This window comes from Sedimentibacter hydroxybenzoicus DSM 7310, from assembly GCF_013403245.1.
In the GTDB taxonomy this organism is placed as follows: Bacteria; Bacillota; Clostridia; order Tissierellales; family Sedimentibacteraceae; genus Sedimentibacter; species Sedimentibacter hydroxybenzoicus.
In genome coordinates this window covers 1-108,199 of sequence record NZ_JACBNQ010000011.1, presented here as the reverse complement: position 1 = coordinate 108,199, position 108,199 = coordinate 1, and the positions used below count along the sequence as shown (strand labels likewise).

Here is a 108,199-nt window from a genome sequence, read left to right as displayed (position 1 = left end):
ATAAAGCATTTAAGAGAGTTAAAGCAAACAAAGGTGCCGGAGGCATTGATGGGATGAGTGTTGATGAACTTCAAACGAATAAGGACACGGGTAAGGACACGGGGACGTAAGGACACGGGGACGTTTCATTTGTCTTTTTTGGAAATTAAGCGATTATTGACCTTTATTTAGTAATATGATATGCTACAATTACAAGCAAATTAATATAAATTATACTCTAGGTTATAATTTATATAGCTATAAAAAAATGAGAAGGTATTATAAATGAACAGTAAGATACAATATTGGATGGATTTAGCTGAATATGATATTGAAACGGCAAAAGCAATGCTGCAAACAAGCCGATATCTTTACGTTGGCTTTATGTGTCACCAAACCATAGAAAAAGCACTAAAAGCCGTAATTTCTAAAAATGATGTTTTACCCCCCAAAACACATGGACTAATGAAATTAGCACAGCTTGCAGATATTTACGAACTTATGAATGAAAGTCAAAAGGATTTATTAGATACTCTTGATCCTTTGAATGTTGCAGCTCGATACCCGGAGCAAAAAGATAAATTGGCAGCAACGTTAACACAGGACAGATGTAAAGCTATTTTAGAAGAAACGGAGGACTTACTATGTTGGATAAAGAAACAGTTGTAAAGCTGGCAGAGCGATATGCTTTGGAAGTTGTAAAGATGTTAAATCCTCAGGCAGTTGTTCTTTTTGGTTCTTATGCGAAAGGCACTGCAAAGGTTGATAGTGATATTGATATTGCAGTGATATTAAATGACTTTACAGGTGACTATCTTGAAATATATAAGCAGCTATATCGTCTTCGTCGAAATATAAGTGCAGATATAGAGCCGGTTCTTTTGGATTCATCACGAGATGATAGCGGATTTGTCGCAGAGGTTTTAAAAACAGGGCAAATTTTGGGAACACATTCCAATTAGTTTGCAGAAGGACACAGGGACGTTTCATTGTCGAAGGACACAGGGACGTTTCATTTGTCCATTTTGATGACGTTATCAACAACAGTTTTGCTTATGCCGAAAATTCTTGCTAATTGTCGGATACTTGTATTTTCTTTTTTATAAACCTCTTGGATAATTTGTCTTTTTTTATCCATACTCAAGATCGGTAAATTTGATATTTTATAAAGATTTATTATCATATCAGTCATTTTTTTATCACTGTATTTTGCATTTTTTATATCGAGGCATTTATCATCATTAGATTCATTTGTATAAGCATTGAATTCGTCAAATGTTTTAAAATAGCTTTGAATTAAATCTCCGTCTATAAGGGTTTTTTGTTCATTATAAAATAAATAGTATTCTCCGAAACTGCTCCATTTATATTCTCTTGCATTGACAACAATATTTGCTTTTACAGGGTTTTGATGAATATATCTTAAAACAGTAAGCAAATATTGTTCTGAATTTACGGGTTCACTTAAATATCTGTTTTGTAGCAGGTGACCAATCCTGTCATATTTTTTATTATGCCATCCGGCATAAGCAACGGTTATGCGCTTAATACTCGTTCCAATTTCTTCGCTTTCTTGTAACAACAGGTGTACGTGATTATCCATCAAGCAATATCCAAAGACATTAAAGTTGCCTTTTTCTTTTGCTTTTTTGATATCATTAATAAATTTTAATTTATCCTCATTTTCTAAAAAAATATTTCTTTTGTCTATTCCTCTCAGCATAATATGATATATTCCGGTATTACTTTTTATTCTTGCTTTTCTGGGCATATGACACCTCACCGACATTTTATTATGCCAAATTTTACAAGTTTCGTTGTTTTATTATATCATTTATTACAATATAAGCAACTTGTTAATAACAAAAATTTATTTTTGTAATGGAATTTATAATTGGTAGTAATAAAAATTAAACACTTGAAAATTTATATTTATTGTTATATTATTATGTCATAAATACAAAGCGGGGAGCAATGGTGTGAAAATACAAAATCCACATGATAAATTTTTTAAAGAGACCTTTGGTAAAACAGTTGTTGCAAAAGACTTTATAAATAATTATCTGCCGCAAGAAATAAGGGATGTAATGAATGTTGATACCTTGGAGCTTCAAAAGGACAGCTTTGTAAATGCAGAATTAGAAGAAGGTTTTTCGGATATTTTATTTAAATCGGAGATAAACTCCGAAGAAGGATATATTTACTTCTTATTTGAGCATAAAAGTTATCCGAGCAAGGATGCGGTTTTTCAATTGCTTAAATACATGATAAAAATTTGGGAAGCAAAAATAAAAAAGGAAGAGAAAGATGAACTTCCTGTTATTATACCCATATTAATATATCATGGAAAAGAAAAATGGAGCTCAAAGCTCAGACTTGGAGAAATGATAACAGGGTATGATTTGTTATCGGAGGATATAAAAAAATATATTCCGGATTATGAATATTTGCTGTACAATATATCAAAATATTCAGATGAGGAAATAAAGGGAGAAGCACAGCTCAGGATAATATTGACCATATTTAGAGATATCTTTACAAAGGATATTGAAGAATTTTATAGGACTATTGTGAGATCGGCGGAATATTTAGCTGAATTAGATGACAAGCAGACAGGGATAGAATATTTTGAAACGATGATGAGATATATATTTAGCACGAGGATTGATATGACGGAGAGAGATATTGACAGGTTAATTAATAAAATTGGAGATAATTATCCGGAAGGGAGTGAAGTAGTGATGACATTAGCAGAAAGATTTGAAGAAAAAGGAATAGAAAAAGGCATTAAAAAGGGCATGGAAAAAGGCATGGAAAAAGGCATGGAAAAAGGCATGGAAAAAGGCATGGAAAAAGGCACATCAAATGCTCTTGTAAAAACTGCGATAAAATTACTTACTAAAAAATTTGGTATTTTGCCCAAAGAGGTTACATCAAAAATATCTGAATTGGATAATTCAATTTTAGAGTTGATAATTGAGGGAATTTTTGAATATAAAAGCATAGATGATATAAAAAAGTATATTGGATAAAAGTTTTTGGGCAATTGGGCAAATAATAAACTCAATTGTCCTTTTTTATTATAAATAAAAATGGTAGCATTGTGGGGACGGACCTTAAAATGGACTATAAAACCATGCGCATAAAAACGACCATGATCCTATGTAAATCGGTAAAAGACTTTATCAATATTTATTCAATAAAGTTTTTGCATTAGCCAATATCATTATTTCACTTGAAAAAGGTGATATATAGTGATATAATAGTGAAAATATGAAATGAAGGTGAAATAATGCATGAAAATAATAATATCGAATATAAACGAGAATACACATCTGATATTAAAAAAGAGGTGATGGCTTTTGCAAATTCAGATGGGGGTGTGATATATGTAGGATGGGATGATGATGGGAATCCTTATCCTTTGACTGATATAGACAGGACTCTGACACAAATTACAAACAGCATACGCGACAGTATTTTGCCGGATGTAACTATGTTTGTGGGATATGAGGTAAATGCGAATGGCATTGTCATTACGGTACAGGAAGGAACACATAAACCTTACTTCTTGCCGGAAAAAGGATTAAAACCCTCCGGGGTTTATGTGAGGCAGGGTGCGTCTAGTGTACCTGCAAGCTTTGATCAAATCCGCGAAATGATTAAATTGACCGATGGTGACAAGTTTGAAGCCGCCCGTTCCTTGTCGCAGGAGCTTACATTTAGTGCAGCAGCAGAAGAATTTTCTCGGTGTGGTGTAGAGTTTGGTGAGAACCAAATGCGTACGCTCGGAATTATCGGTACGGATGAATTATACACAAATTTGGGGCTGTTGTTATCTGACCAATGTGCTCATACTGTTAAGTTTGCAATATTTAATGGCACAAAAAAGGGAGAGTTTAAGACACGCAAAGAGATAGACGGTTCTGTTCTGCGACAAATGCGTTATGCGTTTGATTTTCTAAGCCTGTCTAACAATCTTGCTGCTACCTTTTCAGGGCTTGACCGCATTGAGCAGTATGATTATCCTGAAGAAGTTGTTCGTGAAGCCATGCTCAATTCGATTATCCATCGGGACTATGCCTTTTCCGGTAGTATCATTGTTAATCTGTACGATGACCGTATGGAGTTTGTTTCTCTCGGAGGCTTAATGCCCGGGTTAAGGGCAGAGGATCTGTTTTTAGGTATTTCACAGCCTCGTAATGAAAAATTGGCCAATGTATTTTATCGATTGAAGCATATTGAGTCATACGGGACAGGACTGAGACGAATTATGCAGTATTATGAGAATTTTGATATAAAGCCGGAAATTGAAACGACACATGGTGCTTTCATGTTGACTTTGCCAAATATGAACTATGTACGTCCACTTACATCCAAACGTCGGCAGAAAGCACAGCATAAGATTATAGTGGAATATCTCCGGCACCATCCATTTATCACAAACGAAATTGTACAAGAACTTTTGTCCGTCAAGCAGACAAGGGCATATACAATTATCCGGGAAATGATAAATGAGGGTATAATCATCAAGAACGGTTCAGGTAAAGAAAATAACGAATATGTTTTAACTGAATAATTTCATTGAAGTATTACTTTATTCTACTTATGAGTTTGCAACTCATAAGTAGAATAATATGAAAATACAAAACCCTCATGATAAATTTTTTAAAGAGACCTTTGGTAAAACAGTTGTTGCAAAAGATTTTATAAATAACTATCTTCCGCAGGAAATAAGGGATGTAATGAATGTTGATACCTTGGAGCTTCAAAAGGACAGCTTTGTAAATGCAGAATTAGAAGAAGGTTTTTCGGATATCTTATTTAAATCGGAGATAAACTCCGAAGAAGGATATATTTACTTTTTATTTGAGCATAAAAGTTATCCGAGCAAGGATGCGGTTTTTCAATTGCTTAAATACATGATAAAAATTTGGGAAGAAAAAATAAAAAAGGAAGAGAGAAATGAACTTCCTGTTATTATACCCATATTAATATATCATGGAAAAGAAAAATGGAGCTCAAAGCTCAGACTTGGAGAAATGATAACAGGGTATGATTTGTTATCGGAGGATATAAAAAAATATATTCCGGATTATGAATATTTGCTGTACAATATATCAAAATATTCAGATGAGGAAATAAAGGGAGAAGCACAGCTCAGGATAATATTGACCATATTTAGAGATATCTTTACAAAGGATATTGAAGAATTTTATAGGACTATTGTGAGATCGGCGGAATATTTAGCTGAATTAGATGACAAGCAGACAGGGATAGAATATTTTGAAACGATGATGAGATATATATTTAGCACGAGGATTGATATGACGGAGAGAGATATTGACAGGTTAATTAATAAAATTGGGGATAGCTATGAAAATATGCGTTCAATTAATCAAGATTTAACTTTTGAAACGGCAAGTATAGAATTTAATATTAGAAAGGTTCCTTTTGGTATCTGGCAATATAGGACTCTAAAATTAATAAATGAGGATGGTATTTATACTAATCTTGCTCATATTCTTTCTGATCAATGTGTGCATACTATTAAAGCTGCAGTTTTTGAAGGGACGGATAAAGCTGTATTTAAAGACAGACAGGAATTTAGCGGTTCACTCTTATTACAGCTTAAGGAGGCTTATGATTATATCAGCAGGTACAATCGTACACGTTCGGAGTTTTCAGGTCTTCACCGTATAGACAAGAAGGATTATCCTGAAGATGCTTTGAGAGAATCTTTACTGAATTCGCTTGTACACAGAGATTATTCTTATAGTGCAAGTACCTTGATAAGTATCTTTGATGATCGTATTGAGCTTTTATCTGTCGGTGGATTGGCAAAAGGAATTTCGCTCAATGACATTATGCTTGGTGTTTCTGTTTCACGCAATGAAAATTTAGCCAATATTTTTTATAGATTAACTTTAATTGAAGCATATGGTACAGGAATTCCTAAAATATTTAGAAGCTATAAGGATTTTCCAATTCAACCTAAAATTGAAGTATCGGACAATGCTTTTAAAATTACACTACCTAATAAAAATGAAACTGACGAAAAGATTTTTTTATCAAAAAATGAAAAGGTTGTAATGGAACTATTAAATGAAAAATATGAGATTACAAGAAAAGATGTTCAAGAAACATTGAATTCCTCTCAGACTATGGCTGGACGAGTTGTCAAAAAACTTACAGACCGAGGATTGATTAAACAAATCGGTAAAGGTAAGAATACAAGATATTTAAGATGAGCTGAAAGAATTGAGAAGTCTACGGACGACGGTCACGGGGACAAACGTTATAATGAGATATGATGCGGCTTGTGATTTTTAATGTCACTCGTTAATAAAATAACTATACTTCCTTTTTTGAGAAATTGTGGTATAATTTTATGGTACAAGTATGTATAAGGAGGTAGAAATGAAAAAATTATCTTTATTATTAGTTTTAGTGTTGGTGTTATTCAGCTTTGCGGCATGCTCTAAGGGTGAACCGGCTGCAGGCGGAGAAGCTAAAACATTGACTGGTACTGCTGAAGGATTTGGCGGAGAAGTTAAAGTTACTGTGACTGTTAACGGTGACGATATAACAGCTGTTGAAGCGGTAGGCGAAGGCGAAACTCCGGGTATCGGTTCTGAAGCAATCGATAAATTACCTGGTCTGATAGTTGAAGCTGATTCAACAAAGGTTGATGTAGTAGCAGGAGCTACTGTTACAAGCAACGCTATAATAGAAGCAGTTAATAATGCTTTAGCGGGAAAATAATCTACATAAAATGAATTCCGAGGATTAAATTATCCTCGGAATTTTATATAATTCTAAATTCTTCATCGCTTATAACTTCTATATTATTTAATCGCAACAATCTTGTAGTTATGCCTTCGCCGGGGATGAGCTTCTTGGTGAATGAACCGTCGTAAATGCAGCTGCTTCCGCAGGAAGGGCTTTTTTCTTTTAATATGGCTTTTTTTATGCCGTATTTGTTGGCTATTTTTAGTGTTTCTATTGCTCCGTCAACAAAATAATTGGTTTTGTTATCTGAAGCAATATTGATAACTTTACCGTTTTGTATTTCGCATGGAAGTCGTGGTATCGACATGCCTCCCATAATCTCAGGGCAGACCATGATTGCCTTGTTATCGTCAACTAATTTTTTTATTTTTTCATCGATAAATACTTTGCCGTCATATCTTGTTTTTTCGCCGCAAAGGCAGGAGCTTACGATATATTCGTGTGTATGCCCCGTATCTATAATTTCAATATCTTTGTTATCTTCGTATATTAAATTTATTTCATCGCTTAATGTTCCATCTGTATTAATTATTTTGACTATAGGTCGGAGCGGAATTCCCGCATTGTTTTCGCATACTATGGCTGTTTTATTGATGTTTAGCTTTACGTATCCGCTGACAGGATATATTATAATGTTTTGTAAAAATACTTCTGCTATTTCAGAGTCAAATTTTGTGTCAATATTATCTGCTATATATTTATATGCCTGTGCCTTACTTTTTGCCTTTCTGTAATGAAAATCAGTGGTTAATGCCTGATAAGAGTCACAAACCGCAATGATTTTTCCGAATAAATGTATTTTGCTTCCCGTTAACCCATAAGGATATCCTGTGCCGTCAACATGCTCATGATGGTTTAATATTCCTCTTAAAATATCATTTGAAACGAATGATTTAAATTCTTTTACAGCCTTGACGGGGTGATGATTTATGACTTGAATTTCTTTTTTGCTTAGCTTATCTTTTTTACAAATAATTTCTTCCGGGAAAGTTAGCATGGCAATATCATGCAGCAAGGCTGCAATGGCCAGTTCCTGCAGCGCACGACCTTTTATGCCCAAGGAATCTCCCAATGAGATACTTAAAATGCATGTGTTCAGACAATGCTGGAAATAATAGTCGTCGTAGCTGTTAAAATTAAGAGTGTTGTAATACAACGTCTTGTTAACTATGGATTCTTTAATCAGGTTATCTGCTAAATCTTCTATATCCCAGATTAATTTTTTATCTATAATATTATTCAGCTTATACTTATAAAATATATCTTTTATTCTTGTTAAAAGCTCCCCTTCTAATTCATCATCAATTTTATTATATAAATTATTGTTCAGTTCTTCATTTTTAATATATACACCCGAAATATTATTAGACCTGATTTTATTTATTATTGAAATACTAAGGGGTTGACCTCCCTTTAAAAGGAGTGTCTTAAAATTATATTTATTATATAAGGTTAAATCCATAGCTAATACCATGTTGGACTTTAGATTTTTTGATGTTATAAATAACATAGTCGACTCCTAATAAGGTTTATTAATAATTTTAGCATAAATAAGAATGTTTTGCCATATATTGTTTAAAAAATTAGAGTGGGATTTCTCGATGGCACCCGGAATGACACAAGGTACGATACATGGAAATTTTCACCCGGGATGACAAAGGATGCTAAAAATTTTCGACAAGAAATCGTATTTATTGACTTTTTCGTAATAAGATGGTATCATAAATTGATATAATGTAATTTTTATTAAACAGGGGAGTGGCTGCTGTAATGGAGAGAAAAAATATACTAGAAAAGTTAGGACTTATTGAAAAAGTCGAAAATGAGAGTCAAGTAAACAATTCGAATGAAGACATAGCAGAAGAACAAATTGCCAAGACAGAAATTGAAAAACCACAATTTACAGAAGTAATAAAGAATAAAATACAAGATGATGTTAAAAAGGCTGAAACAGAAGCTGAAACGATTGTTATCGGCGGTGACGACAGTGATCCGATATCCGTTGTTAAGAGAAAGAAGCTGCTTAAAATTGATGAAATTTACAGGAATTTTGATATTTTAACAGAAGGAATAAATTCCTTAGCAATAGTTGAAAGCTTCCAAAAGGCACTGCCTGATTATTTGCCGACGGACGTGAAAAGACAATCGATATTAAATATCATTGCTTCATCCAATGTGAAGGTCGAGAGTTTACTGAGGGATGGAAACGATAAATTAAGATGCCTTAACGATTTTTCGGAGGCATTTACTAAAGAGTCAAATGAAGTTGTTTCTGATTTTGAAAAGGAAATAAAAAGGCTTAACGAAAAAATTAATAATTATAAAACTGCTATAGATAACATGAAGAAATTACATACCGAGCAGGATTTCACCGTTAAATATGAGATAGAAAAGATAAATAATATATTACAGTTTATTGAACCTGAAAAATAATATTGTGAAGGTGGTACAGTGCATAGTTATAAGCTTACGAGACGCGGAAAAACTGTTTTAACTATGTTTGTTATGATGTTATCTTTAGTTATTGGCTCATTATTTATCAAAGATATTGCCATAGCAAGCGACGGTTCTGAAATTATACTTCAAAAACCTGTTTATTTAAGCAATACAAATAGTAATAACCAATCAATTTCTTTTAGCAATGAATTAAAAAGGCTAAGGGATAATGGTGCTGCGAATGAAATCTTGATAGCTGATGATTTAAAAGTTGAAGATATAGACGAAAAAGAAATATTAAGTATTAATGTTGAAGATATCAGTTCCCTTGAAGGAAAGATAGCATTTCTGACCTTCGATGACGGTCCCTCTCATAATGTAACTCCACTCGTCTTAGAAACTTTGAAAAGATACAATATTTATGCAACCTTCTTTGTTTTAGGCAATATGTGTGAAAAGAACGGATATATGTTAAAGGAAGTAAGAGACAGAGGACATTCTATTGGTGTGCATTCATACACCCATGAATTAAATACATTGCTTAAAAGCAGAGATAGTTTTATTAATGAAATAAAAATGACTGAAGATGCCATAAAAAAGAATCTTGGAGAGGATTTCTCCACAAGGTTATTCAGATTTCCGGGTGGATCGTTTGAGCCTTATAAGAGACAGTATATGGATGATTTGCAGGACTTAGGATATGTGAGCGTGGATTGGAATGCACTTACAGGAGATTCGGAATATGTTAATCCGAAAGCCGAAATACTTATGGAGAGATTAAAGTCCACTATAATAAATAAGGACAGGATAATAGTTCTGATGCACGATTCTGACACCAAACAGGTTTCAGCGGAAATTCTACCTGATATTATAGAGCATTTAAAAACAGAAGGGTATGAGTTTGCGGTTTTAAAATAGAGATTCTCCACTGCGTTCAGAATGATGATATAAAAATAACAGACGGTATACCGCCTGTTTTGTTTTTTCGCTTGTATCAAAGATTTTTAATTGCCTACGCTTACCTCATATATCGATTTTAACACTCCCGATAAGCCGCAATTTTCATAATCATAACCCATATCTGTTATGGTTATGTTCATATAATCATTGTCGAAAAGGAGATCAATGTCATCACCGACAGTGCCATCCGGATTAATGATTCTGATAATCGGTCTCATTATATTTTCTGTATAATTCTTAACAACGACAGCCAACCTATCATTACTTAATTTAACGAATGTTCCCACAGGATAAGCTACAATAATTTTAATAAAATGTGATAATATTTCATGGTCAAAGTGAGTATCTCCACAACCCATTATATACTCGATGACTTCGCTGGGAAAAGCTGCTGTTCTGTATGATCTGTCAGAGGTCAAAGCGTCATATACATCGCATATGGCCAATATTTTGCTGTAGTAATGTATATTATCAGCTTTTCTTCCATATGGATATCCGGTACCGTCTAATTTCTCGTGATGGCCTTCTATCGCCCTTATAATATCGTTAGAGACATAGTTTTTTAACAATTCGGCAGCACTTATCGGATGAGTTTTCATTATTTCATATTCTTCATCTGTAAGCTTTCCGGGTTTATTTAATATTTCAACAGGAATAGTCATTTTACCTATATCGTGTAATAAACCTGCCATACCTAAATCGTGAAGCTGCCTTTCTGACAACTTAAGTGAAATGCCTGTTGATATACTTAATATGGCCACATTCAAACAGTGTTGAAATGTATACGTGTCGTAGTTTTTAAAATCCACAACATTGTACGACAAATCATCTTTGTCAAGCAATTCGGTTATTAAGCCATCAACAATAGATGAAAGCTTCTTTATGTTATTTGTGGTTATTTTACCTGAACTCATTCTGAATTCAAAATAAATATCATTTATTTGTGATAATGAATCTGAAGTTAGCTTATCGTCTATATATGGTTCTACGTCTATATCCGCAAAAGCTTCACTTTCTACGTATGCACCTTCAATGTTGTGATATGCAATTCTTTTTATATATGTATTATTAAGAATTTGACCTTTAGTCAGGAGCAAGGTATTAAAATTACTTAAGTTATATAATGTAATATCCCTTGCTAATATCATGCCAGGTCTAAGATGTTTTCTCGTTATATATAACATGCTGTACTCCGTTGATTATTTTTATGTATAGAAAGAGTATAGCATAAGCAATTACATATTTCTACATTTTTTTTACTTTAACATAATTATGCAGCCATGATTAAATATATATTTTTGATTTTCCCATACTTTGATAGAAAATGTTCAACTATTTAAATTAAAATAAAAGATTTTTAAATTTATTTAATAAAACTTAAAAAACAGAATCTTTGTTCATAACTTATGCAAGTTATCCACATCTGTGGATAGAATTGTTAACAACTTTATAATTTGATGATTTTAATAACCTTTTATGTCAAGTGTTTTTTTAATAAAATAGAAAAAAATTTGCAGTTGAAATTTCAATGTAAAATCTAAGTAACAACTTAACAGCTTATCCACCATTGTGGACAACACCGGATTTATAACATGCAGTATAAATATTAATAAAAATTTAATAAAAACTACATGTTTCGACAAATATGCTTCAATAGGTAGTATATAATATAAGCATTCCGGAAATTCATTTGCTGCAAATGAAAAAATAATAAGTGCATGAGTGAACGACAAACTAATGATGCATGCACGCTTAGGTATGGGAATATTCGGGGGAATATGAACGTAAAATTACTTAAAGTAAAAATGCGCAATTTATAATTGCGCATTTTTGCCGATTTTCACTTACAGTATAAGTGACTGACACCAAATCAGAGATTTGGGTCATCTGCTTAATTAAGAGGAAAAATTATATGTTCAATAAGAGATTCTTCAGTCATTATAATTCCGGCTCTATCAAACCGTAATTACCATCTTTTCTTTTATAAACAACATTTACTTCTTCTGAATCGCCGTTTAAGAATACAAAGAAATTATGTTTTAAAAGATCCATTTGCAATATTGCTTCTTCAATACCCATTGGTTTTATTGCAAATCTTTTTGTTTTTACTACCTTGAACTCCTGGTCATCTTCTATATCAAGCGGTTCTATATTTTCAAATTTTATTGATTCGTTGGAATGCTTCTTATTTTGCAGCTTAGTCTTATGTTTTCTTATTTGTCTTTCTAATGATTCCACTGCTTCGTCTACGGCATTGTACATGTCATCGGAGGATTCCTCCACACGTACTATTCTGCCATTGAAAGGAATAGTTACCTCAACTTTGTGTAGTTTCTTTTCGATGCTTAATACTATTTTAGCTTCAATATCTTGCTGGAAGAATTTATCCAACCTCTTGATTTTTTTAATTGCAGCCTCCTTTAACGCATCTGTAAGTTGCATGTTCTTCGCATAGATTGATAGTTTCATGCAGTCAGCTCCTTTCAAGTTATTTATTATTAATATACTTAAATGTTACCCAAATATGAAGCAAATAAACAGTTAAAAAAAATATTTTCGCTTGTACATTACAAAGTATAATAAAAAAAGATGTTTTTCACATCTTTAGTCTACATTGTAGTTATATGCTGCTTGTTTTCTTCTCTGAGTCATTTTTTTAAAGTTTGAAGCGTATTCAAATACTGCAATATACTTGTCTACAAAGCTTACAATCCATGCTTCCTTTGATTTTGGGACGCCAAAAGGAAACATGTGACCTTTTATAATATTTTCTTCTTTATCGTTCAAATCAAAATATTTGATTGCATTATCAAAAGCAATAATCGGATGGGATATTGCATGCTTTATAGAATCCGTTATTAACCTCGGACTTAAGCATTTTTTAAATTTATATAGAAAGAAGTCATGAAGCAAAGCCCCTCTGATTGTTGATTCCCAGTCTAAATTTCGTTTATAAGCCATTTGGTATGCCTGAAATGCTACTTTTACAGAGTGATCAAAAACACTTTCATCATGATGTTTGATGTATTTCATCTGTTGATATTGTTCATGTTCTATGATTGGTCTTGCAACTTCCATAAATCTGTAATCAAAATATATCATCGTACCATCCTATGATTTTGGATTTGTATTAAAGCTTTTGAAAAAACCATAATACTTTTCTATAATATAATTAATCAACAAAAAAAGCAAGAGTAAATTTATATAAGTATTTGTAAATTTTTGATGATTATTCCGCTCTGTCATTGTTATGAATAAACATAAATTGTCCGATGCTGTCATTCCGAACGTTAGTGAGGAATCTCAGTATTTAAATGATGAGATGCTTCGCTTACGCTCAGGATGAAATAAAAAGCCGCTTATGCAAGCGGCGATTTGACAATGTTAAATTTATCTGTATTGAATACCTATATATGCTGCAGGGTTTACTACCGACCCGTATTTTCTTACTTCAAAATGTAAATGAGGTCCTGACGAAACTCCTGTGGAGCCAACAGCTGCTATTACTTTGCCTTGATATACTTTTTCACCCACTGATACGTAAATTTCGCTACAGTGTGCATATCTTGTCGTAAAGCCGCCACCGTGGTCTATATCTACCATATAACCATAGCTTCCGCTCCAACCGGAATACGTTACGGTACCGCCATCAGCTGCTTTTATAGAAGAGCCTGATGCTTTTGCCATGTCCTGACCTAAATGGAAACCACCTGATCTTGAACCGAACCTTGATGATATAACTGAGCCCGGAAGAGGATTAATAAAATAACCTGTTCCTTTTTTCGGTGGTGGATCCTGAGTACCTGTAGTGACAACTTCTGTTGTAGGTAATTCTATAACTTCTTCGGATAATATTTCTTTTGCTATTTGAATACCGTTTTGTTCTGTAACGATTGATTCTATTTTTGACAGTCCATACTTACCTTTTGTTTCAATAATTTCTTCGTCACTGAACATATATGATACTTTATTGTATTTGGTATCGTATGGAGTGCTTTCTTCCTGTGCAATATGTCTCTTAACCTGTACGTTGATGAATGGTTTAGGTACTACTAAATTCAACTCATCTCCGATTTGAATTCTTTCAGGGTCTGAAGTAGGGTTTGCCTGTATCAAATCATCTAGTGACATATTGAAATATTCTGCGATATTCCAGTAGTTGTCACCTTTTTCTACTATGTATTTTTTCTCTTCTTCTGTTCCTTTAATTATGTAGTTGACTAAGTCTTCTTTATCTTTAATTTCATTGTTTGATGCTTTTATTTGTTTTATTTCTATATTTTCAACAGTGTTTACTTCAATTATTGTTTCTTTGTCGTAATATTGTGAAAAATAATTCTTTACTTCTTCTATTATGCTGATTGCATCATATTCTGAATTAACTACACCGATTTGTTGACTGTCAACATTTATTGAATATGCTAATATTGAATAGCTTATATTATCTTTTAAAATATTGTAAAGGCCGTCCTGTGTAATTATTTCTTTATCCTTGGCCGTTGATTCCACTATTTCAAATTTGCTTTCTATCGCTAATTCATGATTATGAATTTTTTCTAAATCCTTTTCTAATTTTGCAAGGGTTATATCTAATAATTCTTTATCTCTTACCTTACAAAGCTCTTTGTCATTTTTTAAGATAGTAAAGCTATCTGTTGAAAATACATTATTTTCGTGGGTGTTAAGATAATTCATGGTATACGTACCACTTAGAATCAATGTTGTTGCGGTTAAGAGACAAACAGCGCCTTTTAATTGCTTTGAAAGAGGCTTTGAAAATTGAACTTTTTTAAAAATTTGTTCAATTTTAGAGTTTCTTATAAAATTAAATTTTGGAAATTGGATTTTTTTTACCTTCCTGAAAACTTGCTCTGTCTTTGCTTGATCTATATGAACAAATTTTGGAAGTTGAATTTTTTTAACTTTATCAAAGAATTGACCAATTTTTGTTTGGAACATAAGGTCAAATTTCGAAAATGGAATTTTCTTAATTTTACCAAAAAATTGCCCGATTTTCGTTTTAATTATAAGCTTGTATTCCGAAAAGGGGATCTTTTTTATTTTGTCAAAGACTTGTCTATATTTTTTTTCAGGGAGTTGTTTAAAGATTTCAATGTTTTCTTTTTTTATAATGGGTTTCTTTTTAGGTGGTAACTTTCTTTTTTTCATAGTTTACTTCCTGTTTATTTATCGTTGTAATTATATCACTATAAAAAGTTGTTTTGCTTTTAAACAAAAAATGATATAATTAAATAGTTATTACTGTTCTTTTAATTAAATCATCTGACAACATTATAATATTAAATATGATATGTTGTCAATTGTTTAAATAGAAAAATGTTTTCACAAATTCATAACAATATTGTTACAATTATATTACAATTTCCTGTAAAATATTGTTACCAAAAAGGAGTTTTTTATGTACTTTATTCTTCAGGAGATGCAGATAGATTTGGGTGATACCCCTATAGAGAATATATTTATTAACGATTATATGCCTGTAGCTGATGGGACATACGTAAAGGTGTACATCATGGGATACAAATATGCCAAGGACAAGCAATATAATTTTAACAATGAAACAATTTCCAAGAATTTAAAACTTCCGCTGTCTGATGTATTGAGAGCATGGGATTATTGGGAAGAAGAAGGAATTATCATAAAGCATCAAACGGATGATGAATATAATTATTGTATTGAGTTTATCAACCTTAAGCAGCTTTACATCGACAAAGTATATAAATTTATAAAAGACATGGATAATGGTAAGGGAAATATGAATGATGATCTTATTTCTACAGCCAAAGGTTCCGAAAATAAAAAGATGATGGAAGAAATAGAGGATATGTTTGGCAGACCGTTAAAGATTCCAGAAAAACAAAAAATCGTAAAGTGGCTTAACGACTATAAGATGAAACCTGAAATAATGGCTCAGGCCTTCAGCTATTCAATAAATAACAAGAAGGTAAAAAGGTTCAGCTATATTGAATCAATAGTATCTGCCTGGCATGACGAAGGAGTCAATGACATTGATACAATGGTTGAATATCTTGAAAAGAGAAATGACAGGTTCTCAATTTATTCTCGTATAAGCAGAGCTTTGGGATTTAACAGAACACTGACTGAAGCCGAAATGAAATTAATTGACAGATGGGTTGATGAATGGTCATTTTCAATGGAAATGATTTTAAAATGTCTGGATAATTCAACTAAAATTAATAATCCGAATTTAAATTATTTTGATAAAATATTGAGTGAATGGTATAAAAACGGCTTTAAGACCATAGAGGATTTAAAAAATGACAAAAAACCCGAACCCAAGATAAAGACATCGATAAAAGAAACAGCTAAAACAAAAAATAAATTTCATAATTTTATTCAAAGTGATGACTATACCGGTGACGATCTGGAGAAGATTGCGAGAAAAAGATTTGAAAAGAAGCTGAGTAAGTTAGGATTAAACATGCCTGAGGAGGGAGATGAAGGTAATGAATAAACAAATCCTTGAAAACATAATGACCGAGTACAATAAAAAACGTCTTAGAGCCGCCCGTAATGCAGATATTAAAAAAGAAAAGCTTTATGAAAGTATACCGGAGCTGAAAGATGCAGATGATGCAATTAAGCTTTTAAGTATAAGATTGTCTAAATTATTTTTATCCAGGCCGGACAATTTAAATGAAGAAGTATTAAAATTAAAAGAAGAAATAGACGGATTAAAAAAATATAAAGCTGATATTTACACAAAGTATAACTTACATGAAGATTATTTAGATATTGAATATGAATGTAAAAAATGCAATGATACAGGTTATTATGATGACGGTAAAAAATGCAGCTGTTTAAACAAACAGATTATAAACAGCCTATATTCTATGTCTAACATGGAGTGTATGCTTGGCAAGGAAAATTTTGATGCCTTTGATATTAATGTTTTCAGTAACGAGACATATAAAAATGAAAAGCTTACTCCGAGACAAAATATGTATTATATATTGGAGATAAGCGAAGATTTTTGTTCTAACTTCTATGATTCAAATATGAATCTTTTGCTGTACGGCAGCACCGGTTTAGGAAAAACATTTATGTGCAACTGTATAGCCAAGGCGCTTATAAACCGTGAAATTTCTGTTCTTTATCAAACATCTTTCTCTTTGTTTGAAATAGTGGAGAATCATAAGTTTAACAAGCAAAATGAGAGCGAAGAAAATTTAATTAATTACAATATGATTTTTGAATGCGAGCTGCTTATAATTGATGACCTTGGTACCGAAGTGAGCAATTCATTTACAAACGCGGAGCTGTTTAACATAATTAACGAAAGGTTGATTAATAACAAAAGAATTATTATTTCAACAAATTTGTCTTTAGAGCAGTTAAGAGATACTTATTCGGACAGAATTACATCAAGGATTTTTAATAATTTTGTACCGCTTAAATTTTATGGCGATGATTTACGATACAAAAATTAAATGTGAGGAATTATATGAAGCATAATTTAATATTCGGCCACAAAACCCCCGATACAGACAGTGTCTGCTCGGCAATTGTATTGTCATGGCTGAAAAATCAACTTGATGAACCGTCAGTGCCGTATATACTTGGCAATATAAATAAAGAAACTGAGTTTGTGCTTAACTATTTTAACGTAGCTACCCCACAAATATTAGATAATGTAAAAATACAACTTAAGGATTTGGATTATGATAGAGTAAAGCCCTTTAGTAAGGACAGCTCCGTTCATTTTGCATACTTTCATATGAATGAAAACAAGCTGAGAACTCTTCCCATAGTAAATGATGACGGGGTACTTTCAGGAATCATAACAATGAAGGATATTGCAATGAGTTTAATTAATACAGATCAGCAGCATATATGCACTTCCTATGACAATATCATAGAAACACTATTGGGAAAAAGCTTGTTGAGGTTTAATGACATTATTGACGGAGAAATAATCGTTGCTTCATTTGAGGAAAAGACCTTAAGGAAAACGTCCTTTATCAACAAAAATTCAATAGTAATCGTAGGTGACCGATACGATATTATTAAGTATGCAATTGAAATGGGAGTTAAGCTGATTATCGTAACGGGAGATATGGAGGTTCCGGAAGAGCTTTTAAGCTCAGCAGTTGAAAATAAAGTAAATATTATCGGAACATCATATCAGACTTACTATACCGCAAAAAATATTTCCTTGTCTAAATATGTTAAGGACATCATGAAGGATAAGGATATTATAATGTTTGTTGAGGATGATTACTTGAATGATTGCAAAGAGGATATCGAGCAATCAAAGCATTCCAAGTTTCCGATTATATCAAAGGATAATAGGTATCTGGGAATGCTCAGCAGAAATCATTTAATTAATCCTCAGAGAAAAAAGGTCATACTGGTTGACCACAATGAAATGAATCAAAGTGCGGAGGGTTTAGAAGAAGCTGAAATACTTGAAGTGATAGATCATCATAAAATCGGCGATATAAGAACGTCTATTCCTATTATTTTCAGGAATATGCCGGTAGGAAGTTCTAATACAATAATTTACTATATGTACAAGGAGCATAATATCGAAATTTCTAAAGAAGCTGCAGGGCTTATGCTGTCAGGAATTATTTCAGATACATTGCTGTTTAAGTCTCCGACAACAACTGAAAGGGATAGGTCAGCAGTTGAAGAGCTGTCAAAAATAGTTGATTTGGATTTATATAAGTATGCAATGGAAATGTTCAAGGCAGGAACCTCTCTTGAAGGAAAAACAATGGAGGAAATTTTGCTCCAGGATTTCAAGAAGTTTAATCTGATTTATAAAAATGTAGGAATATCTCAGGTTTTTACGCTGGATATCAATCAAATAATGAACAGCAAGGACGATTATATAAGATTGATAGACAATATAACGTATGATAAGGATTATTTCCTTATTATTATGGCAGTTACGGATATTGTAAATGAAGGCTCCTATATTTTTTATACCTCTAACAGGGATAGATTAGTCAAAGGAATATTTGAAGAAGAAAATGTATTTCAAGGAATGTATGTGGATAAATGCGTTTCAAGGAAAAAACAAATAGTTCCGGCGATAATAAGTGCATTAAGATTGATAAGATAAGCAGTCGCTTATGCTGGAAGTGAAAGTAAAAACAGGTTGCTGAAAAAGAACAAGCTTTTTCAGCAACCTTTATTTGTTATACCCGGGACGACAAATGATACATTCTTCTCATATTATATGATGCATTAACAAACAATACAGAAAAGATTAAATATGAAAAAATTAGTTTTGTCACATCAGGTATTGCGTACACTACTATTTCAATCAGAGGATGTATTACGTTGGCAAGAATTAATGCCACTATCCCCCAGCCGAGTGAAAAATCCAAGCATATATAAGAATGAAGATTATAGGGTAAATCGCTGTAATCCCATAATTTGCAATGAAAAATCTGATCTAAAATCCTGCCTGTGGCATATTCCAAAAATGTTACGGAGAATATGCTTGCAATGGTTGCAAATATTAAACCCGGAAGACGATCCATGGTGATTTCACTCAGTGTAAAAATAATAATTATAATTACTCCGCATAATCCATACAGCGGCAAGAAATAATTTGTCAGGAAGCCCCTGCTTATATACAAACTTTTATTAATTATGCTTCTAAAGACGGTTTCCAACAAAAATCCTAAAAAACCATATATAAAAAAGAATACTGTCACATTAATTAAGTCATATTGCATATTATCTCTCCTAAATTTTCTATCTGGGTTATACAAAGTATTTTTTGAAATTATAGGAGAAATATCCTAAGGATATTGTGCCAATTTGTTGTAATACATCCAATAATATAGTATATTTTGCTTCTGCTCAGGATAAGCGACCGACATCAAATTAAAATTTGAGTCGTCTGCTTAGTTCATTAATTGAGGATAAATGAATACTTTTAGTATAAATTAAGCCCATCAAATACAAAAGACACAATATTATTATGGAAGAAATCAATGAGATTATGTTGTTTGAAGAATTTAACATAAACATGTTATATATTGCTTTAGATAAAAATCCTGCGGCTGCGGCTGAGATAATCGGTTTAAATATCCAATTGCCAACTTCAAAAACGATGCATGATACTTGAAGCAATCTTGTTAAGTATAAAATTGTATTGAGTATGGTGGTTAAAAACAATGCAAACAAATATGCATTAAATCCATAAATAGGAACGAAAAAATAAATTATTGAAATTTTTAGTATTGACTCAATAATATTAACCTTAAAAGAACTCATTTGTTCTCCTAAAGCATGCAGCATAGAGGAAATAACCATGTTTAAATACATAAAGGGGCAGACGTAGGATATTATTTTAATCATTAATCCGACTTGTGAATCGTTGTATACGGCAATGGCAACTTCATTTGGAAATGCAACGAACACAGCAACAACTAAAATTCCTGAAATAGATGTAAAATGCAAGACCTTTGATAAGGTATTTGATACCTTTTTTTCATTGGATAAAGCATTGTCTCCTGCTACGGAAGGTATGAGTATGGAAGAAAGTGAAGTAAGAAACGATGATGGAAAAAACAATATGGGCAAGACCATTCCTTTAATCATACCATACAAGCTCATGGCTGCTTCAGCCGAAAGACCGTATATCAATAAACGAGCAGGAATCATTGCATTTTCAACAGTTCTAAGAATTGCATTCAGGTATGATGTTGCTGACAGAGGCAATGCAATACCAAGGATTTTAAATATCATAATATCAGATTTTTGATTTGTTTTAATTGAAAACGGCTTTTTTTCAAATATGTAAAAGATCCATGTCAAAAATAATGAAAACAACTCTTCTGCGGTCATACCTATGGCAATTGCAATACAACCATATTCGATACCCTTTGGAAGGTAGGCATTCATAATTGAAAAAATAACAAAAATCCGTACCAATTGCTCTGTTACCTGCACTATGGCCGGCTTGGTTATTTTCCCAACGGCATAGAAATATCCCTTATAACAGTTTGAAACTGCTATTAAAGGCAGGCTCGGAACCAAGTAAAGCATAGGCATAACCGTCCTGCTGTCTTTCAATATATTGACAGATATATAATCGGCAAAATAATAAAGTAAAAATGCAGACAAAAGTCCTGTAAACAAGGAAAGGCCTATTGACTGTCTAAGAACTTTCTTTGCATTGGCGTAATGCTTCAAAGTAAGCTCTTCCGATACTAATCTTGAAACAGCTACTCTTATACCAGATGTTGCTAAGGTAACCATCAGCATATATATGGTAAGTATCAGCTGGTACAAACCAATTCCTTCAGCACCAAGTATATTTGCAAGATAGATGCGAAAACCCATTCCTACTATTCTTACAATGGTTGTAGCAACAGTCAATATTAATGTACCAATAATTATACTGTCTCTTTTCATGCTTCACCTCGAAAAATCTATTCACATATAAATAATATGCTGTGGAATGCATTCTATGTCGATTAAGAGGAAAGAGGACACACCTTTAGTAAAAGACAATCTTTGCAGGTAAAAGGAATGGTCTCAAATTTATTAAGGGTACAAAAACACTATAACGTACATTTCTAGCGATTTGTATAATTTATCAGATTTGTTGTTGCGGAAAAATAAAATATAGGCTATAATAATGTAAAGAAATTCATCACGAAAAGATTTTATTGTAGTAAATATTAAGCATACAGAGGCTGCTATGGATAACTTATTAATAAATATAGGAAGTACTTTAAAGAAAACAAGGACTGAAAAGGGCTTGACGTTAGAGGCGGCTTCTAATTTGACCGGTGTGAGCAAGGCAATGCTCGGGCAGATTGAAAGAACCGAATCAACCCCTACGGTTTCAACTCTCTGGAAAATAGCAACAGGTCTTAAAATTCCATTTTCAGAATTATTAGATGATAAATCCGATGAAGACAGTGCTTTGTTTATTGATAATGTTGACCCTGTTTATGAATCGGAAGGAAAAATGATATTGTACAATGTATTTCCTTTCAACCCTTTAGCCGGCTTTGAATATTTTTATATAAAAATGCTGCCGGGAGCAAACCATACATCATCTCCTCATAAAGCTTCAACCGAGGAATATGTTGTAGTAACCAAAGGGACTCTTGAGATGATAATTAAGAAAAAAAAATATGTATTAAAGGCACCTTCGGCAATATTTTTCAAAGCGGATGAAATTCATTCCTATAGCAATCCTTATGATGAGGAGGCTATATTTCAAAACGTAGTAAGATATTAGATATAGGTTGCAGGACAAACATTTTAAGCAACCTAAGAAAGATAAATTTAGTATATTTTTTTAGAATTTTAGTGCGTTATAACGCACACATACAATTTATAACATACAGGAGGCAATTATGGTAACTGATAGAATCGAAAAAATAAGACAGAATTATATTAATTCAAAACCTGCTATTTCATATGAAAGAGCAAGAATCTGGACTGAGTCACACAAAAAAACCGAAGGAGAAGCCATTCCTATCCGAAGAGCAAAGGCATTTAAGGATACCTGTGAGCAGTTGAAGGTTCAAATATTTGATGGAGAATTAATCGTCGGAGCAACAGGCGAGTTTAGAAAGTGCGGTATTTTAACGCCTGAATTTTCGTGGACCTGGGTTGACAGAGAAATGGATAACTTTGATAAAAGAGTACAGGACCCCTATATAATGACTGATGAACAGAGAAAATTTGTCAGAGAAAATATATTCCCTTATTGGAAGGGCAAGTCATTGGAGGAAATGTTTTTGGCACAGCTTCCCGAAGAGACCGCCAGGGTTGCCGTTGATACAGGGATAGTGGATAATGATTCTAAGTGGAGACAGGCAGTTGGGGAAATAACACCTGATTATCAGGACGTGTTATTCAAGAAAGGCTTCGGGGGAATTATAAGGGAAGCACAGGAGCATATGCGAAATCTAAATGATATAACGGCGGAAAATATCAAGAAAAAAGAATTTTACGAGTCGGTTATATTGACATCAGAGGGAATTATAATACTGGCTCACAGATATTCGGAAAAAGCCAGGGAAATGGCTCAGAATGAGCAGGATGAAATAAGAAAAAATGAATTGTTGAAAATAGCTGAAATTTGCAGCAGGATTCCTGAAAATCCGCCGGTGACCTTTTATGAAGCAATGCAATTAGTATGGTTTACTCAGGTGGGAGGTATTTTGTCAGAAAATCCTCTGGCACTAAACGTAGGAAGATTCGATCAGTTCATGTATCCTTATTATAAAAATGATATTGAAAAGGGAATTATGACAAAGGATGAGGCGCAAGAATTGATAGAAGCACTTTGGCTCAAGCTTTCTGAATGGGTTTGGACTATATCGGCCAATACGGCTGAATTTTTTGCGGGCTATAACCAATTCCAGAACCTTACGGTGGGAGGCAAGACGAGAGACGGCAAGGATGCAACCAATGAATTATCCTACATGGCATTAAAAGCAACTGAAAAGGTTAAAACACATCAACCGGGATTAAGCGTAAGGATTCATCAGGATTGTCCGGGTGATTTTTTGGATGCAGTTACTAATTTAGTAAGTAAAGGAACAGGATTCCCGGCAATCCACAGCGATCAGGCAGGTTATCAGATGCTGATAAATGCCGGATATAAGCCGGAGGATGCAAGGGATTGGAATAATTGCGGCTGTGTTGTACCTCATTTCAGGAAGACAGGCGAATGGACCTCGGCAGTTAACATTAATTTTACTGCTGCATTGGAATATGCTCTGAATCGGGGTTATTCAAGAATTACTAAGGGAAAAATAGGACTTGACGAAAAAGACCCGAAATCTTTTGAAAGCTATGAAGAAGTAGAAGAAGCTTTTTACAAACAATTTGATAATTTAATCAGACATTCTGTTATATCGACCTTGCATGCACAAAGATTGCACAAGGAATTGGTGCCGAGACCGTTTTTGTCTTCATGCATAGAAAACTGTCTGAGTGAAGGCGTGGATTTGGTTGATGCCGGAGCTAAATACAATTTGGGGCCAGTGTTAACGGGGATTGGTCTGGCTGTAACTTCAAATTCGTTGGCAGTAATTAAAAAATTAATATTTGAAGAAAAAGCCGTATCAATAGAAACATTGATAGAAGCAATGGATGCAAATTGGGAAGGCTATGAGGGGCTCAGACAAATTGCACTAAAGGTGCCTAAGTATGGAAATGATGATGACTATGTTGACGATATTGCAATTAAAATGGCTAATTATTATTACAATGAGGGTCATAAATATAAGGATATAAACGGAAACAATTTCAACACCGCTTTCATGGGAATATCAAACTACCTTCCAACAGGTAAGGTTGTCGGAGCAACACCGTGCGGCAGGAGGGCAGGAGAGCCCTTATCAGAAGGCGTATCACCATTTGCCGGATCTGATACATCAACTCCGTTGGCTGCCTTGCGTTCGGCAGCAAAATTAAATCAGGATGTTCATTCCGGAGGAACATTATTAAACCTGAGATTAAACGAGGAATTAGTTAAGACAAAGAGAGGTCAACGAAATCTTGGAAACATAATTCAAGCGTTTTTCAGCTTGGGAGCATTTCACGTACAGTTTAATACCATATCAACCGAAACATTGAGAAAGGCACAGGAAAATCCTGAAAACTACAAGGATTTGTTGGTGAGAGTTGCAGGATACAGCACTCAATTTGTTAATCTGTCAAGAAGTATGCAGGATGCTATCATAGCAAGGACAGCACATGAAAGCATGTAATACCGGCTTTTTTATGTCACCTCAGAATTTTTCGGTTAATGATGGTGATGGTATCAGAACTATAATATTTTTTGCGGGATGTCCGTTGAAATGCAAATGGTGTGCTAATCCTGAAAGCCAAAGCTATAATAATTGTTTGGTAAAAGAGTATTCGGTTGAACAGATTTTAAAAATAATAGAACGGCAGGAGATATTTTACAGGAGTTCGGGAGGAGGCGTTACCTTTTCAGGCGGAGAGGCAACGCTTAATCCGGATATTTTAAGAGAATTGACAAATATTCTTTACGACAGAGCAATTAACTTAGCCATAGAAACTTCCGGATATTTTAACTTTGAAGAAATTAAGGACATTTTAGAAAAAATGGATTTAATTTTTGTTGATATTAAACACATGGATGAAAATAAGCACATTTTTTTCACAGGAAAAAGCAATAGAATTATATTAAGCAATATAAAAAAAATGAAGGGCTTAAATATTCCTATAGTTGTCAGAATACCTGTCATAGAAGGAGCAAATGTAGATGATCATAATATGGCTGAAACGGCTGAATTTGTAAAGGAAAATATCGACAATCCCAAAATTGAGCTTCTACCCTACCACAGCTTCGGAGATGAAAAATACGAAGCTTTAGGGATTGAAAAGCCTTCAAGGAATTTTAAAGCACCTTCTGTCGATAGACTGAAGGAGTTAAAAAAATTAATTGAGAAACATGGTGTAGAAATAGTCAGCTACAACTAAAAGGTAGGCTGCTGAATGAACTTTTTCAGCAGCCTGCATATTTATGAAAAAATAATTTAAAAAATAATTTAAAAAAGGTGTTGACAAGGTTGTTGGTGTGTGCTTATAATGTTATTTAAATATAAAAGCTTTGACGGAGACAAAAATATCCGAAAATAACAAAGAGAGCCGGTGGTTGGTGCGAACCGGTGTTATGGGATATAATGATCACTCCTGAGCTTCCAAGCCGAATTTCAGTAGGTAAGGACGTGTTTCTGCGTTATAAGAATAGAGTTCAAAAAACAAATAGTTTTTTCGACTTGAAAGAGGCGATATTTTTTTATCGTAAAATAGGGTGGTACCACGAAAGACCTTTCGTCCCTATATACATATATCTGTATGTATATAGAGATGAGAGGTTTTTTTATTTTCACTGTGATACTCCAACCTTATTCTATACTCTCAAGTTGAAACAAATTAAAATCAGGAGGTATTATGAACAGAACAATAAGCTTTAAAATGAACAAAGGAATTGATTCAGCATTGAGAGTATTGACAACCTTAAGGAGAAAACAGTTTGATGTGCAAGGCTTCAGCATGATCCGAACAGAAGGAAAGGATTCTGAATTTAAAATTACCTTAGTGGATAAAAAGCAGGAAAGCTTTGAAAGAGCAATGCTGCAAATGCGTAAGCTCGTAGATGTTTATGATGTATCAGAAGCGGCAGAGTAACAAAATTTATCAAAAGCAACAAAAATAAAAATAAATTTATTTGGAGGAAAATAAAATGGGGAAAATGTACTATGACAATGATGCAGATTTAAAATACTTAGAAGGGAAAACTGTTGCGGTAATAGGCTATGGCAGTCAGGGACACGCACATTCATTAAATCTTAAGGAAAGCGGAGTTAATGTTGTAGTTGGATTGCATGAAGGAAGCAAATCAAGACAGAAAGCACAGTCGCACGGCTTGGCAGTAGATACGGTTGCAGGTGCGGTAAAAAAAGCGGATGTAGTAATGATGCTTACACCTGATACAGTTCAGAAGAAAATCTACGATGAAGATGTAGCTCCGAACCTGGAAGAAGGAAATGCACTTGCGTTTGCGCACGGATTTAACATCCACTATCATCAGATAGTACCGCCTAAAAATATAGATGTATTCATGGTAGCTCCAAAGGGACCGGGTCACCTGGTTAGAAGACAGTACGTTGAAGGTAAGGGAGTACCTGATGTATTTGCAGTTCATCAGGACTATACAGGAAAGTGCAAGGAGCTTACTTTAGCTTATGCAAAGGCATTGGGAGGCACAAGAGCCGGTGTTATCGAAACAACCTTCAAGGAAGAAACAGAAACAGATTTATTTGGTGAACAGGCAGTGCTTTGCGGCGGTATCACAGAATTGATAAAGGCGGGCTTCGATACATTGACCGAAGCCGGATATCAGCCGGAAATAGCATATTTCGAATGCTTACATGAAATGAAGCTCATTGTTGATTTAATCTATGAGGGTGGATTCGAAAATATGAGATATTCGATAAGTGAAACTGCAGAATACGGTGATTATATAACTGGAACAAAAATCATTACTAAAGAAACAAGAAATACCATGAAAGAGATTTTATCTGACATACAGGACGGAACATTTGCTTATGACTGGATTTCAGAAAATAAAGCAGGAACACCGAGATTCCTTGCTATGAAAAACATGGCTCTTGATCATCCGATAATAGAAACAGGCAAGAAACTGAGATCGATGATGCCATGGGTAGGCAAGGCCGCTCAAGGGCAGGAATAGGAGGAAGTATGAAATTAACAGGCTCACAAATAATACTTAGAGTTCTTAGAGAAAAAGGAATTGATACTTTGTTTGGATATCCAGGAGGAGCCGTTATACCATTCTTTGATGCTCTACATGATGAGCTTGATTATTTTAAGGTATACAGACCGGCGCATGAACAAAATGGTGTTCATGCTGCCGATGGATATGCAAGGAGTACAGGGAAATTAGGGGTGTTCGTAGCAACCTCGGGTCCCGGTGCTACAAATACTATAACGGGCATTGCAAATGCTTATATGGATTCGGTGCCGCTACTGGTTATAACAGGTCAGGTTGCAAATGTTCTGATTGGGAAGGACTCATTTCAAGAGGTGGATATAACAGGCATGACACTGTCTGTTACGAAGCACAGCTACATGGTGAGAAAAATTGAAGATTTAGAAAATGCTATGAGGGAGGCAATTGAGGTTTCTCTTGAAGGAAGACCGGGTCCTGTTGTTGTTGATGTGCCGAAGGATGTATTTTTGGATACATGGGAATATGAGGGGGATTTAGAAAATACGCATACTGAAAATAAATTGCCCGAAAAGGATGATTTGGATCTTGCAGTAAAGCTGATTAATGAAGCAAAAAGGCCGGTTATCTATGCCGGTGGCGGGGTAAGAATTTCTGAGAATGATGATGTACTTCTGCAATTTGCCGAAAAAACTCAAATTCCCGTTTGTAACAGCTTCATGGGACTCGGAACTATACCGAGAAGCAATAAATTATCCCTCGGGTTCGTAGGAATGCATGGATTTGTGGAAACAAACATGGCTGTCACAAATTGTGATTTGCTTATAGCTATAGGTGCCCGGTTCAGTGACAGGGTAATAGGAAGACCAGACAGATTTGCCCCCAGGGCAAAAATAATTCACATAGATGTGGACAGTACAGAGGTCAATAAAAATACGTATGAATGCCTTCCACTAATCGGAGATATGGAAACTATATTGAATACATTGCTAAAGGATTCAGAGCCCAAGGACAGGAAAAATTGGCTTGATGAAATTCATTCAAAAAGAAATACGGACAATATTGAGGGTGAATTTGTACCCGAAAATATTCTGAAAGAAGTTAACAAATATTTTAATGACGATACTGTGGTTGCCACAGATGTGGGTCAGCATCAGATGTGGACGGGACAGTTTTGGAATTTTAATAAATCAAATGAATTTATAACTTCCGGAGGTCTCGGTACAATGGGCTTCGGCATGGGGGCTGCTATAGGCGCTCAGGTTGGAAATCCAAACAAAAAAGTAATTTTGGTAACGGGAGACGGAAGCTTCAGAATGAACAATCAGGAATTAGTCACCATATCAAGATACAAGCTTCCTGTTAAAATTTTAATGCTTAATAACAATTCCTTGGGAATGGTAAGGCAGTGGCAGAGGATGTTCAGTAATGCAAGGTATTCCGAAACAGACAATTATGAAGATGTGGATTATTTAATGCTGACAAGAGCGTATGGTATAATATCATACAAGGCTGAATCGATGGATGAGTTGACAGAAATACTGAATGAAGTAAGTAATGTAAATGAACCAGTGTTCATTGAATGTAAAATAGATTCCAACTGCAGTGTCTATCCCATTGTTCCGCCGGGCAGACCTATAGACGAGTTGTTATTGAACGGATAAAGCCTAGGCATTTTGGGGACGGACCTTTTCGTGGCCGCCAGCGGCCACGAAAAGGTCCGTCCCCAAAATGCTGTTCCATTACTCTGCCTTAATTTCAGTCATTTCCTTGTGTATAACTTTCAACTCTTCAGGTATGTTTATTTGCTGCGGGCATTTAGTTACACACTCACCGCACTCCTGACATTTATCCGCTCTTTTCTCATCACTTGTAAAAACAAAATAGCTTCTGGTTGCTATTTGCTTGTTTTCTGATTTTTTATAATCGTTATAAATATCAAATATACCGGGTATATCAACACCGTATGGGCATTCCATACAGTAGCGGCAGCCGGTGCATGGAACCGGTTTGATTTTCCTTAAATCATCTACGACTTTATCTATTACCTTTTGTTCATCATCTTCAATCGGCTTCAGATTGGTGAATGTTTTTATGTTATCATTTAATTGCTCCATGTTTGACATTCCGCTTAAAATAAGCGCTACATTCGGCAATGAAGCAACCCATCTCAGCGCCCAGGATGCAATGCTTGCATCAGGATTATAATTCTTAAGATGCTCCATGACATGAGGAGCGAAGGATGCTAAGAAACCGCCTCTTACAGGTTCCATAACGAAGCAGGGGATATTTAATTTTTCCAGTGTTTCATATTGAGATTTAGCTTCATCTTCTTCCCAATCCCAATAATTTATTTGAAGCTGAACAAAATCCCACTTGTAAGCAGCTGCAAATTCCTTTAAAACTTCATTGCTGTCATGGAATGAAAAGCCGATATGCTTTATTTTTCCTTCAGCTTTTTTCTTTGCAATAAAATCGTACAAATTAAATTTCTTTACTGTTTCAATTGTCTTCTTGTTCAATGAATGAAGCAAATAAAAATCAAAATATTCTGTATTGCATTTCTGCAACTGCTCGTTAAACAGCTTTTCCGCATCTTCCTCACTTTCTACTTTCCATACGGGAAGCTTGCTTGTGAGGTAATAGCTATCTCTTTTGAATTCAGGAAGCACCTTGCCCAAAAATCTTTCCGATTCACCGCCATGGTAATTGTAAGCCGTATCAAAATAATTGATACCTGAATTATAGGCGTGATGTATTAATTCTTTTGCTTTCTCAAAATCGATTTTATCATCCTTTACAGGAAAGCGCATACAGCCGTAACCCAAAAGGGGCATAACCTTTCCTAATTGTTCCACATGTTTTTTATCCATTAAACTCCCACCTTTATTATAATTTTTACATTAATTAATAATACTAATTATAGCATTTATAGAAAAACATGCAACCGGTAGGGTCAATAGAAAAATATTTATTAAAGATATTGACAATATTATAAATGTAGTATAACATGTAAATATACCCCCACCCCGGGGGTGGGAATGGAGGATTATATGAAGGCTGATAAAGATCAAATAAACAGATTATTAAAGACAGCATCCGGTCAAATTGAAGGAATTTCAAAAATGGTTGAAGAAAACAGATATTGTATGGATATTTCCAATCAAATATTGGCGGTACAATCAATTTTAAAAAAAGCTAACAATGAAATACTCAAGGCTCATATGCATATGTGTGTTAAACAAGCATTCAGAGAAGGTAATGAGGAAGAAAAAATAGATGAAATTATTTCATTAGTCAATAAATTAAATAAGGAGTGATAACTTGAAGACCAAAAAGTTTAATATTACAGGCATGACGTGTTCCGCGTGCTCTGCAAGGATAGAGAAAAACATAAATAAAACTGAAGGTGTCATTGAGGCAAATGTAAATTTGCTGAGCAACAGTATGACGGTTAAATACGATGAAACTGTTTTAAGTGAGAGCGATATTGTTAAGGTAGTATTAAATACAGGATATGGCGCTTCATCAGCTGAAAAGAAAAAAGATGCACCTGATAAAAATGATAAAACTGATGCAGAAAAAGAATTTACGGAAATGAAAAAAAGGTTAATTATTTCCTTTATATTTGCGGTGCCTCTCTTTTATATTTCAATGGGACATATGCTGAAGTGGCCGTTGCCGGATATTTTTCACGGGATGGAAAATTCTATTACTTTTGCATTTACACAACTATTACTTGCCTTGCCGGTTATGATAATCAATAAAAAATATTATACGGTTGGATTCAAGACATTGTTTAAGGGTTCTCCAAACATGGATTCGCTAATTGCAATAGGTACGACTGCAGCAGTTGCATACGGAGTATTTGCAATTTATAAAATTGGTTATGGTCTGGGACATATGGATATGGACATGGTAATGCAATATTCCATGGACTTGTACTTTGAATCGGCAGCTGTGATACTTGCATTAATAACCTTAGGTAAATTTTTAGAAGCAAGAGCTAAGGGAAGGACATCTGATGCAATTAAAAAATTAATGGATTTATCTCCTAAGACGGCACTTGTGGAAAGAAACGGACAGGAAATTGAACTTCCGGTGGAAGAGGTTGAAAAGGGAGATATCATAATAGTTAAGCCTGGTCAGTCGGTACCTGTTGACGGAACAATAATATTTGGTAATTCATCCATAGATGAGTCTATGCTCACAGGTGAGAGTATCCCGGTAGAAAAGAAAATTGGTGACAAGGTAATAGGCGCAAGCATAAATAAATCAGGTTATTTTAAATTTGAGGCACAAAATGTCGGTGACGATACAACATTATCTCAAATAATAAAATTGGTTGAGGAAGCGAGCTCATCAAAAGCTCCCATATCAAAATTAGCCGATAAAATAAGCAGTGTATTCGTTCCGGTGGTTATTGCCATAGCGGTCATTTCAACCATAGTATGGCTTATAGCGGGAGCGACCTTTGAATTTGCACTTTCAATAGGAATTGCGGTATTGGTAATTTCCTGCCCGTGTGCATTGGGTCTTGCAACACCGACGGCCATAATGGTAGGTACGGGAAAGGGTGCTGAAAACGGAATATTGATTAAATCTGCTGAGGCCCTTGAAATAGCTCACCAAATAAAGACTGTAGTAATGGATAAAACAGGAACAATTACCGAGGGAAAACCGAGAGTTACCGATATAATAGTCAACGGTATAGATGAAACGGAAATGCTTAAAATTGCAGCATCGGCAGAAAAAGGTTCCGAGCATCCTCTGGCAGACGCGGTGGTTGAAGAAGCTGATAAAAGAAATTTAGATTTATACAATGTTGCAAATTTTGAAGCAATACCGGGCCAGGGTCTTGAAGCAACAGTTAATGATAAAAAATACTATATAGGCAACTTAAGATTAATAGAAAACAAAAACATCAATATAAATAATTTTGGAGAAAAAAGCTCAATATTAGCTGAAGAAGGAAAAACACCTTTATACTTTGCAGATGAAAAAAATGTATTGGGGATTATAGCTGTAGCTGATGTTGTAAAGCCGACCAGTCAAAAAGCAATTCAAGAGTTTGAATCAATGGGAATTGAGGTTGTAATGCTTACGGGTGATAATAAGAAGACAGCCGAAGCTATAAGAAAGCAACTGGGAATTACCAGAGCGATAGCTGAAGTTCTGCCTCAGGATAAGGAAAGAGAAATCAGAAATATCCAGGAGCAAGGCAGAAAGGTTGCGATGATCGGTGACGGTATAAACGATGCTCCTGCACTGGCAAGAGCAGACGTTGGTATAGCCATAGGAGCAGGTACGGATGTAGCCATTGAATCGGCAGATATAGTTTTAATAAGAAGTGACCTGCTGGATGCGGTTACAGCGGTTCAATTGAGTCATGCAACTATCAGAAATATTAAACAGAATTTATTCTGGGCATTTATTTACAACACAGTCGGTATACCTTTGGCTGCAGGAGTATTCTATGGATTGCTTCAATGGAAGCTGAATCCTATGTTCGCAGCGGCAGCAATGAGCTTAAGCTCTGTATCCGTGGTATCCAATGCATTAAGGTTGAAATTCTTTAAGCCTGTAAGAATAAATAATGATGATACAAGTATTAATAAAGAATCAAGTATTAATAAGGATTCAAATAGTGATGAAATAAAAGTCAATGTTGAATCTTTATCAGATAAATCAAATAATAATGGAGGAAATAATATGAAAAAGACATTTATAGTTGAAGGAATGAGCTGCGGACATTGTAAAGCAGCTGTTGAAAAAGCATTAAAAGCAGTTGACGGAGTTGAAAATGCAGTAGTTGATTTAGAAAGCAAGACAGCTGAAGTAACATTATCGAATGAAGTGAATGATGATGTTTTGAAAAAGGCTATAACAGACGCAGGATACGAAGTAGTTTAGTAAAACGATAGAAAGTAATAATGGCGATTCTTATGTTTGATTTAATCAACAGAATCGCCATTATTTTAATTCGTTTTCTACTGAATCAGCAGATATCCAGCCATTTTCCCTTGTAGAAGCTTCTCCCTTTTCTAATTCAGAAAATAAATTCTTAATTGCATGAAGTTCATCCAATTCCTGCATGCAAAGTACCTCCTATATAAAAATCATATGGAACAGTAAAAATAAGGTCATATCCCCAGCTGTTTTTTTAACTCTTCATGGGTGACATAAGAATTATCCATTAAAGCTTCTTCTAATGATTCTAACTCGGATTTTGTTAGTTTTGTATAATCAGGATCCCAAGCAAGAACAAGCCTTTTAATAAATTCGAATGCAAATTGTTGTTCATTTTCAGGCAGCATTTCCAATAATTCAATTACTTTTGTGGATATTTCACTCATTATGATTCCTCCTTATTTATAAATATCTCCGCGTGAATCAACGTCTATTATTTCTAAGGTATTTTTATCATACTTATATATTATACGATATTTTCCTATACGCAATCTTAATTCATCTTTCCTACCTTGCATTGGCTTTATATCTCCCTCTGGAGGTTCTTTTGTTAACCCTGAAATTCCGTCTATAATTCTGTGAGCTAATTTTCTATCAGCATTTTTAAGAAATTTTATTGCGGATTTTTTGTATATAATATTCATTTTTCCCCCAAAGTTAACTTTCTACTATATATATTATATCTATTAATAACAAAATAATCAATAAGCATTACCATGAAAATGATATTAACAAAACATTGGGACGGTTCTTTTTGTTTCAAATGATACAAAAAGAACCGTTCTTATTTTATTCAAAGATGTAATTTATCTTTGCCGCCCTTGTACATGCTTTAATATCCTTTTCTGTGAGAATAAACCATTCTTCAAAACATCTATCTGTATGAATGTTAAGAAAGTCCATTTCCGTACGCATGGAAAGATTGCGTTCGGACTTATATTTTCGCATTTCAAATATAATATTCTTCAGATTTTCACCAAATAAAATAATTTCATTGTCTATTTGAGAGGGCTTCACCCAGTGTGTTAAGTGGATAGAAACTTTCTTTTCATACTGCAGGAAATACTCCTGATAAATATATTCGGTAATATGCGGTACGTAGATGGCATACAGCTTCATAATGTTCAACAGAGCATAGTATAATGCATATTGTCCGCTTTTTCGTTCCTCGGCACCGTGAATATCCGGCTTATAAAGCCGCTCTTTTACAATTTCAATATAATTATCGCAGAAATCTTTCCAAAACAGATTGTCAATTTCATGTTTTGCAGAGCCAATTTCATATTCGTATAGCAGCCTTGCGGCATTTGCGGCGGTTTCATTTACCCTCTCTATGATCCACCTGTCAACAGGCAGAAGATCCGGGGTTTGCTCAGTGTCAATATCTTGCAGGTGTGATATAGCAAATTTAGAGGCGTTCCATAATTTTGTAATAAACCGTTTGGAAACTTCCAGTTCATCAGGAGAAAAAAATGTGTCTGTCCCAAGCCGTGCACCTGCCGTCCAATATCTCAGGACATCAGCAGAATGAGCAGAAATTAAATATTTTGGATCAAGCTCATTGTTGCTTTTTGATTTGCTGATCTTTTCTCCTTTTCTGGCAAGGATGAATCCGCATATCATTAGGTCGTTCCACGGTATTTCTCCCGTATGATAAAGACTCCGTACTATTGTATAAAAAGTCCATGTTCGTATGATTTCATGGGCATGAGTACGCATACTCATGGGTGTTAGCTTTAAACCAAGTCTCTCATTTATTTGAGGAGTAATGCTTGATGTTGCCCATGTATCGAAAACCGCACTTTCCGGTATAAACTCCGGGCATCCGCACCTACAAATACCCTTATACTCTGTTTCAAGCGGATTGACCGGCAGTTGATCCTTTTCGGCAAAGACAGGTTCGCCGCAATTTTTGCAATACCACACCGGGAAGGGAACACCGAAATATCGTTGACGTGAAATGCACCAGTCCCATTTCAGGTTTTCAACCCATGCAATATAACGGCTTTTCATATTTGAGGGATACCAGTTTATTTCATCGGCCGCTTTCAAAAACCGCTCCCGCTCACTTAAGATGTCAATATACCATTGACGTGAGGGTATAATTTCAACTGGCTTACCGCAGCGTTCGTGTGTACCGACAGCATGTGTTATAGTCTCGCTTTTAAACAATAATCTATGTTCATCAAGTAAACGTATAATTGTTTTACGTGCATCTGAAATACTTAAGCCTCCGATATGAGGAACATCATTATCAATACTTCCATCCGGAAGAATAACCTTACGATATGGAAGGCTGTGTTCATCATACCATTCGGCATCAGTGCTGTCTCCGAAGGTTGCACACATAACCACGCCCGTGCCTTTATCAATGCATACTTTTTCGTCGGTATAAATTGGGATTTCATAATCATAAAGCGGAACTACAGCCGACTTCCCGATATATTGTTGATATCTTTCATCACTGGGGTTTACAAACAGGCATACACAGCCGTAAAGTAATTCGGGGCGGGTGGTGGCAACCTCAAGGGGATATCCATCAACATAAAACGGAACATAGTTAAATGTGCTTTCAATATCTGTCGTATCAAGCTCTGCCTGTGCTATTGAGGTCCTGCATTCGGTACACCATAAAACAGGAGATTCTTTTGTATATGCCTTCCCCATCTTAACAAGCTCCAAAAACAATTCCTGCGAGATCTTTTGTACTTCCGGGCTTATGGTTTGATATTCTGATGCCCAATCTACAGAGAAGCCGAGGGAATTCCAAAATGTCTTAAACTCATTTTCATATTTTTCTGTTGTGCGACGGCACTTTTCAATAAACTCGCTGCGAGGCAAAGCATTAGCGCGTATACCTTCCTCACGCTCAACAAGCCGTTCGGTAGGCAAACCGTTGTCATCAAAACCGAAGGGATAAAAAACATTTTGCCCCTGCATGCGCCGGAAACGGGCAGCCATCTCAGCCTGCGTGTATGAAAAAAGATGACCTATGTGTAAGCTGCCGCTTACTGTAGGTGGTGGAGTGTCAATAGAATACACCTGTCCTTTTGCGTCGGGATTGAACTTGTAGATTTGTTTTTGTTCCCAGAATTCCTGCATTTGCTTTTCAATTTGCGTAAAATTATAACGCTTTTCCATAGAGAATCCTCCGAATTATAGATTAACTAAATACAATAAAAAAGTCCCAAGCAGTAAACTGCCTGGGACGAACATTTATTGTCCGTGGTACCACCCAAATTCAGAGAATAATTCTCTGCGCTCTGACGGTGCGGGATAGTTGTTTTACCATCCGATACCGCTTTCCTTATGACGGTGGAAACTCCGTTGAAGCCTACTTGAAATTTATTCGTTCGGTTCACAGCTCAGAGGCTACCTTCCATACTTTCTTCATGAGAGCTTACACCGGCCGCTCTCTCTCTTCAGATCAGAAAGAATGTACTCCTCCTCGTCAATGCCTTTATTGTATTTAATTTTAAATATGATAACATATCACACCGATATGTGCAAGATGCAATTTTAATTCTAAGCAATCCTCTTTAGATTCCGGAGAATAGATTATTTATATATCTTTTTATTATGTAGCTTCTTACGTTTTAATATAGTTCCCGATATATCTTGTAGATTCGGTTTTTATCAAACTCCACAAAATTATTGGCTAACAGACGTCCCTGGTTTGTAAGTACCGACTCTGTGAATTCCATAATTTGTGTTTCTGTCATACCATATTCGCGGAGCTTTTTTTTAGGTATAACGTAATTAAGTAATTGCTCCAATGCCTCATACACATTATTAATATTGCAACCTAATATATCTGAAATAAATTGATTTAGGACAGCAATTTCTCCGTCTGATCGTATTTCTATGTAATTTTTCATAACCCCGGTAAACATAGCATAGTTGGATTCACCGTGCGGCACATGATAGGTAGCTCCTAATGGGTAGCTCAAAGCATGTACAGCAGCACATCCGGCATTTCCAAAAGCAATTCCAGCATAAGTACTTGCTATCAGAAAATCTTCTAGTAGAGTATCTTTAGCTGCTTGTCCTTCGGCAGCTATTGTTTTGTAACCTTTTAGAATAATTTCAATAGCTTTATAGCCAAACAATTTAGTCATGGTTGATGCTTTAGGTGACAGACTGGATTCGATAGCATGAATAAGCGCATCAATTGAGCTGGTCGTAAATACCTTAAAAGGGAGGTTGTTTAAAAGTTCAGGAATCAATACAGCACTATCAGCATACATTTCATCAGAAGCCAGTCCCTTTTTGGTGCCGTAGCTATTTAACGCCAAAATGGAAATATTAGTAACTTCACTACCTGTACCACAGGTTGTGGGTACCAAAATCAGTTCTTTGTCTTTTTTTATCTTTAAGTTTCCGTTAAACAAATCGGCAATAGAAGAAATATCTTTTAAAGCTAATATTTTTGCTATATCAAGTACACCGCCGCCACCAATAGCAACAACCCGCTTAAAATCTGTTTTAATGTCTTTGATAATTGCTTCAACCATTTCATCTGATGGTTCTCCGGTACCGTATCGTCTTTTGAATATAACATTGCAATCCAAGTTCAAAGGTTCAAAAAAAATCTTGTATGTTTCTTCACTGGTAATTACTAAATCACCCTTACCAAGATTAAAATCTTTGGCAAAGTCCTTCGCACATTTATATTTATAAATAGTTGGCCTTAGAGCTAATTCTTTCATTTGTTCCTCCATAAGTACAATTATATTTTTGCATAAGAATTATAGATGTAGATGCAATCTTTATGCCAATAGAAAAAATCTAATACAATAATAAGATAACAGGTACAAGAAAGCAAGTAATTTGATTAAATTTTTGCAAATACTCCATAAATCTAACAGTTGGGCAAAGGTGCATATATCTAAAATTCCTATTTTATGATATAATACATATATCATACCATCGCCTTGACAATGCAAGCGAGCTTGCGCTGCACTCGGCTCAGGTATGATATAATAAATACAATTAAGAATTTTAAAATTAATTCAGGTGATTATTATGAGGAAAAAACTTTTAATTTTGCTGCCTGCTTCATTGGCTATGACATTATTTGCGAAATATGTCCCGGGATTTGCGGAATTTTACGCTTTGAAAATATATCCTGTATTTGCAGGTGCAATATCTTTTTTTACATCCAAAGTCAAATTTTCATTGACGGAATTTATTATATTGGTCTCAATTGCAGGATTAACCGTATATTTTTTCTTTGCTGCTATAAAGTCAATATTGGAAAAGGATATGAATTATATTAGAAGCTTTACTTTGAATATATTAGCTGTGATAAGTGTAATTTACTTTTTATTTGTATTATTCTGCGGAATAAATTATCACAGAAATGAGTTTACATATTACAGCACATTAGAAATTAAAGAATCCTCCACAAATGAATTAATAAATTTGTGTGAAATACTAATATCCGATGCAAATGAAATGAGAGCCAATTTAAGTACAGGAAGCGAAGGAGTGTCAGAGCTTTTTGATGAGGATTATTATGAAATTGCTGTAAAAGCTAAGAACTCTTTTGCCGAGATAGCAGAAAAATACAGTGTTTTGAAGGGAAGATACCCTGCTCCCAAGCCGGTGTTATTTTCCGACATCATGTCACACATGGGGATAACCGGCATGTTTTTCCCATATACGTTTGAAGCAAATGTCAATGTAAGTATACCGTCGTACCAGCTGCCAGCTGTAATGCTGCATGAATTAGTGCACCTCAGAGGGTTTATGCGTGAGGATGAGGCAAATTTCATATCATATCTTGCATGCATTAATTCAGGTTTCGATGATTTTTATTATAGTGGTACAATGCTTGCTTTATCTTACAGCATGAACGCACTTTACAGAGAAGATTATGGAGAATTTGCAAGATTGTATGCCATGTATTCCGAGGATGTGAAAAATGATCTTAAATATTCATCAGATTACTGGAAAAGGTTTGAAGGCAAGGCAGCGGAAATATCCAATAAAGTAAATGACACATATTTAAAAGCAAACAATCAGCAAGACGGAGTTAAAAGCTATGGAAGAATGGTAGACTTATTGATAGCATACTATAATTGAGAATAAGACACGTGTAAATTAAAAGTATATACTAATTTGCTTCAAGGGAATTGATTAATTAGTATTATAAAAATTTGTTAACTGGATAAACTAATGAAAAATAACATAAAAAGGAGAATACAATGGCACATATAGTTTGTACAGTATCAAATTGCTACTTTAATAAAAGAGAAGGGTGTACGGCACCGGAATTAGATGTTGACGGTGAACATGCAGACGAAAGCCGTTTTACATGCTGTGACACATTTATAGAGCAAAAACCAGGTGTAAGAAGCTCGTTAAGCGAGCCGAAAAGCAATACGTCAATAAGCTGCAGGGCCACTCATTGCGTATATAATGAAGATGAAATGTGTGAAGCGGACAGAATAGTAGTAAACGGTAAGAATGCAGGTAATCCCGAGGAAACTTGCTGCAGCACTTTTATGCCGCCTGAGTTTAAATAAGAAATTTGAGGGTATTAAAGAATTATCTTTAGTACCTTTTTTTTAACTTACAGTATAAGCAACTGACACCAAGACAGAGATTTGGGTCATATGCTTATGTATCTTAAATTATTAAGGAACAAAATAATATAAACAAACGTCTAAATATTAATTAAATATATAATTTAAGGAAGGAGAAAAGCATGAAAACAAAAGGTTGTTTGAAAATATTTTTAATTTTGATGATACTGATATTTACATTTAATTTTAATGTTTTTGCAGATACGAATATTTCAGTATATGTAGATAATGAAAAAATTGATTTTGATGTTAATCCTATAATTGAAGACGGGAGAACATTAATACCTCTAAGAGGAGTTTTTGAAAAGCTTGGCGCTAGGGTTGACTGGAATAAAAACATTTCAGAGGTAGTAATAAAGGATAAAAGCAATGAAATACAAATGCTTTTAGGTAAAAACAAGGTTATGGTTAACGGAGAAATAAAGGACATAGACGTACCTACGAAAATGATTAATTCAAGAACTTTTGCTCCGTTAAGGTTTATAACAGAAAATTTAGGACATACAATAAAGTGGGATGACAGTACAAACTCGATTTACATTGCTAAAAACAACAACAATGTACCGATTTCTCAAAATAGAATATTAACAGTAGGTTCAAAAGAAAACTTAATAGCTTTGTTGGAATATAATTCTAAGCTTTACAATTATATATGGCGTGAAGGCAGAGCTGTATCAGACAATGGTGTTTCAATGGATAAGAGTGAAGCCGAAACACCTGCAACTTCACCGGGCTATGAAAGTGACAACTCAGATACAAACAATCAGGTTGAAGGAGTTCAGGAAGGAGATATTATAAAAAATGACGGAAAGTATATTTATGTAAATACTTTTTCGGGTCTTAAAATAATTGATTCAAATCCCGCAAATCCTCAAATTGTTTCAACAGTTGCTGTACCTGAAAATACAAGTATAAGTGAGATGTTTATATCAGATAAAAAACTCATAATCATAGGACAAAACAATATGTTCCATATTATGAACGATACAATGGATTCGAAAATCATGATTTGGCCTCCAAGGCAGTATGATGACAGAACAAATGTCTTGATTTATGATATTGAAAATATAGAAAAACCAAAATTAGAAAAAGAATACTTGTTTGAAGGCAATTATTTGTCGGGAAGAACTATAGAAGATAAACTGTATTTAGTAAGTACAAAGCATATAAATTATTACAATTATGACATTTACAGCAAAGACGCAGATATACCGACAGCTTACTATACAGATGTATTAACAAATACAAAGTACGAATTTACATATGATGAAATCAAATATTTCCCCAATTATATAGACAGTAGGTACATGTATACTATCGGAATTGATTTATCAGCTGATACACAGCCTGATGTAGATGTATATTTAGGTGGTTCTGATACAATTTATGTTTCAAAGGACAGCATGTATGCGGCGATAGCCGATTATTCTTACGATTATACAGCAAAGCAGACAGAAGCTTTCAATCCCGTGTACACATCCAGCACGGTGGTATACAAATTTAACTTGTATAACGGTAATATAGATGTTGAAGCACAAGGCAGGGTACCGGGAAATATTATTAATCAGTTTTCCATGGATGAATACGAAGGATATTTCAGAATTGCAACGACTACGGGAGAAATGTGGCAGAATACATCTGAAAATAATGTATATGTATTAAATTTTCATATGCAAATTGCAGGCAGACTTGAGGGCTTGGCGCAGGGAGAAAGAATTTACAGCACAAGATTTGCCGGGGACAGAATTTATATGGTAACATTCAGGCAGGTAGATCCGCTGTATGTAATTGATACATCTGATCCTGTAAAACCGGCTGTTGTGGGAGAACTTAAAATACCGGGATACAGCACCTATCTGCACATGGTTGACGAAAATCATATACTTGGTTTCGGTTATGATACCGAGGTGAATCAATGGGGAGGTATGGTAAACGGCGGATTAAAATTGACCTTATTTGATGTAACAAAACCAAATTCACCCAAGGAAGTTTATACGGATGTTATCGGTAGTACAGGAACATATTCAGAGTTATTATATAACCATAAAGCGCTTATGTTTTCATTACAAAAGGGATTGATGGCATTTCCCGTAAATGTCATGGGAGACAATTACAAAACCGAATTTAGCGGTGCATATTTGTACAATGTAAAAAATGACGGACTGAGTTTTAACAATAAAATCAGTCACATGGGTGAAGACTATTCTTATGGAGATGAGATTAAAAGAATAATTTACATTAATGATTATCTATATACTTTTTCTGACAATAATATACAGGTTCACAGTATAAAAGACAATAAGAAGGTCAGTGAGTTAAGTATTAGACAATGATTACCCTACGATTATTACTAATATTACTAGAAATTAACAGCTGTGGATATAATTCCTACAGCTGTTTTTTTATAAGATGATGAAATAGGTTTGCTTGAAATATTAATACTTTAAGTGATGTTATTTAATAAACAATCGCTTAATTATATACAACATATGTCGAAAACTTAAAAAGTTTTAGCAAAATTTAAGAAACATATTGTCAAAGAAAAAACGATATGATATAATCAGCTATGTTTCAATACAATATAAACATAATTTTGGAGGATATCATGAAAAAAGCATTATCATTAATATTAGTTGTACTAATGGTAACAGCATTATTTGGATGTGCACAAACAACAACTACACCTGGGGGAGAGACTGTAACTTTGACAGGAACAGGTGAAGGATTTGGAGGAGAAGTAACTGTAACAGTTACAAAAGAGGGAGACAAGATTATTGAAGTTGTACCAGTTGGTGCTAATGAGACACCGGGAATCGGAGACAAAGCTATCAATGAACTTCCCGCTAAAATAGTAGAAGCAAATTCACCGGACGTTGATGTTATCGCAGGAGCTACTATCACAAGTAAAGCTATAATCTATGCAGTTAAAAACGCATTAGATCCTGCAGCTAACCCTTGGCCGATACCTAAAGAAGAAGTTCCTGTAGTTGAAGTTCCAAAAGGAGAAGCCGGTTCAATCGTTAAAGTGGGCTTAGGACAAAACATATCAATAGGTAAATCAAAGAGCGCTACAGCAGATGCTACAGCAGTTGCTCAGGCAGATGTAACTATTGCGGCAGTTGGATTTGATGCTGACGGTAAGGTAGCAAGCGTAACAGTTGACGTTGCTCAAAATAAGGTTGCTTTTGATAAAGATTTAAAGGTAACTACAGACAGAGAAGCAGAAGTTAAATCTAAAAAGGATTTAGGTCCTGACTATGGTATGGTAGGTGCATCATCCATAGGAAAAGAATGGTTTGAACAAATGGCAGCATTCGAAAACTGGATGATTGGTAAGACAGCTGATGAAATAGCAGGCTTAAAGGTAAAAGAAAGAGACGAATCTCATAAGAATGTACCTGATGTACCTGAGTTGACATCATCTGTAACTATAACAGTGGAAAGCTATATAGCGGCTGTTAAAGAAGCTTGGGAAAATGCAGAAGATGCAAACGGAGCAGTAGCAGTTGGTTTAGGAGTTGAAACTCATATAGGAAGCTCAAAAGATAAAACGGCTGACGTAAAACCAATGGCTCAGATGGATACTTACATGACTGCAGTTGCAGTAGATGCAGACGGCAAAGTAGTTAAATCAATAGTTGACGTTGCTCAGGTTAAAGTTAACTATGATGAAAACGGAACACTTACTACTGATTTAGCAGTTGAACCTCAAACTAAGAAAGAGCTTAAAGAAGGCTACGGAATGGTAGGCGCATCATCAATAGGAAAAGAATGGTTTGAACAAATGTATGCATTTGAAGACTGGATGGTTGGTAAGACAGTTGAAGAAATAACAGGATTAAAGGTTAAAGAAAGAGACGCTAATCATAAATCAGTTCCTGATGTACCTGAATTAACATCAACAGTAACAATAACTGTAGAAGGATATCAGGCAGTAGTTGAAGAAGCAATGGCTAACGCAATAAAAGCCGGTCCAATCGTTAAGGTGGGCTTAGGACAAAACATATCAATAGGTAAATCAAAGAGCGCTACAGCAGATGCTACAGCAGTTGCTCAGGCAGATGTAACTATTGCGGCAGTTGGATTTGATGCTAACGGTAAGGTAGCGAGCGTAACAATAGACGTAGCTCAAAATAAGGTTGCTTTTGATAAAGATTTAAAGGTAACTACAGACAGAGAAGCAGAAGTTAAATCTAAAAAGGATTTAGGTCCTGACTATGGTATGGTAGGTGCATCATCCATAGGAAAAGAATGGTTTGAACAAATGGCAGCATTCGAAAGCTGGATGATTGGTAAGACAGCTGATGAAATAGCAGGCTTAAAGGTAAAAGAAAGAGACGAATCTCATAAGAATGTACCTGATGTACCTGAGTTGACATCATCTGTAACTATAACAGTGGAAAGCTATATAGCGGCTGTTAAAGAAGCTTGGGAAAATGCAGAAGATGCTGTAGGAGCTGCAAAGGTTGGTTTAGGAGTTGAAACTCATATAGGAAGCTCAAAAGATAAAACAGCTGACGTAAAACCAATGGCTCAGATGGATACTTACATGACTGCAGTTGCAGTAGATAAAGACGGTAAAGTAGTTAAATCAATAGTTGACGTTGCTCAGGTTAAAGTTAACTATGATGAAAACGGAACACTTACTACTGATTTAGCAGTTGAGCCTCAAACTAAGAAAGAGCTTAAAGAAGGCTACGGAATGGTAGGCGCATCATCAATAGGAAAAGAATGGTTTGAACAAATGTATGCATTTGAAGACTGGATGGTTGGTAAGACTGCTGATGAAATAACAGGATTAAAGGTTAAAGAAAGAGACGCTAATCATAAATCAGTTCCAGATGTACCTGAATTAACATCAACAGTAACAATAACTGTAGAAGGATATCAGGCAGTAATAAAAGAAGCAATAGCTAACGTAAGATAGTTAGATGATATTTAACTCCCTCAGAATTTGGGGGAGTTAAATTTTTGCACTTTGGGTCATCTGCCTATTGATATAATTAAGTTTTTTAGTTATAATATTTTAGGGTGATAAATATGAAAAAAATAATTCCTTTATTTTTAACAGGAATTTTAATTTTTGCTTTTTTAGCAGGATGTGAAAAACAAAAACCAAATATAGAACCGGAGTATGAAAAATACAGTTATTCTTTTTTAAATGCTTTTGATACTTTAACTCAAATTGTGGGATATACAAAATCTGAAGAAGAGTTTAATAACTATGTGAAGAAAATAGAAAACAGATTCTATGAGCTTCATAAGCTTTATGATAAGTATAATGATTATGAAGGTATCAATAATATCAAGACAATAAATGATAATGCAGGCGTGAAGCCGGTTGAAGTTGATGATGAGATTATTGATTTAATACTATTTTCTAAAAAGATGTATGAGGAAGTAAATCATAAAACGGATATTGCTATGGGCTCAGTTCTTAAAATCTGGCATAATTATAGGGAAGAAGGAGAATCAGACCCTGCAAATGCCAAAATACCTCCCATGGAAGAGTTAATCAAGGCAAGTGAGCATATGGACTTAGACAATGTAATTGTGGATATTGAAAACCGTACGGTTTATTTAAATGACCCTTTAATGAGTCTGGATGTCGGTTCGGTGGCTAAAGGCTATGCTACAGAGCTTGCAATTGACGAGGCTGTAAAGGATGGATTCACATCAGGTATAATCAGTGCGGGAGGTAACGTTAAAACCTTCGGTAAGCCAATGGATGGTATCAGAGAAAGATGGGGCGTTGGCATCCAGGATCCTGATAAATTCAGATTTTCTGATAATAGCCTTTTAGATACCATTTATATAAACGATGCTTCTGTAGTAGCAAGCGGTGATTATGAAAGATTTTACATTGTCGGAGACAGGGTATTGCATCATTTAATCGATCCTGACACATTAATGCCCGGCGATTACTTCAGGGCTGTTACTTTAGTTACCGAAGATTCGGGGGAAGCGGACTTTTTATCTACAACAGTATTTTTAATGCCATATGAGGAAGGAAGAGAATTAGTAGAGTCCATGGATGGTGTTGAAGCTTTATGGATTTTTAAGGACGGTACAGTAGAGGCAACTGATGGGATGAAGCAAATAATGAAAAGTCAGGGTGCAACAGGTGCCACAGCTCAATGAAGATGAATGAATTTAATTACATGACTTTTAAATCAGTTTCTTATGCAATGAAGGTAGAAACTGCATTAAAAAAATATGATTTCAGGTATAAAATAATTCCTGTACCAAGGAGCATAAGTTCGAGCTGCGGATTGTGTATCAGATTTTATAAAGAGGATATGGAAAAATTAATTACTATCATAAATAATAATAATCTTCAATATGAAAATATTTACACTGATTGCTGATTACATTGCAAATGACAGGTAGCAGCCACAAATAAAACCTATTAAAATAAAAACGGCGTTACTTTTTCCCCTGTGCAACAAATTTGCCTCCGGTATAAGCTCATTCGATGTAACATAGAGCATACTGCTTGCTGCTGCAGAAAGACAAAAGCCTATGAAATACTTCGATATGTTTCCGAGCAGCGCTCCAAATACTGCTCCAAAGGCAGTCGGCATACCGGTCATCAATGTTATAAGCAGGACTGAAAGAGGCGAAGCGCCGGCCATAATTAACGGAATACCCACGCTCATGCCTTCGGGAATATCATGAGCAGCAATGAGTATTCCTATTTTTATGCCTAAATTTTCGGAATAAACCGCACTTGAACCAACTGCAATACCTTCAGGGAAATTATGCAAGCTCATGCTTATTATTATAATTAAGCTCATTTTTATATAGTTTGATTTTTTGCCCTTGTATTTATCAAATTTATTCATAGGTATTAATTTTTCAGCAAAAAATACTATAAATAAACCGAATACAAGACCTAATGTAACTATAAAGAATCCGCCTATTTCGTATGCCTGGGGCATGAGGTCAAAGGAAATAACAGAAAGCATTATGCCCGCCGCAAGCATAAGCATTGAAGCCGTAGTTTTGTCAGTAGGCTTCGGAATCATAACAGATAACAAACCTCCTATAAATGTTCCGGTACCACCAACAATAAACCCGATTATAAAATAATATAGTATATCCACCATTATCCTCCTCAATTGTCATTTATTAATATATATGTACATGTTGTTCTTTTAAGTAATAAAACTTAGTAAAATTATTGAATAGAGGTCAAAGCCTTTGTTGAAAATATTAAGAAGTAAATTCTTGTTTATGGAGATAATGTAGTATATAATATCAGTAGACCGGCAGTGGATAAACTATAGATTTGCAATGAGCAGGCAATAAGAGAGAATAGCATGAGACTATAGGGAAACTATGGAGAACAATTATAAATGAACAAAAATAAAGAAAATGAAACAATTAATACAAATATTGTCAAGATGGATCCTGACAATATTGATTATAATATAATAAAAGAAGCTTCTGAAATTATAAATAAGGGTGGAGTTGTTGTTTTTCCTACTGAAACTGTTTACGGTATCGGTGCAGATGCATTAAACGATGAAGCGGTGGAGAAAATTTTCAAGTCAAAGGGAAGACCCCAGGACAATCCTTTAATTGTACATATAGCTGATTACAGTGAGCTATATAATTTAGTTTCTGATATTCCGGAAAATGCAAAGCTTTTGGCCGATGAATTCTGGCCTGGACCGTTAACCATGATATTGAATAAAAAAGATATTTTATCTGATAAGATAACAGCAGGTCTTCAAACGGCAGCAATTCGTCTTCCAATAAATAAAATTGCACGGGCACTTATAAGAGAAAGTAAGAAGCCCATAGCAGCGCCAAGTGCAAATATATCAGGAAAACCAAGCCCGACTGAAGCAAGACACGTAATAGATGATTTGATGGGAAAGGTTGACATGATAATTGACGGCGGAAGCACCGATATAGGGCTTGAATCTACAGTTGTTGATATGACAAGTGAAGTTCCCATGATTTTAAGGCCCGGCAAGGTTACAAAAGAGGATATAATAAACGTACTTGGTAAATGTGATTATGATCCTTCAATAATAAAAAATGATGACAAATTAATTCCTAAATCTCCGGGTCAAAAATACAGACACTATTCACCTAAAGCGAGAGTGATTTTATATAAGGGCCCAATCGAAAAAATTATTGAAAAGATAAACAATGATTATGAAAAATTCAGTTCCGAAGGATATAAAGCGGGAATAATGTCCACTGTCCAAACGGATGCATATTATATAGGAAAAACAAAAATAATGGTTGGGGACAGAACAAAACCCCTTACAATTTCGTCTAACTTATTTAAGGTATTAAGAGATTTTGACCATATGGGGATTGACTTAATACTTGCTGAACAAGTTGATGACAGTGGTTTGGGGAAAGCTATAATGAACAGATTAAGCAAGGCATCAAGCCAAACTATTATTTTAAGGAAGAGTGACACACCTCTCACACAGGGTGAGTCTCTGTGGGATAGGAGGAATGTCCCCGTCAGAAGGTGGAATATGAATATTTTATTTGTTTGTACCGGTAATACATGCCGCAGCAGCATGGCAGAGGGAATATTGAAATTTCTCTTAAAAGAAAATAATATTGAAAATATAAATGTTTCCTCGGCGGGAATAAGTGCTTTTGAGGGACAACAAGCAAATGAAAATGCAATTAAAGTATTGATTAATAAAGGTATAGATATAAAAAATCATAAGGCAAGACAGTTAACTGAAGAAATCATTAAGGATACTGATTTAATATTAACTATGACGGACGGTCACAAAAAAATTATAACAAGCGCGTTGCCCGAATATTCAGATAAGGTATATACTTTAAAGGAATACGCTCTTATAGTAAACAATGAAAGAACGGAGAACATAAGCTTAGATATCGAAGATCCATATGGCATGAATATAAAAACATATGAAGAAACAGAAAATATGATAGAAGAACAATTATCTAAAATAATTAAGGCTTTAGATAAGCAATAGGTCAGAAATTTCAATTGATTATCCATTGCAAATCAATTCTGACCAATCGTTATGAGGAGGATTAAATGAAAATAGTACTGGGCTGTGACCACGGAGGATTTGAGTTAAAGGAAGCAATAAAAAAGCATCTGATAAATTGCGGGTATGATATAACGGATATAGGAGCTTACAATACAGATTCTGTTGATTATCCTGATTTTGGAGAAAGAGCAGCAAGGATGGTAGCGGATAACGAGGCTGACAGAGGCATTATAATTTGTGGAACAGGTATAGGTATATCCATAGCTGCAAACAAAGTAAAAGGAATAAGATGTGCTCTTTGCACCAATGAATATATGGCCAAAATGTCAAGGATGCATAATAATGCCAACATGCTGGCATTGGGAGCAAGAGTTTTAGGCAATGGGTTATCAGTAGATATAGTCGATGTATGGCTTTCAACCGAGTTTGAAGGTGGAAGACATGAGAATAGAGTAAATAAAATAACGGATATAGAAAAACTTAGAGTAGAGGAATAGTATGGCTAATTATTTTGTAGCTTTTATTTCAGCTGTAATAATATCATTTATTATGACTCCGCCTGCAAGACGACTTGCTATTAAGGTCGGGGCATTGGACGTACCAAAGGATTCAAGAAAAATACATAGTAAGCCGATGCCTTATTTTGGCGGCTTGGCAATTTATATTGCAATTATGGCATGCATGTTTGTATACATGCCTCATACAAGGACGAACATATCAATTATGGCTGGCGCTACAATTGTTGTATTGGCAGGGATAGTGGATGATATGTACGATATGCCTGCTAAAGTTAAGCTTTTATTACAAATCGTTGCGGCGATTATTGCCATACAGGGAGGAGTAAGGATTCATTTCATTACGAATCCTCTTTCTGATACTGGTATGAGTTATTTATTGGGTTGGTTATCGTATCCCATAACATTGTTTTGGCTGGTTGGAATAACAAATACAATAAATTTAATTGACGGTTTGGATGGTCTTGCTTCAGGAGTTGCAAGCATTGCAGCCACAACACTTTTATTTACCGCAGCAAATTTGGGACATGATTTCATTGTAATGCAATGCGCAATTATTGCAGGTGCATCCTTGGGGTTTTTGCCCTTTAACTTTAATCCTGCAAAAATATTTATGGGAGATACAGGAGCCTTATTGTTAGGATATATGCTTGCGGTCACATCTGTTCTTGGTATGGTAAAAAGCGTTGCAGCTGTTGCATTGGCAGTTCCTATATTCGCTCTGGGATTACCAATATTTGATACGGCATTTGCAATTATCAGAAGATATGTAAACAAAAAACCAATAATGCAAGCAGACAAAGAGCATCTTCATCATAAGCTGATGAAATTCGGACTTAATCAAAGACAGACAGTCCTGACAATGTACTTTATCAGTATGATGCTCGGAATTGTTGCAGTTATAATAGCTGATGCCGATCCTTTCAGAGGAATCATGCTTGCAACAATTTCTGTATTAGTCGTATTTTATTTTGCTAAAAAAGCAGGATTATTCAGAAAGAAAGAACAATAAAGACAATAGATTTGCAATAGGCTTGCAGTAGATCAAGGAGGGTTTATGAATAAAATTAAGGTGCTTGTTATTTTTGGTACACGCCCTGAAGCTGTTAAAATGGCGCCCATAATAAAAAGCTTAAAAAACGAAGAATGTTTTGATACTAAAATTTGTGTAACTGCTCAACATAGAGAAATGCTCGATCAGGTATTAAGAATATTTGAAATCAGACCGGATTATGATTTGAACATTTTTAAAAACGGCCAGACATTGACTGAAATAACATGCAGAGCACTTATGGGTTTGGAGGGAGTTATAGAAGATTTTAAACCTGATATAGTTCTTGTACAAGGCGATACAAGCACAGTTTTCTCAGGAGCTCTTGCTGCCTTTTACCATCAGGTTAAAATCGGACATGTTGAAGCGGGCCTAAGAAGCGGCAATTTATATTCTCCTTATCCTGAAGAAGCAAACAGAAAGCTGACGGGAGTAATAACCGATTTTCATTTTGCTCCAACCGTAACTTCAAAAGAAAATCTTTTGAAGGAAGGATATGATGAAGAAAAAATTTATATAACAGGCAATACCTCCATAGATGCTCTAAAATGGGTTATAGACAGCAATTATAAGTTTGAAGACGAAATACTCAACGACATAGATTTTGAAAACAAAAAAGTAATTTTATTAACTTCACACAGAAGAGAAAATATAGGCGAGCCAATGGAAAATATTTTTTCCGCTATAAGAGATGTGCTGCAAAAAAATCCTGATGCGGAAGTAATTTACCCAATGCATTTGAATCCGAAGGTAAGAGAAATAGCAAGAGATGTTTTTAAACATACAAACGGGGTTTATTTAATTGAGCCTTTGGATTACTTACCCTTTACAAATTTAATGTCAAAATGTTACTTGGTTGTTACAGATTCCGGAGGAGTGCAGGAGGAAGCCCCTTCATTAGGAAAGCCCGTCCTTGTGGTGAGAAGAGAGACTGAGCGTCCTGAGGGGATAGAAGCAGGAACCGCAAAGCTTGTGGGGACTGAAAAGGATGCTGTATTCAATGAAATAGATATTCTCCTTAATGATGATTTGGAGTATAAAAAGATGGCAAATGCGGTAAATCCGTACGGAGACGGAAAAGCGGCAGAGTACATTGTAAAAATAATAAAGGATAATGTGAGGCTGAAAGAAAACTAAAAGTTTTTAAATTTACTATTGACAAAAGTATTTTGAGATGTTATCATCGTAAAAATTAGTTAAAGCTGTGAAGGAGAAAAAACTTTTCAGTATGACACGTTACAGAGAGTCGGCATTAGCTGCGAGCCGATACTGTCATGAAAACACACTCGCTCCTGAGCTGACTTTCTGAATTAAGTAGGAAGGTACGTATGTCGCGTTATAGGCTAAGATTTGTTAGAATCTGAACTGAGATGGTTTTTTTATATATTCATATATAAAAAAGCAATATGGGTGGTACCGCGGATATATCCGTCCCTGAAGCTATGCTTCATGGACGTTTTTTTTTACCCAAAACTCTGTGATGGATTCGAAATTATAGAAGAGGAGAATACTATTATGGAAAAGATTATCAAGATTTTTGACACAACATTAAGAGACGGAGAACAATCGCCGGGATGCAGTATGAACTTAAAAGAAAAAATTGAAATGGCTCAGCAACTGGAAAGAATGAATGTAGATATTATAGAAGCAGGCTTTGCGGCAGCTTCACCAGGAGACCTGCATTCAATACAGGAGGTTTCTAAAAGTGTAAGAAGCTGTACAGTTGCAAGCTTAGCCAGAGCACACAGAGGAGATATAGACAAGGCTTGGGAAAGCCTGAAATACGCCGTACATCCGAGGATTCATGTTTTTATTGCTACCTCACCTCTTCACATGGAATACAAGCTGAAGATGACAGAGGAGGAAGTAGTTAAGGCAACCGGAGAAATGGTTGCATATGCTAAATCAAAGTGTGAAGACATAGAATTTTCTGCAGAGGACGCCACAAGAAGCAATATTGATTTTATTGTACGAGTCTTCGACACTGCAATCAAGGCAGGGGCTACAACTATCAATATACCCGATACAGTAGGATATACGACTCCGGATGAGTACTACAGCTTTATAACAGCAATCATTGAAAAATGCCCCGCATTAAAAACAGTTGACATATCGGTACACTGTCACAATGATCTTGGACTTGGAGTTGCCAACTCAATTGCGGCGATTAAGGCCGGTGCATCACAAATTGAATGTACGGTAAACGGTATAGGTGAAAGAGCCGGAAATGCCGCATTGGAAGAAATCGTAATGGCATTGAAGGTCAGAAAAGATATTCTTAATGCCGATACCAAAATAGATACTAAACAGATATTCAGAACAAGCAGACTATTAAGCCGAATTACGGGAATTAAGGTTCAGCCTAATAAGGCAGTTGTAGGAGATAATGCGTTTTCTCATGAATCGGGAATTCACCAGCACGGGGTATTAAACAACAGAGAAACATATGAAATTATGACTCCCGAATCAATAGGTCTTGACACAAACAAGTTAGTTTTAGGCAAGCATTCAGGACGTCACGCCTTTAATGAGAAGTTAATCCATTTGGGATATGATGATTTGAGTCAGGAAGAACTGGATGAAGTATTTAAAAAGTTCAAGGAATTGGCAGATAAGAAAAAGGATGTATACGACAAGGATATAGATGCATTGGTACTGAAACAAAAAATGGATGTTCCCCAGATATACGAGCTTGAAAAGTATGTAACAAACAGCGGAAATATAATTACTTCAACAACTACAGTTGCTATAAGAAAGGATAATGAAGTTTTTGAAGAGGTGGCAACAGGAGAAGGTCCTATATATGCATCGTTTAAAGCGATTGAGAAAGTATTGGGAAGAGAAATGGAATTGGAGGACTTCTCTTTAAGCTCGGTAACTGAAGGTGAAGATGCACTCGGAGACGCAGTCGTTAAATTAAGGGAAGACGGACGTGTTTATACAGGCAGAGGATTAAGCACAGATATAATTGAATCAAGTATAATTGCATATATAAATGCAGTAAATAAAATGCTTTACTCAAAAATCAGCAGAGGAGAAAATTAAAATGGGAATGACAATGACACAGAAAATCCTTGCGGCACATGCGGGATTAAAGGAAGTTAAAGCCGGACAGTTTATAGAAATAAGCCTGGATATGGTATTAGGCAATGATATTACAACACCGGTGGCAATCAAGGAATTTAAAAAAATGGGAGCTGTAAAGGTTTATGATGAGAAAAAAATTGCAATAGTGTTAGACCACTTTGTTCCCAACAAGGATATAAAATCAGCGGAGCAATGCAAGATATCAAGAAATTTCTCCAAGGAACAAAATATTATTAATTTCTTTGATGTAGGTCAAATGGGTATCGAGCATGTACTCTTACCTGAAAAAGGATTGGTGGTTGCGGGAGATACCGTAATCGGAGCAGATTCTCATACATGCACCTACGGTGCCTTGGGAGCATTTTCCACAGGTATAGGCAGTACGGATATGGCTGCAGGAATGGCAACAGGTCAAATGTGGCTTAAGGTTCCGCCCGCAATAAAGTTTAATCTGAAGGGAAAATTAAACAAATGGGTCAGCGGCAAGGATATTATTCTTTATATAATAGGTAAAATAGGCGTTGACGGAGCTCTTTACAAATCCATGGAATTCACCGGTGAAGGTGTGAAGGAACTGTCCATGGATGACAGATTTACAATTGCAAACATGGCAGTTGAAGCAGGCGGGAAAAACGGTATTTTCCCTGTAGATGAAAAAACAATTGAATACATGAGAGAGCACTCCAACAAAAAATATGCAGCTTATGAAGCTGATGAGGACGCAGCTTACGATGAAGTAATAGACATAAATTTAAGTGAGTTAAGACCTACCGTATCATTTCCTCATTTACCTGAAAATACAAGGTCTATTGACAAGGTTGGGAATGTAAAAATCGACCAGGTTGTGATCGGCTCCTGTACAAACGGGAGGATTGAAGATATGAGAATTGCTGCCTCAATATTAAAAGGCAAAAAGGTTCACCCTGATGTTCGTACAATCATTATTCCTGCAACACAAAAAGTATACAAGCAGTGCATAAGTGAAGGATTGGCGGAAATATTCATAGACGCAGGTGCCATTATAAGCACTCCTACATGCGGTCCGTGCTTAGGAGGCTATATGGGAATACTTGCAGACGGTGAAAGGGCAGTGACAACAACAAACAGAAATTTTGTAGGTCGTATGGGACACCCGGGATCGGAAGTTTATCTTGCAAGTCCTGCAGTTGCTGCGGCATCTGCAATCAGAGGAAAAATATCAAATCCCGATAAAATAGAAGAGGAGGCATAAAATGAAGGCAGAAGGAAAAGTATTTAAATACGGAAATGATATAGACACGGATGTAATAATTCCGGCACGTTATTTAAACACAACTGAACCGAACGAATTGGCAAAGCATTGCATGGAGGATATCGACGAAAGCTTTATAGCTCAGGTAAAGGAAGGGGATATAATTGTTGCCATGAAAAATTTCGGATGCGGTTCTTCCAGGGAACATGCTCCGATAGCAATAAAGGCTGCCGGAATATCATGTGTCATAGCAAAAAGCTACGCGCGTATATTCTACAGGAATTCCTTCAATATAGGTCTTCCGATTCTTGAGTGTGAAGAAGCTGCCGATAAGATTACGGCAGGAGATGAAATCTCGGTAGATTTTGAAACAGGATTAATTATTAATAAAACAAAAAATGAAAGCTATCAAGCTGAGCCCTTCCCTGAATTTATCCGGCAAATAATAAAAAATGACGGTCTCGTAGGATATGTAAGAAATAAGCTGAAGGTCAATAATTAATTCTTAGGAGGTAATGATGGATTTTAAAATAGCAGTAATAAAGGGTGACGGTATAGGTCATGAAATAATTGATGAAACCATAAAAATTTTAAATAAAATAGGAAAAAAATACGGTCATAATTTTAAATATACAGAAGCGTTGGCAGGAGGGGCGGCAATAGATAAAACAGGTACTGCACTTCCGGAAGAGACATTAAATATATGCAGAGGTACGGATGCATTGCTGTTCGGTGCTGTGGGAGGTCCAAAATGGGATAATCTGCCCGGCAGGGACAGACCGGAGCAGGGGCTTCTTAAGCTCCGCAAGGAATTGGGTCTCTACGCTAATCTCCGCCCTGCCGTAATGTTTGATGAATTAAGAAGGTCGTGTCCCTTAAGAGGGGATATAGTTGAAGGCGGACTTGATATCTTAATTATAAGAGAGCTTACAGGCGGCATATATTTCGGTAAAAAATATACTGAGAGTGACAAGGCTGAAGATACCATGGAATACAGCAGACACGAAATAGAAAGAATCGCCCATATAGGATTTCAGACAGCACAAAAAAGAAAGGGAATCCTTACAAGCGTAGACAAAGCCAATGTATTGGAAACATCCAGATTATGGCGAAAAACCTTTGAAGAAATTTCTCCAGGTTATCCAGATGTCACATTAAATCATATGTATGTGGACAATGCGGCAATGCAGCTTGTTTATAATCCAAAGCAATTTGATGTAATAGCAACTGAAAACATGTTTGGTGATATCCTTTCAGATGAGGCGGCAATGATAACAGGCTCCATCGGCTTACTGCCATCAGCAGCCTTGGGAAATAATTACGGGATGTATGAACCAATTCACGGCTCTGCTCCCGACATAGCTGGACAAGGCAAGGCAAACCCGATTGCTGCTATACTTTCTTCAGCAATGATGTTAAAATATTCATTTAACCTTCCGGAGGAAGCAGAAAATATAGAAAATGCCGTTAAAAAAGCTCTTGCAAAGGGCTGTAGGACATCCGATATAGCGATGAAAAACGAAAAGGTATCTACAACTGAAGAGATGGGAGACATCATCGCATTGTCTCTATGAGTTAATCAGACCCCTCATATTTTGCATGTAAGACTGCAAACGAAAAAGGGGCTGATTTTTTTATAACAAATTATTGCTTCTATATAATTGTATTGAGAGCGAAGTTCGAAGGATGGCTATGTTTTATTATTATAAATTTCATATATCGACAAATCAAGAAGATAAGTTAATTTTATAACAATTTTTCGTTAAAAATATATTGACAAACTTATTTTTTTATTATATACTTCGATTATCAAAATATTAGATATCAAACAAATATCAATATCAAAATATTTGGAATATCAAAATCGAAATTACAGACATTAAAACATATTTTTGGAGGATATAATGATTTTAGAAAAAGTTAAAGAAATATTGATTGAAGAGTTAGATGTTGAGGAAGATAAAATTACTCTCGAAAGCAAAATAAAAGATGATCTTGGAGCAGACTCCCTGGACTTATTCGAATTAATAAGCAAAATTGAAGATGAATTAAATGTAACAATTGAAGAAGATGATTATGGCAAGCTTGTTACAGTAAAGGATATCGTGGACTACATTACAGAAAAACAAAAATAATTGCAGATGAACTTTTTTAATAACTTATAATCTTAAGAAAACGCCGTACGGCGTTTTCTTTAAAGATAAATCAAAAAAGATACATAAAGGAGCTTATATGATGATTAATTCAAATATATGCAGCTTGTTAAATATAAGGTATCCGATTTTTCAAGGCGGAATGGCTCAAATATCAGACGCAGGATTAGCTGCGGCAGTTTCAGAAGCAGGAGGTCTCGGCGTTGTGGCTGCAGGCAACAATACTGCCGAAGCATTGAAAGTGCAAATTGATAAGGTAAAGCAACTGACCGATAAACCATTTGGTGTAAATGTAATGCTTTTAAGTCCGTATGCGGAGGAAGTAGCGAGGCTGCTTGTTGATGAAAAAATACCTGTAATAATAACAGGAGCAGGAAATCCGGGCAAGTATATAAAAATGTGGAAAGAAGCAGGAACAAAGGTTATACCTGTTGTTCCGTCAGTTACATTTGCTAAACGTTTGGAAAAAATCGGGTGCGATGCTTTGATCTGTGAAGGTACTGAAGCCGGAGGACACGTTGGTGAAATAACAACTCTATGTTTAACACCTCAGGTTGTTGATGCGGTTAACATTCCGGTTATAGCGGCAGGAGGCATAGGAGACGGAAGAGGTATAGCTGCTGTTATGTGCCTGGGAGCACAGGGAGTACAGGTGGGAACAAGATTTTTGTTAGCAAATGAATGCAGTGTACATCAAAATTATAAAAATAAAGTTAAAAAGGCAAATGATACAGATACAATAGTTACAGGAAGAAAAACAGGTCATCCTGTAAGAATTTTAAAAAACAAGCTTTCAACACAATTTAAAGAATTAGAAAAAAACAATGCAACTGTTGAAGAGATGGAACAGCTTGGCAGAGGCAGGTTGTATAAAGCTGCTATTCAGGGAGACGTAGATTACGGTTCTGTAATGTCAGGGCAAATTGCCGGATTGGTTAATAAAGAGCAGAGCTGCAGCGAAATGATTAAAGAGATGTTTGATGAAGCAGAAAAAATAATGAAAGGTATAGGTTTAATTATATCAGGAGGCAAAAATGAGTAAAACGGCTTTTGTATTCCCGGGACAAGGCGCTCAATACGCAGGAATGGGAAAGGACTTTTATGATAATTTTAAAGAAAGCAAGGAAATATTCCAAAGAGCAAATGAAGCGCTTGGCTTTGACATAACAAAATTGTGCTTTGACGGACCTAATGAAGATTTGAGTATAACTAAAATTACACAGCCGGCTTTGCTGACGGTCTGTATGGCTATTTATGAAATTATAAAGAAAAATTCAAACAATAATTCTGTTGTAATGGGCGGCTTAAGTTTGGGTGAATACTCTGCTTTGACAGCGGCAGGCGCAATGGACTTCGAAACAGCAGTTAAGCTTGTTTATAACAGAGGAAATTACATGCAAAATGCTGTTCCTCTAGGTGAAGGCGGGATGCTTGCGCTTATGGGATGCACTGACGAAGACGCAATTCGTTTTTGCAAGACTGTTACAGAGAGGTTTGGATTATTGGAGCCGGCAAACTTTAATTGTCCCGGGCAAATAGTTGTTGGCGGGAAAAGTGCAGCAATCGAAAATGCACTTGGTCAAACAGCAGAGTTTAACATCAAAAAAGCTGTAAAGCTGCAGGTTAGTGCACCGTTTCACACTTCTATGCTTATCTCTGCAGGAAATAAGCTGAAAGAGGATTTATCAAAGATAAAGTTTAAAAAACCATCTTGTAATGTTATTTCAAATGTGGATACGGAATATTACAATGATGATTTAATAATAGCGGACAAATTAGAAAAACAAGTTTATAATCCTGTAAGATGGGAAGCCTGTGTCAGAAAAATGATAGCTGACGGAGTTAACACATTTGTAGAAGTAGGACCGGGAAAGTCATTATCAAGCTTTTTGAAGAAAATAGATAAAAATGTTAAATCAATAAATATAGACAGTATTGCAGCCTTAGAACAGTATCTTCAGCTTACTTATGCTTAAAATGAAAAGGGACACATCTCTTTATATCAGGGAAAGTCTTTGAGGATAGGAGGAATGTCCCCGTTAGAGGAGGAGAAATATGAAAACGGCGATTATTACCGGTGCTTCTAAAGGTATTGGTGCAGTTATTGCTTCAAGATTAAATGAACTTGGTTATAACTTGGTTTTAAATTACAGAAGCAATACGAGCTCCATGGAAGAGTTAGTAAATAATTTTGCAAACAAAGAAACTGAGAATATTATAGTCAAATGTGATGTTTCCAGTTATGACGATGCAAAAAAATTGATTGATGAAGCATATGATAGCTTTGGATCTGTAGATGTATTAGTGAATAATGCAGGTATTACCAAGGATAATATTCTTCCGCTGATGTCAGAGGAAGAATTTGATCAGGTAATCGACATTAATTTAAAGGGAACATTTAATTGCTGCAAGCACATAGCTAAAAGAATGCTCAAACAAAAAAATGGAAGAATTATTAATATATCATCCGTTGTGGGACTTGCGGGAAATGCGGGACAGGTAAATTATTCTGCTTCTAAAGCAGGTATTATTGGTATGACAAAATCTATGGCAAGAGAGCTGGGGAAAAAAAATATACTTGTAAATGCCATAGCGCCCGGATTTATTCAAACGGACATGACGGATAAAATTCCGGAAGAGATAAGAAATGAAATGATGAAAAACATTCCTCTGCAACGTCTGGGTCAACCTGATGATATTGCAGATGCGGTAGAATTTTTGATTTCTGATAAAGCGTCGTATATAACGGGGCAGATATTGTCTGTTAACGGCGGATTTTATATGTAGGAGGATTTATGAAAAAGAGAGTAGTAATAACCGGTATTGGGGTTGTAAGCCCTATTGGCTCCGGTGATTTGTTTTGGGAAAATGTAAAGTTGGGTAAATGCGGTATCAGTCCGATTGAATCTTTTGATACAGCAGATTTCAGTGTTAAATTAGCGGCTGAAATAAAAGATTTTGACCCGACAGAATATATGGATAAAAAAGAATCAAAAAGGATGGACAGATTCAGCCAATTTGCTCTTGCTGCAGCTGATATGGCTGTAAAGAGTTCGGGACTTGATGTGGAAAGCTTGGACAGCAAAAGATTTGGTTGTGTTGTAGGAAGCGCAGTGGGTGGTATTCATACTATAGAAGCAGAGCATGAAAAGCTTCTTACTAAAGGACCAAATAAAGTTTCAACATTTTTTATTCCAATGATGTTATCTAATATGGCATCCGGCCTTGTAGCTATCAAGTATAAAGCAAAAGCGATTAACTATTCACCTGTTACAGCGTGTGCTACGGGAGCAAATGCCATAGGAGAATCATATAAAAGAATTCAGGACGGAATTTGTGATGTAATGATAGCAGGAGGTTCAGAAGCTGCTATAACACCTTGTTCAATAGCAGGGTTCTCAGCTCTGACTACACTTTCAACTACAGATGATGTTAACAGGGCCTCTATTCCCTTTGATGCTGAAAGACACGGTTTTGTAATGGGAGAAGGTGCCGGAATAATGATTCTTGAGGAATATGAGCATGCAGTTAAAAGAGGAGCAAAAATATATGCGGAAATAATAGGATATGGTGCTACCTGTGATGCATATCACATGACTTCACCGGATCCCAGTTCAGAAGGTCAATCTGCCGTAATGTTAAATGCAATTGAAGATGCTGGATTGAATCCTGAAGATATAACCTATATAAATGCTCATGGAACGAGCACCTTATATAATGATAAATTTGAAACACAGGCAATAAAAAATATATTCAAGGATAGCGCCAATGAATTGTTGATCAGTTCAACTAAGTCAATGACAGGTCACTTGCTGGGAGCAGCAGGTGCGGTAGAAGCAATAATATGTGCTAAAGCCCTTGAGGACGGTTTTATACCTGCAACAATTAATCATAAGGTGACTGATCCTGAATTAGGATTGAACTTTGTTCCAAATGAAGGCATTAAAAAAGAATTTGATTATGCTCTGTCAAATGCCTTTGGTTTTGGCGGACATAACGCCGCTTTAATTTTGAAAAAACACAAGGGACAGTAATCTATGATTTATGATACTAAGGATATACAAAAAATAATACCTCACAGATATCCCATGCTTTTAATTGACAAAATAATCGAGCTTACAGAAGGAGAAATGGCGGTCGGCCTAAAAAATGTAACCTTTAACGAGGAATTTTTTCAAGGTCACTTTCCGGGAAATCCTGTGATGCCAGGTGTTCTTATTATTGAAGCGCTGGCACAGACAGGTGCAGTAGCAATTTTATCGTTGGATAAGTTTAAAGGTAAGACAGTATACTTCGGGGGAATTAAAAGTGCCAAATTTAAAAGGAAGGTATGTCCGGGAGACACTCTAAAATTAGTTACAGAAATATCAAAGTTAAAGGGAAGCTTCGGTATCGGAAACGCAATAGCGTATGTTGACGATGAAATTGCTGCGGAAGCGGAGCTGATATTTTCTGTGGGTTAAATAAGCAGATGACCCAAATTTTAATTTGGTGTCAGTCGCTTATGCTGTAAGTGAAAGCAGATGACCCAAATTTTAATTTGGTGTCAGTCGCTTATGCTGTAATTGAAATATTAAAAAATGCGCCATTAATTATGGTGCTTTTTTTATACAACTGAAAGTTTTCTTTCTATCAGTGGGGGCAGACACCAACTCTTTTAATATATATATATTTTTATATAGCCAAAAAAGCAAGAGTGTGATAATATATTAACATACTAAAGAAATGTTTTCACAGACTATTGTATTTAAAAGGCTTGTATGATATAATTACATCATATATACTATTTAGTAGTATAGCATCATTTTAGATACTTAAAATAATGAGGTGATATTTTGTATAGGGAATCAGAAAGCCATAACAGTTGTTATTTGAGTGATAAGTGTATAAGATACAAGGTTTGTCCAATGGTCTTGGTTCAGCAATTGTTGTCAGGTAAAAGAAAGATATTGATTTTATGGTATCTGAGCGGAAAAATACTAAGATTTAATGATATTAAGAGAAGGCTTCCGGATGTAACTCAAAAAATGCTTACCCAACAGCTCAGAAGCTTAGAGGAAGATAACCTTATATTTAGAAAGGTATATCCTGTTGTACCTCCTAAGGTTGAATATGGGCTGACGGATCTTGGGGAAAAAATTATTCCTATTTTGGAAATGATGCATGGGTTTGGATCAGAATATTTAGAGAGTAATGCATATAAAAAGAATACAATTCAAGATAATGTTGCAACAAGTATGGAATAATATACTAAGTAACTTTTTTGATACTAAAGTACTAAAAAGTGCGCTCTTGATAAAAAAATAACTTATTATTATACTGTTAAAGTAATTATTATAATGGGGGAGATTTTTTATTTTCAGACATTTCCTGTGACATATGTTACGGAATTTATAAATTATTATTATGAATATTTAAATATTACTGACTAAAAAACGTGAATAGCCAAATAATTATATGGATATAGTTATTCTATTGACATTTTAGCATGTATTATTTATAGTAGTAAGTAATGTGAATATGTTTTCCTGAAAAACAATAAAAGGTGGTGATATAGTGTCGATTGAGGTTATTAAGGTAATAAAGGAGGCAGAAGAAAACGCGGAAAGAATTAAGAAAGAAGCTTCTCTGAAGGCCAAACAAATTATTACTAATGCTAATGCAAAAGCATCACAAATTTTGGAGGAAGCGTATAAAAGTGCTGAGTCGAAAAGTTCTGATGCAACAAAGGCTGCGGAATCTGAAGGACAGATTTTATATGATAACATAATAAAAAAAGCATCAATGGAATGTGAAAACATTCTCTCCGATGCCGGGAGCAAAATGGATAATGCAGCTTCAATAATACTGGAAAGGATAGTGAACGCCGGTGTCAATAGTTAAGATGAATAAAATCAGCATCATTGGTCTGAATGCTCACAAGCCATCTGTTATAAAAGAAATAATGGACTTAGGTGTTGTGGAAATAAGCTCACAGGAATTTAAGCTGACAGATCCTGAATGGATTTCAATCGTCAAAAAAGATGGCAATGAAAATGAAGTGTTAGACTATGATGCTAAGATTTCCAAAATTAATGATGTTTTAATAAACTTGGAAAGCCATGATAAAAGTAAAAAACCACTATTCAGTACGAGACGTACAATAACATTAAATGAATTTGAAGATAAGATGCTGAATAAGGAAGGTACTGAGGAGGTTGTTTCAAAATTACTTGAATTAAACAAGGCATACAATGATTTAAGCTCAGAGGAAAATAAAATTGAAGCATCAATTGTGAGCTTAAAGCCGTGGATAAAATATGAACTTCCCCTTGAACTTAATGAAACAAGGTATACAAGTATATTTATCGGAGTTTTTCCTGATGTAATAGATATAGAAAAATTGAAAAACGATTTGAAGGATAAGACAGATAAATGTTATGTAGATTTGATTGAAAGTGATAAAGAACAACATTACTTTTCAATAATTTGCTTGATAAGTGAAAAAGATATTGTTTATGAAACCTTAAAGCAATTTGGTTTTAATACTGTGAACTTCAAGGAGCTTACTGATACAGCAGCAGAAAATATAACACAATATGAGAAAAAGCTGAAAGAAATTTCAGATAAAAAAGAAGCTATTGAAAAAAGCATTTCAGATTATCTGCCATACAAAGAGGAAATTCAAATATATTATGATTATCTTGTAATTGAAAGAGATAAAAATAAAATATTAAGCAATATTCTTAAAACAGAGACTACATTTTATATTCAGGGATGGAATCCGGTAGTCAGCAATGATAAGGTAGAACAAATATTAAAGAAATATGAATGCTGGTATGAAATTTCAGAGCCGGAGGACGGAGAACAATATCCTATTTTATTGGATAACAAGTCTTTCTCACAGCCCTTTGAGGCAATTACAGAGCTATACAGCTTGCCTTCATCATCAAATATTGACCCAACAGCGGTAATGGCTCCTTTTTATGCGATATTTTTCGGACTTATGCTTGCTGATGTTGGATATGGTTTAGTTATGGCTGTACTTTGCTTCCTGCTGACTAAGAAATTCAGCTTAGAAGGTACAATAGGAAAAATGATTAAGTTGTTTTTCTATTGCGGTTTGGCCACAGCATTCTGGGGAGTTATGTTCGGCAGCTGGTTCGGTGATGCCATACCTGCGGCAGCAAAGCTTATATTTGATTCTGACTTTACAATAAAGCCTGCCTGGATTAATCCAATGGAACAGCCCATGACGTTATTAATCTTTTCATTTATATTCGGTGTAATCCATCTGTTTACGGGTATGGCTATACAGGCATATATGCTGATCAGAGACGGAGATACAAAAGCCGCAGTATTTGACATAGGCTTTTGGTACGGCTTTATTATAGGTATTGCACTGTGGTTATTCGGCAATACTATAATACCGGGATCTGCTGAGGTTGGAAAATGGATGACTATTGCTTTTGCCGTAGGATTAGTTTTAACACAGGGCAGAAGCAAGGATAATATAGTAGGTAAATTGACAAGCGGTGTTTTAAGCTTGTACAATATCACAAGTTACTTAAGTGATATTCTTTCGTACTCAAGACTGCTTGCACTTGGATTAGCAACAAGCGTTGTATCCTCGGTTGTAAGTATTTTGGGAAGCATGGGAGGCAGAAATATATTCGGAATTTTGCTTTTCGTAGTGGTTTTATTAGTTGGTCATGTTTTCAACTTTGCCATCAATGCTCTCGGAGCATTCGTACATGCAGCAAGGTTACAATATGTTGAATTTTTTGGAAAATTTTATGAAGGCGGAGGAGAATCCTTTAATCCTTTAGCCAAAAAAACTAAATATAATAAGATTATCAAGGAGGAAATTTAAATGAACAACATATTAACAAACGGAAATTTTTTAGCAATTTTGGGTGCTTCAATTGCAGCCTTAGCAGGTATAGGAAGTGCTATAGGTGTTGGTATTGCCGGTCAATCCGCATCAGGAGTTGTAGCTGAGGATCCTAAGAAATTCGGTGCTACATTGATTTTACAAGCATTACCCGGAACTCAGGGTATTTACGGTCTTCTTATTGCCTTTATAATACTTAACAAAATAGGATTATTGGGCGGCAGTATGGCTGCATTAACGGCTGCACAGGGTGGTTTTTTCTTAGCTGCTTCACTTCCTATGGGTATAGTCGGTACTATTTCAGCAATTAATCAGGGAAAGGTTGCTGCGTCAGGTATTATGTTAGTGGGTAAAAGACCTGAGGAGATTGCAAAGGCAATGGTTTATGCGGCGATGGTTGAAACATACGCGGTATTGGCACTTCTTATTTCTTTCCTTATGATAAATGGTATTGCAATATAACGTGTATATTAAAATTATAATAAGGATGTGAGGAAATGAGCATTGAAAATATAACGGCTGCTATTATAAACGATGCTAAATTAGTTGAAGAAACCTCTGTTAAGAATGCGGAGAAAACAATGGAGGAAATTATAGGCAAAGCTAAGATAGAAGCTGAAGAAATAATGAAGCAAACAGCAGAAAGATGTACAAAGGATGCTGAAAGCTTAAAAAGTAGAAAGGTATCGGCTGCGGAGCTTCAAGCGAGAAAAATGATTCTTGGCGCAAAGCAGGAAGCTATTCAGAAAAGCTTTGATTTAGCACTTGAGAAGTTAAGATCAATGCCCGAAGATAAGTATTTAAACTATTTGACAGAAGAAATAATCAAAATTTCCGTAAATGAAGGAATAATAGTCTTAAATCAAGCAGACAGGGATAAAATAGGCGAAAAATTAATAAAAGCAGTTAATCAAAGATTAAACACTCAAAGATATAAATTGAGTGATAAAACCATAAATACAAGCGGCGGATTTTTGTTAAGAAGCGGCAATATAGAAATTAACAATACCTTTGAAACATTGCTGAATTCAATAAAGGATGATTTGACTTCCGAAGTTGCAAATGCACTTTTTAATTAATTTTCCTGCCTGAAAGGAGGAATGGCTTTGGCAAAAATTAAGGATACAGATTATTTGTTTTCCACTGCAAGAGTCAGAAGTGTTGAAAAATACATGCTTACTCGCGAAAGAGCAGAGAAAATGATTGATGCAAAGACCACATTAGACAGCTTAAGAGTTTTAAATGATATAAATTACGGACATGGTAATGAAATTATTGATCCGAATAATTACGAAAAGCTTTTAAGTGAAGAGCATAAAAAAACATATGACTTTATATCATCTATCGCACCTGAGTTAGATTACTTCAATATGTTTTTATATCCATACGATTATCATAATTTGAAGGTTATTATGAAGTCAGAATATTTATCTTTTGATTCTTCTGATATTTTGGTTGATACAGGCTCGATTGATTTAAAAACACTTAAATATGCTGTTAAAGAGAGAGAGTTTTCATCTCTGACAGAAAGTATGGGTAAGGCATTGGACGAGGTAATTGAAACATTTCCAAAAACCAATGATCCTCAACAGATAGATATTATCTTTGATAAATATTGCTATGAGGAAATGTTAAATGCTGCGAGAGAAACCAAAAATGATTTTATAATTGACTATATTAAATTACAGATTGATGTAATCAATATAAAAACCTACGTAAGATTGAAGAAAATGGATAAATCCTGGGACTTTTTTACCAAGGTTTTTATAGGCGGCGGAGATATAAGCGAACAGATATTCATAAAAAATTATGACGATTCATTCGAAAAGTTTGCTGAACAGCTGTCGGCATACGGCTTCAGGGATTTATTCCTTGAAGGAACCGAGGAATTGACCGAAACGGGTAAATTCACAACCTTAGAAAAGCTTCTGGACAATAAATTGATTGAATATGTTAAGTCGGCTAAATATATTCCTTTTGGCATAGAACCTCTTGCGGGATATTTGATAGCAAAGGATAATGAGATAAAAATTGCAAGAATAATTCTGGCAGGCAAGCTTGCAGGTATCTCTCCTGAACTTATAAGAGAAAGGTTGAGGGAAACGTATGTATAAGATAGGTGTTATCGGTGATAAACAAAGTGTCCAAGGATTTAAGGCGGTTGGGTTAGATGTATATGATTGTACATCAAAGGAAGATGCAAAGCATAAATTGCAGAAAATCGCCAAAGATGATTACGCTATTATTTATATAACGGAAAACTTCTATGCCGAAATAACGGATGCCGTATATGAATATAACGAAGAACGCCTGCCGGCAATAATTCCTATACCGGGTATGAACGGTTCAATGGGAATCGGATTTGATAATATTAAAAAGGCTGTGGAAAAAGCAGTTGGTGCGGATATATTGTTTAACAACGATTAATTTTGTTATAAAAAATGAAAGCAGGTGATTATTTTAATGAGCCAAGGAAGAGTAGTAAAAATATCCGGTCCGTTGGTTATAGCTGAAGGTATGAAGGATGCAGACATGTTTGACGTTGTACGTGTCAGCGAGCAGGGACTTATAGGCGAAATTATAGAGATGCGCGGTGACAGAGCATCGATTCAGGTATATGAGGAAACAGCAGGATTAGCTCCGGGAGCACCTGTAGCTACAACCGGAGCACAGCTGTCGGTTGAGCTTGGACCCGGGCTTATAGAAACCATATATGACGGAATTCAAAGACCGTTGGAAGAAATAAGAAAAATGGCAGGACCAAACATTGCCAGAGGTATAAACGTTCCGTCACTTAACAGAGAAAAAAAGTGGGAATTTGTGCCTGTTATTAAGGCAGGTGACAAGGTTCAGGCAGGAGATATTATCGGAACAGTTCAGGAGACGATAGTTGTTCAGCAGAAAATAATGGTTCCCTATGGTGTAAGCGGAACTGTGCAGGAAATAAAATCAGGAAGCTTTACGGTTGAAGAAACAGTATGCACCGTTTTAAAAGAGAATGGTGAAAATGTTAATTTAACAATGATGCAGAAATGGCCTGTAAGAAGAGGAAGACCGTATAAGGAAAAGTTGGTTCCAAATACCCCCTTGGTTACAGGACAAAGGGTTATAGATACTATGTTCCCTATTTCCAAGGGTGGTGTTGCAGCCGTTCCGGGACCATTCGGAAGCGGTAAGACAGTTGTTCAGCATCAGCTGGCTAAGTGGGCCGATGCGGAAATAGTTGTTTATATAGGATGCGGTGAACGCGGTAACGAAATGACGGACGTTCTGATGGAATTCCCCGAATTAAAGGATCCGAGAACAGGCGAATCATTGATGAAGCGTACGGTATTAATTGCCAACACATCAGATATGCCGGTTGCGGCACGTGAGGCAAGTATTTATACAGGTATTACAATTGCAGAATATTTTAGAGATATGGGTTATTCGGTTGCATTAATGGCTGACTCCACATCAAGATGGGCAGAGGCACTCCGTGAAATGTCCGGACGTCTTGAGGAAATGCCCGGAGAAGAAGGTTATCCCGCATATCTTGCATCTCGTCTTGCACAATTCTATGAAAGAGCAGGAAGAGTTATAAGCTTGGGAGCTGAAGGAAGAGAAGGAGCATTGTCTGCTATCGGAGCAGTTTCACCTCCGGGCGGAGATATTTCAGAACCGGTATCTCAGGCAACACTTCGTATAGTAAAGGTATTCTGGGCTCTTGACGCACAGCTTGCATACAGACGTCACTTCCCGGCAATTAACTGGTTAAGCAGTTATTCATTGTATGTTGACAGGTTGGGAAGCTGGTTTGATGAAACAGTTGCAAGAGATTGGACTTCAATGCGTTCGGAAACTATGAGACTGTTGCAGGAAGAAGCCGAATTAAACGAAATAGTTCAGCTTGTAGGTGTAGATTCTCTTTCGGTAGGGGACAGATTGAAGCTTGAAGCGACACGTTCCATAAGAGAGGACTACCTGCATCAAAATGCGTTCCATGATGTAGATACCTATACATCCCTTGAAAAACAGCACAAATTGTTGACATTAATCTTAAAATATTTCCATGACGGCATGGATGCATTGGGAGACGGTGCCGAATTTAGAAAATTATCCGATCTTCCTGTAAGAGAAAGAATAGGAAGATTCAAATATACAGAAGAAAAAGATATTCAAGAAAGTTTTGACAGTATTTATAAACAAATAGAAGCAGAAGTTTCAGCTTTAATTGCAGGCAAGGAGGTTGAATAGTATGATAAGAGAGTATAAGACGATATCAGAGGTAGCAGGACCTTTAATGCTTGTTAAAAATGTTGAAAATGTATCATACGATGAACTTGGTGTTATTGAGCTTCCTAACGGCGAAACAAGAAGCTGCAGGGTTCTTGAAATTAACGGCAGCAATGCATTGGTACAGCTTTTTGAAAGCTCCGCAGGAATAAACCTTGCGGAAAGCAAGGTGAAATTCTTAGGCAGAGGAATGGAATTAGCAGTTTCATACGATATGTTAGGACGTGTATTTGATGGTCTTGGAAGACCTATTGATAACGGTCCTGCTATAATTCCGGAGAAAAGACTGGATATTGCGGGACTTCCTATGAATCCGTCAGCTCGTGACTATCCGGATGAATTTATACAAACAGGTGTATCTGCAATAGACGGATTAAACACATTGGTTAGAGGACAAAAGCTTCCTATATTCTCCGGATCAGGTTTGCCACATGCCGATTTAGCAGCGCAAATTGCACGTCAGTCAAAGGTTTTAGGTACTGACTCCAAGTTTGCGGTTGTATTTGCGGCTATAGGTATAACATACGAAGAAGCAGACTTCTTTATTTCAGATTTCAGAAAAACAGGCGCTATTGACAGAACGGTATTGTTTATGAACTTGGCAGATGATCCTGCAATCGAGCGTATATCCACTCCTCGTATGGCACTTACAGCAGCAGAGTATCTTGCCTTTGATAAGGGTATGCATGTGCTTGTTATATTGACAGATATAACAAACTATGCGGAGGCATTGCGTGAGGTATCCGCTGCACGTAAAGAAGTACCCGGAAGACGTGGATACCCGGGTTACTTATATACTGACTTGGCGACACTGTATGAGAGAGCAGGCAGAAAGAGAGATACGGAGGGTTCAATTACGATGATTCCTATCTTAACAATGCCTGAAGACGATAAAACACATCCTATACCGGACTTGACAGGATACATTACAGAAGGTCAGATAATTCTTTCCCGTGAATTATACAGAAAGAATATTAAGCCACCTATAGATGTTCTTCCATCCTTGTCACGTTTAAAGGATAAGGGTATAGGAAGAGGAAAGACCAGAGAAGATCATTCGGACGTATTAAACCAGCTTTTTGCGGCATATGCGAGAGGTAAAGAAGCAAAAGAACTTATGGCTATACTTGGTGAGGCAGCTCTTTCCGATGCAGATAAATTCTATGCAAAATTTGCTGACGAATTTGAAAGAAAATATGTTTCTCAAGGCTATGAAACAAACAGGTCAATTGAAGAAACATTGACTATAGGCTGGGATTTATTGACGCTTTTACCAAAGAGCGAATTAAAACGTATAAGAGACGAATATCTTGAAAAATACTATCCCAAAAATGAATAAAACGAGGGGTGAAAAGTTATGGCAAGGTTAAATGTAAATCCGACCAGAATGGTATTAACCTCTCTGAAAAAGCGTTTGAAGGTGGCTGTCAAGGGTCATAAAATGCTTAAGGATAAACGTGATGAGCTTATGAAACAATTTTTGGAGCTTGCCAGAGAAAACAAAAGCTTGCGTGAACAGGTGGAATCTTATTTGAACAATGTTTATTCAAACTTTGTAATTGCAAGTGCAGTCATGTCAACGGAAGTTTTAGAGGAAGCGCTGATGTACCCTAAGCAAGGAGTGGCAATTGACGTAAAAAACAAAAATGTTATGAGCGTTGATGTTCCGGTATTTGACTTTAAAACTACAACCGATGATGCTTCAAATATTTATCCTTATGGTTTTGCCAATACTTCAGCTGAGCTTGATAATGCTATTGAAAATCAATTTAAAATTTTTCCTGAACTGTTGAAATTAGCTGCAGTGGAAAAGGAAGTACAGCTTCTTGCGGCAGAGATAGAAAAAACAAGGAGAAGGGTTAATGCCCTCGAATACGTTATGATTCCTCAATTCCAGGAAACAATCAAGTATATTCAAATGAAGCTTGACGAAAATGAAAGAGGTAATCAGACGAGATTAATGAAGGTCAAGGACATGATGCTCAAGGAAATCATTGAGGAAAAACAGGCAAATACCAATGCCGCCCTCGATGAGTACAGTCAGAATCATTAAAAGTAATAAAGCCGCTTTGCAGTTGCAAAGCGGCTTTAGTTGGTTCTTACTCATGTTTCTGAAGTTTTTGCATACAATCGGGGCAAAGTCCCTCAAATACAGTTCGGTGAATATCAATTTTAAATCCGGTATACTCTTCTATTAAGTTATCCAGCTCAGCCTTATATGGTAACGGTGAATCACACAGCGCACCGCAATTGGTACACATGATGTGGTCATGAGGGTCGGTCCGCCAGTCAAACCGATCGGCTCCGGTTGTTTTGAGATGCTTAATCTCGTTTCCTTCTGCCAATATATTCAGGTTGCGGTAAACGGTTCCGCGGCTTATTTTTGGATTTTCAGCTCTCAAATCCAGATATAGCCTGTCTGCGGTGGGATGGTCCTTTCGTCCTAACACGGCATTCAATACAGTCTGTCTTTGCTTTGTATTTCTTAATTGCTTCATGAAGAATACTACCTTCCTTAATTATTTAAATTACATGTTTTCTGACATTGCAGCTTCGCCCATATCCTCTGACATTGTAGCTTCAATCAGGCCACGATTGTCAAGCTTTGAAAGCTCTTTAACCTTTTCAATATCAAGATCGAGGGCATCTGTCATTCGCTGTCCGTATTCCATGTCTGCCAGATAGCAATGAACGGCATGACGATACTTGATATTTTTTGTTGCCGGAGCTATGTCTGCCGCAGTATTGCCTATAAGCAGCTGCTTTTTATCTTCTGCAAGAATTCTCCATAGATTTCCTCCGGCTCTGAAATTATCGTCGGTAGGATCATCCTTAGGATCGTATCTCCACATAGCACCATCCATTTCTAAAGGCGGCTCAGATACCTCGGGTTGGGCAGTCCAATAGCCGTAGCTGTTTGGGTGATATGCCGGTGCGCTTCCGTAGTTTCCGTCCGTGCGCATAGCTCCGTCTCGGTGATATTCGTTAACCTTAACATGCGCACGGTTAACGGGTATGTGGTTGTGGTTTACGCCGAGGCGATAACGCTGTGCATCTCCGTAAGAAAACAGTCTTCCCTGAAGGAAACGGTCCGGAGAGAAGCCGATGCCCGGAACAACGTGGGCAGGAGTGAAAGCAGCCTGCTCTACCTCTGCAAAATAGTTTTCAGGATTACGATTAAGTTCAAGAACACCTACTTCGATCAGAGGGAATTCCTTATGAGGCCATATTTTTGTAATGTCAAATGGGTTTTCATAGTGATTTTTAGCCTGTTCCTCTGTCATTATCTGTACATACATTGTCCAGCGCGGATAATCTTTGCTTTCGATGGCTTCGTACAGGTCTTTTCCGTGATGCTCTCTGTCCATTCCGTTAATTTTTGCCGCTTCTTCATTTGTCAGGCACTTGATTCCCTGCTGAGTGTGAAGATGGAATTTACACCATACTCTTTCGTTTTTAGCATTGTAAAAGCTGAAGGTATGCTCGCCGTATACGTGCATATTTCGGAAGGAAGCAGGAATTCCGCGATCTGACATAGTTATGGTACGCTGATGGAAGGATTCAGGTAATAATGTCCAGTAATCCCAGTTATTCTGTGCGGAGCGTCTTCCTGTACGAGGGTCACGCTTAACAGCTCTGTTTAAGTCCGAGAAGTTCTGTACATCGCGTATGAAAAATGTAGGGGTATTATTTCCTACCAAATCCCAGTTTCCTTCTTCAGTATAAAATTTGCACGCAAATCCGCGGATATCTCTCTCACAGTCAGCTGCGCCGCGTTCACCGGCAACGGTTGAAAAACGTACAAAGGTGTCTGTCTTTGCTCCCGGTTGAAGCACCTTAGCCTTGGTAAATTTTGAAATGTCGCCTGTTACAGTAAAATTACCGTAAGCTCCCCAGCCCTTGGCATGCATTCTGCGTTCGGGAATAACCTCGCGGTTGAAGTGGGCCATTTTTTCCATCAGCCACACATCCTGCATAACCACGGGACCTCTGGGGCCGGCAGTTATGGAATTTTCATTGTCGGCAACAGGAGCACCGACTTCATTTGTTAATTTTTTGTATTGATCCATAATATACTCCTTTCTGTTTTTTATTATCAATCGCGAAAACGCGTATGATTCATAGATTCATAAACATAATAAGCATCCATAAATAAGCACATGTTTTAGGCAGCATCAGCATTCCGATTTTTGGGTTGATATTGGACCACATTACAACAGGAATATAAAATGCAAAGCTCAGTGCTATGGCAAGCCACATATTGCTGAGGACCGAAACTGATACAGCGTTTGAGCCAAAAAGTATCATAACTGCAGCACCGAGCATCAGGAATGGGATGTTTCTGTAAATTCCCCAAATTACCGGAGGGTGTTCATAAATCCAGCGATTTTGTGGGAAAAGACACAGCAGTATGCGAGTAGTTGCAAGTCCGTAAATAACGTATTTCCAGATTGGGCTTATATGAGGAGAAAATAGTATAATTCCTATTTCCCAAAGCAAAATATAGAAAATTGTCATTGTAACAGAGGTTATTAATTTTCCGATTCCCATGGCACGGACAAATTTATGTTCCTGAGCTGTAAGGATGGCAACTATTCTCGGTATAAGATGAAAAGCATCTCCGCCCACCAGAAGCAAGGATGTAATTCCGGTAAGAAATTTCACCTGAGAGTGTCCTGTACTGACAAGATATATGCCTATTGACAGTGCTGACGACATGTAGATAATATCAAAATACACCTCTACCAGACCAAAGACACGTTTACGCTCTTTCATGGATTATAATCTCCCTTTGGTTTTGATATTGCTAATATATGTAAGGTCACGCAAATGCCTATAACTGTTTCTAAAATCACAAGCCAGAGCTTTCCTACTATGAACATGGAAATAATCAGCATGCTCCACAAATAGGTCAGACTTGAAATAACAGTTTTGCGAGATAAGCCCTGTCGACTTTTGTAATTTTCGAAATATTCACGGAATACACGTATTTTTAGAACTTGTGCCCTGAGCTTAGGGGTACCGGACAAACACCCTATGCCTGCCAGTACAAAAGGAGTGGTGGGCAATACCGGTAGAAATATACCGATAAATCCAAGCAACAGAAGCATGAGACCGAATATTGTAAGTAAAATAACACGTATTTGCATATACCAACCTCGTAATCGATAATAGGATTAATTACTAATAAGAATATCATATAAAATTATTATGCATTTGTCAATAATAATTTTCAAAGTAATTTTTCGCTTGACAAATTTAACGCTTATCTATATACTTTGAATATCAAATAAATTGATTTATAAAGCATTGGAGAAAAAATGGAACTGAAAGAATTAAGAATAGGTGATTTAATTGCTAAGATTCCAATTATCCAAGGAGGTATGGGTATTGGTGTATCCTTATCAAGCTTAGCATCTGCCGTAGCTAATGAAGGTGGTATAGGAACCATATCAGGAGTACAGATCGGATTCAGAGAACCGGATTTTGCAACGAATCCGCTAGATGCAAATTTAAGAGCTATTGGCAAGGAAATACGAAAGGCAAGAGAAAAAACGAAGGGAATTATAGCCATGAACATAATGGCTGCCATTACCAATTATGAACTTTATGTAAAAAAAGCAGTAGAAGAAAAGATAGATTTAATCATTTCCGGGGCAGGACTTCCTTTGGCACTGCCTAAATTGGTTAAAGGAACATCAACTAAAATTGTTCCTATAGTATCATCTGCAAAGGCAGCAAAGGTAATAATAAAAAGCTATTTAAAGCACGACAGATTACCTGACGCTATCGTAGTTGAGGGACCGTTAGCAGGCGGCCATTTAGGATTTAAAATGGATGAAATGCTTGAAAATAAGTGTATGGCTTTGAAGGATATTGTAAAGGAAGTTAAGGAATTAATCGGAAGCTTTGAAGCGGAATATAATTTTAAAATTCCTGTGATTGCAGCAGGAGGAATCAGATCAAAAGAAGATTTAAAAGAGCTCAGTGAGGTAGGTGCCGATGGATTTCAAGTTGCAAGCCTGTTTGTACCTACGGTGGAATGTGATGCTGATGACAAATTCAAATTGGCCTATATTAATGCTGCTGAAGATGATGAAATGATTATAAAAAGTCCGGTGGGAATGCCTGCCAGAGCAATCAGGACAAATTTTCTTACAGAATCAATGGTTAGTGGAAACAAGGCAAGTAAGTGCTACAGATGTTTACCGGGATGTAATCCCGCATCCATTCCTTACTGTATATCATCCGGCTTAATAGATGCGGTAGAAGGAAGAGACGGGTTGATATTTGCAGGTGCTAACTTAAAAGGTGTAAATAAGTTAACAACAGTTAAGGAAGTAATTAACAATTTAATAGGATAAAATGTAAGACGGATGTGTATATTAATACATATCTGTCTTTTATTTGCAGACAGATATGTATTAACGAATAATGTTTAAATTTGAAGATTGTTAATAAAGTGACAACGTTAACATTTTTACATTTATCGCTATTATTTATGCTTGACTTTATGTAATTCTGCAATTATACTTATATAAATATCTTGCCGAAAAAAAGGCTGGAAAATATATAAGGAGGTTGGTTAATGAGTGGAGAAACCTTACAAGTATTTATAACCATGGTAATTTACATGTCAGTAGTAATCGTCATCGGATTGTATTTTGCAAAGCGCTCAAATGAAAGCAGTGATAACTTCTTCTTAGGGGGAAGAACTATAGGTCCTTGGGTATCTGCGTTAAGCGCTGCGTCCTCTGACATGAGTGGATGGCTGTTAATGGGGCTTCCAGGCGTAGCATATTGGTACGGTCTTAGTGATGCTGTCTGGACAGCTATTGGTCTTGCAGCAGGAACAATTATTAACTGGATATGGGTTGCGAAGAGACTTCGAAGATATTCTGTAATAGCCGGTAATTCAATTACATTGCCGGAATTTTTCAGCAATCGTTTTAAGGATACAAAAAAAGTACTTTTAACTCTTACTGCACTATGGATTTTAGTATTCTTCGTTGTTTATGCAGCCAGCTGTTTTGTAACAGTTGGTAAGCTCTTTAGTACATTATTTGGATTTTCATACATTTCAATGATGATTTTAGGTGCGGTATTCGTTTTATTCTACACAACTGTTGGTGGTTTTTTAGCAGAAACTGCATCTGATACTATGCAAGCCAGTATAATGATTTTAGCATTGTCTACGGTTTTAATAGTGGGTACATCAGCAGCAGGAGGCATGTCTGAAGTTATAAATAACGCAAAATCAATTCCCGGTTTCTTTGAATTCTTCGGCATTGCATCGCCTGCAGTAGGTTCTGACGGTACTCAGCTGGTCGTAAACGGAGTACCACAGTTTGGTGCAGCAGGTAAATATGGGTTCTACACCATTTTGTCAACCTTAGCATGGGGACTTGGTTATTTTGGAATGCCACATGTATTGCTAAGATTTATGGCTATAAGAGATGAAAAGGAAGTTAGAATTTCTGCTACAATAGCCGGAGTATGGGTTGTAATTTCTTTATTTGCTGCGGTTATGATAGGAATTATAGGAAGAGCATTATTCCCAACGGCTTTAACAACTGCCGGAGCAGCTGAAACTGTATTTATAGTAACAGCGCAAACGTTATTCAATCCAATTTTTGCGGGTCTTGCTATGGCAGGTATTCTTGCGGCAACTATCAGTTCTGCCGACTCATATTTGCTTATAGGAGCATCAGCATTTTCTAAAAATATTTATCAAGGACTTTTCAAAGAAGAAGCTACAGATAAACAGGTTATGATAATGACAAGAATAATACTTTTTACAATAACTATAATTGGTATTATTGTAGCACTTAATGAAAACAGTGTTATTTTCACAATAGTGTCTTTTGCATGGGCAGGATTAGGAGCTACATTTGGTCCTGTTATGTTATTCTCCTTGTTCTGGAAGAGAACGACAAGAGAAGGGGCTATCGCAGGTATGCTGGCAGGCGGTATTACAGTATTTGTCTGGAAGCTTTTACTTAAGCCCATGGGTGGTTTATTCGGGGTTTATGAGCTTCTTCCGGCATTTATAATTTCATGTATTTTTATTTATGCAATATCAAAAATGACAGCTGAGCCATCAGCTGAAATTCAAGAAGAATTTGAAATGGCAAAAAATAAATAGGAATATTAAATTGATATGCTCTCCTCATGGTAGACAGCAGCACTGTCTATCGTAAGGAGAGTTATTTTTATATAATTATTTATCCTCCAAGGCATCGAGAAAAAGGTTAAGGATACGGTATTGGTTGGGACGCAGACACCGATAACGGTTCACTAACGTCTGCTCATCCGAGCTAAGATCATATTCTTTTACCGCCTTCGGCTTATGGCGAATATCGGTGCGACCGAGCAAAAAATCTACCGACACATCAAAATAATCTGCGTATTTGTGCAGTGTTTCAATATTAGGTTGGTAACCGCCCGTTTCATAATTTTGAATTTGTGATTGTGCGATATCAAATTCATCTGCCAGCTTTTGCTGACTCAATTTTCTTTCCTCACGCAATAAGCGAAGATTATACATTTCATATACCTCCTGTTAATATATTTTAACAAGTTTATCTTATAATATACAAAAAGCTGGACTTATTATTTATAATAAGGTAAACTTATTTTTAGTAAAAAGATAATCTGATTAAGATATTGAAATTTTAAAATGGTGATTTTCCATGGGAATGGAGGAATTTAATGCGGAAAAAATCAGACAAACAGCAAAAATATTATTTTTCGGACAGGCTTAAAAGACGGCTTGCTCAAATATCACATCATCCTTTGACTGTTGTTGCTGCACCGTCTGGTTTTGGAAAAACCACTGCAGTAAGAGAATATTTAAAAGAAAATCTTCCTGACGGTGCATGTGAATACTGGTACACTTGCTTAGGTGAGTCAGCTTCTATATTTTGGAGGGGTATTTGCGATGTGATATCAAATTTAAATAAAAAGGTCGCGGATGATTTAAAAAATCTTAAGATACCAACTAAGGATACATTGTTTTATATGATATCCTATCTTAAGAATATTTGTTGTCATAGGGAAACATATATTGTAATCGATAATTATCAGCTTGTGGATTTAGATATTTTTCGTGAGTTAGTTACTGCTTTTTCTATGCATGGAAACTCTGTATTGCATATGATATTTATTACTCAGCGGATGGATGACATACAACAAATTTCAATTTGTAATGATAATATATATGTAATTGACTCATCTGCTTTTCTGTTTGATAGAGAAGGTATCAAAAAACTATTTCGTATGAAGAGTATCAGGCTGACGGACGATGAAGCGGAAAGAATGTTTATTGGCACGGAAGGCTGGATTGCGGCTATTCGTTTACAAATGATCAGCTTTATAGAAACCGGTTCATTTACACTTGCCGCGGATATTGATTATCTGGTAGAACATGCCATATGGAATCATTTTGATTTGGAAGAAAAAGAATTTTTGCTATCAATTTCGGTATTGGATGGCTTTACAATACGTCAGGCCACAGTTATGATGAACAAGAATATTCTGCCAAGCAAAATTCGCAAATTCCTTAAAAACAATGACTTCATAAGATATATGCCGGATAAGCTTATATACAGTATTCACAGCATTTTACGGCATTATCTCAGAAGCTGTTTTTATAATCAGACTTCCAAAGATTATCAGAATCAGGTATATCGAAAATTGGGAGAGGCCTGTGCCGCTGACTTAAAATATTGCCTTGCTGCAGAATTTTATTATAAGATTGAAGATTTTGATGCAATTTTATCTATGCCTTTTACACGCGAGCATTTGGAAGAGCAAAAAGAAAAGTTTTATTCCGGATTTTGCGCAATGCTGATTAAAGAGTGTCCAAATGAAATATTATGCAAGTACCCTTTTACCATGATAGTATTTGGATATATGACCCTGATGAATGGATACTATGATGAGTATGAAAAGCTGTGCAGACTTTTGTGTTATGTAATTCAAAACGGAGAAGGTTACAGTCAGAAGCAATTGATGAAAGCAGAGGCTGAATATACTCTTTTGGAGAGTTTAGGTAAGTTTAATGATATTACTAAGATGAAAGAGGGTCAAAATAAATATCGGAAGCTTTCGGGTACATCCGTTGATATGATTAAAGTAAGTATACCTTGGCTATTTGGCAGTGTTTCCGTACTGAATATGCTTTGGCGCGAAGAAGGCAAGCTAAAAGACGTATTACAACAAATTCAGGAAGGTAAATTTTTATATCATAGATTAGCCAGAGGACATGGAGCCGGAACCTATTATACGATGCAGGCAGAAATGATGCTTATGAGAGGCGACGATAATGAAGCTGAAATTTTAAGCTACAAGGCTCTGCATGAAGCACGCAGCTATAAACAGACCGATATTTGTCTTTGTATAGAACTGATTCTTGCTCGTATTGCTATCCTGCGAGGAGACGTGGAAGCTTATTTCAATTCAATTAAGAGAATCAAAGATTATTCAGGTAAAGATTCCAGGCTTTATATAATACGGATGATTGAGCACTGTATGTCAATTATAAGTTTTGTTCTGGATGATGAAGAGTATGTCTCTCCGTGGTTTTATGACATGGAGAATATTAAAAAAACGGTATATGCTCCTGTTGTTCCTCACGCACAATTACTTCATTTATGGCTTCTTCTAAGGAAAAAGCGTTATAATGAATTTTATGCTATATGTGAGTATGCTTTAAACATGTCCGGTAATTCTACGGGAAATATAAAATATGTAATGCCTCAAGTGTATCAGCTCATTTTTCTTTCCATGGCAAAACGAAACAATGGAAGATATCTTGAAGCACAGGAATATCTGAAAGAAGCGCTTACCATTGCGTTGCAGGATCAAATTTACCTTCCCTTTGCCCAGCAGGGATGTATGACGGACTTTCTTCCTGAACTGAGTGTATGTTTTTATGATTGCATTAAGACACAAGGGAAAAATAGTTTTACCGGCTTAATGGAGCTTTGCAAACGTCAGAAAAGAGGCGTAAGCATTATAAGAAGGGCTATAGTTCAATACAAGTCTCCCCTCACACCTAGAGAAAGGGAAATTGCCCTGCTTGCAAAGGAGCGTTTAAGTTCTAAAGAAATTGCTGCCAAGCTTTATATATCTGAGATGACTGTCAGAGCTACTCTCAGAAGTGTATACAGCAAGCTTGACATTCATTCAAGAGCGGAACTGTATTTAAAAGAATTTTGACGAAAAATGTCGATTTACCACATATTGAGGTATGAATAAAAAATTATCTGCTGTATGGTTATATTATAGCAGATAATTTTTTGTACATGGATTTATTTTATTTTTAATGCTTTATAGTAATGCTAACATTGTTTGTTCATTATTTAACAATTTATTATTAAAATCATAAGCACAAGGAATTTTTTATTGAAGGAATGAGATGCTTTTAAGTTGTAAATATAAAAATTAAAGGAGGACAATTCAGTGACAGAAACAAATTTGTTAAATCTGGCAGAAATGGAGGATGAGGACACATTGAGAGGAAAATATCTTATCTTTACTATGGGAAACGAGTTATATGGTATGGAGATACGATATATTACCGAAATAATCAGTATTCAACCCATTACGGAAGTTCCTGAAATGCCTGAATATGTAAAAGGCATTACAAATCTTCGCGGGAAAATAATACCTGTTATGGACGCACGTCTGCGTTTTAAAAAGGCTGTCAGAGAATATGACGGCAGAACATGCATTATTGTAATTGACACCATCGGTACTTCCATCGGACTGATTGTGGACAGCGTAGCAGAGGTACTTACCATGAATGATGAAGATATCACGACTTTACCGGAGATGGGCAAAGGCGGACACAAGTACATCAAAGGAATCGGGAAGACAGGCGGAAATATCAACCTGCTGCTGGATTGTCAAAAGCTGCTGACAGGCGATGAGCTTGACATGCTAGGCGCGATGGCCTGAGCTATTGACGTTATTCTTAAAAATCTTATATAGGCTTCACAGATCTTAGCTATAGGAATTCAGAGTATAAGACGTGAGTAACGCTTTAATAATATTAAGAAAAGAGGATATCAAATGATAAAATCGATTAAAAAGTCAATTAAAACACAGTTATTATTTCTATTTGCGATCATATTTGTATTTAATGCCATCGCTGTTACTGTTTTAATAACCGGATGGTTACAAAACAGAGCTTGTGAAGCCGATGTAGAACATAAGATTGAACAGAGCCAGGAGATTTCAAGTATAACAGCCGCACATATTTTATGGGTAGACAATTTAAGAAATCATTTGGATAAAGGTACGGATTTTACCGGAAGTCTTGACCCTCATACCTGCTCTTTTGGTACATGGATGGACACATTAAATGATGAACTGAAAAACGATGCGATTATATCATCTGCAATATCAGGCATTATAGAGCCACATAATACAATTCACGGACGGGCAGGAGATATTATAGAGCTTAATAAGACCAACCCTGCAGCGGCAAAAGAGCTTCTGAACAGTGTAATTTTACCGAATGTAATGACTATCATCAGCGGCCTTAACGGCATTGCCGACAGATGCAATGAATTGGCTGCTTACAGCATGACTGTATCGGCTTCAACATTACAGACAAATTCGATTATACAACTCATCATTATAAGTATGGTATTGATTGTGTCAGTGATTATAGCATTATTTATTATCAGAATTACCGTTAAACCAACCATGAAGATAACTAAGGCTGCCGAGAAGCTTGCGAAAGGCGAACTCAATATCCGGATTGACCTCGAAAGTCAAAATGAAATGGGTAAGATGGCGGATGCTCTTAATAAGGCAATCAGCATCATAAACGGATATATACGTGACATATCGGATAAGCTTGGTCAGCTATCCAAAGGTGATATGTGCATTAGTGTGGACATGGATTATATTGGTGACTTTGCTGCTATCAAGCAGGCAATTCAGAGTACGGCTTCGGCGTTGAACAATACACTGCAGACCATAAATTCCGCAGCCGAACAGGTAAGTATCGGAGCTTCTCAGGTTTCAAGCGGGGCGCAGGAACTTGCGGCAGGTTCTGCGGAACAGGCATCCTCGGTTGAGGAGCTGAATGCTTCTGTTACACAAATTGCAGAGCAGGCAGCAGAAAACTCTTCCAACGTCAAATCAGCAGCACATTATATAGATGAGGCAGGTGCAGGGGTAGATGCAGGAAACGAGCATATGAAGCAGCTCACAGCGGCTATGGAGGAAATAGGCTCCGCATCCAATCAGATTGCTAATATTACGAAGGTAATTGAGGACATCGCGTTCCAGACAAACATACTTGCATTGAATGCTGCAATTGAAGCAGCACGTGCAGGGGCTGCGGGCAAGGGCTTTGCGGTTGTAGCGGATGAGGTGCGCAGTCTGGCTGCAAAATCTGCGGAGGCTGCAAAGCAGACGTCAGATTTAATTCATAATTCTGTTGATACCGTATCCAAAGGCACACAAATAACCGTACAAACTGCGCAGGTATTGCAGGATGTAGGGAAAAGTGCTCTAAAGGTTACCGAAAGCTTTGCTAAGATTGAACAGGCATCTTATGAACAAACCAAGGCTATAGAACAGATTAAACAAGGAATTGAGCAGGTTTCCGATGTTGTACAGACGAATGCTGCTACGGCTGAAGAAAATTCGGCCACAAGCGAAGAAATGTCTGCACAGGCGGGTGCACTTCGCGAAGAGGTTGGAAGATTCAAGCTTTGTGAGGAAATAATGCAGGAGGACATGTAGACAATCATGTAGACATGTGCCGGAAAGGGTGGTAAGTATGAAAGCTGATAATTTTCGAAATATGCCGGATGACCCTCCTTTTGGCATCGGCTATCTGAGACTATTTTTGAATAAACGTAACAAAGCTGTAGATTATATGTTCACTGACATCAACTACGCTTTTGAAAAGCTGACAGGCTGGAGCAGAGAGGATATCTTACATAAAAAAGTATCCGGACTTACAGGATTTGCAAAGTCCGAGGGGCTATTCTGGCTCTCTTATTATGAAGATGTTGCCCGGTTGGGAAGGACTCAGGAAACGACGCAATGGTTTGAAGCTTTAAAGAGGTATTTTATGATTACAGTCGTCCCTTTGGGCAAAGAATCCCTGATGCTGGTCGTACGGGACGCAGACGGGGAGTTAGGATGGCATGGACATGATGAGGATTTGGATATTGTTTTCAACAAAACCCATGATGCGATCAGTCTCGTTGAATACAGCAGAGGTGGATTCAGATATATCCGCAATAACGCTGTGCATCAGGCATTAACCGGTTTCAGCAATATTAATGGAATGGCACCCATCCAACTTCTTGGTTATGAGGTGGGTTCAAAGCTGCAGGAATACTATGAGGAATGCATGCGGACAGGCCGTCCCATCAGCTATGAACAGAATTTCAACTTTGCACCGGGAAAGCGGGTTTGGCAGACAGAAGTAACTCCGGTATTTGGGAAGGATGGGATACGCTATCTCCTATGTTCCAGCAAGGATGTTTCAGAGCTTAAAGAAGCCCAGGATGAAAATGAGGTGCTGGCTCAGAGACTACAGTCAATGTTTGATTATCATGACGCTGTTATGTTGATAATTGAGCCGATTTCAGGAAGAATTGTTGATGCAAACCCTGCGGCTTGCGAGTTTTACGGTTATTCTAAGGAGGAGCTTCAAAGTCTTTTAATCCGCGACATCAACATGCTGCCGCCTGATGAAGTGGAAAAATATCGTCTGATGACGTATAAAAAAAAGCAGCGCTTCTTTATTTTTCCCCATCGTTTGAAAAGCGGGGATATCAGGATAGTGGATGTCTATTCCTGTCCTATCTCGGATGGAAAAAACACATTGCTTTATTCTATTATTTTTGACGTCACGGATCGGGAAGATTATAAGAAAGAACTTTATATGGAAAAGGAAATACTGCTCACGACGTTGCAATCTATAGGCGATGGTGTGGTTACAACAGATAATAACGGTATAATTACCGGCTTGAACAGTGTTGCTGAAAATCTGACAGGCTGGGATAAGAATACTGCGGTGGGAAGATATTTTACTGAAGTGTTTGTTCTTCAGAATGAAGAAACCGGACAATTAGTGGAAAATCCTATACTAAAGGTTTTGGAAACCGGGCGGATTGTAGGACTTGCAAATCATACCGAATTGGTAACGCGCCAGGGAAGGTATATACCAATTGCAGACAGTGCGGCGCCCATCAAAACTGAAGGCGGACGAACCTTCGGTGTTGTGATGGTATTCCGTGATGTCAGTGACGAAAAGAACCATAGAAAACAAATTGAGTTTTTAAGCTACCGCGATCATTTGACCGGTCTATATAACCGTCGTTACATTGAGGAAAAAATATCTGTATTGGATAAAGATGAGCACTTGCCTATTTCAGTGATTATGGCAGATGTTAATGGTCTCAAAATAACAAATGATGTATTCGGACATAAGGCCGGAGACACTTTACTTAAAAATGTAGCCGAGATTATGCAAAAGTTCTGTAAAGAAGATGATTTGATTGCTCGTTGGGGTGGAGATGAATTTGTTATAATCATGACCGGGAAACCGCTTGAATCGGCAGAAGAGGTTATCCAAAAAATTAAGGACGTCCATATTGCAATAGAAGGCAGTAGTTTATCTCTTAGCTTGTCACTTGGATGCGCATGTAAGCATACGGGAGAAAACAGTATCCAGCAAGCAATTCAACAAGCAGAAAAATATATGTATCAACAAAAGCTGTTGGATGGAAAGAGCTATAGGAATGCTATTATAAGTACACTGCTTGCCACCCTTTATGAAAAAAGCAACGAAACAGAGGAACATTCAAAACGGATTGAAACATACTGTCACGCCATAGGAAGAGAGCTTCAGCTTTCATCCAAGGAAATGGACGAGCTCTCCCTGCTGGCTCTTCTGCATGATATCGGAAAGGTCAGCATTGATCCGAATATTCTGCAAAAACCTGGATCTCTTACTCCTGAAGAATGGGAAGAGATGAAACAGCATCCTCAAATCGGTTATCGTATTGCTCAGGCAACACCGGAGCTTGCTGTTGTGGCGGATTTGATATTGTCACACCACGAGCGCTGGGACGGCAGTGGATATCCACGAGAGTTAAAAGGAACGGAAATTCCCCTTTCATGTCGTATTCTTGCGGTGGCTGACGCATACGATGCTATGACCAGTGACAGGGTATATAGAAATGCTATGAGCAGTGAAGATGCTGTTTGCGAGCTGCAAAGAAATGCGGGAACACAATTTGAGCCGAGTATTGTATGCCTATTTATTAAAATTCTGCAATAGAGGGCTAATAATCAGCCCTCAGGATGTTTTTATGAGCTCTTGTATAATTTTTTCTGCAATATCAATAAATTCTCTATCATTAATTATTTCAATATCACAATATTTTTTATATAAAGTTATTCTTTCATCATAAAGCTTATATACATTGTTGATATCATTACACAGTAAAGGTCGCTTTTGAATATCAACATCGTTTACAATGTTATCAGGATGCCTGTTTATAAAAACCACAATAGAATTATTTTTTAAATAATCAATATTTTCTTTCCTTTTAACGATTCCTCCGCCCGCAGAAATAACTAAGGAGTTTTTATGTCTTAATTCTTCTGCACAGTCGGTTTCTAAGTTTCTGAAATATTTTTCTCCAATTTTAAATATTTCCGTAATACTTTTACCTTCTTTTGCTTCGATCATTTCATCCATATCGACAAAACTCATATTTAACTTTTTGGCTAGTTCTTTTCCTATTGCAGTCTTACCGCTGCCTGGCATTCCTATTAATACGATGTTTTTTCTCATAGCTGTAATTCCTTACTTGAGTTCATAATCTGCATATATATATATTCTATATGACTGGCATAATTCTTATTGTTTAAATAACCTATGCAGCTTTCTATTACCTTTTTTTCTCTGACTTCATCATATACAGGCAGATTGTTTTCTTTTTTATATTTGCCTATTTCTACGGCTAAATTAAATCTTTTTTCCATACAGGCAACTATTTCTTTGTCTATTTTATTTATTTCAATTCTTACAGAATTTAAATCCATAGTTCACCGTCTCTTTCTAAAATCAAATCAAGAATCACTAATGCAGAAGCACCATTTATCACGGGTATAACCCTCGGAACTATGCACGGGTCGTGTCGTCCGGTAACATTAATTTCGGTTTCCTTCATTTCATGTAAATCTACTGTACGCTGAGATATACCTATTGAGGAGGTTGGTTTTATGGCAGATCTGAAAACAATGGGCATGCCGTTAGTTATTCCGCCTAATATTCCGCCGTTATTATTTGTCTTTGTCATTACTTTATTTTCGGTTATAATGAATTCATCATTTGCATTGCAGCCTGCAAGTGTAGTTATATTAAATCCAGCACCAAATTCTATGCCCTTAACCGCAGGTATTGAAAACATCATATGAGATAATTTACTTTCAACCGAATCAAAAAACGGCTCTCCATAACCGGCAGGTACGTTTACTATATAAGTTTCAATTATCCCTCCGACTGAATTGTTGTTTTCTTTTGCTTCTGTTATTTTCTCCTGCATCAGGCTCAGTTTATCCGGAGAAAGTACGGGGAAATTCATTTTTGATAATCTGTCAATTTCATTTTCCTGTAAATTTATTTCAATATCGTCTGTTATATCTTTTATACTTTTTATTCTGCTTACTATATGTATATTTTTGCTTTGAAGTATTTGCATGGCAATGGCACCGGCGAAGGTTAAGGGGGCCGTCAATCTGCCCGAGAAATGACCGCCTCCTCTGTAGTCATTGAATCCCTTGTATTTAACAAATCCGGTATAATCTCCATGACCGGGGCGTATTTTTGATTTTATTTCGCTGTAATCCCCAGGTTTTATATTTTCATTCCTGATTAGAGCACAAAGTGGGGTACCTGTAGTTTTTCCCTGGAAATAACCGCTTACTATGTCGTATTTATCTTTTTCTATGCGAGGAGTTGATAATACGCTTTGTCCGGGTGATCTTTTTTTCATATGCTCGTCTATATATTCTAAATTCAACTCTACTCCAGGGGGCAAACCGTCAATTACTATTCCTGTCGCCTCACCATGTGATTCACCAAATAAACTTATTTTCAATTTATTACCTATTATTGAGCTCATTGATTTCACCTCCTAAATATTTATAATCGTCCCAAAAGGTGGGATAAGATTTATTAACCGCTTGGCAATTTTCAAGTATTATTTCTTTTTCACAGTTTGTTGCGGCAATAGCTAATGACATTGCTATACGATGGTCATTCCAGCTGCTTACTTTGGTTCCGCCCGATAATTTTTCTACTCCGTTGATAATTAATCCGTCCTCAGTTTCATTAATATCAGCGCCGATTTTTTTCATTTCTGTTGAAATTGCTTTTAATCTGTCCGATTCCTTTATACGAAGGCGTCCGGCATTTATTATTTTAGTTGTTAAGCCATTTTTTAAAGATGCAAGCACAGATATTATCGGAACTAAGTCAGGTATTTGGGATGCATCAATTACAATTTCTCTTTCTGCGCTTTTGTATCTTTTTATTATATCGACTATTTCCTTATCACCCTGTAAAGAAGTATCATTTAATCCTAAACAATCAATATTATTTCCTAATTCATTTGCCGCTAAAAAGAAGCTTGCCTGAGAATAGTCGGCTTCTATAGTATAAGAGCTGCTTATATAATTCTGATTACCCCTGATATAAAATTCATTTGCATTCATTTGTTTTATTATAACTCCAAATTTCTCCATTACATCAATTGTCATATTTACATAGCTTCTAGATTCCAAGCTGTCCGAAATTATGATATTAGAATCACCGGATAGAAGAGGAAGGGCAAAGAATAAACCTGAAATAAACTGGGAGCTGATTTTACCTGATATTTTATATGTACCAGCTTTCAAATTTCCTTTAACATATAATGGGACATCCTTAGATGTTTTATAAGTAATATTCTGCTCATTAAAAATATCGAAATATATATCCAAGGGTCGCTCAAACAACCTTGGGCTTCCTTTAAATCTGCATTGATTGTTTAAGACAATGGAAATGGGAATTAAAAATCTGAGAGTTGAGCCGGATTCCTTACAATCAATCACCAGATTATGAATATGCTTGTCGATTAGCCGTTTCATGCCTTCCACTGTTGCTTTTATGTCTTCGGATAAAATGAGATTCTTGATTATGCTTTCTCCACCTTTGCATAAAGAAGCGCAGATAACAGCCCTGTGGCTTAAGCTTTTTGAAGGAGGTATATTTAATTTTCCTTTGAGCTTTGTCGGCTTAATTAAAATATCCATAATTTCTTGTCTCCTGTCTCATGTCATTACGGGGTTATGAATTCATCAATTAAATTAATTGGTACATTGCGTACAAAGCTTTCGCCAATTTTCTTCAGTAAGATTAAATTTATATTATTATTCAAATTTTTTTTATCGGATAAAATATATTTTTTAATTTCCTCTTTATTATAATCGTCTAAATTGTATTGAATATTAAAATTATCCAATACAGCTTTTAGTTTTTCGTATGTTCCGATTTCCGTATATCCTATTCTTTCACTATTTTTTGTTATTATCAGCATGCCAGCGGATACTGCTTCTCCGTGAGCTATTTGGAAGCCTGAATATTTTTCAATGGCATGACCTATTGTATGACCGAAGTTTAAGAGCATTCTCATACCGTTATCCTTTTCATCAGATTCAATCAACTGTTTTTTTATGCTTAAGCATGTGTGCACGATTTCTTCTATATCCTCAAAAAGATCCTGTTTTGATTTAATATTCATTAAAATTTGAAACAATGATAAATCTTTTATACAGGCATATTTTATAATTTCACCCATACCGTCTTTTATATGCTTATCACTTAAGGTTAATAAAAAATCAGTATCAATCAATACTGCTTTTGGGTGGTAGAAGCTTCCGGCCAAATTCTTTCCCTGTGTTAAATTAACTGCCGTCTTACCTCCGATACATGAATCTGTTTGGGCAATAAGCGATGTGGGTATTTGTATATAATCTATGCCTCTTAAATATGTGGAAGCCGCAAATCCGGTTAAATCACCTACAACACCTCCGCCAAATGCAATTATCAAATCGCTTCTTTGAATATTATATTCTGAAAGTTTCGCATAAACAAATTCTAAAACATTGAGTGTCTTACTGTTTTCACCCGGCTTTATTACAATAAAGCTGATATAAAACTGCTCGTGTAAACTGCTTTCCAATTTGCTTCCGTACAGTTCAAATATATTTTCATCTGTTAGGACAGCTATCTTTTTGCCGGTATAAACATTTCTAATTTCCTCTGACAGATTTTGAATTAAAGCATTTTTTATTATTACTTCGTACTTCATCGTGTTTTTTTCTATATAAATATCTAATTTCATATATCTCTTCCCACTGCTTTTGCAATAAGTTTTAATTTTTCCATAAGCTGCTTTAATTTATCCGGTTTTATCGATTGATTCCCGTCACACAGTGCATTTTCAGGATCGTTATGGACCTCAATTATTAAACCATCGGCTCCTGCCGCGATAGAAGCAAGTGCCATTGGTTCTACCATCCACCATCTGCCCGTTGCGTGGCTGGGGTCAACTATAACAGGAAGGTGGCTTAATTTTTTTATTACGGGAATCGCGCTTAGGTCTAAAGTATTTCTCGTATAGCTTTCAAACGTCCTTATTCCTCTTTCACACAATATAACATTTTCGTTTCCACCAAGCAGTATGTACTCTGCTGACATTAACAGTTCTTCAACCGTCGAGGACGGTCCCCTTTTTAATAATATGGGCTTGTTAATTTTTCCAAGTTGTTTTAACATTTCATAGTTTTGCATGTTACGTGCGCCAACTTGTATAATATCCACACTATCAACATATTCATCCAAGAAATCCAAGGATGTTAATTCAGTTACTATGGGAAGTCCTGTATATTGTTTGGCAAGCTTTAAAAGTTCTAATCCCTCAAGTTTTAACCCTTGAAAGCTGTATGGAGATGTCCTTGGCTTGAATGCTCCTCCCCTTAAGAATTTAGCACCGTATTTTTTAACATCATCGGCAATACTTAATATTTGCTTCTGATTTTCTACGGAACAGGGGCCTGCTATTATATTTATTTTATTTCCGCCGATGATTTCATTGTTAACTTTAATTTCAGTATTGTTGGGGTGCAGCAGACGATTTGCTTTTTTATACGGCTCCTGAACAAATATTACCTTGTCAATAGCTTTATAAGCTTCAAAAATACCGGGATCAAGTTTGCTGACATCGCCGATTAAACCAAGTATGTGATAGTTTAATTCCTTGATTTCGTTAACCTCTAACCCTAATTTATTTATTTTACCTTTTATTATAGATATCTCTTTATTATCAGCATTTTTATTTAAAATTAAAAGCATATGGCACTCCAATTATTTGTCATGATTAAAATTTATCATAAATTAATGATATGTCAATAGTAAAATTGAATTGTCGAATTAAGAATTAATTGCGGGAATGATTGTTTTGTGATATAATTTTTAAAAATATGGGTATAGGAGGCACTATGAAAAAGGTTATATTGCTGGTAATTGTTCTTTCTTTAGTCCTTTCAATGACAGTAAATGCGGTAACATTCACAGACATTTCAAATCATTGGGCTAAAGGATACATAGAGAGAGTTGCAAACAACGGTTTGGTTGCCGGTTATGATGATAAAACATTTAAACCGGATAACAATGTTACGGTTTTAGAAGCATTGATAATGATGTCAAGATTATATGACATTGAGGAGGATTTAAGAGAACAAATAATTGAAGAATATGAATCAAGCTTTGATCGTATGCTTAATACGAAAGGTTATGATTGGTCATTCGAATATTTATCGATAATAATTGAATTGGGAGTTGTTTCTGAAAAAGGTATTGAAGATATGTTCTCTAAAAAAACAATTTTTCAGGATGCATCGAGAGAAGAAATAGCTGTACTTTTAACTAAAGCAATGCTATTAGGAAAAGAAGCGCAGGATTTGAAGGTGTATTCTCTTCCATTTACCGATGCGGCCAAAATATCTGCTTCAGCAAGACCGTATGTATACGTAATGTATGATAAAGAAATAATGCAGGGAGACGATAAAAAGAATGTTAATCCTACCAACAAAATAACAAGGGCTGAGGTAGCAACCGTTATAGATAAAGCCTACGATTATTTACAGGATAATGACGTGTATCCCGAATTTGAGAATTTTGCAAAAACAACGGTCGAAAGCGGCATAATCTCTCAGCTTTCATCATCTAAAAATGAAACATACATATATATCAAAAATGAAAGCGGAAAAGAAAATATTGTAAGAATAGATGACGATACAAAGATAACCATAAATAAGAGATCAAGAGACTTTTCTGATTTAAAAAAAGACATGATTGTAAACTGCAAGATAGACGAGGACAGATTAGCTATAAGCATTGAGGTAGATAACTCGAAAGAGGTTAAAATCGGCAGAATATCCATAGTTGCCTATGCATCACCTGCATCCTTGACAATAATTGATGATGATAAGGATAAGCTGCAATATAGAATACCTTCGGATGCTAAGGTTTATCTTGACGGCAAAGAGGTTGAACTGCGAAAACTAAATAAGAATGATGAAGTTACACTTCTGCTGGATGATGGAAAGGTTTATCAGGTTAATGCTGTCAGCCGCATTAAAGAATATGAAGGCGTAATTTCCAAAATAGATTATTCTAAGTATCCTATTACGATTTCTGTAAAGATGGAGAAGGATGAAGTAAAAACATTTAAATTTAACAGTGATGTAGAAGTTACGAGGAATGATAAAGCATCAAGCTTCGATCAGGTAAGGGTTGGGGATGAAGTCATCGTTACGACTGAGTATGATGATATGATTGAAATTAACACTGTTGCCAAGGAAGCTGAAATGAGCGGAATCATAAAAGAGATTATATTAGGCTCGGAAAGCAAATTGAAAATTACCGACGAGGATGGAGATGTTGAACAATACTCCATAAGCAAAAATGTTATTGTAACACTTGGAAATAAAACTGCATCCATTAATGATCTGAGAGTAGGATACGATGTCAATATCAATACCTCCGGAGGTGAAATTGTTACAATTGAGGCATCAGAGCTTCAGTCTGTAACGAATTTTTCCGGTAAGGTAATTTTTGTTAATACAAAAGATAAAATAATAATGATGCAAAATACAAGTACAGGAAGCGGTCAACCTGAACTCGTATATTTAAATGTAACAGACAGCACGAAAATAATTAATATATCAGGCAATACAAGGTATTTAAGAAACCTAGAGGAAGGACAATATATATCCAGCACCGCTACTTCTCAGAACGGAGAATATGTGGCTGTAACCATAATAATATCAGAATGATATACGATGTAATAATAATAGGAGCAGGAGCGGCAGGATTATTCAGCGCACTTTCTGTTAAATTCAAAAAAGTTTTATTAATTGAAAAAAATACTGCACCGGGTCAAAAGCTTCTCATATCGGGTGCAGGTCAGTGCAACTATACAAATAATTGTAATTTGGACGAGTTTTTAAAAAGATATGGCAATAGGGGCAGGTTTTTAAAATCTGCTCTTTTTAACTTGTCGAATATTGACACGATAGAATTTTTTGATAAGCATGGTGTTAAAAGCTTCATAAGAGAAGACGAAAAGGTATTTCCGGAATCATTAAAAGCTGAGGATATATTAAACACATTAATTTTTTGCTGCAGAAAAAGCGGCGTGGAATTTATATATGATTCAACCGTAGAAAACGTAATGTATCATGAAAATAAATTTTTCACTGTGAAAACTTCAAAATCTTCCTTTAGCGGTCATAATGTAATAATTGCCACAGGAGGGAAGTCATATCCAAACACCGGTTCAACAGGTGACGGATATAAGCTCGCTCAAAACTTGGGTCATAAAATTGAAAAGCCGACGGAAAGCTTGACTCCTGTTTACACGGACAACTATGGTTTTAAGGATATACCGGGAATTTCATTCAAAAATATAAGTGTGACATTATGGAGAAACAATAAAAAAATAAATGAATTCAGAGGCGATTTTCTGTTTACCCACGTGAGCATATCAGGTCCTGTTATTTTGAATAATTCAAGGTATATGGAAAAGGGAGATATATTGAAAATTAATTTTACGACCTTTAAAAACAGTGAAGAATTTAAAAAGGATTTTGAGAATTTAATTTTAGCGTCAGGTAAAATTAATATTAAAACTGCTTTAAGAAAATATGATTTACCAAAACGTTTCATTGAAAAGATTATGGGGCTGGTAAATGCTGATGAAGAAATAAAATGCAGCCAGTTAGATAAAAACAAAAGAAAGAAATTAATCGAGCTGATTTCAAATTACCCTTTCAAGATTGAAAAGTTAGGCGGTTTCCATGTATCCATGGTTACAAAGGGTGGAGTATCAACAGAAGAAATTAATACGAAAACCATGGAGTCAAAAATAATACCCCACCTTTATTTTGCAGGTGAGGTAATTGATTACGACGGTGATACGGGTGGTTTTAACATTCAGGCAGCATTTTCAACAGCAAAATTGGCGGCGGATGCAATTAATAAAAATTTGGGTTAGGATTTCTCTAACTTTTTAAATGCATTCAATATTGCCACTATTATTATTGAATACAAAGGTATCATAAAGAAGTTTGTTAACACTCTTGCCGGCAGCCATGCCATTATTCCCTTTCCGTATAAAATAGTTAAAAAGTAAGTATTCAATATAATTGAGGTTATCAATTGTGTAACACTGACAGTAAAAACAATTTTATTCATATTGTAATCACTGTGCTTGGATGTTATTTTTATGGGAATAATTAAATAAATTAACACTAAAGCAAAAAATCCTGCTATATAAATAGGATTCAAAGAGTTTCCGTTATACATTATACCGTTATCAAAGGTTAACAGACCTTGATAAATGAATATTGATACGAAGCTAACAGATAAAAGCGATATAAAAATTGTATTTAAAAAATTATAATTTATATCTTTTTTTGTATACTTATAAATCAAGCCGGGCAATAATCCGGTTAAACCGCTGGCTAATGTAAAACCGGGGAAAAACGGACCGCCGGGTTTAACCATAAAATTAATCAAGTCTGCTGACGCACCTGCCAGGAATCCGGTTGCCGGACCTAACACTATTCCTGATAACATTAAGGGTATAGATGCGAAGTTTATACGCAGCGCCGGAATTCCCCCAAGTGGTATATAAACCTCAAACATAACCTTAAGAACTAAGCTCATGGCTATAAAAAGCCCGGCTCTCACAATCTTTAATGATGTGAATTTTTGTGCTGTATTATTTCTCATATTATCCTCCTTCTTGAGCAATAATACCTCCGCACAATATAGGAGGATAACACTGTAATTATCCTCAAATACAGCGGAAGCGACAAGATACCGCAGCGTAAAGCTTTCGTTTAAGGGCGACATCCCATCCCCTAACACTTAACGCACCTTGCCTACTCTGTTAAATATTAAATAAATTGTATTTTATACTATCATACTTTATAATATAATACAAATATATTTTTTATAAATATTATAAAAACGATAACATTTTTTAGGAGGAGCAATGCCAGATAAATTTTTAAGTGATATTGAAATTGCACAGCAAGCAACTATGCAGGTAATTAACAACATAGCTGAAAAAATAGGTATACCCGATCAGTATGTAGAAAATTACGGTAAATATAAAGCTAAAATAGACTTTAGATATTTACAAAACGAATTAAAAGATAACGAAGATGCTAAGCTTATATTAGTTTCAGCCATTAATCCCACTCCTGCAGGCGAAGGTAAAACAACAACAACCATCGGTTTGGGGGACTCACTTTCAAGTTTAGGACAAAAAACAATAATAGCACTTCGTGAACCATCCTTAGGACCTGTATTCGGTGTCAAAGGCGGAGCAGCAGGCGGAGGATATGCTCAGGTCGTTCCTATGGAAGATATTAACCTTCACTTTACAGGTGATTTCCATGCAATAGGTGCGGCAAACAATCTTCTTGCGGCAATGATTGATAACCATATCCATCAAGGCAATGAGCTGGATATAGATACAAGAAGAATTGTATGGAGAAGAGCTGTTGATATGAATGACAGACAGCTGAGAAGAATAGTTGACGGCCTTGGCGGAAAAACAGAGGGAGTAGTAAGAGAGGATGGATTTGATATTACCGTTGCCTCTGAAGTAATGGCCATTTTCTGCTTATCTAATGATATACTGGAATTAAAAGAAAATTTATCAAAAATAGTTGTTGCATACAGCAGAAGCGGTGAAGCAGTTACAGCAGGTCAGTTAAAGGCAGAGGGTGCTATGGCTGCACTACTGAAGGATGCATTAAAACCAAATTTAGTTCAGACATTGGAAGGTACTGCCGCATTTATACACGGAGGACCCTTTGCAAATATAGCTCACGGCTGTAACAGTGTTATTGCTACAAAAATGGCAAGTAAAATTGCTGATTATGTAGTTACTGAGGCAGGCTTTGGAGCGGATTTGGGAGCCGAAAAATTTATAGATATAAAATGCCGTAAAACAGGTTTAAAACCAAGTGCCGTAGTTATCGTTGCTACAGTAAAAGCTTTGAAATATAATGGTGGAGTTGCAAAAGCGGATTTAGGTGCGGAAAATTTAGCTGCATTAGAAAAAGGACTTCCAAATTTACTGAAGCATGTTGAAAATATTACTCAGGTATTTAAGCTTCCTGCGGTTGTCGCTATAAATAAATTCCCGACAGATACAGATGAAGAACTTAACTTAATTAAAGAAAAATGCAAGGAATTAGGTGTAAATGTTGCATTGTCCGAGGTTTGGGGCAAGGGAAGCAAGGGCGGTCAGGAGCTTGCTAATGAGGTTATAAGATTAACTGAAAAGCCGGGTGAGTTAGAATTTGCATATGACTTAAATCTATCTGTAAAAGAAAAAATTAAATCAATAGCAACTAAGCTTTACGGTGCATATGATGTAGAATTTGCTCCGAAAGCAAATAAGGAAATAGCAAATATTGAAAAGCTTGGATTTAGTAATATGCCAATATGTATGGCTAAAAATCAGTATTCATTGACTGATGATCCTAAAGTATTGGGAAGACCGACTAATTTTAAAATTACAATAAGAGATATTACAATATCTGCAGGAGCAGGATTTTTGGTAGCACTTACAGGAGATATAATGAAAATGCCGGGACTTCCTAAGGTTCCTGCAGCAGAAACCATAGATGTTGATGTAGACGGAAAGATAAAGGGACTGTTTTAGACAGTATTTATTATTCAAACATCTGAATACAGCCGACACTAAATAATTGTGTCGGCTGTCTCATTTCAATAAGGAGAACAAGGATGGAGTTTGTATTTGACAAAGAAAAAAACAAAGAAAAAATTGAAAGCTTCAAAATGTTCATACAAGATCATAGGGAAATCCCCGGAGCGCTTATGCCGGTATTGCAGGAGGCACAGGAGCTTTTTGGTTATTTGCCTAGAGAAATCATGCAATTAATATCAAGAACTTTAAAAATTCCAATGGCTGAAATTTATGGAGTTGCTACATTCTATTCACAATTTTCTTTTATACCTAAAGGAAAAAACATTATAAGCGTATGTCTTGGTACAGCTTGCTATGTAAAGGGTGCACAAGCTATATTGGAGGAGATTGAAACGATCCTCGGTATAAAGGCAGGAAGTACTACACTCGATCTGAAATTTTCAATTGATTCTACGAGATGTGTCGGTGACTGCAGCCTCGCACCTGTTATAGTCATCAATGATGACGTATACGCTAAGGTTACGAAGAATAAGGTAAAAGAATTGATTGAAAAGTATAGAAATGGGGTGTAGAAAAGTGCTAACACTTGAAAGATTGCAGCAAATACGTAAGGAGCATAGACCAATCCTTGAAGCACGCGTCGGCGAGGCAGGAAATGCAGACATAAATGAGGATGGCTCTATCGTTTTAAACGGAGATTATTATAAAAAACAGGTAAGAATTGCACTTAAGAACTGCGGGATTATAAATCCTTTGATGATTGAGGATTATATAGCAGTAGACGGTTATTCGGCACTGGCAAATATATTATTTAATAAAAGCAGCGGTGAAATTATAGATGATATGATGGCTTCAAATCTCAGAGGCAGGGGCGGTGCAGGATTTCCGACGGGCAGAAAATGGAATGAGGCCTTTAAATATGATGCTGATCAAAAGTTCATGATTTGCAATGCAGACGAGGGCGACCCCGGTGCATTTATGGACAGGTCTATTTTGGAGAATGACCCTCATTCAGTGCTGGAGGGAATGGCGATAGGAGGCTATGCTGTCGGTGCTGATAAAGGCTTTATATATGTACGAGCAGAGTATCCCATAGCTGTAAAAAGGCTCAGGACTGCAATAGAGCAAGCGAAAGAGCTTGGAATACTCGGTAACAACATTTTAGGAACAGGCTTCAGCTTTGATATAGAGTTGCGCCTTGGCTCTGGTGCCTTTGTTTGTGGAGAAGGTACGGCTCTTATAGAATCTATTGAAGGTAAAAGAGGTATGCCGAGAACCAAGATTCACAGAACAGCACATAAGGGTTTGTGGCAGAAGCCTACTATAATAAATAATGTTGAAACCTATGCAAATGTGCCTGTAATATTTCAAAAGGGTGTTGACTGGTTCAGAAGTATAGGGACTGAAAAATCTCCCGGAACAAAGGTGTTTTCCTTAGTGGGAAAGGTTCAGAATGCAGGGCTTGTTGAGGTTCCAATGGGTACACCCCTCAGGGAAATTGTTTATGATATCGGTGGTGGAGTACAGGACGGAAAAGGCTTTAAGGCAGTTCAGACAGGAGGTCCTTCAGGAGGATGCATACCTGCACATCTGATTGATACACCTGTTGATTTTGAATCCCTGGGGAAAATAGGCTCCATCATGGGTTCAGGCGGTATGGTAGTTATGGATGAAGATACCTGCATGGTAGATGTAGCAAGATTTTTCTTGGAATTTACGGTTGACGAGTCTTGTGGGAAATGCGTACCATGCAGAGAGGGTACAAAGAGAATGCTTGAAATTCTCGAGAGAATAGTATCGGGTCATGGTGAAGACGGAGATATTGAGCTGATGGAAGACCTTTCCGAGACGATAAGCAAAGCATCATTGTGCGGGCTTGGACAGACCGCATCTAATCCGGTAGTTACTACAATAAAATATTTCAGAGATGAATATGAGGCGCACATTAATGAGAAAAAATGTCCTTCCGGCTCTTGCCGGCCTTTGATAAAATATTTCATAACAGAGGCTTGTATAGGGTGTACCAGATGTGCTAAAAGCTGCCCTGTTGATTCTTGCATTACGGGAAAGGTAAAGGAAAGACACGTGATAAATCAAGATGTCTGTATTAAGTGTGGTACCTGCTATGAGGTATGTCCTGTTAAGCCGGTAAAGGCAGTGGTGAAAGGATAGGTATTGAGATGGCAAATGTTAAAATTATAATAGATGGTCAAAAGATTACGGTACCTAATAATATTTCTATATTGGAAGCTGCAAAAAAGCTTGATATTGAAATACCCGCTCTTTGTTATGATCCCAACCTTGATGTGGTGGCTGCCTGCCGCCTGTGTGTTGTTGAAATAGAAGGCAGCAATAAGCTTGAAACATCCTGTTCTACAAGAGTCAGAGATGGAATGGTAATTCATACTAAAAGTGATTTGGTTGTAAAGACAAGAAAGGATATATTACAGTTATTATTGGACAGCCATCCGAACGATTGTCTTACATGCCAGAAGGCGGGAGATTGCTATTTACAAAAATACGCTTATGAATATGGACTGAAATTCAGAGACCATAGTGGTTCTATGCGACCGCAGCTGTTGGATACTTCAAGTCCGTACATTCTTAAGGATAATGCGAAATGCATCCTGTGCGGTAAATGCGTAAGGACCTGTTCCCAGGTGAGCGACAGAATGGTTCTATCCTTCTCTGAGAGGGGATATAGTACCAAAATAATTGCAGATTTTGACCAGACACTTGAAGAATCAAGCTGTGTATCCTGCAACAGATGCGTCACGGTATGTCCTGTAGGTGCATTAGTTGATAAGAGAGCCATGGGAAAAATAAGAGCATGGGACGGAGCATCAAAAGTAATAAAATGTAAATCCTGTCAGTATGGCTGCGAATTTGAAATAAAATCAAAAGGAACAGTGAATGTGGCTGTTGTGGCCAAGCCCCCTGCCAATGGTCGTCCGCTATGCTTAAAGGGTCGTCTTACGACTGAGCTTTTATATGTTGATAAACCGGAAGCTCCGTACAGAAAGATAAACGGACAATTTATCGAAACTAATTGGACGAAGATGCTGGGTATCGAAGATATATTAGAAAGAATTGATAAAATAAATGCAGAAAAGGAAAGAGAAGGGAAGGAGTGATAGAGTGAATATTACTATAGACGGCATTCAGTATGAGATAAAAAAGAATACTACAATTTTACAAGCATGTAAGGATGCCGGCATAAACATTCCTACTTTGTGTCATGATGAAAGACTTAATCCTTCCTCATCGTGTAGATTATGTTTAGTTGAAGTGGAGGGAACTAAGAATCCGGTTACCTCATGCAGTACCATGGTAAGGGATAACATGGTAGTGAATACAAAATCTAAGGATGTTATAAAAGCAAGAAAAGATGTGCTTAATTTAATAATATCAAATCATCCGATGGAGTGCTTAACCTGCGATAAATCCGGAAATTGCAAGCTTCAGGACTACAGCTACGAATACGGTGTTGCTGAAGGGACCTTTAAGGGAGCAAAGAGAACACCAAAGACAGATACATCCAATCCATTTTATGATTATGATGCAAGAAAGTGTATACTTTGCGGACTTTGTGTAAGAGTTTGTGACGAATTACAGGGAACTGCAGCCATCGGAATAGAAAACAGAGGATTCGATGCGGTTGTTACCACTCCCTATAATGAAGGTCTGATTAATTCAAAGTGTGTTTCCTGCGGAAATTGTGTATCGGTTTGTCCTGTGGGAGCATTAAGTCCCAAGAGACAGAAATACAGATATTGGGAGAACAAGAAGATAAGAACTACCTGCTCCTACTGCGGTGTCGGCTGTCAGATGGATTTAGTCGTAAAGGGAGATAAAGTAGTTGACGTTGAGCCTGCAAAGGATGCGTTGAATAACGGACTTCTTTGTGTAAAGGGTAAATTTGCATATAAATTTATTAATCATCCCGACAGGTTGAAGACACCTCTTATAAAGATAAACGGCAGGTTTGAAGAAGCTACATGGGATGAGGCATATAGGTATATCAGAAAAAAGGTAAACGAGCTTAAGCCGGAATATGGAGCTGATAGCTTTGCAGGACTGACCTCGGCGAGATGTACCAATGAAGAAAATTATTTATTTCAAAAGCTGTTCAGAGCAGTTATAGGTACAAATAATGTTGATCACTGCGCACGCCTCTGACATTCCTCTACAGTTGCAGGTCTTGCAACTACATTAGGCAGTGGTGCCATGACGAACAGTATAGAGGAAATAACAGATACTGATGCCATGTTTGTAATCGGCTCGAACACTACAGAAAATCATCCCATCATCGGCGCAAGAATGAAGCAGGCTGTAAGAAACGGCTCTAAGCTCATAGTAGCTGATCCGAGAAGGATTGAGCTTGCTGATTATGCAGATGTATATTTACAGCTTAAGCCCGGAACAAATATTGCTTTGTTAAATGGTATGATGAATGTAATACTTGAGAATGGATTGTATGATAAGAAGTATATAGATGAACGATGTGAAAACTTTGATGAATTAGTCAATATAATTAAGGAATACACACCTGAAAGAGCAGCAGAAATTTGTGGTGTCAAATCAGAAGATATAATAAAAGCAGCGACAATTTACGGAGAAGCGGATAAAGCCGGCATTTATTATACAATGGGTGTAACTCAGCACACTACGGGAACAAATGCGGTTATGAGTATTTCCAATTTAGCAATGTTGTGCGGAAATATCGGTAAGGAAAGTGCAGGAGTAAATCCCCTGAGAGGGCAAAACAATGTGCAGGGTGCCTGTGATATGGGCGGACTGCCGGCAGATTTACCGGGATACCAGAAGGTTTTCAAGCCGGAGGTAATAGAGAAATTTGAAAATGCCTGGAGAGTGAAGCTTTCACCAAAACCGGGGCTGACTATACCGGAAATATTTAACGGTGTTCATGACGGCTCAATAAAGTTCTTGTATATTATGGGGGAAAACCCGATGGTTTCCGACCCGGATATAAATCATGTAAAGGAAGTCTTGGAGCATGTGGACTTTCTTGTAGTCCAGGATATATTTATGACGGAGACGGCGGAATATGCAGATGTAGTACTTCCTGCAGCATCCTTCGCAGAAAAGGACGGAACCTTTTCAAATACAGAAAGAAGGGTACAAAGAGTGAGAAAGGCAATTCAACCCGTTGGAGAATCGAAGCCGGATTGGCAGATTCTTATGGAATTAATGAATTATCTAGGATTTGAAAAGAAATATTTACATCCGGAAAAGATAATGGAAGAAATAAGCTCATTAACTCCCTCCTATGGCGGAATTACCTATGATCGGATAAATAATGGCGGAATTCAATGGCCTTGTCCTGATAAGCATCATCCCGGAACAAAGTATCTGCATAAGGGAATGATGGCAAGAGGAAGAGGATTGTTCATGCCTGCCGAATATGTCGAAAGTGCGGAAATGCCGGACAGTGAATATCCGTATATATTTACTACAGGAAGGATTCTATATCACTACCATACAAGAACTATGACAGGGAGGGTTGAGGGAATAAATGAAATTGCTCCTTCATCCTATGTTGAAATAAATGAAGTGAATGCCAATAAGCTTGGGATTAGAAATGGTGACAGAGTTAAGTTAACTTCAAGAAGAGGACAGATTGAAACCACTGCAAAAATTTCTGAAATAATCGATGAAAATGTATTGTTTATGCCATTCCATTTTGCGGATGGAGCCGCCAATTATCTTACTAATTCCGCAACCGACCCCATAGCAAAGATTTCAGAGCTGAAGGTAGCGGCAGTCAGAATAGAGAAGGCAAAGTAATTAACACAGTTGAATGCTTAAGGAACGGTGATTAAAATGAAAAAATTCGGAACAGCAATTATATTGGCCGGAGGTAAAAGCTCCAGAATGGGCTTTGACAAGCAGCTTCTTAAAATAAATGAAAGAAGCCTGATGGATAGGATGATTCAAAAGCTGAGCCGTGAGTTTGAGGAAATAATAATTGTGACCAATAAACCGGAGTTATATATCGGTTTATCACACAAAATTACAAAGGATATACTTAAGGACATGGGAGCTCTCGGAGGTATACATGCGGGGTTAAGCCATTCTTCAAGTAGTCTTGCCTTTGTAGCTGCATGTGATATGCCAAATATAAATATGGAATATGTACGCTATTTGAAGGATAGGTTGAATGATAATAATTCCCTTGGCTGTGTTACTAAATTCGGAGATTGGATTGAACCGTTCTGCAGCTTCTATTCGGTTGAGCTTATAAAAAACATTGGGAAATACCTTGAATCCGGAAGACGATCTGTTCATGGATTAATTAAGGATGTTAATATATCTTATATAGAAGAAAAAGATGCACGTAAGTTCAGTCCTAACTGGGATATGTTTCTTAATTTAAACACGAGAGAGGATTTAAACAAATTCCTGTTAAATGCAGGTGGTTGGAGTAACTGATGGATACAACAAAGAAATATGAAATAATAAAAATTAAAGGTGATATTTCAGATAAATTTGATGATGAGGTAATAATTGAATACCCCTTTACCATATTTATAGATGATGAAGAAATAATTACGCTCTTGTGCACTCCTAAGTCCTTAGAGGAGCTTGCTGTAGGATTTTTATATTCTGAAGGATATATTAACTCCTTGGATGCGGTAGAAAAGGTTCTGCTTAATGAAGAAAAGGGAAGGGCATACGTATATTTAAAATACAGAAAAATGCTAAATGAAAATCTGTCAGGTAAGCGGGCCATAACCTCCGGATGCGGGAAGGGAACGGTATTTTATAATGTTATTGATTCCATAAAATGTAGGAAGATTGAGAAAACGGTAAATATCAGCAAAGGTACGGTAATACAATTAAGCAAATTATTCAATCAGAAGTCGGAGCTTTTCCTGAACACGGGAGGAGTTCATAGCTGCGGACTGTGTGATAATGAGAAAATACTGTATTTTGAAGAGGATATAGGAAGACACAATGCATTGGACAAAATTTTAGGAATCAGCTTAATTGAGGGAATCGATTTGTCAGATAAAATTGTAATAACAAGCGGAAGAATATCCTCTGAGATGCTTATAAAAACGGCAAAGAGAGGAATATCTACTATTATTTCACGGTCGGCTCCAACCAGCCTGGCTATTGATATGGCCAAAGAGCTGAATATATTATTGATTGGCTTTGCAAGAGGAGAAAAAATGAATGTCTATACATGCTTTCAAAGCATAAATTAAAATCTTATCTGATTCTGATTATTACACACTTATTTCAGTATCATTTTAAAACAGAAGTCGGTCTCAATGTATGACCGATTTTTTTATGCATATAGGAAAGTTTTTCCTATATGCATAAAAAACGAGGATTGCAAAGGACGGGACGTCCTTGCCGTTAAGGGGGGGGCTCAGTAAAATGCTCGCATTTTACGCCGAAGGGGGACATAGGTCCCCTTAGCGGAATTTGCGAAGCAAATTTTTTTACATATAATTACCTATTAGAAAACTATTTACAACAGCAAATTTATATGTTATATTATTATCAAAGTTCTAAGGATTTTTAAAAAGGTTGCTTATGAATTTTTTTAATGACTATTAATGACCGTGTGGTCATTAATTTACAGGAGGTTAGAATGGCAAGATATTCAGCGTTAGACCCTGAGAAGTATATTAAAATAAGAGATTCTGCAATTTTGTTATTTTTTGGACAAGGAGTCGAAAATACCACTATGCAGCAAATTGCTAAGAATGCGGGTATTGCAAAGGGAACAGTGTATTTGTATTTTAAAGGCAGGGAAGAACTTGAAAAATATATTTTTGATTATTGCTTTGATCTTCATCTGAAAGCCTCCGTTAAGGATGTTGATGATGAAAAATGCTTTACTGAGAAGTTAAAGAAAAGAATTAAGAACATATTAATGTGGAATGCAGAATTTCCTAAAGAATCCTCCATTATACGTTCTTTTTACACACCAGTTAATTATTCCGACACAGAGGACGGATTATTTTCTAAATCTTATGAAATAAATAGAGCTTATATTGAAGCCGGTATGAAAAATGGAGAATTTAAAAATCTTCCTATAGAGTTTTTATGTAAAATAGTTTTCAGCTCTGTGGAAGGAATTTCAACATACATAAAGCAAAATTCCGATGCTTTGTACGATGAGGATTTATTAAACCAATTGATTGAAACAGTTATTGACGGTATTAAAAATCATTGATAAGAATGGGCTTTGCCTGCTTATATAAAAATATTAAAAGGGAGAAAGATATGAAAAAATTAAAGAAAATTATTTCGCTTGTGCTTATTGCTGTATTCGTACTCAGTCTTGCCGGCTGCAGCAGCAACACTTCACCACCTGCAACAGTAGATAAAGAAGGAATCTTCGAGGCAGGAATCTATACCGCAAAATCAAAAGGTATGAATGGGGATGTAGAAGTTGAAGTTGTGGTTAGTAATGAATTGATTGAATCTATAAGAGTGTTAGGCCATAATGAAACGGCAGGTATATCTGATCCGGCTATTGAAAAAATACCGACAGATATATTAAGTGCACAGGGCTTAAAAATTGATGTGATATCAGGTGCAACTATTACAAGTAACGCTATAATTGCTGCAGCAACAGATTGCTTGCAGCAGGCAGGAGCGAATATTGAAGAGCTTAAGCAAAAAGGAATAGAAGCAGTTGTATTGAATGATGAGATTATCGATGCGGATGTCGTTGTAATAGGTGCAGGAATAGCTGGTCTTTCTGCAGCTGTAACTGCTTCTGAAGAAGGAGCAAAGGTTGTTCTTTTAGAAAAAATGGGAAATGTCGGCGGTGCATCTATAGTTTGTGGAGGCGAAATACTTGCAGCAGGAACTGAAATGCAGGAAAGCCAAGGTATCAAGGATTCTTCTGAAGCTTTAAAACAATATTGGTTTGAAGTAGGAGAAGGGAAGATAAATGAAGAAATAGTAGGATATATTGCTGATAACAGCAGTAACACGGTAGAGTGGCTGAAGGATAGAGGAGTAACATTTGGTGATGTTACATTTTCATATAATTATCCGGCACAGGATCCTTACAGGAACCATTCAACTGCCAGCGAATCAGGAACAGACTTCATTTTACCATTGTATGAAACCGCTCAAAAAAACGGTGTAGATGTCAGGCTTGAAACTCCTGCTATATCTTTGATTAATGAAAATGGAGTTATTAAAGGTGTTATTGCGGAAAACAAAGGAAGAAAAGTGATCGTAAATGCAGAAAGCACTATACTTGCAACAGGCGGTTATGCAAATAATGAAGAGCTTATGAAGCAGTATAGTCCGGCCATTAATGCTTATGGTACATTTCTTGGAGAAGCTCATCAGGGCGACGGTTTAATTATGGCAAGAGACGCAGGGGCTGAAATTGTTGCAGGGGGTGGAGCAATTGCTAATCCCATGGATATGGGAGCTACAAGTTTTGCCGATGCAGGAGGAGTGTTTCTGAATGTAACGCCATCAGGCAAGAGATTTGGAAATGAAAATGAATACTGGTTTAAAAGATCAGCTGATTTGTATTTTAATGAAGAAGTAAATTACTATTATGGTATAATGGACTCCAAAATTGAAAATGAAGGATTTGAAGAGGCGATAAAAAATAGAACAGCATTCAAGGCAGATACTATAGAGGAACTTGCCGAGATGTTGGGAATGGAACCAAATGTACTTGCAGATACAGTATCTCGTTACAATGAAATATGCGATGTCCAGATTGATACAGATTTTGGTAAGCCTGCAGTTGGAAAAGTCGGCAGCAGAATGGCTAATTTAAAAGAAGTAAATTTACTGAATTCGATAGATCAGGCTCCGTACTATGCGGTAATATTCTCTACAAATGGTGTAACAGGAACGTTCGGAGGACCTAAAACAACTATAGACGGTGAAGTAGTTTCAACTGAAGGTGATTTAATACCTGGCTTGTATGCAGCAGGAGAGGTTGCGAACGGTGAATTATTTTATAGACGATATCCATGCTCAGGTTCGGCAATTCAAATGAGTGCCACTATGGGTATTCAAGCTGGAAAAGCTGCCGCAGCTTCAGCAAAATAAATATAAAGGTTTCAGATGTTAAACACCTGAAACCTTTAATTCTCGATTTTTTTATCCTTAACTATTGATACAATCAATACTCCCGCTAATATCAATATACATGCTATTATATTCCGAGTGGTTAATGGCTCTTTTAAAAATATAATTCCAAGTATAATGCTTGTTATGGGCTCAAACATACCTACTATGGATGTAATAGTGGGTCCTGCGTGTTTTACGCCGATTAGTATGAAGGAATTTGCTAAGAACGATGCAAAAAAAGCAACTGATAGTGTAAATAACCAACCTACAGGGGTTATATCAAATACTAATGTCTTACTTAATATGCCGAATAAAAATAAATAAACAGATGAAAATATGGACAGATAAAAGGTTATTTTAAAGGGATACATAGAATTTAATCCGCTTTTATCGATATAAATCAAATGTGCTGCAAATATTACACCTGAAGCAAATGAAAGGAATACACCAAGCAAGCTGAAATTTCCTTCTAAAAACATCATTACTCCTATAGTTGAAAGGATTAATGCAATAATTATTTCTTTACTGACTTTCTCCTTAAATATCATAATGCATGCGGCAGTAACCAGCACAGGATAAATATAATGAATGGTGGTAGACATGCCAACCGATATATAGTTGAATGAGCCGTAAAGGGTAAGTGCTGTCAATGTAGGGCCTAGAGAGCTTAAAACTGCTAATTTTTTTGTTTCTACCTTGTTTATTTTTACAGAAATGTTATTGAATTTCAGCATAAAAAAAAGAAGGGGAATAGAAAGGAAGTTTCTATAAAAGGTAAGGGATAAAGAATTGCTTCCTTCCATATATGACATTTTGCCGAGAATCGGCGTAAATCCATAAATAAAAGCTGCCATTATTCCAAAAAATATGCCCTTTGTTCTGTTCATTCATTTATCCCTCAATTTTGTGGTTATTTACCACAGCATTTTTTATATTTTTTACCTGAACCGCATGGACATGGGTCATTTCTTCCAATTTTATTTTCATTTATAACTATTTTTGATCTGTTATAATCTTTCTTAATCTGCTTTCTTTTTTCTTCGTCAAAAATATTGTTCCATTCATCCATTCCATAAAGCCATTCAGCTTTTGCATCATGCATGTTCCATAATAGTTTTTCAAAATCAAGTTCTGCTTTAATTTCCGAGTCTTCAGTTAAATCCTCCAATACCAGTAATTCTTTAAAGCTGTTGTTAGCTCCATCGAGAAAACCGATAAATTGAACTGCAGTCATATCATTCTTTTCTGCTAAATCCTTAATTATCCCTTCAACAACAGGGTTTTTATTTCCAAGAATATTTTTATAGCATTCAGCCTCTTTTCCCATATAATCCTTGAAAAAATCATTATATTCTTGTTGAGTTTTAATATTCTCTAAATTTTCAGTCCATTCTGTATATAAACTCATAAAATCCTCCATTAAATTTAATAGCCTCTAACTGTATTTTAACAGCATTATTTTAAAAATTCAAGGAAAATTGAATTAAAAAAGCCGCTTTTAAGCGGCTCAGGTTATTGACAAACCCGCTAAAAATTAGCGGGTTTTCATAATAATTAAGGAAAGACACATGAAAAATCAATCT

Annotated in this window: 95 protein-coding genes, 1 riboswitch and 3 other annotated features; of the genes, 66 read left to right on the top strand and 29 right to left on the bottom strand. The window is 36.1% G+C overall.

The window, feature by feature from the left end:
• The first annotated feature begins 264 nt into the window (after window positions 1-264).
• Both HZF24_RS10935 and HZF24_RS10930 read left to right on the top strand, forming a co-directional pair.
• Entirely contained in the window at window positions 265-648 is a 384-nt protein-coding gene (locus HZF24_RS10935) for a HEPN domain-containing protein (RefSeq protein ID WP_179238352.1), read from the top strand.
• Window positions 624-941, top strand: a complete 318-nt coding sequence (locus HZF24_RS10930; RefSeq protein ID WP_179238351.1) for a nucleotidyltransferase domain-containing protein — start codon at window positions 624-626, stop codon at window positions 939-941. Before HZF24_RS10935 ends, HZF24_RS10930 begins: the two co-directional genes overlap by 25 nt.
• 50 nt (window positions 942-991) lie before the next feature.
• Here the strand turns inward: HZF24_RS10930 and HZF24_RS10925 are convergent, their stop codons facing one another.
• Window positions 992-1,750, bottom strand: coding sequence for a transposase (locus HZF24_RS10925; RefSeq protein ID WP_179238350.1), 759 nt, complete (start codon window positions 1,748-1,750; stop codon window positions 992-994).
• A gap of 208 nt (window positions 1,751-1,958) precedes the next feature.
• On the opposite strand from HZF24_RS10925, the gene HZF24_RS10920 reads away from it, so the two are divergent.
• From HZF24_RS10920 to HZF24_RS10905, 4 genes are all read left to right on the top strand, one after another.
• A complete protein-coding gene (locus HZF24_RS10920) occupies window positions 1,959-3,011 on the top strand; it encodes an Rpn family recombination-promoting nuclease/putative transposase (protein WP_179238349.1) in 1,053 nt (350 codons plus the stop codon).
• A 260-nt stretch (window positions 3,012-3,271) separates the two neighbouring features.
• Window positions 3,272-4,558, top strand: a complete 1,287-nt coding sequence (locus HZF24_RS10915) for an ATP-binding protein (protein ID WP_218835292.1) — start codon at window positions 3,272-3,274, stop codon at window positions 4,556-4,558.
• Between the two features lie 58 nt (window positions 4,559-4,616).
• Window positions 4,617-6,230, top strand: a complete 1,614-nt coding sequence (locus tag HZF24_RS10910; RefSeq protein ID WP_179238348.1) for an Rpn family recombination-promoting nuclease/putative transposase — start codon at window positions 4,617-4,619, stop codon at window positions 6,228-6,230.
• 169 nt (window positions 6,231-6,399) lie between these two features.
• Entirely contained in the window at window positions 6,400-6,744 is a 345-nt protein-coding gene (locus HZF24_RS10905) for an FMN-binding protein (protein ID WP_246346073.1), read from the top strand.
• A 43-nt stretch (window positions 6,745-6,787) separates the two neighbouring features.
• On the opposite strand, the gene HZF24_RS10900 is transcribed toward HZF24_RS10905, so the two are convergent.
• Window positions 6,788-8,281, bottom strand: coding sequence for a 2-thiouracil desulfurase family protein (locus HZF24_RS10900; RefSeq protein WP_179238346.1), 1,494 nt, complete (start codon window positions 8,279-8,281; stop codon window positions 6,788-6,790).
• A gap of 260 nt (window positions 8,282-8,541) precedes the next feature.
• On the opposite strand from HZF24_RS10900, the gene HZF24_RS10895 reads away from it, so the two are divergent.
• On the top strand, window positions 8,542-9,204 hold the full coding sequence (locus HZF24_RS10895; protein ID WP_179238345.1) for a hypothetical protein: 663 nt from the start codon (window positions 8,542-8,544) through the stop codon (window positions 9,202-9,204).
• A gap of 18 nt (window positions 9,205-9,222) precedes the next feature.
• A complete protein-coding gene (locus tag HZF24_RS10890; protein WP_179238344.1) occupies window positions 9,223-10,125 on the top strand; it encodes a polysaccharide deacetylase family protein in 903 nt (300 codons plus the stop codon).
• Window positions 10,126-10,211: 86 nt separating this feature from the next.
• Here the strand turns inward: HZF24_RS10890 and HZF24_RS10885 are convergent, their stop codons facing one another.
• The 4 genes from HZF24_RS10885 to HZF24_RS10870 form a co-directional block, all read right to left on the bottom strand.
• Window positions 10,212-11,351, bottom strand: coding sequence for an HD-GYP domain-containing protein (locus HZF24_RS10885; protein ID WP_179238343.1), 1,140 nt, complete (start codon window positions 11,349-11,351; stop codon window positions 10,212-10,214).
• A 754-nt stretch (window positions 11,352-12,105) separates the two neighbouring features.
• Window positions 12,106-12,636, bottom strand: a complete 531-nt coding sequence (gene hpf, locus HZF24_RS10880; protein ID WP_179238342.1) for a ribosome hibernation-promoting factor, HPF/YfiA family — start codon at window positions 12,634-12,636, stop codon at window positions 12,106-12,108.
• 135 nt (window positions 12,637-12,771) lie between these two features.
• Window positions 12,772-13,269 (bottom strand): HD domain-containing protein, encoded by a 498-nt coding sequence (locus tag HZF24_RS10875; RefSeq protein WP_179238341.1) that lies wholly within the window; start codon window positions 13,267-13,269, stop codon window positions 12,772-12,774.
• A gap of 288 nt (window positions 13,270-13,557) precedes the next feature.
• Window positions 13,558-15,336, bottom strand: a complete 1,779-nt coding sequence (locus HZF24_RS10870; RefSeq protein WP_179238340.1) for a LysM peptidoglycan-binding domain-containing M23 family metallopeptidase — start codon at window positions 15,334-15,336, stop codon at window positions 13,558-13,560.
• A 250-nt stretch (window positions 15,337-15,586) separates the two neighbouring features.
• Here HZF24_RS10870 and HZF24_RS10865 point away from each other — a divergent pair, with 250 nt between their 5' ends.
• Genes HZF24_RS10865 through HZF24_RS10855 form a run of 3 tightly spaced genes read left to right on the top strand, consistent with a single transcriptional unit; the run spans window position 15,587 to window position 19,279 of the window.
• Window positions 15,587-16,663: a DnaD domain-containing protein gene (locus HZF24_RS10865; RefSeq protein WP_179238339.1), complete on the top strand. Its 1,077-nt coding sequence runs from the start codon at window positions 15,587-15,589 to the stop codon at window positions 16,661-16,663.
• Complete coding sequence (locus HZF24_RS10860; protein ID WP_179238338.1) at window positions 16,656-17,639, top strand: ATP-binding protein; 984 nt, start codon at window positions 16,656-16,658, stop codon at window positions 17,637-17,639. The genes HZF24_RS10865 and HZF24_RS10860 overlap by 8 nt, the downstream gene beginning before the upstream one ends.
• Window positions 17,640-17,653: 14 nt before the next feature.
• A complete protein-coding gene (locus tag HZF24_RS10855) occupies window positions 17,654-19,279 on the top strand; it encodes a putative manganese-dependent inorganic diphosphatase (protein WP_179238337.1) in 1,626 nt (541 codons plus the stop codon).
• Window positions 19,280-19,355: 76 nt separating this feature from the next.
• Here HZF24_RS10855 and HZF24_RS10850 read toward each other — a convergent pair whose 3' ends face one another.
• Window positions 19,356-19,901, bottom strand: a complete 546-nt coding sequence (locus HZF24_RS10850) for a putative ABC transporter permease (protein ID WP_179238336.1) — start codon at window positions 19,899-19,901, stop codon at window positions 19,356-19,358.
• Window positions 19,902-20,052: 151 nt separating this feature from the next.
• On the bottom strand, window positions 20,053-21,588 hold the full coding sequence (locus HZF24_RS10845; RefSeq protein WP_179238335.1) for a putative polysaccharide biosynthesis protein: 1,536 nt from the start codon (window positions 21,586-21,588) through the stop codon (window positions 20,053-20,055).
• A 289-nt stretch (window positions 21,589-21,877) separates the two neighbouring features.
• On the opposite strand from HZF24_RS10845, the gene HZF24_RS10840 reads away from it, so the two are divergent.
• The 6 genes from HZF24_RS10840 to ilvB all read left to right on the top strand — a co-directional run bounded on the left by HZF24_RS10840 (window position 21,878) and on the right by ilvB (window position 29,091).
• Window positions 21,878-22,426, top strand: a complete 549-nt coding sequence (locus HZF24_RS10840) for a helix-turn-helix domain-containing protein (RefSeq protein ID WP_179238334.1) — start codon at window positions 21,878-21,880, stop codon at window positions 22,424-22,426.
• A gap of 118 nt (window positions 22,427-22,544) precedes the next feature.
• Window positions 22,545-24,914: a glycyl radical protein gene (locus HZF24_RS10835; protein ID WP_179238333.1), complete on the top strand. Its 2,370-nt coding sequence runs from the start codon at window positions 22,545-22,547 to the stop codon at window positions 24,912-24,914.
• Entirely contained in the window at window positions 24,901-25,653 is a 753-nt protein-coding gene (locus tag HZF24_RS10830) for a glycyl-radical enzyme activating protein (protein ID WP_179238332.1), read from the top strand. The genes HZF24_RS10835 and HZF24_RS10830 overlap by 14 nt, the downstream gene beginning before the upstream one ends.
• 121 nt (window positions 25,654-25,774) lie before the next feature.
• Window positions 25,775-26,018 (top strand) — a binding site (T-box leader).
• Between the two features lie 109 nt (window positions 26,019-26,127).
• Window positions 26,128-26,364, top strand: a complete 237-nt coding sequence (locus tag HZF24_RS10825) for an ACT domain-containing protein (RefSeq protein ID WP_179238331.1) — start codon at window positions 26,128-26,130, stop codon at window positions 26,362-26,364.
• A 55-nt stretch (window positions 26,365-26,419) separates the two neighbouring features.
• Window positions 26,420-27,430 (top strand): ketol-acid reductoisomerase, encoded by a 1,011-nt coding sequence (ilvC, locus tag HZF24_RS10820; RefSeq protein WP_179238330.1) that lies wholly within the window; start codon window positions 26,420-26,422, stop codon window positions 27,428-27,430.
• Window positions 27,431-27,438: 8 nt separating this feature from the next.
• Window positions 27,439-29,091 carry a biosynthetic-type acetolactate synthase large subunit gene (ilvB, locus tag HZF24_RS10815; protein WP_179238329.1) on the top strand — a complete coding sequence of 551 codons (1,653 nt, stop codon included), beginning with the start codon at window positions 27,439-27,441 and terminating at the stop codon, window positions 29,089-29,091.
• A gap of 78 nt (window positions 29,092-29,169) precedes the next feature.
• Here the strand turns inward: ilvB and HZF24_RS10810 are convergent, their stop codons facing one another.
• Window positions 29,170-30,300 carry an aldo/keto reductase gene (locus HZF24_RS10810; protein WP_179238328.1) on the bottom strand — a complete coding sequence of 377 codons (1,131 nt, stop codon included), beginning with the start codon at window positions 30,298-30,300 and terminating at the stop codon, window positions 29,170-29,172.
• A 180-nt stretch (window positions 30,301-30,480) separates the two neighbouring features.
• Here HZF24_RS10810 and HZF24_RS10805 point away from each other — a divergent pair, with 180 nt between their 5' ends.
• Both HZF24_RS10805 and HZF24_RS10800 read left to right on the top strand, forming a co-directional pair.
• Window positions 30,481-30,747 (top strand): metal-sensing transcriptional repressor, encoded by a 267-nt coding sequence (locus HZF24_RS10805; protein WP_179238327.1) that lies wholly within the window; start codon window positions 30,481-30,483, stop codon window positions 30,745-30,747.
• A 4-nt stretch (window positions 30,748-30,751) separates the two neighbouring features.
• Window positions 30,752-33,340, top strand: a complete 2,589-nt coding sequence (locus tag HZF24_RS10800) for a heavy metal translocating P-type ATPase (protein WP_179238326.1) — start codon at window positions 30,752-30,754, stop codon at window positions 33,338-33,340.
• A gap of 60 nt (window positions 33,341-33,400) precedes the next feature.
• Here HZF24_RS10800 and HZF24_RS19245 read toward each other — a convergent pair whose 3' ends face one another.
• The 5 genes from HZF24_RS19245 to HZF24_RS10780 form a co-directional block, all read right to left on the bottom strand.
• Window positions 33,401-33,523: a hypothetical protein gene (locus HZF24_RS19245; RefSeq protein ID WP_281372282.1), complete on the bottom strand. Its 123-nt coding sequence runs from the start codon at window positions 33,521-33,523 to the stop codon at window positions 33,401-33,403.
• Between the two features lie 47 nt (window positions 33,524-33,570).
• Complete coding sequence (locus tag HZF24_RS10795; protein ID WP_179238325.1) at window positions 33,571-33,783, bottom strand: hypothetical protein; 213 nt, start codon at window positions 33,781-33,783, stop codon at window positions 33,571-33,573.
• Window positions 33,784-33,795: 12 nt separating this feature from the next.
• The gene (locus HZF24_RS10790; RefSeq protein ID WP_179238324.1) at window positions 33,796-34,041 is read right to left on the bottom strand and encodes a type II toxin-antitoxin system RelE family toxin; all 246 of its coding nucleotides are present in this window, start codon (window positions 34,039-34,041) and stop codon (window positions 33,796-33,798) included.
• A gap of 145 nt (window positions 34,042-34,186) precedes the next feature.
• On the bottom strand, window positions 34,187-36,538 hold the full coding sequence (locus tag HZF24_RS10785) for a valine--tRNA ligase (protein ID WP_179238323.1): 2,352 nt from the start codon (window positions 36,536-36,538) through the stop codon (window positions 34,187-34,189).
• Window positions 36,539-36,598: 60 nt separating this feature from the next.
• Window positions 36,599-36,861: a binding site (T-box leader), on the bottom strand.
• A gap of 132 nt (window positions 36,862-36,993) precedes the next feature.
• On the bottom strand, window positions 36,994-38,106 hold the full coding sequence (locus HZF24_RS10780; protein WP_179238322.1) for a 4-hydroxybutyrate dehydrogenase: 1,113 nt from the start codon (window positions 38,104-38,106) through the stop codon (window positions 36,994-36,996).
• Window positions 38,107-38,422: 316 nt separating this feature from the next.
• On the opposite strand from HZF24_RS10780, the gene HZF24_RS10775 reads away from it, so the two are divergent.
• The 6 genes from HZF24_RS10775 (at window position 38,423) to HZF24_RS10750 (ending at window position 46,355) form a co-directional block, all read left to right on the top strand.
• The gene (locus HZF24_RS10775) at window positions 38,423-39,484 is read left to right on the top strand and encodes a DUF3810 domain-containing protein (protein WP_179238321.1); all 1,062 of its coding nucleotides are present in this window, start codon (window positions 38,423-38,425) and stop codon (window positions 39,482-39,484) included.
• Window positions 39,485-39,606: 122 nt separating this feature from the next.
• Window positions 39,607-39,927: a DUF1540 domain-containing protein gene (locus tag HZF24_RS10770; RefSeq protein WP_179238320.1), complete on the top strand. Its 321-nt coding sequence runs from the start codon at window positions 39,607-39,609 to the stop codon at window positions 39,925-39,927.
• 182 nt (window positions 39,928-40,109) lie between these two features.
• Window positions 40,110-42,320, top strand: a complete 2,211-nt coding sequence (locus HZF24_RS10765) for a beta-propeller domain-containing protein (RefSeq protein ID WP_179238319.1) — start codon at window positions 40,110-40,112, stop codon at window positions 42,318-42,320.
• Between the two features lie 272 nt (window positions 42,321-42,592).
• On the top strand, window positions 42,593-44,914 hold the full coding sequence (locus tag HZF24_RS10760; protein WP_179238318.1) for an FMN-binding protein: 2,322 nt from the start codon (window positions 42,593-42,595) through the stop codon (window positions 44,912-44,914).
• A gap of 113 nt (window positions 44,915-45,027) precedes the next feature.
• Window positions 45,028-46,128, top strand: coding sequence for an FAD:protein FMN transferase (locus HZF24_RS10755; protein WP_179238317.1), 1,101 nt, complete (start codon window positions 45,028-45,030; stop codon window positions 46,126-46,128).
• Between the two features lie 2 nt (window positions 46,129-46,130).
• On the top strand, window positions 46,131-46,355 hold the full coding sequence (locus HZF24_RS10750; RefSeq protein WP_179238316.1) for a DUF3343 domain-containing protein: 225 nt from the start codon (window positions 46,131-46,133) through the stop codon (window positions 46,353-46,355).
• On the opposite strand, the gene HZF24_RS19360 is transcribed toward HZF24_RS10750, so the two are convergent.
• Window positions 46,356-47,093: a ZIP family metal transporter gene (locus tag HZF24_RS19360; protein ID WP_179238315.1), complete on the bottom strand. Its 738-nt coding sequence runs from the start codon at window positions 47,091-47,093 to the stop codon at window positions 46,356-46,358.
• 252 nt (window positions 47,094-47,345) lie between these two features.
• On the opposite strand from HZF24_RS19360, the gene HZF24_RS19355 reads away from it, so the two are divergent.
• The 24 genes from HZF24_RS19355 to HZF24_RS10625 all read left to right on the top strand — a co-directional run bounded on the left by HZF24_RS19355 (window position 47,346) and on the right by HZF24_RS10625 (window position 71,227).
• On the top strand, window positions 47,346-48,968 hold the full coding sequence (locus HZF24_RS19355) for an L-threonylcarbamoyladenylate synthase (protein WP_179238314.1): 1,623 nt from the start codon (window positions 47,346-47,348) through the stop codon (window positions 48,966-48,968).
• A 65-nt stretch (window positions 48,969-49,033) separates the two neighbouring features.
• A complete protein-coding gene (gene rpiB / locus HZF24_RS10735; protein ID WP_179238313.1) occupies window positions 49,034-49,486 on the top strand; it encodes a ribose 5-phosphate isomerase B in 453 nt (150 codons plus the stop codon).
• 1 nt (window position 49,487) lies between these two features.
• Window positions 49,488-50,516, top strand: coding sequence for a glycosyltransferase family 4 protein (locus HZF24_RS10730; protein WP_179238312.1), 1,029 nt, complete (start codon window positions 49,488-49,490; stop codon window positions 50,514-50,516).
• Between the two features lie 45 nt (window positions 50,517-50,561).
• Window positions 50,562-51,692, top strand: coding sequence for a non-hydrolyzing UDP-N-acetylglucosamine 2-epimerase (gene wecB / locus HZF24_RS10725; RefSeq protein ID WP_218835291.1), 1,131 nt, complete (start codon window positions 50,562-50,564; stop codon window positions 51,690-51,692).
• 58 nt (window positions 51,693-51,750) lie between these two features.
• Window positions 51,751-51,994, top strand: a binding site (T-box leader).
• A gap of 76 nt (window positions 51,995-52,070) precedes the next feature.
• Window positions 52,071-53,600, top strand: a complete 1,530-nt coding sequence (locus HZF24_RS10720) for a 2-isopropylmalate synthase (RefSeq protein ID WP_218835290.1) — start codon at window positions 52,071-52,073, stop codon at window positions 53,598-53,600.
• Window position 53,601: 1 nt separating this feature from the next.
• Entirely contained in the window at window positions 53,602-54,873 is a 1,272-nt protein-coding gene (gene leuC / locus HZF24_RS10715; RefSeq protein ID WP_179238311.1) for a 3-isopropylmalate dehydratase large subunit, read from the top strand.
• A gap of 1 nt (window position 54,874) precedes the next feature.
• Complete coding sequence (gene leuD / locus HZF24_RS10710) at window positions 54,875-55,375, top strand: 3-isopropylmalate dehydratase small subunit (protein ID WP_179238310.1); 501 nt, start codon at window positions 54,875-54,877, stop codon at window positions 55,373-55,375.
• Between the two features lie 16 nt (window positions 55,376-55,391).
• Complete coding sequence (leuB, locus tag HZF24_RS10705) at window positions 55,392-56,447, top strand: 3-isopropylmalate dehydrogenase (protein WP_179238309.1); 1,056 nt, start codon at window positions 55,392-55,394, stop codon at window positions 56,445-56,447.
• A gap of 330 nt (window positions 56,448-56,777) precedes the next feature.
• The gene (locus HZF24_RS10700) at window positions 56,778-57,008 is read left to right on the top strand and encodes an acyl carrier protein (protein WP_179238308.1); all 231 of its coding nucleotides are present in this window, start codon (window positions 56,778-56,780) and stop codon (window positions 57,006-57,008) included.
• A 100-nt stretch (window positions 57,009-57,108) separates the two neighbouring features.
• Window positions 57,109-58,068, top strand: coding sequence for an enoyl-[acyl-carrier-protein] reductase FabK (gene fabK / locus HZF24_RS10695; RefSeq protein WP_179238307.1), 960 nt, complete (start codon window positions 57,109-57,111; stop codon window positions 58,066-58,068).
• Window positions 58,061-59,002: an ACP S-malonyltransferase gene (gene fabD, locus HZF24_RS10690; protein WP_179238306.1), complete on the top strand. Its 942-nt coding sequence runs from the start codon at window positions 58,061-58,063 to the stop codon at window positions 59,000-59,002. Before fabK ends, fabD begins: the two co-directional genes overlap by 8 nt.
• A gap of 79 nt (window positions 59,003-59,081) precedes the next feature.
• A complete protein-coding gene (fabG, locus tag HZF24_RS10685; RefSeq protein WP_179238305.1) occupies window positions 59,082-59,813 on the top strand; it encodes a 3-oxoacyl-[acyl-carrier-protein] reductase in 732 nt (243 codons plus the stop codon).
• Between the two features lie 8 nt (window positions 59,814-59,821).
• Entirely contained in the window at window positions 59,822-61,060 is a 1,239-nt protein-coding gene (fabF, locus tag HZF24_RS10680; protein WP_179238304.1) for a beta-ketoacyl-ACP synthase II, read from the top strand.
• 3 nt (window positions 61,061-61,063) lie between these two features.
• Complete coding sequence (gene fabZ / locus HZF24_RS10675; protein ID WP_179238303.1) at window positions 61,064-61,489, top strand: 3-hydroxyacyl-ACP dehydratase FabZ; 426 nt, start codon at window positions 61,064-61,066, stop codon at window positions 61,487-61,489.
• 444 nt (window positions 61,490-61,933) lie between these two features.
• Window positions 61,934-62,272 carry a winged helix-turn-helix transcriptional regulator gene (locus tag HZF24_RS10670; RefSeq protein ID WP_179238356.1) on the top strand — a complete coding sequence of 113 codons (339 nt, stop codon included), beginning with the start codon at window positions 61,934-61,936 and terminating at the stop codon, window positions 62,270-62,272.
• 310 nt (window positions 62,273-62,582) lie between these two features.
• Complete coding sequence (locus HZF24_RS10665; RefSeq protein ID WP_179238302.1) at window positions 62,583-62,909, top strand: hypothetical protein; 327 nt, start codon at window positions 62,583-62,585, stop codon at window positions 62,907-62,909.
• 1 nt (window position 62,910) lies between these two features.
• A complete protein-coding gene (locus HZF24_RS10660; protein WP_179238301.1) occupies window positions 62,911-64,878 on the top strand; it encodes a V-type ATP synthase subunit I in 1,968 nt (655 codons plus the stop codon).
• Window positions 64,879-65,361 (top strand): V-type ATP synthase subunit K, encoded by a 483-nt coding sequence (locus tag HZF24_RS10655; protein ID WP_179238300.1) that lies wholly within the window; start codon window positions 64,879-64,881, stop codon window positions 65,359-65,361.
• 35 nt (window positions 65,362-65,396) lie between these two features.
• Window positions 65,397-65,978, top strand: coding sequence for a V-type ATP synthase subunit E (locus tag HZF24_RS10650; RefSeq protein ID WP_179238299.1), 582 nt, complete (start codon window positions 65,397-65,399; stop codon window positions 65,976-65,978).
• Window positions 65,979-66,005: 27 nt separating this feature from the next.
• Window positions 66,006-67,013 carry a V-type ATP synthase subunit C gene (locus HZF24_RS10645; RefSeq protein ID WP_179238298.1) on the top strand — a complete coding sequence of 336 codons (1,008 nt, stop codon included), beginning with the start codon at window positions 66,006-66,008 and terminating at the stop codon, window positions 67,011-67,013.
• Window positions 67,006-67,326: a V-type ATP synthase subunit F gene (locus HZF24_RS10640; RefSeq protein ID WP_179238297.1), complete on the top strand. Its 321-nt coding sequence runs from the start codon at window positions 67,006-67,008 to the stop codon at window positions 67,324-67,326. Before HZF24_RS10645 ends, HZF24_RS10640 begins: the two co-directional genes overlap by 8 nt.
• A 36-nt stretch (window positions 67,327-67,362) precedes the next feature.
• Window positions 67,363-69,135 carry a V-type ATP synthase subunit A gene (locus HZF24_RS10635; protein ID WP_179238296.1) on the top strand — a complete coding sequence of 591 codons (1,773 nt, stop codon included), beginning with the start codon at window positions 67,363-67,365 and terminating at the stop codon, window positions 69,133-69,135.
• A 1-nt stretch (window position 69,136) separates the two neighbouring features.
• Window positions 69,137-70,513, top strand: a complete 1,377-nt coding sequence (locus tag HZF24_RS10630; protein WP_179238295.1) for a V-type ATP synthase subunit B — start codon at window positions 69,137-69,139, stop codon at window positions 70,511-70,513.
• 18 nt (window positions 70,514-70,531) lie between these two features.
• The gene (locus tag HZF24_RS10625; protein WP_179238294.1) at window positions 70,532-71,227 is read left to right on the top strand and encodes a V-type ATP synthase subunit D; all 696 of its coding nucleotides are present in this window, start codon (window positions 70,532-70,534) and stop codon (window positions 71,225-71,227) included.
• A 46-nt stretch (window positions 71,228-71,273) separates the two neighbouring features.
• Here HZF24_RS10625 and HZF24_RS10620 read toward each other — a convergent pair whose 3' ends face one another.
• The 4 genes from HZF24_RS10620 to HZF24_RS10605 are packed head-to-tail and all read right to left on the bottom strand — an operon-like array spanning window position 71,274 to window position 74,324.
• On the bottom strand, window positions 71,274-71,672 hold the full coding sequence (locus tag HZF24_RS10620; protein WP_179238293.1) for a Fur family transcriptional regulator: 399 nt from the start codon (window positions 71,670-71,672) through the stop codon (window positions 71,274-71,276).
• Between the two features lie 30 nt (window positions 71,673-71,702).
• Window positions 71,703-73,244: a catalase gene (locus HZF24_RS10615; RefSeq protein ID WP_179238292.1), complete on the bottom strand. Its 1,542-nt coding sequence runs from the start codon at window positions 73,242-73,244 to the stop codon at window positions 71,703-71,705.
• Between the two features lie 49 nt (window positions 73,245-73,293).
• A complete protein-coding gene (locus HZF24_RS10610) occupies window positions 73,294-73,950 on the bottom strand; it encodes a hypothetical protein (RefSeq protein WP_179238291.1) in 657 nt (218 codons plus the stop codon).
• Window positions 73,947-74,324 carry a YbaN family protein gene (locus HZF24_RS10605; protein ID WP_179238290.1) on the bottom strand — a complete coding sequence of 126 codons (378 nt, stop codon included), beginning with the start codon at window positions 74,322-74,324 and terminating at the stop codon, window positions 73,947-73,949. Before HZF24_RS10605 ends, HZF24_RS10610 begins: the two co-directional genes overlap by 4 nt.
• Before the next feature lie 171 nt (window positions 74,325-74,495).
• Here HZF24_RS10605 and HZF24_RS10600 point away from each other — a divergent pair, with 171 nt between their 5' ends.
• Both HZF24_RS10600 and HZF24_RS10595 read left to right on the top strand, forming a co-directional pair.
• Window positions 74,496-75,539, top strand: coding sequence for an NAD(P)H-dependent flavin oxidoreductase (locus HZF24_RS10600; RefSeq protein WP_179238289.1), 1,044 nt, complete (start codon window positions 74,496-74,498; stop codon window positions 75,537-75,539).
• A 224-nt stretch (window positions 75,540-75,763) separates the two neighbouring features.
• Entirely contained in the window at window positions 75,764-77,320 is a 1,557-nt protein-coding gene (locus tag HZF24_RS10595; RefSeq protein WP_179238288.1) for a sodium/proline symporter, read from the top strand.
• A gap of 75 nt (window positions 77,321-77,395) precedes the next feature.
• On the opposite strand, the gene HZF24_RS10590 is transcribed toward HZF24_RS10595, so the two are convergent.
• A complete protein-coding gene (locus HZF24_RS10590) occupies window positions 77,396-77,722 on the bottom strand; it encodes a helix-turn-helix domain-containing protein (protein WP_179238287.1) in 327 nt (108 codons plus the stop codon).
• 164 nt (window positions 77,723-77,886) lie between these two features.
• Here HZF24_RS10590 and HZF24_RS10585 point away from each other — a divergent pair, with 164 nt between their 5' ends.
• The 4 genes from HZF24_RS10585 to HZF24_RS10565 all read left to right on the top strand — a co-directional run bounded on the left by HZF24_RS10585 (window position 77,887) and on the right by HZF24_RS10565 (window position 85,498).
• Window positions 77,887-80,397, top strand: a complete 2,511-nt coding sequence (locus HZF24_RS10585; RefSeq protein WP_179238286.1) for a helix-turn-helix transcriptional regulator — start codon at window positions 77,887-77,889, stop codon at window positions 80,395-80,397.
• 276 nt (window positions 80,398-80,673) lie between these two features.
• The gene (locus HZF24_RS10580; protein WP_179238355.1) at window positions 80,674-81,138 is read left to right on the top strand and encodes a chemotaxis protein CheW; all 465 of its coding nucleotides are present in this window, start codon (window positions 80,674-80,676) and stop codon (window positions 81,136-81,138) included.
• 114 nt (window positions 81,139-81,252) lie between these two features.
• Window positions 81,253-82,941 (top strand): methyl-accepting chemotaxis protein, encoded by a 1,689-nt coding sequence (locus HZF24_RS10570; protein WP_281372281.1) that lies wholly within the window; start codon window positions 81,253-81,255, stop codon window positions 82,939-82,941.
• A 37-nt stretch (window positions 82,942-82,978) separates the two neighbouring features.
• Window positions 82,979-85,498, top strand: coding sequence for a PAS domain S-box protein (locus HZF24_RS10565; RefSeq protein ID WP_179238285.1), 2,520 nt, complete (start codon window positions 82,979-82,981; stop codon window positions 85,496-85,498).
• 18 nt (window positions 85,499-85,516) lie between these two features.
• Here HZF24_RS10565 and HZF24_RS10560 read toward each other — a convergent pair whose 3' ends face one another.
• From HZF24_RS10560 to aroF, 6 genes are read right to left on the bottom strand one after another with little or no spacing between them, the layout of a single operon-like run.
• Window positions 85,517-86,017: a shikimate kinase gene (locus HZF24_RS10560; protein ID WP_179238284.1), complete on the bottom strand. Its 501-nt coding sequence runs from the start codon at window positions 86,015-86,017 to the stop codon at window positions 85,517-85,519.
• Window positions 86,014-86,268, bottom strand: coding sequence for a chorismate mutase (locus tag HZF24_RS10555; protein WP_179238283.1), 255 nt, complete (start codon window positions 86,266-86,268; stop codon window positions 86,014-86,016). The genes HZF24_RS10560 and HZF24_RS10555 overlap by 4 nt, the downstream gene beginning before the upstream one ends.
• Window positions 86,259-87,350, bottom strand: a complete 1,092-nt coding sequence (gene aroC / locus HZF24_RS10550) for a chorismate synthase (RefSeq protein ID WP_179238282.1) — start codon at window positions 87,348-87,350, stop codon at window positions 86,259-86,261. Before aroC ends, HZF24_RS10555 begins: the two co-directional genes overlap by 10 nt.
• Window positions 87,331-88,524 (bottom strand): 3-phosphoshikimate 1-carboxyvinyltransferase, encoded by a 1,194-nt coding sequence (aroA, locus tag HZF24_RS10545; protein ID WP_179238353.1) that lies wholly within the window; start codon window positions 88,522-88,524, stop codon window positions 87,331-87,333. The genes aroC and aroA overlap by 20 nt, the downstream gene beginning before the upstream one ends.
• A gap of 23 nt (window positions 88,525-88,547) precedes the next feature.
• Window positions 88,548-89,612: a 3-dehydroquinate synthase gene (gene aroB, locus HZF24_RS10540; RefSeq protein WP_179238281.1), complete on the bottom strand. Its 1,065-nt coding sequence runs from the start codon at window positions 89,610-89,612 to the stop codon at window positions 88,548-88,550.
• Entirely contained in the window at window positions 89,609-90,622 is a 1,014-nt protein-coding gene (gene aroF, locus HZF24_RS10535; protein ID WP_179238280.1) for a 3-deoxy-7-phosphoheptulonate synthase, read from the bottom strand. Before aroF ends, aroB begins: the two co-directional genes overlap by 4 nt.
• Window positions 90,623-90,768: 146 nt before the next feature.
• On the opposite strand from aroF, the gene HZF24_RS10530 reads away from it, so the two are divergent.
• Together HZF24_RS10530 and HZF24_RS10525 are read left to right on the top strand one after the other, a co-directional pair.
• Window positions 90,769-92,607, top strand: a complete 1,839-nt coding sequence (locus HZF24_RS10530) for an S-layer homology domain-containing protein (protein WP_179238279.1) — start codon at window positions 90,769-90,771, stop codon at window positions 92,605-92,607.
• Window positions 92,604-93,827, top strand: a complete 1,224-nt coding sequence (locus HZF24_RS10525; RefSeq protein WP_179238278.1) for a BaiN/RdsA family NAD(P)/FAD-dependent oxidoreductase — start codon at window positions 92,604-92,606, stop codon at window positions 93,825-93,827. The genes HZF24_RS10530 and HZF24_RS10525 overlap by 4 nt, the downstream gene beginning before the upstream one ends.
• Here HZF24_RS10525 and HZF24_RS10520 read toward each other — a convergent pair.
• Complete coding sequence (locus HZF24_RS10520) at window positions 93,824-94,567, bottom strand: folate family ECF transporter S component (RefSeq protein ID WP_179238277.1); 744 nt, start codon at window positions 94,565-94,567, stop codon at window positions 93,824-93,826. The two genes, HZF24_RS10525 and HZF24_RS10520, sit on opposite strands and share 4 nt — an antisense overlap.
• 69 nt (window positions 94,568-94,636) lie before the next feature.
• A riboswitch (THF riboswitch) is annotated at window positions 94,637-94,729 on the bottom strand.
• Between the two features lie 103 nt (window positions 94,730-94,832).
• On the opposite strand from HZF24_RS10520, the gene HZF24_RS10515 reads away from it, so the two are divergent.
• The 9 genes from HZF24_RS10515 to HZF24_RS10475 all read left to right on the top strand — a co-directional run bounded on the left by HZF24_RS10515 (window position 94,833) and on the right by HZF24_RS10475 (window position 106,595).
• Window positions 94,833-96,518 (top strand): formate--tetrahydrofolate ligase, encoded by a 1,686-nt coding sequence (locus HZF24_RS10515; protein ID WP_179238276.1) that lies wholly within the window; start codon window positions 94,833-94,835, stop codon window positions 96,516-96,518.
• Window positions 96,519-96,601: 83 nt separating this feature from the next.
• On the top strand, window positions 96,602-97,096 hold the full coding sequence (gene nuoE, locus HZF24_RS10510) for an NADH-quinone oxidoreductase subunit NuoE (RefSeq protein ID WP_179238275.1): 495 nt from the start codon (window positions 96,602-96,604) through the stop codon (window positions 97,094-97,096).
• Window positions 97,086-98,696, top strand: coding sequence for an NADH-ubiquinone oxidoreductase-F iron-sulfur binding region domain-containing protein (locus HZF24_RS10505; RefSeq protein ID WP_179238274.1), 1,611 nt, complete (start codon window positions 97,086-97,088; stop codon window positions 98,694-98,696). The genes nuoE and HZF24_RS10505 overlap by 11 nt, the downstream gene beginning before the upstream one ends.
• Window positions 98,697-98,704: 8 nt before the next feature.
• Window positions 98,705-99,658, top strand: a complete 954-nt coding sequence (locus HZF24_RS10500) for a 2Fe-2S iron-sulfur cluster-binding protein (protein ID WP_179238273.1) — start codon at window positions 98,705-98,707, stop codon at window positions 99,656-99,658.
• Window positions 99,627-102,332: a formate dehydrogenase subunit alpha gene (fdhF, locus tag HZF24_RS10495; RefSeq protein ID WP_179238272.1), complete on the top strand. Its 2,706-nt coding sequence runs from the start codon at window positions 99,627-99,629 to the stop codon at window positions 102,330-102,332. Before HZF24_RS10500 ends, fdhF begins: the two co-directional genes overlap by 32 nt.
• 36 nt (window positions 102,333-102,368) lie before the next feature.
• On the top strand, window positions 102,369-102,977 hold the full coding sequence (gene mobA / locus HZF24_RS10490; protein ID WP_179238271.1) for a molybdenum cofactor guanylyltransferase: 609 nt from the start codon (window positions 102,369-102,371) through the stop codon (window positions 102,975-102,977).
• A complete protein-coding gene (gene fdhD / locus HZF24_RS10485; RefSeq protein WP_179238270.1) occupies window positions 102,977-103,756 on the top strand; it encodes a formate dehydrogenase accessory sulfurtransferase FdhD in 780 nt (259 codons plus the stop codon). Before mobA ends, fdhD begins: the two co-directional genes overlap by 1 nt.
• Before the next feature lie 392 nt (window positions 103,757-104,148).
• Entirely contained in the window at window positions 104,149-104,736 is a 588-nt protein-coding gene (locus HZF24_RS10480; protein ID WP_179238269.1) for a TetR/AcrR family transcriptional regulator, read from the top strand.
• A gap of 50 nt (window positions 104,737-104,786) precedes the next feature.
• Entirely contained in the window at window positions 104,787-106,595 is a 1,809-nt protein-coding gene (locus tag HZF24_RS10475) for an FAD-dependent oxidoreductase (protein WP_179238268.1), read from the top strand.
• A gap of 35 nt (window positions 106,596-106,630) precedes the next feature.
• On the opposite strand, the gene HZF24_RS10470 is transcribed toward HZF24_RS10475, so the two are convergent.
• Both HZF24_RS10470 and HZF24_RS10465 read right to left on the bottom strand, forming a co-directional pair.
• Window positions 106,631-107,503: a DMT family transporter gene (locus tag HZF24_RS10470; RefSeq protein WP_179238267.1), complete on the bottom strand. Its 873-nt coding sequence runs from the start codon at window positions 107,501-107,503 to the stop codon at window positions 106,631-106,633.
• Window positions 107,504-107,526: 23 nt separating this feature from the next.
• Complete coding sequence (locus HZF24_RS10465; RefSeq protein ID WP_179238266.1) at window positions 107,527-108,024, bottom strand: SEC-C metal-binding domain-containing protein; 498 nt, start codon at window positions 108,022-108,024, stop codon at window positions 107,527-107,529.
• Between the last annotated feature and the right edge of the window lie 175 nt (window positions 108,025-108,199).

Bases quoted from the DNA above. Each gene is read 5' to 3' on its own strand.
- HZF24_RS10935 (WP_179238352.1), top strand. From the start codon at position 265: ATGAACAGTAAGATACAATATTGGATGGATTTAGCTGAATATGATATT.
- HZF24_RS10930 (WP_179238351.1), top strand. From the start codon at position 624: ATGTTGGATAAAGAAACAGTTGTAAAGCTGGCAGAGCGATATGCTTTG.
- HZF24_RS10925 (WP_179238350.1), bottom strand. From the start codon at position 1,750: ATGCCCAGAAAAGCAAGAATAAAAAGTAATACCGGAATATATCATATT.
- HZF24_RS10915 (WP_218835292.1), top strand. From the start codon at position 3,272: ATGCATGAAAATAATAATATCGAATATAAACGAGAATACACATCTGAT.
- HZF24_RS10910 (WP_179238348.1), top strand. From the start codon at position 4,617: ATGAAAATACAAAACCCTCATGATAAATTTTTTAAAGAGACCTTTGGT.
- HZF24_RS10905 (WP_246346073.1), top strand. From the start codon at position 6,400: ATGAAAAAATTATCTTTATTATTAGTTTTAGTGTTGGTGTTATTCAGC.
- HZF24_RS10900 (WP_179238346.1), bottom strand. From the start codon at position 8,281: ATGTTATTTATAACATCAAAAAATCTAAAGTCCAACATGGTATTAGCT.
- HZF24_RS10895 (WP_179238345.1), top strand. From the start codon at position 8,542: ATGGAGAGAAAAAATATACTAGAAAAGTTAGGACTTATTGAAAAAGTC.
- HZF24_RS10885 (WP_179238343.1), bottom strand. From the start codon at position 11,351: ATGTTATATATAACGAGAAAACATCTTAGACCTGGCATGATATTAGCA.
- hpf (WP_179238342.1), bottom strand. From the start codon at position 12,636: ATGAAACTATCAATCTATGCGAAGAACATGCAACTTACAGATGCGTTA.
- HZF24_RS10875 (WP_179238341.1), bottom strand. From the start codon at position 13,269: ATGATATATTTTGATTACAGATTTATGGAAGTTGCAAGACCAATCATA.
- HZF24_RS10870 (WP_179238340.1), bottom strand. From the start codon at position 15,336: ATGAAAAAAAGAAAGTTACCACCTAAAAAGAAACCCATTATAAAAAAA.
- HZF24_RS10865 (WP_179238339.1), top strand. From the start codon at position 15,587: ATGTACTTTATTCTTCAGGAGATGCAGATAGATTTGGGTGATACCCCT.
- HZF24_RS10860 (WP_179238338.1), top strand. From the start codon at position 16,656: ATGAATAAACAAATCCTTGAAAACATAATGACCGAGTACAATAAAAAA.
- HZF24_RS10855 (WP_179238337.1), top strand. From the start codon at position 17,654: ATGAAGCATAATTTAATATTCGGCCACAAAACCCCCGATACAGACAGT.
- HZF24_RS10850 (WP_179238336.1), bottom strand. From the start codon at position 19,901: ATGCAATATGACTTAATTAATGTGACAGTATTCTTTTTTATATATGGT.
- HZF24_RS10845 (WP_179238335.1), bottom strand. From the start codon at position 21,588: ATGAAAAGAGACAGTATAATTATTGGTACATTAATATTGACTGTTGCT.
- HZF24_RS10840 (WP_179238334.1), top strand. From the start codon at position 21,878: ATGGATAACTTATTAATAAATATAGGAAGTACTTTAAAGAAAACAAGG.
- HZF24_RS10835 (WP_179238333.1), top strand. From the start codon at position 22,545: ATGGTAACTGATAGAATCGAAAAAATAAGACAGAATTATATTAATTCA.
- HZF24_RS10830 (WP_179238332.1), top strand. From the start codon at position 24,901: ATGAAAGCATGTAATACCGGCTTTTTTATGTCACCTCAGAATTTTTCG.
- HZF24_RS10825 (WP_179238331.1), top strand. From the start codon at position 26,128: ATGAACAGAACAATAAGCTTTAAAATGAACAAAGGAATTGATTCAGCA.
- ilvC (WP_179238330.1), top strand. From the start codon at position 26,420: ATGGGGAAAATGTACTATGACAATGATGCAGATTTAAAATACTTAGAA.
- ilvB (WP_179238329.1), top strand. From the start codon at position 27,439: ATGAAATTAACAGGCTCACAAATAATACTTAGAGTTCTTAGAGAAAAA.
- HZF24_RS10810 (WP_179238328.1), bottom strand. From the start codon at position 30,300: ATGGATAAAAAACATGTGGAACAATTAGGAAAGGTTATGCCCCTTTTG.
- HZF24_RS10805 (WP_179238327.1), top strand. From the start codon at position 30,481: ATGAAGGCTGATAAAGATCAAATAAACAGATTATTAAAGACAGCATCC.
- HZF24_RS19245 (WP_281372282.1), bottom strand. From the start codon at position 33,523: ATGCAGGAATTGGATGAACTTCATGCAATTAAGAATTTATTTTCTGAA.
- HZF24_RS10795 (WP_179238325.1), bottom strand. From the start codon at position 33,783: ATGAGTGAAATATCCACAAAAGTAATTGAATTATTGGAAATGCTGCCT.
- HZF24_RS10790 (WP_179238324.1), bottom strand. From the start codon at position 34,041: ATGAATATTATATACAAAAAATCCGCAATAAAATTTCTTAAAAATGCT.
- HZF24_RS10785 (WP_179238323.1), bottom strand. From the start codon at position 36,538: ATGGAAAAGCGTTATAATTTTACGCAAATTGAAAAGCAAATGCAGGAA.
- HZF24_RS10780 (WP_179238322.1), bottom strand. From the start codon at position 38,106: ATGAAAGAATTAGCTCTAAGGCCAACTATTTATAAATATAAATGTGCG.
- HZF24_RS10775 (WP_179238321.1), top strand. From the start codon at position 38,423: ATGAGGAAAAAACTTTTAATTTTGCTGCCTGCTTCATTGGCTATGACA.
- HZF24_RS10770 (WP_179238320.1), top strand. From the start codon at position 39,607: ATGGCACATATAGTTTGTACAGTATCAAATTGCTACTTTAATAAAAGA.
- HZF24_RS10765 (WP_179238319.1), top strand. From the start codon at position 40,110: ATGAAAACAAAAGGTTGTTTGAAAATATTTTTAATTTTGATGATACTG.
- HZF24_RS10760 (WP_179238318.1), top strand. From the start codon at position 42,593: ATGAAAAAAGCATTATCATTAATATTAGTTGTACTAATGGTAACAGCA.
- HZF24_RS10755 (WP_179238317.1), top strand. From the start codon at position 45,028: ATGAAAAAAATAATTCCTTTATTTTTAACAGGAATTTTAATTTTTGCT.
- HZF24_RS10750 (WP_179238316.1), top strand. From the start codon at position 46,131: ATGAATGAATTTAATTACATGACTTTTAAATCAGTTTCTTATGCAATG.
- HZF24_RS19355 (WP_179238314.1), top strand. From the start codon at position 47,346: ATGAACAAAAATAAAGAAAATGAAACAATTAATACAAATATTGTCAAG.
- rpiB (WP_179238313.1), top strand. From the start codon at position 49,034: ATGAAAATAGTACTGGGCTGTGACCACGGAGGATTTGAGTTAAAGGAA.
- HZF24_RS10730 (WP_179238312.1), top strand. From the start codon at position 49,488: ATGGCTAATTATTTTGTAGCTTTTATTTCAGCTGTAATAATATCATTT.
- wecB (WP_218835291.1), top strand. From the start codon at position 50,562: ATGAATAAAATTAAGGTGCTTGTTATTTTTGGTACACGCCCTGAAGCT.
- HZF24_RS10720 (WP_218835290.1), top strand. From the start codon at position 52,071: ATGGAAAAGATTATCAAGATTTTTGACACAACATTAAGAGACGGAGAA.
- leuC (WP_179238311.1), top strand. From the start codon at position 53,602: ATGGGAATGACAATGACACAGAAAATCCTTGCGGCACATGCGGGATTA.
- leuD (WP_179238310.1), top strand. From the start codon at position 54,875: ATGAAGGCAGAAGGAAAAGTATTTAAATACGGAAATGATATAGACACG.
- leuB (WP_179238309.1), top strand. From the start codon at position 55,392: ATGGATTTTAAAATAGCAGTAATAAAGGGTGACGGTATAGGTCATGAA.
- HZF24_RS10700 (WP_179238308.1), top strand. From the start codon at position 56,778: ATGATTTTAGAAAAAGTTAAAGAAATATTGATTGAAGAGTTAGATGTT.
- fabK (WP_179238307.1), top strand. From the start codon at position 57,109: ATGATTAATTCAAATATATGCAGCTTGTTAAATATAAGGTATCCGATT.
- fabD (WP_179238306.1), top strand. From the start codon at position 58,061: ATGAGTAAAACGGCTTTTGTATTCCCGGGACAAGGCGCTCAATACGCA.
- fabG (WP_179238305.1), top strand. From the start codon at position 59,082: ATGAAAACGGCGATTATTACCGGTGCTTCTAAAGGTATTGGTGCAGTT.
- fabF (WP_179238304.1), top strand. From the start codon at position 59,822: ATGAAAAAGAGAGTAGTAATAACCGGTATTGGGGTTGTAAGCCCTATT.
- fabZ (WP_179238303.1), top strand. From the start codon at position 61,064: ATGATTTATGATACTAAGGATATACAAAAAATAATACCTCACAGATAT.
- HZF24_RS10670 (WP_179238356.1), top strand. From the start codon at position 61,934: ATGGTCTTGGTTCAGCAATTGTTGTCAGGTAAAAGAAAGATATTGATT.
- HZF24_RS10660 (WP_179238301.1), top strand. From the start codon at position 62,911: ATGAATAAAATCAGCATCATTGGTCTGAATGCTCACAAGCCATCTGTT.
- HZF24_RS10655 (WP_179238300.1), top strand. From the start codon at position 64,879: ATGAACAACATATTAACAAACGGAAATTTTTTAGCAATTTTGGGTGCT.
- HZF24_RS10650 (WP_179238299.1), top strand. From the start codon at position 65,397: ATGAGCATTGAAAATATAACGGCTGCTATTATAAACGATGCTAAATTA.
- HZF24_RS10640 (WP_179238297.1), top strand. From the start codon at position 67,006: ATGTATAAGATAGGTGTTATCGGTGATAAACAAAGTGTCCAAGGATTT.
- HZF24_RS10635 (WP_179238296.1), top strand. From the start codon at position 67,363: ATGAGCCAAGGAAGAGTAGTAAAAATATCCGGTCCGTTGGTTATAGCT.
- HZF24_RS10630 (WP_179238295.1), top strand. From the start codon at position 69,137: ATGATAAGAGAGTATAAGACGATATCAGAGGTAGCAGGACCTTTAATG.
- HZF24_RS10625 (WP_179238294.1), top strand. From the start codon at position 70,532: ATGGCAAGGTTAAATGTAAATCCGACCAGAATGGTATTAACCTCTCTG.
- HZF24_RS10620 (WP_179238293.1), bottom strand. From the start codon at position 71,672: ATGAAGCAATTAAGAAATACAAAGCAAAGACAGACTGTATTGAATGCC.
- HZF24_RS10615 (WP_179238292.1), bottom strand. From the start codon at position 73,244: ATGGATCAATACAAAAAATTAACAAATGAAGTCGGTGCTCCTGTTGCC.
- HZF24_RS10610 (WP_179238291.1), bottom strand. From the start codon at position 73,950: ATGAAAGAGCGTAAACGTGTCTTTGGTCTGGTAGAGGTGTATTTTGAT.
- HZF24_RS10605 (WP_179238290.1), bottom strand. From the start codon at position 74,324: ATGCAAATACGTGTTATTTTACTTACAATATTCGGTCTCATGCTTCTG.
- HZF24_RS10600 (WP_179238289.1), top strand. From the start codon at position 74,496: ATGGAACTGAAAGAATTAAGAATAGGTGATTTAATTGCTAAGATTCCA.
- HZF24_RS10595 (WP_179238288.1), top strand. From the start codon at position 75,764: ATGAGTGGAGAAACCTTACAAGTATTTATAACCATGGTAATTTACATG.
- HZF24_RS10590 (WP_179238287.1), bottom strand. From the start codon at position 77,722: ATGTATAATCTTCGCTTATTGCGTGAGGAAAGAAAATTGAGTCAGCAA.
- HZF24_RS10585 (WP_179238286.1), top strand. From the start codon at position 77,887: ATGCGGAAAAAATCAGACAAACAGCAAAAATATTATTTTTCGGACAGG.
- HZF24_RS10580 (WP_179238355.1), top strand. From the start codon at position 80,674: ATGGAGGATGAGGACACATTGAGAGGAAAATATCTTATCTTTACTATG.
- HZF24_RS10570 (WP_281372281.1), top strand. From the start codon at position 81,253: ATGATAAAATCGATTAAAAAGTCAATTAAAACACAGTTATTATTTCTA.
- HZF24_RS10565 (WP_179238285.1), top strand. From the start codon at position 82,979: ATGAAAGCTGATAATTTTCGAAATATGCCGGATGACCCTCCTTTTGGC.
- HZF24_RS10560 (WP_179238284.1), bottom strand. From the start codon at position 86,017: ATGAGAAAAAACATCGTATTAATAGGAATGCCAGGCAGCGGTAAGACT.
- HZF24_RS10555 (WP_179238283.1), bottom strand. From the start codon at position 86,268: ATGGATTTAAATTCTGTAAGAATTGAAATAAATAAAATAGACAAAGAA.
- aroC (WP_179238282.1), bottom strand. From the start codon at position 87,350: ATGAGCTCAATAATAGGTAATAAATTGAAAATAAGTTTATTTGGTGAA.
- aroB (WP_179238281.1), bottom strand. From the start codon at position 89,612: ATGAAATTAGATATTTATATAGAAAAAAACACGATGAAGTACGAAGTA.
- aroF (WP_179238280.1), bottom strand. From the start codon at position 90,622: ATGCTTTTAATTTTAAATAAAAATGCTGATAATAAAGAGATATCTATA.
- HZF24_RS10530 (WP_179238279.1), top strand. From the start codon at position 90,769: ATGAAAAAGGTTATATTGCTGGTAATTGTTCTTTCTTTAGTCCTTTCA.
- HZF24_RS10525 (WP_179238278.1), top strand. From the start codon at position 92,604: ATGATATACGATGTAATAATAATAGGAGCAGGAGCGGCAGGATTATTC.
- HZF24_RS10520 (WP_179238277.1), bottom strand. From the start codon at position 94,567: ATGAGAAATAATACAGCACAAAAATTCACATCATTAAAGATTGTGAGA.
- HZF24_RS10515 (WP_179238276.1), top strand. From the start codon at position 94,833: ATGCCAGATAAATTTTTAAGTGATATTGAAATTGCACAGCAAGCAACT.
- nuoE (WP_179238275.1), top strand. From the start codon at position 96,602: ATGGAGTTTGTATTTGACAAAGAAAAAAACAAAGAAAAAATTGAAAGC.
- HZF24_RS10505 (WP_179238274.1), top strand. From the start codon at position 97,086: ATGGGGTGTAGAAAAGTGCTAACACTTGAAAGATTGCAGCAAATACGT.
- HZF24_RS10500 (WP_179238273.1), top strand. From the start codon at position 98,705: ATGGCAAATGTTAAAATTATAATAGATGGTCAAAAGATTACGGTACCT.
- mobA (WP_179238271.1), top strand. From the start codon at position 102,369: ATGAAAAAATTCGGAACAGCAATTATATTGGCCGGAGGTAAAAGCTCC.
- fdhD (WP_179238270.1), top strand. From the start codon at position 102,977: ATGGATACAACAAAGAAATATGAAATAATAAAAATTAAAGGTGATATT.
- HZF24_RS10480 (WP_179238269.1), top strand. From the start codon at position 104,149: ATGGCAAGATATTCAGCGTTAGACCCTGAGAAGTATATTAAAATAAGA.
- HZF24_RS10475 (WP_179238268.1), top strand. From the start codon at position 104,787: ATGAAAAAATTAAAGAAAATTATTTCGCTTGTGCTTATTGCTGTATTC.
- HZF24_RS10470 (WP_179238267.1), bottom strand. From the start codon at position 107,503: ATGAACAGAACAAAGGGCATATTTTTTGGAATAATGGCAGCTTTTATT.
- HZF24_RS10465 (WP_179238266.1), bottom strand. From the start codon at position 108,024: ATGAGTTTATATACAGAATGGACTGAAAATTTAGAGAATATTAAAACT.